A 115,343-nucleotide genomic window follows, 5' to 3' on the forward strand; every position below is an offset into this window, starting at 1 on the left:
GTTCCCGAGCGGCCAAAGGGAGCAGACTGTAAATCTGCCGTCATCGACTTCGAAGGTTCGAATCCTTCCCCCACCACCATCACTTCATAAAGCACCAACAGCAAATCAATCTCTAATGCCCCATATTCTGCCCATGCGGGAAGGATGAGAAGCTTCGACTAAGGTTCGATTCGAGCGTAGCGAGAAAGCGTTGCCACAGGCAACGACCCGAAGGGCGAAGCGCGTAGCGCTGAGTAATCCTTCCCCCACCACCATCACTTCATAAAGCAACACACTCAATTCCTCAGCAATGCCTTTTATTTGCCTGATGCGCTGCGCTTATCAGGCCTACGAACTCGTCACGTGCCCGCAATTTGTCTGCTGCGCTGCGCTTATCAGGCCTACTAACTCGACATGTGCCCGTAATTTGTCTGCTGCGCTGCGCTTATCAGGCCTACGAACTCGACACGTGCCCGCAATTTGTCTGCTGCGCTGCGCTTATCAGGCCTACTAACTCGACATGTGCCCGTAATTTGTCTGCTGCGCTGCGCTTATCAGGCCTACGAACTCGATACGTGCCCGCTATTCGTCTGATGCGCTGCACTTATCAGGCCTACAGCGCTCGCTGATACCTTCGTAGGCCGGATAAGGCGCTTGCGCCGCCATCCGGCAAACAGGCATAAAAAAACCCCGCCGAAGCAGGGTTTTGTCATTCTCAAATATACGATTAGTGACGCGCGCGAACAATCTGGTATTTGCGTGTCAGATATTCGACCGGGACGCTCCAGATGTGTACCAGACGAGAGAATGGGAACAACAGGAATAGCGTCATACCCAGCACCAGGTGCATACGGAAAATGAACGCAACACCATCGAGATATTGAGACGCTCCGCCCTGGAAGGTCACCACTGTCTGCGCCCAGTTCACCAGCTTCATCATCTCGCTACCGTCCATATGCTGGGCGGAAAACGGAATGGTCAGCAGGCCCAGCGCACACTGGATCACCAGCAGTGAGAGGATCAGAATATCCGCCCCGGTGGTGGTGGCCCGCACGCGCGGGCTGAACAGACGACGTTTCAGCAGCAGTACACCACCAATCAGACACATCAGGCCACTGGCACCGCCCGCAAACATTGCCATCTTTTGTTTCACTTCAAGCGGTAGCCAGGCTTCATACATCCAGTGCGGCGTCAACATGCCAAGGAAGTGCCCAGCAAAGATACCCAGGATCCCGATGTGAAACAGGTTTGACGCCAGGTTCATCCCTTTGCGATCCAGCATCTGACTGGAAGCTGCACGCCATGTATATTGCCCATAGTCATAACGCAGCCAGCTGCCGATCAGAAAGACAGAACCCGCGATGTACGGATAGATGTCAAAGAAGAACGTATTCAGGAAGTGCATTATTGCTGTCCTCCGGTGGTGATATTCAGATACTGCGGCGCAACGGCCCCGGCAAAACGACGCTGGTGAGCGGAGATTTCCGACTCGCCACACCCCTGATCGGCGAAGAATTTCACCTGCTCTTCTTCCCAGACCGCATCCAGCGCTTGTGGAGTATCGTCACGGGCTTCATCCGCAATTTTTTCAGCCACTTTATCGCTGTCGATAACGGTATTCGCCAGTTTTAACAGCAGATCGAACAGCACCGCATAACGGCTTTCACGCTGTTGCAAACGAGCGCTGAGCAGCGCCAGAATCGGCGCAATATCCTGTAAGCCACCTAGTGCTTCGCTTTTCGGCAGTTGCGCAAGGTATTCCAGATACAGCGGCAGATGATCGGGAAGTTCGCGGCTGTCGAGCTGTAAACCGTGCTGCTCATACTGTGCCATCAGGTCAACCATAGCCTGACCGCGATCGCGGGATTCACCGTGAACATGTTCAAACAGCAGCAGCGATGTCGCGCGGCCACGGTCAAACAGTTCGCTGTAGGCAGCCTGCACATCCAGCATGTCCTGCGAGGTTAGATCGCGCAGGAAAACGCCCAGAGTCTGGGCATCCTCTTTATCCAGGTTCTCAGATGACGCGAGTGCATCGAAAAGTTCCTGCTGATGCTGCCACAAGGCAGCATCCGGGTACTCGAGCAGACGCGAAACAATGACGAGTTCAATCATTGGTGCGGCTCCGTTTTGCTGGTCACATCGACAGCGTCGATGCGGCGGCTGTTGAACAGATTGAATTTAGTATCAGAACCGTGGCAACCGTCGCCGAAGGTAAAGCCACAACCGCTTTTCTCCGGGAACGCGTCACGCGCCAGTTCACGATGGCTGCTCGGTACCACGAAACGATCTTCGTAGTTCGCGATTGCCAGGTAACGATACATTTCCTGTGCCTGTGCTTCGCTTAAGCCCACCTCTTCCAGCGCACGGGTATCAACTTTGCCGTCAACAGTTTCCGCACGTTTGTAGTGACGCATCGCCAGCATACGTTTCAGCGCCAACAGTACCGGCTGGGTGTCACCTGCAGTCAGCAGGTTCGCCAGGTACTGAACCGGAATACGCAGGCTGTCAACATCCGGCAGAATACCGTTGCTGCCCAGCTCGCCCGCATCAGCAGCGGACTGAATCGGTGACAATGGCGGCACGTACCAGACCATCGGCAGTGTGCGGTATTCCGGATGCAGCGGCAGCGCCAGCTTCCAGTCCATCGCCATTTTGTAAACCGGAGACTGCTGTGCGGCATCAATGACGCTCAGCGGAATACCATCTTTCAGCGCCTGTTCAATAACAGCCGGATCGTTCGGATCGAGGAACACGTCCAGCTGACGCTGGTACAGATCTTTCTCGTGCTCGGTGCTTGCTGCACTTTCGATCGCATCTGCGTCATACAGCAGTACGCCGAGGTAACGGATACGACCTACACAGGTTTCGGAGCAAACGGTCGGCTGACCAGCTTCGATACGCGGGTAGCAGAAAATGCACTTCTCCGATTTCCCGCTCTTCCAGTTGAAGTAGATCTTCTTGTACGGGCAGCCGGTGATACACATACGCCAGCCGCGGCACTTGTCCTGGTCGATCAGCACGATGCCATCTTCTTCACGCTTGTAGATAGCGCCGCTCGGACAGGTCGCCACACACGCCGGATTAAGGCAGTGCTCACACAGACGCGGCAGGTACATCATGAAGGTGTTTTCGAACTGACCGTACATCGCCTTCTGCATGTTTTCGAAGTTCTGATCTTTGGCGCGTTTTTCGAACTCGCCGCCCAGAATTTCTTCCCAGTTCGGACCGCTGGTGATTTTATCCATTCGCTGACCGGTGATCAGCGAGCGTGGACGAGCAATCGGCTGCGCTTTGCTGTCTGCCGGGGCGTTATGCAACGTCTGGTAGTCAAAATCAAACGGCTCGTAGTAATCATCCATGCCCGGCAGATGCGGGTTAGCAAAGATTTTACCCAACAGCAGCGCTTTGTTACCCATGCGCGGCTGCAGTTTGCCGTTGATTTTACGGATCCAACCGCCCTTCCATTTTTCCTGGTTTTCCCAGTCGTTCGGGAAGCCAACGCCAGGCTTACTTTCGACGTTGTTGAACCAGGCGTACTCCATACCTTCACGGCTGGTCCAGACGTTTTTACAGGTCACTGAACAGGTGTGGCAGCCGATGCACTTATCGAGATTCAGCACCATGCCGACTTGTGAACGAATTTTCATTTTACGCTCTCCTGTACCTGGTCATTGCCTTCGCCATCCAACCAGTTAATGTTCTTCATCTTACGTACAACTACGAACTCATCACGGTTTGAACCGACGGTGCCGTAGTAGTTAAAGCCGTAGGCCAACTGCGCATAGCCGCCGATCATATGGGTCGGTTTCGGTGTAATACGGGTCACCGAGTTGTGGATCCCACCGCGCTGCTGGGTGATTTCTGAACCCGGCAGGTTAACGATACGTTCCTGCGCGTGGTACATCATGGTCATCCCGGCCGGTACACGCTGGCTGACAACTGCACGTGCCGTCAGCGCACCGTTGCTGTTGAAGACTTCGATCCAGTCGTTATCTTCGATTCCCAGATCCTTCGCATCGACTTCGCTCATCCACACAATCGGGCCACCGCGTGACAGCGTCAGCATCAGCAAGTTGTCGCTGTAAGTGGAGTGGATACCCCATTTCTGGTGCGGCGTCAGGAAGTTGAGCGCTTTTTCCGGGTTACCATTAGATTTCTCGCCGATCACCGCTTTCACCGAACGTGTGTCGATTGGCGGACGGTAAACCAGCAGGCTTTCACCAAAGTCACGCATCCACTGATGATCCTGATACAACTGCTGGCGACCAGACAGCGTACGCCATGGGATCAGCTCGTGAACGTTGGTATAGCCGGCGTTATAAGACACGTGTTCATCTTCCAGTCCTGACCAGGTCGGGCTGGAGATAATTTTGCGCGGCTGCGCCTGAATATCGCGGAAGCGAATTTTTTCGTCTTCTTTATTCAGCGCCAGATGCGTATGGTCACGACCGGTAAATTCACTCAGCGCAGCCCAGGCTTTAACGGCTACCTGACCGTTAGTTTCCGGCGCCAGCGTCAGGATCATCTCGGCTGCATCAATTGCGGTATTAAGCCAAGGCTGGCCTTTTGCCGGACCTTCAGCCTTGGTGTAATTGAGCTTACGCAGCAGATCCATTTCGCTCTGGGTATTCCAGGCAATCCCTTTACCGCCGTTACCGATTTTTTCCATCAGCGGGCCGATGGAGGTGAAACGCTCGTAGGTTGCCGGATAATCACGCTCAACGGTCATGATGTGCGGTGCGGTAACACCAGGAATCAGGTCACATTCACCTTTTTTCCAGTCCTTCACGTCCAGCGGTTGTGCCAGTTCTGCGGCAGAGTCGTGCTGAATAGGCAGCGTAACGACGTCAGTTTCTTTACCGAGATGGCCCACGCAAACTTCAGAGAATTTCTTGGCGATGGCTTTGTAGATTTCCCAGTCGCTCTTCGATTCCCAGGCCGGGTCAACTGCCGCAGACAGAGGATGAATAAACGGATGCATGTCCGAGGTATTCATATCGTCTTTTTCATACCAGGTTGCGGTCGGCAACACGATGTCGGAATACAGACAGGTGCTCGACAGACGGAAGTCCAGCGTGACAACCAGATCCAGTTTGCCGTCCAGGCCGTTATCCTGCCATTCCACTTCTTCAGGCTTCACGCCGCTCTGCTGGCCGAGATCTTTGCCCTGAATACCATGTTCAGTACCCAGCAGATACTTGAGCATGTACTCGTGGCCTTTACCGGAAGAACCGAGCAGGTTAGAACGCCAGATAAACAGGTTGCGCGGATGGTTTTTACCGTTTTCCGGCTGCTCTGCCGCAAAGCGAATAGAACCTTCTTTCAGGGATTTAACGGTGTAATCCACCGGCGTCATACCTGCTTTCTGCGCTTCTTCGGCGATACGCAGTGGGTTAGTCCCTAACTGCGGCGCAGATGGCAACCAGCCCATACGTTCAGCGCGAACGTTAAAATCAATCAAATGACCGCTGTAGCGGGATTTGTCTGCCATCGGGGAAAGCAGTTCCTGCGCAGTAACCGTCTCATAGCGCCATTGGCTGGAGTGGTTATAGAAGTAGGAAGTGCTGTTCATATGACGAGGCGGACGCTGCCAGTCAAGAGCAAACGCCAGCGGCTGCCAGCCGGTTTGCGGACGCAGTTTTTCCTGGCCGACGTAGTGGGCCCAACCGCCGCCGCTCTGACCGATACAACCGCAGAACACCAGCATATTGATCAGGCCACGATAGTTCATATCGAGGTGGTACCAGTGGTTCAGGCCCGCACCGACGATGATCATCGAACGACCGTGTGTTTTATCGGCGTTATCCGCAAATTCACGGGCAATGCGCACGATCTGAGAACGTGATACGCCAGTGATTTTTTCTGCCCATGCCGGCGTGTACGCTTTCACGTCATCGTAGCTGGTCGCGCAGTTTTCGTCGTTCAGACCACGTTCCAGGCCATAGTTAGCCATGGTCAGGTCGTAAACGGTGGTCACCAGCGCGGTAGAGCCATCGGCCAACTGCAGGCGTTTAACCGGCAGTTTGTGCAGCAGAATATTTTCCAGCTCTACTTTACTGAAGTGCTCGGTACCTTCGCCGCCAAAGTACGGGAAGCCCACTTCAGCGATATCGTCCTGGCTACCCAGCAGGCTGAGTTGCAGTTCGGTTTCATCACCGGACGTACCGTCGCGTTGCTCAAGGTTCCATTTGCCCTTTTCGCCCCAACGGAAACCAATTGAACCGTTTGGCGCAACCATTTCGCCGTTGCTGTTGATAGCGACGGTTTTCCATTCTGGGTTATTTTCCTGGCCCAGAGAGTCGACCAGATCCGCCGCACGCAGCATACGACCAGCAGCATAGTAACCGTCACGCTCTTCGAGCATCACCAGCATTGGCATGTCAGTATAACGACGAACGTAGTCGGTGAAGTACTGGCTCGGGTTATCGAGGTGGAACTCGCGCAGCATGACATGGCCCATCGCCATTGCCATCGCCGCATCGGTTCCCTGCTTCGGTGCCAGCCACAGGTCGCAAAGTTTGGCGATTTCTGCGTAGTCCGGAGTAATCGCTACCGTTTTGGTGCCTTTATAGCGAACTTCAGTAAAGAAGTGCGCATCCGGAGTACGGGTCTGCGGTACGTTAGAGCCCCATGCAAGAATGTAGCTGGAGTTATACCAGTCGGCAGATTCCGGTACGTCGGTTTGCTCGCCCCAGGTTTGCGGGGAAGCCGGCGGTAGGTCACAGTACCAGTCGTAGAAGCTCAGGCAGGTACCGCCAATCAGCGACATATAGCGTGCACCGGAAGCATAAGAAACCATCGACATCGCCGGGATCGGAGAGAAGCCTGCAACGCGGTCAGGGCCATAGGTTTTGATGGTGTAAACGTTAGATGCAGCAATCAGTTCATTCACTTCCTGCCAGGAAGAACGAACAAACCCACCACGACCACGCGCTTGTTTGAAGCTTTTTGCTTTGTCGGCGTCTTCGATGATGGATGCCCATGCGTCTACCGGATCGCTGTGCAGTCTTTTTGCTTCACGCCACATCTTCATCAGACGTTTGCGCATCAGCGGGTATTTCAGACGGTTAGCGCTGTAGAGATACCAGGAATAGCTTGCACCACGTGGGCAGCCGCGAGGCTCGTGGTTAGGCATATCTGGACGCGTGCGTGGGTAGTCAGTTTGCTGGGTCTCCCAGGTCACCAGACCATTTTTCACATAGATTTTCCAGCTGCATGAGCCCGTGCAGTTTACCCCGTGGGTTGAACGCACGATTTTGTCATGCTGCCAACGCTGGCGGTATCCGTCCTCCCAGTCCCTGTTGGTATTGAGAAGCTGGCCATGCCCATCGGCAAAGGTTTCGCCCTTCTGCTTGAAGTAGCGAAACCGGTCCAGGAATTTACTCATCGGTTTTCTCCTGTAGGAGCCTGACGGCTCTCTGATAAATCGACATTGCTTGATTGAGAGCGAAGGTAACGCTCTGAAAGGGCGTGAGAATTGATAACGATCAAGGCATGCAGGGATGAAAAATGAAGGTTGGTTTTTACATACCCCCAAAGTGGGATATTGTTTTTTAACGTAATATTCTGAATTTAAAGGATTTTAAATAATTCACTTATCATACAAATGTTAAATTCTTTATAAGTGGGTATTAAGGGGTATCCCCCCTGCCAGGCATATTACCGGCACCGTTTTCGCAGACTTTCGTCATGAGCTCACATATAAGTATGTTGTAACTAATTTAGAGCAAAAAAAAGCGCGGTCTAACACCGCGCAATGGATAATCAACTGCTACTACTTTTTTACTTTTTAGAATGACGTCCGTATACCGCCCAGGTGATGACCACACAAGCGACATAGAAGATCAGAAAGACTTTCATCGCATCGACCGGCGAACCAGTTAACGCCAGAGACGTACCAAATGCTTTCGGGATAAAGAAGCCGCCAATCGCACCAATGGCTGAGATAAAGCCCAACGCTGCCGCGGTGTCGGTTGCTGCTTCGCGCATTGCTTTCTCTTCTGAACCACCTTCAGCTTTCACTCTGTCCATCGTCAGCTTGCGGAAGATAACGGAGATCATCTGGAAGGTTGAACCACTCCCCAGACCAGCCGTCAGGAACAATGCCAGGAACACCGCGAAGAAGGCGATAAAGTTGCCGCCAACGCCGTTTGATGGCAGCGTCAGGAACAGTAAGGCACTGAAAATAGCCATCAGCACAAAGTTCACCAGCGTTACACGGGTTCCGCCCAGACGGTCAGAGATTGCGCCGCCCGCTGAACGAGCCAGCGCGCCAATCAACGGTCCAAAGAAGGCGTAATGCAGGATCTGTACCTCAGGAAACTGCGTTTTTGACAACATGGCAAAACCGGCAGAGAAACCGATGAATGAACCGAAGGTTGCCAGATACAGCAGGCTCATAATCCACAGATGCCCACGTTTCAGCACCGGCAATTGCTCTTTCAGCGACGCTTTTGAGGTTGCCAGTTCATTCATACCAAACCATGCAGCCAGCGTTAACACCGCAAGGAACGGTACCCAAATCCATGCGGCGTTTGCCAGATACAGCTGCGTACCATCCGGTTGTTCAACCCCGTGGCTACCAAATGCGGCAAAGATTGACAGTGAAACCACCAGCGGCGCAACCAACTGCATCACGCTGACGCCCATGTTGCCCAGGCCACCGTTCAGACCCAGCGCACCACCCTGTTTCTGTTTTGGAAAGAAGAAACTGATGTTTGCCATGCTGGACGCAAAGTTCGCACCGGCGAAACCGCACAACAGAGAGATAATAATAAAGGTACTAAACGGCGTGGAGGTATCCTGCACCGCAAAACCTAACCATACACAAGGAATGATCAGGATACCGGTGCTAAACGCTGTCCAGCGACGTCCACCAAACAGGGGAACCATAAAGGAGTACGGAACACGCAGCAGCGCGCCGGACACCGAAGGTAATGCCGTCAGCATGAACAGCTGTTCAGTGGTGAAATCAAATCCGACTTTCGGTAAGTTCACCGCCACGGCGCTAAATAACATCCACACGCAAAACGCCAGCAGCAAGCAAGGGACTGAAATCCACAGGTTACGGCTGGCGATTCGTTGACCACGCTGCTGCCAGAAGGCGGGATCTTCCGGCCGCCATTCGGTAATTACAGCTCCAGATGCCCTTTCCGGGGCAGATGAGTGACTCATAGACACCTCTGATACTTGTTTCGATGCCTGCAACATTAGGGTTTACAGCTGGAGGTAAGTTGATATAAATCAAAGGAAAAGGTGTCATTATTCATGCCTAAAATTTATCATTACCCTAAATGAGTACATAACTTCGGTAAAAAAGATGTGGTTTTTCACGCTTCTGTCGCCCCCTACTCCCCCTCGCCCAGGATCTCTCCCTCCGCTGGCAATTAAGAGGTAGCCCGTTTGAGGTATGGGTATACTCCAGTGTATCGCCGAGAATAACGCCACTGCCTGCAGCAGAATCGTCATTCAATAAGGTTTTCTGTTCGACGAAAACCCGAAGGAACAAGTCACCATGTTTAAACGTTGTCTCTCCCCGCTTACGCTGGTCAACCAGGTGGCGCTGATTGTTTTATTGTCCACAGCCATCGGCGTGGCTGGTATGGCTGTCTCCGGCTGGCTGGTTCAGGGCGTTCAGGGTAGCGCCCATGCAATCAACAAAGCGGGATCGCTGCGCATGCAGAGTTATCGCCTGCTGGCAGCCGTACCGCTGGACGCTAGCGATCAACCGCTTCTGGATGAAATGGAGAAAACGGCGTTTAGCCCGGAGTTGACGCGTGCCGCAAAGCGAGACGGACAACAGGCGCAGTTAAAAGCACTACAGGATTACTGGCACACTGAACTGGCGCCGGGGCTTGCGCATGCGCAAACGCCTGATGCGGTAGCGCAGGATGTGACGCGCTTTGTAGGCGGTCTGGATAAGCTGGTTACCGCCTTTGACCATACCACCGAATTACGCATTGAACGCGTCGTCCTGCTGCATCGCCTGATGGCCATATTTATGGCATTGCTGCTGGTTTTCACCATTATCTGGCTGCGCGTGCGCCTGTTAGAGCCGTGGAAGCAGCTGCTGGCGATGGCGCGAGCCGTCAGCCAACGTGATTTTACCCAACGCGCGCGTATCAGCGGGCGTAATGAGATGGCCGCTCTGGGCTCGGCACTGAATAATATGTCGGAAGAACTGGCCGAAAGTTATGCCGTGCTGGAACAGCGGGTGCAGGAAAAAACAGCGGGACTGGAGCATAAAAACCAGATCCTCTCTTTTCTGTGGCAAGCCAACCGCCGCCTGCACTCTCAGGTGCCGTTGTGCGAACGCCTCTCTCCGGTACTGAACGGTCTGCAAAATTTAACCTTGCTACATGATATTGAACTCCGGGTTTACGACCTGGAAGATGAAGACAATCATCAGGAATTTACCTGTCAGTCCAATGCCAGCTGTGATGAAAAAGGTTGCCATCTGTGTCCTCGCGGAACGCTGCCCGCGATTGACGGCGGGATCACATTGAAATGGCGGCTGACCGATGCGCATACCCAATATGGTATTCTGCTCGCCACCTTGCCGAACGGACGCCATCTCAGCCACGATCAGCAGCAGCTGGTTGATACCCTGGTTGAGCAACTTACCGCAACGCTCGCGCTCGACAGACATCAGGAGCGTCAGCAGCAGTTGATCGTGATGGAAGAGCGTGCCACCATTGCACGCGAACTTCATGATTCTATTGCACAATCGCTCTCTTGTATGAAGATGCAGGTTAGCTGTTTGCAGATGCAGGGCGATGCGCTTTCAGATAACTGTCGCGAGTTGCTCAGCCAGATTCGTAACGAGCTGAATGCTTCGTGGGCACAACTGCGTGAGCTGTTAACCACCTTCCGTTTACAGCTCACAGAACCTGGATTACGGCCGGCGCTGGAAGCCAGCTGTCAGGAGTACAGCGCCCGTTTTGGATTTACGGTTAAGCTGGATTATCAGCTACCGCCACGCCTGGTCCCTTCGCATCAGGCGATTCACCTGCTACAAATTGCGCGCGAAGCCCTGAGTAATGCACTTAAACACTCTCAGGCCAATGAAGTGGTCGTGACGGTGGTGCAAAATGGCAAGCAGGTCAAACTAACAGTGCAAGATAACGGCTGCGGCGTACCGGAAAACGCCGAACGCAGTAACCACTACGGCATGATTATAATGCGCGATCGTGCGCAGAGCTTGCGCGGCGATTGCCGCGTACGCCGTCGCGAGACGGGCGGTACTGAAGTTGCTGTCACTTTTATTCCCGAAACAAACTTCACAGAAGTCCAAGGAGATACCCATGAGTAATCTGGAACCGGCAACCATCCTGTTGATCGACGATCATCCGATGCTGCGAACCGGTGTAAAACAGCTTGTCAGCATGGCGCCCGATATTACCGTTGTCGGCGAAGCCAGCAATGGTGAGCAGGGTATCGAGCTGGCTGAATCCCTTGATCCCGATCTGATCCTGCTTGATCTCAACATGCCCGGCATGAACGGCCTGGAAACTCTCGATAAGCTGCGTGAAAAGTCACTGTCGGGCCGTATCGTTGTGTTTAGCGTATCCAATCATGAAGAAGACGTAGTTACCGCACTGAAACGCGGCGCTGACGGTTATCTGCTGAAAGATATGGAGCCTGAAGATTTACTCAAAGCCTTACAGCAGTCAGCGGCCGGTGAAATGGTGCTGAGTGAGGCCTTAACGCCGGTTCTGGCCGCCAGCCTGCGTGCTAATCGTGCAACGTCGGACCGTGATGTCACCCAACTGACACCGCGTGAGCGCGACATTCTCAAGCTCATTGCCCAGGGGCTGCCGAACAAGATGATCGCCCGTCGTCTGGACATCACTGAAAGTACGGTAAAAGTCCATGTGAAGCATATGTTGAAGAAAATGAAGCTCAAATCACGCGTCGAAGCCGCGGTATGGGTACATCAGGAACGCATTTTCTGATAACGTGTTGATGCTTCATTGCTAACGAGGATCATTTTCCGAAACGGTAATAAACGGTTCGGTCAGTGATAGCGTGATCTCATTGGAAGAGACACGCTGACCCTGCTCATCTTCTACCACCACAGACAACCGCCAGCGGTTTGTCGCGCCTTCGCTGCTGTCCCACTTCGGCATAATAATCGTCCAGCCTTGCGCGCTTCGGTTATCGCTACCCGCCGTTAAACTCAACGCCTGGGTATCACCCTGCCAGGTCAAATGGCGGATCCCATGCAAACTACGCACCTGCAGCTTCAGCGCCACCGTCTCACCAGACTTGAGATCCCAGGGCGGCGTGGCCAAAAATACCGACAATGTTTTACGCTGGCGATATTCCAGCGTCGGCAGATTGTTACGCTGCGGATCGTCATAACGACTGCCGCGCAGCGATCGGCTGTTTGCCACCTCGCTGACCATCAGTTGTTTTTTTAGCGGCACGCCAAAGCGGTAATTCAGCGTTAAGCCAAGGTTATTCTGGCTGACTCCGCTTTCGCCCTGCTTATGTTGTGCCGTCACGGTAATCAATGGCACCGGCGTATAGCTCAATCCCAGATTCACCGCCACAGGATTGTGGTACCCGGTTCCGGAATGAAACAAATCCACCCGGTCGCCAAAATACTGTTCCACGCTGACGCTGGTATTGAGGTGTTGATAGAACGGCATGCGCATTTGCGCGGTCAGGTCGTAGCCGCGGGCCATCCGTTGTTCCTGGGTTGCGGAACGCTCCTGCCAGGAGGACAACGGTTGGTAATAGTTAGCGGATAAGCGCAAGTATTCGCCCCACGCCTCGGCGCCAAGGCCTCCCCGGGGCAGATTTTCATCCAACAGGTTGTCATAAAAGGTGTTGTAACCCAGAAACCAGCCGTCGCGTACCCAGCGCTGCCCAATCCCCGCATTGCTGACTAAACCTTCGTCCTGTTGCGTCAGCCCCAACTGGCTCCAGGTTAAATATCGTTGATTGTCCTGCCATGGGATAAACCAACTTCCCCGACTTCCGGTAAAGCTGCCTTCGTTATCCACCTGCAATCCAACGCTGGCGTTTCCCCAGGGAGAGAGCCAGGATTCCAGTTGCTGATTAACCTGTTCGCTGACCGTGTCACGCACCTGACCAAACGCGAACTGCTTCGCCTGTTCACCCGTATCAAGCCCGTTATCGGTCATGCTGGCTTCACCAAACGCTTTGACCATTTCAGCAAAGTGCTTTTCGCCTGCCCGCGACTCCGGCGCCATACCGAGATCGGGTAAGCCATCACTATTGTTATCGAAAGGGTTTTCAGCCTGGGGAATAAAAGATGTCCGTGCGTTGGCAATACCGCCTGCCAATGGCAAGAGTGAGAATACAGCGAGAGAAAAATAAATATTACGGCTCAAATCGTCAGTTGTTTCTTACATCAATTAATTAGACACACTTAACCTAAACCATAACGTCTTCGGCTGTTAATTGCAGCCTTTATCCCCGTTTTCGGGATTTTCTGACATGGATAATTAGAGGTACCCACTCCTGCAACCATGCTTTCTTTCCCACATCAGGAACAGGGAGTAACATACACGCCAGGAATTATCCCTTCCATCTGACAACAGGAGTAATAATGCAAAAGATAGTGATCGTCGCGAACGGTGCAGCCTATGGAAGCGAATCGTTATTTAACAGCCTGCGTCTGGCCATCGCCCTGCGCGAACAGGAAGCGGATCTGGACCTGCGTCTGTTTTTAATGTCGGACGCGGTAACCGCGGGATTACGAGGTCAGAAACCTGCAGAAGGATACAATATTCAGCAAATGCTGGAGATCCTGACGGCGCAAAATGTGCCGGTCAAACTGTGTAAAACCTGCACCGATGGCCGCGGGATCACGACGCTGCCGTTAATTGACGGAGTAGCCGTCGGCACGCTGGTAGAACTGGCTCAATGGACGCTGGCTGCAGATAAAGTATTAACCTTCTGATACACCGCTTCAGGCAAGCTCACTGAAAGTGTCGATAATTTCCGAATTTAATCGTAGATGGGCGCGGTTTCGTTGAACGTTAGCACGCCCTTTCAACCCTTTTGAGGTATTTTGTCACTTTTGTTTAATCGTTATGCCATTTTTTGATCAAAATCAGCATCCTGTTGCTCCCCCTTTGGTGTTATGCAGTGAGTGAAATGTGAACAACATCACGCAGCACTTTCGACAGAAAGTACGTTGTTTTCAAGAACGGGGTGAAAAATGGCATTAGTGAAGGCGAGTTTAAAGTTATTTGGTGGCGATACGGTAGTCGTGCGCTGTTCTGAGCGCTGCCACATCCACCTGATGAGCGAGAAAAATCACGTCAAAGACACGCAGTCCGACATCTTAAGCGTGCAGGATCGTGATAACGCATGGTTAACCGTACCGTATACCGGCGTCTGGAATGTGCTGATCGACAGCCATAGCCAGTCGCTCGAGCATTCGATAAGTTTTATTGCAGCCTAAGCGTTAAACGCCCGATAAGCACCTGGCTTATCGGGCATACAACATCGGGCGATATTAGGCAAATCCTGGACGCATAACACCTTCCGGCAGGTTCTCTCCCAACAATCGTTTGACTGTGATCACCAGATCGTTAAGACAATCATCCTGCATCCCCAACTTGACCAGCTCCTGTTCCAGTGAGAACAGATACTGGGCGTTGGTGCCTAAAGGTCCGCTCGCCGCGGCGATAAGCGGCGCAATAACCTGCGCGCGCGTGTCTGACTCAAACAGCGGATGACGCGGATCCATAATAAAGACCAGTGCGTTCACCGTCCTGCCGTCATCAAGCGCCAACTGACACCAGGTCGGCAGATAACAGCCGGTGATCATTTCTCGCTTCCACAGCAGTGAAAGCTCTTGTTCCAGGGACGCGTCCGGCAAACGGTAGGCCACACCGGTGGTGCGTCCGCCCTCTTTCAGGGCCAGCATACGTCCTGGCTGACACGCCGTTCCTCGCCCCGCCGTCAGGCGCAGGCAAAAGGCACGGTGCCAGCCGACTAACGTCCCGGTACAGGACTCTTCAAATTCTAAGGCCGGGTTCCACATCAACGATCCATAACCGAAGATCCACACCGGTCCATCATCTGGTCGGCATGCAAGCGTGGCGGCCAGTGAGGCTGCCCGTTGTTCCGCTGACCAGAGTAGTGATTCTTCAATAGCACCAAATGCCGTCTTACAGTCGGCATTCAATAAAAAATCACGCGTTAACACCTTACACCTCCGCCACTGCTGCTTCCCTGCGACAACTTTTTTGACGCCTTCCGGGCTTTTTTACTGCTCATTTTGAAACCAATAGCTGGACAATAGGCAATTCACCGCTCGCTTGCAAGGGAACAAAGTGTCAACGGCACTTTATATCCTCTCGGGGTGATACGTCCTGCACTATCATTTGTATCAGTACGCTCATCAATTTTTGTGGATGCTAAAATCTAATGTGCTGTTATTTAAATATTCTCTAAACAAGATATGCAATTTCATTCGCTCGGATGCAAAAAATGGTCCATGCCGTAAAATTACGTAAAATCAGATCGGAAATACCGAAAGTTCTGTTATTTTTTACATTCTTTAATACTTTTATAATTATAAATACCTGCAGAGATGGAGAATTAGTTCAATGACACACGTACATGAGGCGGTAAAAACCCGCCACAAGGAGACCTCTCTCGTCTTCCCGATTTTAGCACTGGTAGTACTGTTCTTATGGGGGAGCAGTCAGTCACTACCAGTGGTCATCGGCATTAATGCGCTGGCCCTTATTGGTATATTAAGCAGTGCATTCAGTGTTGTCCGTCATGCGGACGTATTAGCACATCGACTTGGTGAACCCTACGGGTCGCTGATCCTCAGCCTGTCCGTTGTTATTCTTGAAGTCAGCTTAATCTCCGCATTAATGGCGACCGGCGATGCAGCGCCTACGCTCATGCGCGATACGCTATATTCAATCATTATGATCGTAACCGGCGGCCTGGTCGGTTTTTCATTACTGTTAGGTGGCCGTAAATTTGCCACTCAGTATATGAATCTGTTTGGTATTAAGCAGTATTTAATCGCCCTGTTTCCGCTGGCCATTATTGTACTGGTGTTCCCGATGGCTTTACCGGGTGCAAATTTCACTACCGCGCAGGCGCTATTAGTGGCATTAATTTCTGCGGCAATGTACGGTGTATTTTTGCTGATCCAAACTAAAACGCACCAGAGTCTGTTCATTTACGAGCATGAAGACGAGGGTGACGACGACGACCCGCATCACGGTAAACCGTCAGCACATAGCAATTTGTGGCACGCTGCCTGGCTTATCATTCATCTGATCGCCGTTATTGCCGTGACCAAGATGAACGCCAGCCCGCTGGAGACATTGCTGACTGAACTGAATGCCCCAGTGGCATTTACCGGTTTCCTGGTCGCATTGCTGATCCTCTCTCCTGAAGGCCTCGGCGCGCTGAAAGCGGTTCTGAGTAATCAGGTACAGCGGGCGATGAATTTATTCTTCGGTTCGGTGTTAGCCACCATTTCACTGACCGTTCCGGTAGTGACTCTGATCGCATGGGCAACCGGGAATGATTTGGTCTTTGCGCTGGGCGCGCCAGAGATGATTGTAATGGTTTCATCACTGGTACTGTGCCACATCTCTTTCTCCACCGGACGCACCAACGTGCTTAACGGTGCGGCGCATCTGGCGCTGTTTATCGCCTATCTGATGACGATATTTGCCTGATTAGTCTTTCTGATAGAACCCACGGCCCTTCTCAGGGCCGTTTTCTTTTACCGCTCACAGCTCCGGATAAACCTGTTGACCATCGACAAACGTTAATAACGACTCCGTTTGGTGCAATTTGTCTGCCGGAATAGCCATAATATCCTGATTAAGCACCGCAAAATCGGCGAGCTTACCTGCCTGCAAACTTCCCCTCTGCTGTTCTGCAAAAGCTATCCAGGCGGCATTGAGGGTATACATTTTTAATGCATCTTCTCGGCTTAACTGGCGCGTATCATGACGTACCGAACCGTCGAGCGTTTTACCTGTTACATGATATTCAATGGCATGCCATACTCCTGCAACGCCAATCCGCGTCGCATCCGTACCACCTACTACGATAACCTCCTGCTCTAACGCGGGTTGATATGAGGCACCGCCTGATTAAGTTCCCATTTTCCCCATCATATTTATCTACCTTATCATGTGATGATCATCTGGAAAGCTGATGCCGCACCGCTACGCTGGCGATTCGCGCGCTGGCTAGCAGACGTTCGAACGAATGCCCGCAACGCGCTTTTCCCGACAGGCCAAGCATTGTGGTACTGACGTAATCAGTCAGGCTGTCAGCCTCTTTAGGATGCCGCTGTGCGATAAAGTCGTGAATTTTTTGTTCGGCAGCCGAGTAGAAATTCTGCGCGACCTTCCGCGCCTGCGGATCGTTACTGTGCGTGCCCTCCAGGACCAAACATCCCGGCGCATGCGGATCTGCGGCATAACGTCGCGCCGCCTCCTCAAGCAGATCGGTAAGACATGCAGAAACGGGTTTGTCGGGGCGAAGAATGTCATCAAAAGGGATCGCCTCGGTTTGTACGTAGCGGTCAAGAACTCGTTTATAAAGACCGATTTTGTTCCCAAAAGCCGCATAGAAACTGGGGGGCTTGATCGACAACGCCGCGGTGACATCCGCCACGCTAACCGCGTCATAGCCATGTGCGTGAAACAAGGGTTGTACTTTGGCAACGGCCATTTCTGGATCAAAATTACGTGGGCGTCCAGGTGCACGAGTGCATTTTGTAGTGCTCATTACAAATCCATTGACAGAAAACTGTGCACCCATTATATATCGATCACTACATAATTGTTCAAGGAGCACCTCATGTCTTCTTTTAACGGCAAGTCAGTTCTGGTTCTTGGCGGCAGTCGTGGGATTGGCGCGGCTATCGTGCGCCGTTTTGCCGCGGATGGCGCATCGGTTATCTTTACCTATTCAGGCTCCCCTGACGCTGCCAAAGCGCTTGCTGATGAGACGGGTACCCAGACAGCGCAAACCGATAGCGCCGACCGTAACGCCGTCATCAACCGGGTACGCGAAAGCGGCCCGCTGGACGTGCTGGTAGTTAATGCAGGCATTATTCTGTTTGGTGATGCGCTGGAGCAGGATCCGGATGACGTGGAGCGCCTGTTCCGGATTAACATTCACTCCCCATACTATGCGGCCGTGGAAGCGGCACGACAGATGCCTGACGGCGGACGCATTATCATTATTGGTTCTGTGAATGGCGACCGTATGCCTCTTGCTGGCCTGGCCTCTTATGCGGTGAGCAAATCAGCGCTGCAAGGGCTGGCCCGGGGGCTGGCACGTGATTTTGGACCACGGGGCATTACGGTAAACGTGGTTCAACCGGGTCCTATTGATACCGATGCCAACCCGGAAGATGGCCCACTGAAAGAGGTGATGCACAGTTTTATGGCGCTAAAACGACATGGCCGTCCAGAGGAAGTTGCGGGAATGGTTGCCTGGCTTGCAGGCCCTGAGGCTGGGTTTGTGACGGGGGCAATGCATACAATTGACGGTGCATTTGGCGCCTGACGGCCACCCTTAACACTTTTCTCAAACAGCAGTCCGAAGAGATATCTCTCCGGACTGCAATACTTTCTTAGTTCTCGGTATCCAGCTCGTCGAAGCTTTTAACCAGGTCATCAATCGCTTTAATCTGAGTCAGGAACTGTTCCAGTTTCGCCAGCGGCAGCGCGGATGGACCATCGCATTTCGCATTGGCTGGATCCGGATGCGCTTCAATAAACAGACCGGCCAGACCTACCGCCATACCTGCGCGCGCCAGTTCGGTAACCTGCGCACGACGACCGCCGCTTGCTGCGCCAAACGGGTCACGGCATTGCAGCGCATGGGTAACGTCAAAAATCACCGGCGAGTTGCCAGAAACTTTCTTCATCACGCTGAAGCCCAGCATATCCACAACCAGGTTGTCATAACCAAAGTTCGCGCCACGGTCGCACAGAATTACTTTGTCGTTGCCGCCTTCATGGAATTTGTCCACGATATTGCCCATCTGGCCCGGGCTTACGAACTGCGGTTTTTTCACGTTGATAACGGCACCGGTTTTCGCCATCGCTTCCACCAGATCGGTCTGACGAGCGAGGAAGGCCGGCAGTTGAATCACATCCACCACGTCAGCAACAGGCTGAGCCTGGCTGGCTTCGTGAACATCGGTGATCACTTTTACGCCAAAAGTCTGCTTCAGTTCCTGGAAGATTTTCATCCCTTCTTCAAGGCCCGGTCCACGGTAAGAGTGGATGGAAGAACGGTTGGCTTTATCAAAGGAGGCTTTGAACACGTAAGGGATACCCAGCTTTTGAGTAACGGTTACGTAGTGCTCACAAATGCGCATCGCCAGATCGCGGGATTCCAGCACGTTCATTCCGCCAAACAGCACGAACGGCAGGTCATTTGCCACGTTGATGTCGCCAATGCTAACCACTTTTTGTTTCATAGGATCGCCTTAAACGGTAGGTAAAGTGTCATTAATCAATGCAATACAATTTGCTTGTGCGAAATAGTATTAATCTGCGCACGAATCATTTCGCTGATCGGGTCTTCCGGACACTGTTCAACGAAATAACTTAAATCGGTCAGCGCAACATGTTCACACTCCAGTTGCGCGTAAATTAATCCACGATCGCGTATTTCATACGGATCTTCAGGATTAAACTGTAATAATGCTTCGCTGGCACGCAGCGCCAGCTCCATTTGCCGCTCTTCCATCAGCGATGATTTCAGCGTGTCGAGCAGTTTACGAATTACTTCTGCATTATCCGCCTCATCCAGGTCTTCGTTAAACAGCTCCGCGACCGGGCTGATATTCCCCTTCAGCCACACTTCCAGCGTGTGCTCATTTAACGTTTCGCCATTGAACGGATTGATTAGCCACATTTCGCCATCGAGCGATTCAATACGCAGGATGAGTTGTGTCGGGAAAATCACCGGCACCAGCGGCAGCTCCAGTCGGTTGGCAATCCACAATAAGATCGCGCCCAGGGATACGGCGCTGCCCTGACGATTTTTCAGTACCTGATCAAGCCATAGTGCATCAGAAAGACGATAGACGCCGTGGGTATCCGTAAACCCCCATTCGCCGTAAAAAAGTGCCAGCAGTTTTTCCAGTTGCTCATCCTGAGACAGGAGCTGGCTAATTTCTTCTTGCGCCAGACTGACCAGACGTTCCAGTTCGTCATAGACAGTTTGTGTTGGAAAATCCAGACGGATAGACTCCGACGCCAGGATCATCCCATCACACAATGGCGCTTTATTAAATTCGAAATCAGCTAACGACCTCATGCTTACCCCAGTAACGGTATTTTTGTGGTGGCGAGTTTAATGATGATGTACAGCACCACCAGCGCCAGCGGAAAAGCGATTAATCGCGCCTGCTGACTGCGCGCCCGACGATAATCGAGCGCAATAAAACCCAAAACGATGTAAATGATAACCCCAAACAGCTTTTCAGTCAGCCATGTCCCGTGCTCAGTGAATGGCAGGATGTGCGCTTTAACCATTAACGCTACGCCGCTGAGTAATAAAACGGTATCGACAACCGGCGGCACGATGCGCGTCCAGCGCGCGCAGGCAAGGCGCGAGTCGGTGTAACGCCACCAAAATCGCAGCGTCAGCAAACCAACCGAAAGCGCAATGCTGATGAGATGGACGTTGAGTAACACACCGAAGATACTCATGATGGGATGCGTCCAAGCGTAATTCGCTCGTTGCCGCCATAGTCACGACAGGTTTCAACTGCCACGTAACCCGCACGAGTAAAGGCATCACGGACGGCCTCGCCCTGCTGCCAACCATGTTCCAGCAACAGATAGCCGCCGGGCGTTAACATGCGCTGAGACTGGTCGATGATATGCACGATATCCGCCAGCCCCTGATCGCCCGCCACCAGCGCCGACAGCGGTTCAAAGCGAACGTCGCCTTGCGCCAGGTGCGGATCCTGTTCGTCGATATACGGCGGATTGCTGACAATCATGTCAAACTGCTGTCCCTGCAATGCACTGAACCAGTTACTTTGCAGCACGCAAACATTGTCGATGCCCAGTTGCTGCTTGTTGCGAATGGCCAGTGCCACGGCATCGGGCATGCGGTCTACGGCAGTCACTGCACAATCCGGACGCTCGGTTGCCAGCGCCAACGCAATGGCACCCGTGCCGGTTCCCAAATCAAGAATACGACACGCTGAGGCCGGCAGGCGAGCCAGCGCCTGCTCCACCAGACACTCGGTATCCGGACGCGGAATAAGCGTGGCTGGAGACACAAACAGCGGCAACGACCAGAACTCGCGCACACCGGTTAAGTGTGCCACCGGCTCTCCCCGCTGACGCCGCTCCAGTAGCGTATCAAGCTGTTGACGCTGCGCCTCGGTTAACTCCGTTTCGCCGAAAGCCAGAATAAAGGTGCGCCCTTTACCAGTAACGAACTCGAGTAAAATCTCGGCGTCACGGCGCGGGCTTTCGCTTGCCTGTAATTGGCTAATCGCTTCACGCAGCCAGTGCTGATAATCCATTAATCCTGCTCGGACAACGCCGCCAGTTGGTCGGCCTGGTATTCCTGGACAATCGGCTCAATCAGCATATCCAGTTTGCCTACCATCGCTTCATCCAGACGGTAGAGCGTCAGGTTAATGCGGTGATCGGTCACACGACCCTGCGGGAAGTTATAGGTACGGTTACGATCGCTGCGATCGCCACTGCCCAACAGGTTGCGACGCTCAGAGGCTTCCGCCTGTTGACGTCTTGCCACTTCGGCCGCACGAATTCGCGCTCCCAGCACCGACATCGCTTTGGCTTTGTTTTTATGCTGTGAACGTTCGTCCTGGCATTCCACTACGATACCGGTCGGTAAGTGGGTAATACGGATTGCGGAGTCGGTGGTGTTAACGTGCTGACCGCCCGCGCCTGATGAACGGAAGGTGTCAATACGCAGATCGGCCGGGTTGATGTCCGGCAGTTCGGCATCCGGCAGTTCCGGCATAACCGCGACCGTACAGGCAGAGGTATGAATACGCCCCTGCGATTCCGTCGCAGGTACGCGCTGCACGCGATGGCCGCCAGACTCAAACTTCAGTCGCCCGTAAACGCCTTCGCCGCTAATCTTGGCAATGACTTCTTTAAACCCGCCATGCTCGCCTTCGCTGGCGCTCATGATCTCAACCCGCCAGCGACGCGATTCAGCGTAACGGCTGTACATGCGGAACAGATCGCCGGCAAACAGCGCCGCTTCATCACCACCAGTTCCCGCGCGCACTTCGAGGAAGGCGTTACGTTCGTCATCGGGATCTTTAGGTAATAGCAGGACCTGCAGATGCTGTTCCAACTGCTCACATTTCTCTTTTGCTTCGCGCAGTTCATCCTGCGCCATTTCACGCATTTCAGGATCGTCGAGCATCATCTGAGCCGTCTCGATATCTTCCTGAACCTGTTGCCAGTCCGTAAAACAGCGAGATACATCGCTTAATTGCGCATATTCGCGCGACAGCGCACGAAAGCGATCCTGGTCTGCGATAGTACCCGCATCACCGAGCAGCGCCTGAACTTCTTCATGGCGTTCATGCAGGGCTTCCAGTTTGGCAACGATAGAAGGCTTCATAGGCGTAAATGCACCCTGTAAAAAATAAGATTGGTGTGCTGCTACTCCAGCCCGAGGCTGTCGCGCAGAATATTCAGGCGTTCACTATCCCCGTCACGGGCGGCCTGTTGAAGTGATTTGGTTGGTGCATGAATCAGGCGATTGGTTAGTTTCCAGGCCAGATCCTGCATAATGGCTTGCGCATCACCGCCCTGTTGAAGAGCGGCCAACGCTTTGGCGGTCAGTTCATCACGGATCTGTTCTGACTGACTGCGATACTCGCGGATAGTGTCGCTTGCGCCCTGGGCGCGTAGCCAGGCCATAAACTCGCTGGCTTCCTGCTCCACTATCGTTTCGGCTTCCACCGCCGCCGCTTTGCGCTGGGCCAGGTTATGCGAAATGATGCTTTGCAGGTCATCAACGCTGTACAGATAGGCGTTAGACAATTTACCCACTTCCGGCTCGACATCGCGCGGTACGGCGATATCCACCAGCAACATAGGCTGATTGCGGCGGTTTTTAAGCGCACGTTCCACCATTCCTTTGCCGATAATCGGCAGCGGACTGGCGGTAGAACTGATAATGATATCGGCATCCTGTAAACGCGCGTCTATATCACTCAGTGAAATCACCTCGGCGCCGACTTCATCCGCCAGCACCTGCGCACGCTCGCGAGTGCGGTTGGCGATGATCATCTTCTTCACTTTGTGCTCGCGCAGATGTCGCGCAACCAGCTCAATAGTTTCGCCCGCACCGACTAACAGCACGGTTACCGTGGAGAGCGATTCAAATATCTGCCGCGCCAGGGTACAGGCGGCAAACGCCACCGACACGGCGCTGGCGCCGATGTCAGTTTCTGTACGTACACGTTTTGCGACAGAGAATGATTTCTGGAACATGCGTTCCAGCGCACTGGCGTTCAGGTGACCTTTTTGCGAATCCGCAAACGCTTTTTTCACCTGCCCCAGAATTTGCGGTTCACCGAGCACCAGTGAATCCAGACCGCTGGCAACACGCATCAAATGACTGACCGCGTCGTTGTCCTGGTGCCAGTACAAGCTGTTGCGCAGATCTTCTTCATTGAGGTTATGGTATTCACACAGCCAGCGAACCAGCGCTTCTTGCAGGTTATCCTGCTCTTCAACGCTGAGATACAGCTCCGTGCGGTTACACGTCGACAGCACTACCCCGCCCTGCACCATCGGCTGCGCGAGCAGGCTGTCCAGCGCCTGATCGAGCGTATCCGGCGAAAACGTTACGCGTTCTCGCAGCGATACAGGTGCCGTTTTATGGTTAATACCAAGCGCTAAAAGGGTCATGTGTGCGGGAATAGTACCAGCGTTGATAAGGTTAGACTGGGTGCATCATACAGGATGCGTGCGGTCAATAAAAGAGACTGACCCCTTTTGGAGTAATAGCTTAGTGCACAAATTTAAGCGATTTAAGATAACTTGAACGTAGACGATGTCTGATGGCGGCGCTAGCATTAAGAGTTATAACTGCAACGTATCTCAAGGATTTGTCATCATTATGACCCTGCCTGATTTTCGCCTGATTCGCCTGCTGCCGCTGGCGGCCCTGGTTCTTACTGCCTGTACGCTCAACGCGCCTAAAGGTCCCGGTAAAAGCCCCGATTCTCCGCAGTGGCGCCAGCACCAACAGGAAGTTCGCGCCCTGAACCAGTATCAGACGCGTGGTGCGTTTGCCTATATTTCCGATCAACAGAAAGTGTATGCCCGCTTTTTCTGGCAGCAAACCGGTCAGGATCGCTATCGTCTCCTGCTGACCAACCCACTGGGCAGCACGGAACTGGAACTTAATGCGCAGCCTGGCAACGTCGAACTGGTCGATAACAAAGGCAAGCATTACACCGCCGACGATGCTGAAGAGATGATCGGCAAACTGACCGGCATGCCTATCCCATTAAACAGCCTGCGCCAGTGGATCCTTGGACTGCCAGGTGACGCCACCGATTATAAGCTCGACGACCAATATCGTCTGAGTGAAGTGAACTACAGCAAAGACGGTAAAAACTGGAAAGTGGTCTATAGCGCCTACGACAGCAAAACCCAGCCAGCGATGCCAGCAAACATGGAGCTGTCCGACGGCTCCCAGCGTATTAAGCTGAAAATGGATAACTGGATTGTGAAATGATGACCCATTGGCCCTCTCCGGCAAAACTGAATTTGTTTTTATACATCACCGGACAGCGTGCGGACGGTTACCACACGCTGCAGACCTTATTTCAGTTTCTTGATTATGGCGACACGATAGATATTACGCCGCGTAGCGACGGCGAAATTCACCTGTTAACCCCAGTGGAAGGCGTTGCGCATGAAGACAATCTGATCGTCCGTGCGGCACGTTTGCTGATGAAAGCGGCATCTGAAAGCAATCGCCTTCCCAAAGGGAGCGGTGCGGACATCAGTATCGACAAACGCCTGCCGATGGGCGGCGGTCTTGGCGGAGGTTCGTCTAATGCGGCAACCGTTCTGGTGGCGCTGAACCATCTCTGGCAGTGCGGACTTTCAGTTGATGAACTGGCGGCACTCGGCTTAACGCTGGGGGCGGATGTTCCCGTATTCGTGCGCGGCCATGCGGCCTTTGCCGAAGGCGTTGGCGAAATTCTGACGCCGGTCGAGCCTGAGGAAAAGTGGTATCTGGTTGCTCATCCGGGAGTCAGTATTCCGACACCGGTGATTTTTAACGATCCCGACCTCCCGCGCAACACGCCAAAAAGGTCAATAAAAACGTTACTAAAATGTGAATTCGGCAATGATTGCGAGGTTATCGCAAGAAAACGTTTTCGCGAGGTTGATGCGGCGCTTTCCTGGCTGTTAGAATACGCGCCGTCGCGCCTGACTGGTACAGGGGCTTGTGTCTTTGCTGAATTTGACACTGAGTCTCGTGCTCGCCAGGTGCTTGAGCAAGCCCCGGAATGGCTCAAAGGCTTTGTGGCGAAAGGCGTCAACCTCTCCCCATTGCACAGAGCGTTACTCTAAATCCTTCGGATTTCAGGAAGATGGCGAAATGACGAATCGCCAGGTGCATACAACTTCAGTATGTAACTGGTGTGAGGAATTGATGCCAGCGCAAATGAAACGCGAAGGACAACGAGTAAGCCGGGCAAGCTGAGTTGCGGTGACAACGTCACCCTGTTCCAGACGTTGCATCGCGCTCTTTAATACACCGCATGGAGAGGATACTGCCTGGCCCGCACAGTTTTCGGCAGATTCTTTCCACCAATGGACGCATGCCTGAGGTTCTTCTCGTGCCTGATATGAAGCTTTTTGCTGGTAACGCCACCCCGGAACTAGCACAACGTATTGCCAACCGCCTGTACACTTCACTCGGCGACGCCGCTGTAGGTCGCTTTAGCGACGGCGAAGTCAGCGTACAAATTAATGAAAATGTACGCGGTGGTGATATTTTCATCATCCAGTCCACTTGTGCCCCTACTAACGACAACCTGATGGAATTGGTCGTTATGGTTGATGCGCTGCGCCGTGCTTCCGCAGGCCGTATCACCGCCGTTATTCCTTACTTCGGCTATGCACGTCAGGATCGTCGCGTACGTTCCGCTCGTGTACCGATTACCGCTAAAGTCGTCGCTGATTTCCTGTCCAGCGTTGGCGTTGACCGCGTCCTCACCGTTGACCTGCATGCTGAACAGATCCAGGGCTTCTTTGACGTACCGGTTGATAACGTATTCGGTAGCCCGATCCTGTTAGAAGACATGCTGCAGCTGAACCTGGACAACCCGATTGTGGTTTCTCCGGATATCGGTGGCGTCGTGCGTGCCCGCGCTATCGCTAAACTGCTGAACGATACCGACATGGCTATCATCGACAAACGTCGCCCTCGTGCGAACGTTTCTCAGGTGATGCACATTATTGGTGACGTTGCAGGTCGTGACTGTGTTCTGGTTGATGACATGATCGATACCGGCGGTACGCTGTGCAAAGCAGCAGAAGCACTGAAAGAACGTGGTGCTAAACGCGTATTTGCTTACGCCACTCACCCGATCTTCTCAGGTAATGCGGCAAACAACCTGCGCAACTCAGTGATTGATGAAGTCGTTGTCTGTGACACTATTCCACTGACTGACGAAATCAAAGCGCTGCCAAACGTGCGTACATTGACCCTGTCGGGTATGCTGGCCGAAGCGATTCGTCGTATCAGCAACGAAGAATCCATCTCTGCTATGTTCGAGCATTAATCGAGCCCGGCTCAAAAACCCGCTGCGGCGGGTTTTTTTATCTGCAATACTTATTTGTATGACTTATGCCTCCTTCACCTGCCATTTAGTTGACAGATGATGCGCTCATGGATGAAACATTATTGTGAACAGATTATTTTCCTCACATGTGATGCCTTTCCGCGCCCTCATCGACGCTTGTTGGAAAGAAAAATATACTGCCTCTCGCTTTACCCGTGACCTGATCGCCGGGATAACCGTTGGGATCATCGCCATTCCGCTGGCAATGGCCCTGGCAATAGGCAGTGGCGTTGCGCCGCAGTACGGCCTGTATACCTCAGCCGTCGCTGGGATTGTTATCGCCCTTACCGGGGGATCGCGCTTTAGCGTATCTGGCCCAACTGCCGCCTTCGTGGTGATTCTGTATCCGGTTTCGCAACAGTTTGGACTGGCAGGCCTGCTGGTTGCCACGCTCATGTCCGGGATATTCCTGATCCTTTTCGGCCTCGCTCGTTTTGGCCGCCTGATCGAATATATCCCCGTGTCGGTAACGTTAGGTTTTACATCGGGTATTGGTATCACCATCGGTACCATGCAGATTAAAGATTTTCTTGGCCTGCAGATGGCCCATGTCCCGGAGCACTATCTGCAGAAGGTCGGCGCGCTATTTATGGCCTTGCCGACCATCAACGTTGGCGATGCCGCCATTGGCGTAGTGACGCTGGGGATCCTGATTTTCTGGCCGCGCCTGGGGATCCGACTGCCGGGTCACCTTCCCGCACTGCTGGCAGGCTGCGCGGTAATGGTTATCGTGAACCTGACCGGCGGCCATGTCGCCACCATTGGTTCTCAGTTCCACTACATTCTGGCTGACGGCTCACAGGGTAATGGTATCCCGCAGTTGCTGCCGCAGCTGGTCCTGCCGTGGAATATGCCGGAGTCAAACTTTACCCTGAGCTGGAGCTCGTTACAGGCGCTGTTACCGGCAGCCTTCTCGATGGCGATGCTGGGGGCAATTGAATCTCTGCTGTGCGCCGTCGTACTCGATGGAATGACCGGCACCAAACATAAAGCTAACAGCGAGTTGATTGGCCAGGGGCTGGGTAACATCGTGGCACCATTCTTTGGCGGTATCACCGCCACAGCGGCAATTGCCCGCTCTGCGGCAAACGTCCGCGCTGGGGCGACCTCGCCAATCTCTGCGGTTATCCACGCGATTCTGGTGATCCTTGCCCTGCTGGTACTTGCACCGCTGCTTTCCTGGTTACCGCTTTCCGCCATGGCCGCCCTGCTGCTGATGGTGGCATGGAACATGAGTGAAGCGCATAAAGTCGTGGATTTGCTGCGCCATGCACCGAAAGACGACATCATTGTCATGCTGATGTGTATGTCGCTGACGGTACTGTTCGACATGGTTATTGCCATCAGCGTCGGTATCGTTCTCGCCTCTCTGCTGTTTATGCGTCGTATTGCGCGCATGACTCGCCTGGCCCCGGTCAACGTAGACGTACCGGACGATGTGCTGGTGCTGCGCGTTATTGGTCCGCTGTTCTTTGCCGCGGCGGAAGGATTATTTACCGATCTCGAGTCGCGTATTGAAGGTAAACGCATCGTAGTCTTGAAGTGGGACGCGGTCCCGGTACTGGATGCCGGTGGCCTGGACGCTTTCCAGCGCTTTGTAAAACGTCTGCCGGAAGGTTGTGAATTACGCATCAGTAATCTGGAATTCCAGCCTCTACGCACCATGGCGCGCGCGGGTATTCAGCCGATCGCCGGGCGTCTGACGTTCTTCCCGAATAAAGATGCTGCGCTAGCAGATATCCGCTGACGTGTAGCCCGGCCAGACGAAACGCCGCCGGATTACAAATGACAGACAAAAAAATGGCTCCCGTACGTGGGAGCCATTTTTATAACAAGCTTATTGCTTACGCGTTCAGCAGTTGCTCAGCCGTTGCCTTCACGCTTGCCAGCAGGACTTTAACATCCTCCAGACATACCGTCGGATTGAGCAGCGTTAGCTTCAGGCAGGTGACACCATCTGCTTCGGTCACGCCGACGTTGGCGCTACCTGAAGCCAGAAGAACGTCGCCAATACGCTGGTTCAGCAGCGCGACAAATGCCACGTCGTCACTTTGCGGGCGGAAGCGGAACAGCACGCTTGCCAGCTGCGGCTCCATCACCAGTTCAAGATGCGGCTGGGTTTTGACAAACTCAGCAACATCACGCGCCAGCGTCACACCGTTATCAATGATCTCGGCATACTGCTTTTTGCCCAGCGCTTCGAGGCCCATCCACAGCTTCAGCGCATCGAAACGACGCGTGGTCTGCAGCGACTTCGATACCAGGTTTGGTACGCCAGCCTCTTCATCGAAATCAGAGTTCAGGTACGCCGCCTGGTAACGCATCAGCTCGTAGTGGCGCGCATCTTTTAACAGGAACGCACCGCAACTGATGGTCTGGAAGAACTGCTTGTGGAAATCCAGCGTCACGGAATCTGCCAGTTCAAGGCCGTTCAGGAAGTCACGGTACTTATCAGAAAGCAGTAACGCCCCGCCCCATGCCGCATCCACGTGCATCCAGATCTGATGTTCTGCAGCCAGCGCTGCAATATCCGCTAACGGATCGATTGCGCCCGCATCGGTAGTACCGGCAGTGGCGACGATTGCCATCACCTGCTCACCGTTGGCTTTCGCCTGGGCCAGCTTGTCTTTCAGGTCAGCCAGATCCATGCGTGAAAACGCATCGGTCTTCACCTGGGTGACGGAACGGTAGCCCAGCCCCATCAGCGCCATGTTCTTCTGCACGGAGAAGTGCGCGCTTTCAGAGCAGAACACTTTGATTTTACTCAGATCACCGGTCAGACCATCCTGCTGAATGGAGTGCCCCTGGCGAGCGAAGAAAGCATCACGCGCCAGCATCAGGCCCATCAGGTTACTCTGCGTACCGCCGCTGGTGAATACGCCCGCATCGCCTGTCGGGTATCCAACCTGCTCACGCAACCACTCGATCAGCTTGATCTCAATGATGGTGGCCGACGGGCTCTGGTCCCAGGAGTCCATACTCTGGTTGGTGGCGTTGATCAGCACTTCCGCCGCCTGGCTAATTACCAGGCTCGGGCAGTGCAGATGCGCCACGCACTGCGCATGGTGAACCAACAAGCTGTCTTTGAGAAAGTATTCAACCGCACGCTCAATAGCGGCCTGGTTGCCCAGGCCCTGAGACGTAAAATTCAGGTTGATACGTTCACGCAGTTGCTCAACGGTTTTACCCTGATACATCTCAGGCTGCTTCAACCATTCAACGACCGCTTGCGTACTCTGCTCGATAGCGTCCTGATAAGCTGCAATGCTTTGCGCCGAGCCGGACAGAATCGGGTTTACGTCTGACATTCGATCCAACTCCGTTTAAACCGGCTTCACGCCAGCGCCCAGCAGGGCGTTTTCGAATTTATCGAGGAAGATTTCCAGCTCAGCGTTGGTGATCAGCAGTGACGGCAGCAGGCGCAGCACGCAGCCGTTGCGGCCACCTCGCTCCAGAATCAGCCCATTTTCGAAGCATTTTTTCTGCAGCAACGCGGACAGCTCGCCATCGGCCGGGTAGCAGCCCATGTGATCCTGTGCTTCGTTCGGCTTCACGATTTCCAGGCCGATCATCAGACCCAGACCGCGCACCTGGCCAATAACCGGGTAGCGTTTCTGCAGGTCAGCCAGTTTGCCTTTCAGCCACTCGCCCTGGGCAGCAACTTTATCGGCAATCTTGTCATCTTTGAGGATCTTCAGCGTTGTCAGACCGGTCGCCATCGCCAACTGGTTGCCGCGGAAAGTACCAGTGTGGTGGCCCGGAGCCCACGCATCGAACTGCTTTTTAATGCCCAGCACCGCCAGTGGCAGACCGCCGCCAACCGCTTTGGACATCACGATGATATCTGGCTCAATACCGGCATGTTCGAAGGCGAACAGTTTACCGGTACGTGCAAAGCCCGCCTGAACTTCATCGATGATCAGCAGAATGCCATGTTCCTGCGTCACTTTACGAATGCGTTGCAGCCACTCGACCGGAGCCGGATTCACGCCACCTTCACCCTGCACCGCTTCAAGGATCACGGCAGCCGGTTTACGCACGCCGCTTTCAACGTCGTTGATCAGGTTTTCGAAGTAGTAGGTTAATGCTTTAACGCCAGCGTCGCCGCCGATACCCAGCGGGCAACGGTATTGATGCGGATACGGCATAAACTGCACTTCCGCCATCATGTTGCTGACCGCTTCTTTCGGCGACAGGTTGCCGGTCACGGACAGCGCACCGTGGGTCATCCCGTGGTAGCCACCGGAGAAACTGATGATGCTGGAACGGCCGGTGACTTTCTTCGCCAGCTTCAGCGCCGCTTCAACAGCATCAGCGCCGGACGGACCGGTGAACTGCAGGCAATATTCTTTGCCCTGACCCGGTAATAAAGAAAGTAAATATGATGAGAATTCATCTTTTAACGGCGTGGTAAGGTCAAGCGTATGTAACGGTAAGCCGCTTGTGATGACACTTTGAATGCTCTGCAGCACTTCAGGATGGTTATGACCAAGCGCCAGGGTTCCGGCACCTGCCAGGCAATCAAGATATTGATTATTTTCTACATCAGTAATCCAGACGCCCTGCGCTTTAGCGATCGCTAATGGCAGTTTACGTGGATAGCTGCGGACATTAGATTCAAACTCAGCCTGTCTTGCTAAAAAGGTATCATTGCTCTGCGGTAATGAATTAGCACTTAAAGTATCAATACGGACTTTATCCGTCATCATATCACTCCTACAACCAGGTGTAGATTAACGCCTGATTGAATAAATGGTTATAAGGATTACCTGTAAAAAAGCGCGGCTAATATATGTTGTTTTAGCTTAGGACTCAATCATTTATTTTTCGGCATTAAAAATAACAACCTTTTCCTTTAAATTCAAAGCGTAACAACTATTTACCACTACTAAATCCTAAAGAAATATATCTATTTAATTAACAATGTTGTAGCTAATTGCAACGCAGACAATCTAATAAAAACCATGGGATTTTCGTGTTTTTATTATTTTTTTACACGTTTTTACCATTAATGATGCTCGCGACATCTTGTGATGGCATGATTTTTCACTTATTTGTCGATAAATCGAATAAAAAAGTCGATCCCTAAATATAAATCACTTAGTATGGCGCGCTTATTTGCAGGCTATGTAGATAAAATTAATGCGCAGCACCCGATTACGCGTACAGGCGACACGCGTTATCGACAACAGGTATTCCCTGGGTTGTCAGCAGAAATGTTCGCGGGCGGACATTTCGTAAGGCGAACGTCGTTCCCTTATGCCGAGAATGAAAATTTTCTAGCCATACTTTTATGGCGCCCTGATATGAGATTGTTATGACTCGCATTTATCCACCATCCGTCGTTGCCAAATTTGGCGGCACCAGCGTCGCTGATTTTGATGCGATGAACCGCAGCGCCAGCATTGTCCTTGCTGATCAAGATGTCCGTTTAGTTGTTTTGTCTGCTTCTGCAGGCGTGACAAACTTACTGGTTGAGCTTTCTGAAGGTCTGGAAACACATCAACAATTAGATAAGATTGAGACTTTACGCGCCATCCAATACAACATTATTTCCCGCCTGAAGCAGCCGTCCGTTATCAGCACGGAAATCGATAATCTTCTAAACAATATACGTCGTCTTGCACAAACGGCGATGGTTTCGCCGTCTGATGCGTTAAGCGATGAATTAGTCAGCCATGGCGAGCTGATGTCCTCGCTACTGTTTACTGAAGTCTTACGTGAACGGCATGCCGAGGCCGGGTGGTTTGACGCCCGCAGCGTGATGCGTACTAACTCGAACTTCGGCTGTGCCGAACCTGAGCTTGGCACACTACACCACCAGGTGGAGACTCACCTGCGCCCTCGTCTTGAGCAAGCGATTATGGTGACTCAGGGATTTATCGGGCGTGATGCCGCAGGGCACACCACAACGCTTGGACGCGGCGGTAGTGATTACACGGCTACGCTTCTCGGTGAGGCGCTTCACGCCACACGCGTTGACATCTGGACCGACGTCGCAGGGATCTACACCACCGACCCACGCATTGCGCCGCGGGCCAAACGAATCGACCATATATCATTTTCCGAGGCCAGCGATATGGCCGCCTACGGTGCGAAGGTCCTCCACCCAGCTACACTGCTCCCGGCAATGCGTAAAAGCATTCCGGTCTTTGTTGGCTCAAGTAAGGATACTGCCGCCGGAGGTACGCTGGTGCACAACACCACCGATAATCCACCTCGCTATCGTGCGCTCGCCGTGCGTCGTAAACAGACGCTGTTGCGGTTACACAGCCTGGAGACGCAACCTTCCTGTTCTTTCCTGGCACAGTCTTTCGCCATTTTAGCTCGCCATGCGGTCGCGGTGGATTTGGTTACAACCTCAGAGAATAGTATTGCGCTTGCGCTGGACGCCACTCATGCAACCTCAGGTGAAGACCATGTGCTGACCACCGCATTGTTTACCGCCTTGTCCTCCCACTGTCGTGTGGAAGTGGAAACCGGGCTGGCGCTGGTCACTTTGGTGGGGAATCAACTCACACAGGCTGCGGGAGTTTGCAAAGACGTTTTTGCCTGGCTTGAAGAGCATACGGTACGAATGATTTGCCATGGGGCGTCAAACGACAACCTGAGTATTCTGTTGCCGGCTGACAATGCAGACAGCGCGATCAAAGCGTTACATTATCGGTTATTCGAATAACGCTTCTTTGTAGTATGCCACCAAGGGTAGAAGTCGTTTAATCCAGTACTGACGAACAAGCAGAGCCCTGGTTTTTAAACCAGGACTTTGTGTTCAAACAACTGCACTCCGAGTTGGGAGAGCTATTTAGTTATGCCGGTGATTGGTATCACCGCGACGGCAGCGTTTGTCATAGTGGCGCACCCACCAGTAACGATCGCTGATTTGTTCGTGCCCCCCCACTCTGGCACCCGCCAACCAGAGGACACCACCAACAAAAATACTGAGCACGGCACCATGTGCGAAAAACTGTGGCAGATTAAATTGCGGCAGTTGGTTTAAAATAGAGTAACCAACACCACCCACCATCACCACCAACCCTAAAGCCATGAGCACGTTACCGAGTAACGAAGCGTTTTTGCGTTTCATGTGTCACCTCCGGAACTTTGGGTTGTTACAGGGAATACCCCTAATCCTTATGTGTAAAGTATAGACAACACTGCCGTTCGCAAGTGCGGGAGCGATCACAATTACAAACACTCATGCAACAAAACTTTACAAATAAGCTACTGAACATACTCATTTTCTAATAGTCCATTTGTGCAATTATTCAGCTTTTGGCGATAAGCACGCAGTTTTTTGTCAACAGCAGCGTCAGACAGTAAACTACACGTCGTTTATCGAAACACTCAGGACAAAACACGTGGCGATTAAATTGATTGTCGGCCTGGCAAACCCCGGCGCAGAGTATGCGGCAACGCGACACAATGCAGGCGCATGGTATGTCGATCTGCTGGCAGAAAGATTACGCGCTCCCCTGCGCGATGAGCCGAAATTCTTCGGCTACACCTCCAGAGTTACGCTTGAAGGTGAAGACGTCCGTCTGCTGGTGCCAACCACATTTATGAATCTGAGCGGCAAGGCTGTCGGTGCGATGGCCAGTTTTTATCGTATTAACCCCGATGAAATTTTGGTCGCACACGATGAGTTAGACCTGCCCCCTGGCGTGGCCAAATTTAAGCTTGGCGGCGGTCATGGCGGACATAATGGCCTGAAAGACATCATTAGTAAGTTAGGTAATAACCCCAACTTTCATCGTTTACGCGTTGGAATTGGCCATCCGGGCGATAAAAACAAAGTTGTCGGATTTGTTTTAGGCAAACCGCCTGTTTCAGAACAGAAGTTAATTGATGAAGCAATTGACGAAGCGGTACGTTGTACCGAGATATTGTTCAAAGACGGCCTGACCAAAGCGACGAGCCGGTTACACACCTTTAAAGCGCAATAAGCAGCGATGTGCGGCATTTTTCTCGCGTGCTGTGTATAATAGGCAAAGTTATTTACATTTCTACAATCTGTTTTCCATAACAGGTTGAATATCAAAAGATTAAGGTGATTTAAACATGGGATTCAAATGCGGTATCGTCGGTTTGCCAAACGTAGGCAAATCCACCCTGTTCAACGCGCTCACAAAAGCGGGTATTGAAGCGGCAAACTTCCCGTTCTGTACTATCGAGCCGAACACCGGTGTTGTCCCGATGCCCGATCCGCGTCTGGATCAGCTGGCCGAAATCGTCAAACCGCAGCGTATCCTGCCAACAACGATGGAATTCGTCGACATCGCCGGTCTGGTAAAAGGCGCGTCCAAAGGTGAAGGTCTGGGTAACCAATTCCTGACCAACATCCGTGAAACCGAAGCTATCGGCCACGTGGTGCGTTGCTTTGAAAACGACAACATCATCCACGTTAATAACAAAGTGGATCCGGCTGACGACATTGAAGTTATCAATACCGAGCTGGCGTTGTCCGACCTCGACACCTGTGAGCGCGCTATCCATCGCGTGCAGAAAAAGGCCAAAGGCGGCGACAAAGACGCTAAAGCAGAACTGGCTGCGCTGGAAAAATGCCTGCCACAGCTGGAAAACGCTGGCATGCTGCGCGCGCTGAAAACGCTGACTGACGAAGACAAAGCGGCTATCAAATACCTGAGTTTCCTGACGCTGAAGCCAACAATGTACATCGCCAACGTCAACGAAGACGGTTTTGAAAATAACCCGTACCTCGATAAAGTGCGCGAAATCGCGGCTGCCGAAGGTTCTGTTGTGGTTGCCGTTTGCGCAGCCGTTGAAGCTGACATCGCAGAACTCGATGATGCTGACCGTGAAGAATTCATGGCTGAAATGGGTCTGGAAGAGCCGGGCCTGAACCGCGTTATCCGTGCTGGCTACGAATTGCTGAACCTGCAGACCTACTTCACCGCTGGCGTGAAAGAAGTCCGGGCATGGACCATTCCTGTCGGTGCCACGGCTCCGCAGGCAGCCGGTAAAATCCATACCGACTTCGAGAAAGGCTTTATCCGCGCACAAACCATCGCGTTTGAAGATTTCATCACCTATAAAGGTGAGCAAGGTGCGAAAGAAGCTGGGAAAATGCGTGCCGAAGGTAAGGACTATATCGTCAAAGATGGCGATATCATGAACTTCCTGTTCAACGTCTAAATAAAATGTGTTGTCTCATGAGGTTGCAACGAATCTCATGAAAATGACAAAACCTATAAAATCCACGCAATTGCGTGGATTTTTCATTTCATAATGTCTCAACTTATTGAACAGGCCCCGTCGTGAGGAAAGAATTTGTCTACGAGCGTGGGGTCAGTCCAACCAGCAGGATTGCCAGGCAAACCACTGGTTGCCTGGCAAAAAGGTCAGGAGACGATTATCAGAAGTTCCATTTCGCGCCGATCATTGCCGCACTGTCATTATAGCCTTTATCACCCAGCTGCACGCCGACATTGCCCCACAGGTTGAAACGTGGACTGACCTGCCCTTCGACACCCACTTTCACCTCACCCAGGTTTTTCGTTCCGGCCTGGCTGACGTTAACGCCGTCCATCCGGGTGCTGAAATCACGGGTATTGTGCAGCCAATTAACTTCGGCAAACGGCTGGAACTCACGCGCTTTACCGTTATCGAGCTGGCTGTGGCCTTTGATCCAGGTTTTCACACCAAGACGCGTTTGCACATTACCGTCACCGCTGCTGGTGATGCGGGTGCCGTTGCTTTCACGGTGATCGTCGGCTTTCACGCCCATCCACACGGCCTGTGCCTGCGGCTGGATATACCATTCGTTGGTCGAACCTTCACGCGTCTGGTATTCCCCCATTTTCCAGGTGTAGCCGGTTTCCACCGAGGCGTTCACCCCTTTCGATTTATAGGATTCGCCCTGCAGACCTTCACCCTTCACGCTGTTGTTAAACCAGTTGTACTGTGCCCAGGTATCGACATACAGCCCGCTGTGCGTCTCGTCGTTGGCATACCAGGTTGAGTAAACCCCGGCGGAATAGCCGTTCACAGACCCTTTCGAACCATACTGCGTACGTGACGTGTGGGTATTGCTGTGGTCGTTGCCGTAACCGGCCATCAGACCAAGATGCCAGCGGTCAAGACCACTCTGGCTCCACTGCGCCACATCACCGCCCAGTTGAACGGCGTAACGGTTGCTCTGCGTTTTGAGCTGCCCGCTGCCATCACGCCAGTTGTTGTGGCCGCCCACGTGACGCATCCACATGCTGGTGACTTTTTGCTCGCCGGTTAACGCGTCGATGAACTGTGTTTCACCCAGGCGATCGTGCAGACGGGTCACAAACAGGGTGTTAGCCGCCGCCAGGTTTGCGGTGTAGCTGCCGCCTTCCGGACGCAGATCCGGCGTTTCTTTATCACCCGGATCCGTGCCCGGGTCCGTTTTGCTGCTGTTCAGAAACCAGTTACTGCTGTTTTCACCGGTACCGCGGTTCAGGGTGTAGTCATACGCCCCGGCAACAATACGGCCTTTCTGGGTGAAATCACCGTCGGACGCCCCCTCAACGGTAATAACTTCAATACCGTTGATGGTCGCCGCCCCTTTGCCCCCGGCGTTTGTCACCGTGACATACGTGTTGCCGGAGGTATCGCCTTCCACCACCAGCTTATCGGTGACGGATTTATCGTCGCCGAGCGCGGTGTTAAGCGAAAGCAGCCCGTCGTTACCCGCATAGTTACCCTTAATCACCAGCTGGTTTCCGGCCTGCTTCCCGGAAACCCCGGTAGCCATCGTGCCGCTGTTAGTGACGTTTCCACCCACCGTAAAGGTGTGAGTGCCTGTGCTTTCAGCGGTGCCAACCTGAAGCAGACCGGCGTTGTCGATATCACCCGTCACGCCGCCGAACCCGGATAATTTCCCCTGATCTGCGATAGTGACCTGCGTGCTGCTCAGCACCACTGAAGCGCTCTCGCTGCCCAGTTGCAGTCCGCCCTGCTCAATGTGTGTGCTACCGGTCCACGCGGCATTGTCGCCCACGGTGATGGTGCCGCTGCCGAGTTTGGTGACACTGCCTGCGCCGGTAATGCTGTTGTTCAGCTCCCAGCTACTGGCGCTGTTGAGCACCAGGGAACCGGCGTTTTTCACCGCCGCATCGCCCAGATGTTCAGCCACGGACGCGGTAAGCTGCGATCCACCATCAATGTCAAAGGTTCCGGTAAACTCGCTGTTGTTACCGGCCAGCACCACATCGCTGTCGGTCAGTTCGACACTGCCGTTATCGCTGATGGCGTTGTACAGCACGCCTGCGGCATTACTTAACGCCAGCGTACCGGCCGCCACGATGTCACCAGTACCGAGGCCCAGCGTAGAGTTCAGCAACGCCGTGGCCCCTTCGGCAATCGTGGTTTTCGCGGTCATAGTGCTGTTTTCACCCGTGACAGTCAGCGTTCCTCCGTTCAGGTTGAGCGCGCCGCTACCTGTTAAGGTGCCGTTCGCCTCACCGCCATCCGCAATCGTCAGGCTGCCACCATGGATATTCAGCAAAGAATCGACAGCGGCCGTCAGTTTACCGACCGTCTGGCTGTAGCCGTTCATATCAAAACCAGTGTCAGATGCCAGACGCAGTTCGCTGGTCTGCCCCAGCACGTCGTTGTTATTCATCAGCAGGTTGCCGCTACGCACATCGGTGATGCCGGTGTAGTCGTTATCCATATTGGAAAGTGACACGGTCTGGCCTTTGGCGCTGTCGAATGCCAGGTCGCCGGTGCCAGTGACGCGGGCGCTGAGGTCAGCGGCATTACCTGTTTTATCGTTGGCATCCAGCACCAGCGCGTTACTGCCGGACGCTAGCAGTTCAACCTGCGTCAGCCCGTAGCTGATATACAACCCGTCGTCGTTTTCTCCACCGGTCAGGCGGTAGTCATAAGTGCCTTTGGCCACCACTTCATCATTCTGCTCGATGTCGGCCACCACGCCATCGCTGATGACGTTGCCGTCTTTGTCGGTTAACGTCAGGTTGCCCGCGCCACCCTGCACAGCGGAGTCAGAGGTGGCCAGTTTGATCAACTCCTGTGCGTCGTCCTGCTCAAGCAGGGAGAGCGTCGTATCCGCCTGTGGACGATCATTGCTGACGCTGCCGGTATCCACCTGAACGGTCCCGCGACCACTCAGATCCATTTTACCCGCATGGATCGTACCATCCGCTTGCGTTTTGCCCGGCGTAACACCGTCGAAACTCACCGTGCCCCCGTTAAACGCCAGCCCGCCGATATTCTGTTCGCCCTTGCCGACATGCGTGAGGCTACCTTCACCCGCGCTCAGCGTCGCTTTAGCCAGGGCCTGAGTATTTAACCCGGCCAGTTCAAGGGTGCTGTTTTGCAGCGCAAGCGTGCCCTGGAAACCGTCTGCGGCATTGTTGGCGGTAAAATCAAACGCCTTGCCGGACGCATCCACAGACACGGTCCCGGTTCCCGAGAGGTGGCTGTTGAACGCCATATCGCCGGTCGCGTTCAGTTGCAGCGTACTGTTCGTATCAATGCTGTAACCCGTATTCGCTGCATCATCTTTTGCGTCACCCAGGACGAAGTCGACGTTATTGACGGTAAACACGGAGTTGCTGGTCAGATCGATATGCTCCATGCCGGTAATGGCGTCGGCACTGTTCAGAGTGTACTGTGCGTTCTGCAACCGGAGCGTGTCTTCACCTTCTCCACCATTCAGGCTGGTGAAGAGCGAGGTTTCCGTCGCCTTGATGTCTTTCAGCAAGAAGAGATCGCTGCCGTTACCGGTGGTGATATCGGTTGCCGTACTGCCGGACTCCAGCGTGACGGTGTTATCGCCACTCAGTAAATTTACCATCCCGGTGATGCTGGCTTCCGCGGCATTGGTAAAGGCAATGCCCTTCCCTTTAACGATTTCCAGCGCTTTTTGCGAAGCATTCAGCGCGCGGATCACCCCTTTATTAAGGAAGCTTTCCAGAGAGCCGTTATCTGCATCGACCACCGCATGCGAAGTGGAAACTGACGTCAGCTCGCCCGACTGTTCAATATTTTTCGTGGTCCCGCCGACAACCAGCGCCTCTGCGCCATCGCTGTCCAGCACGTTGACGCTGGCACCTGTTTTCAGGTCTGCGGAGGAATTGGTGACGATCCCTTTACCACCCGCCTGCTGGACGTTGATGACCAGATCGCGCGAGTCGGACATATCCAGGGTCTGATCGGTTTGCGAACCGTCCATACTTTCAAACAGGATGCCGGTTCCACTACCGGTAACGTTGATGGTGCCGGAGTTGGTCTGCGCCATGGAAGCCCCGGTATGTACCCCAATGCCGTTGCCGACGGTAATGTGGGTCTCTTTGAGCTGAATACCGACAAGGTTAGCCTGGTTTTCAATGGCGTTACCGCTGCCGCCCGCGGCCATCGTGATGGTTGCGCCATCAACGACCAGCCCTTTCGCCCCGCTTGCCAACAGAATGGCGTGCGCCGTGCCGTCAGCGGTAGTTTGCCCTTCACCGGTCAGGTTAAGCGTTGCGTCGCTCTCGACCAGATACGCCGCGGTGCCATCGGTGGCAGAAACGGTCGCGCTATTGTTCACCACGGAATCTGCGCCCTGAATATTGACCGCCACGCCATTCACCTGAATATCGCCGTCGTTGTTCAGCGTACCGCCGGAAATCAGCACCCCGGTACTGTCAGGCTGATCAAAGTCAATGGTACCTTTGTGATTTAGCGTACCGCCATTGCGGGCGATATAGCCGAAAGCACCGTCAGCGGTGTTGGCCGTTTCAAGGGTGGCATAGCTGGTTAATACCGACTCACCTTTTTTGGCTTCTACGACTTCGCCGTCCAGGGCATAGTAGTTTCCGTCAACAACGCCCGCCGTTGTGCCCTTACCGGCGACTTTAACAATATCGGCATCCGCCGTGATTGTCCCCGTCGCGCCGCCTTCAATGCGAACACCAGTTGAGCCTTCGCCTATAATGCTTAACGCCAGCTTGCCGGAGTTAAAACTGCTGCCTGCGTCCGTCGTAAGGATAATGGTGGAGTTATCACCCGTTGCATTCATTTGTGACATATTGGTGTTGGAGCCATCAAACGCAGCGCCGCCATCGACACGATAAAGCGTCGAATCTGTCGTCGAAACCGTTTGATTACTCGTGGAATTATCGATAATTGACGATCCAGAACCGTAGATGTAATACCCTGTCTGGTGACTCCCGTCATTGAAAGTGACCGTTCCGTTATCCATCAGGGTGATAGTGCCTTTATCACGCGCCTGCACACCGATGGCATAATCGCCATTGAGATTGACTTCGCCTGATACTACCGCGAGGGCATCCTCACCGCTTGCCCGGATACCGTAGTTAGCGTAATGCGTACCCTCATCAATACCGGAGTTGACGTTAATGACACCAGCGTGCGTGATTTTCCCACCGGCTTCCACATCAATACCGATACTGTTTTGCCCGTTCTGATTGATAATACCTTTGTTCACGACCCGGTTTTCACTGGTACCTGATTTTACGTTGAGCCCCACGTTGGCAATCGAGGATTCGCCAGGCAGTTCGCCATTGATCTCTATCGTGCCATTTTGATTCAACGTCGCGGTATTTTTAACAACGATGGCTGTTGCGTTCGTTGTCTGAGAACCTATTACGATTTTTGAGGCCGCATCTCCGTTATACGTCGCATTGCCTGATAACAGAACACCGATGGAGTCTCCCGAAATACGAAGGTCGTTAGTCGCATCCGAACCCTCACGTTGAGCCTCCCGGCCAATGTACAACATGCCGTTATGGTTGAATGTTGATTGCTGGCCGGCCTCAACACCTGTTGTGACCGGTGTGCCAGTGGTACTCGTCTGCGCTGTTGATGCGACATTGATCGTGCCATCATTTGTCAGCACCGCAGACGAAGAGAGTAGGACACCTTTATTACTGTATTGAGAAGAGCTCGTTGCCAGGTTAATCACACCAGTGGCATTGTTATTAACAGTGGATGTGCCGTTTGCCAGGATAGCCGTGTGCTGGCCTGCTGCGACTAATGCTGCGCTCGAACCCAATTTTTCAGCCATGTCAGGGTTAGTCCCTGCATCAACAACCCCGTTGTTCTCAAATACAGAACCACTGTGAACGGCGACGACATAGGCCCCACGAAGCGTATTGTTATTCGACCCTAGTGTGCCCTCATTGATTAAGGTTGCACCATTTTCCAGGTTAACCAGCGATGCATCAGACCAAAAAAGTTGCAGATTAGCGTCTTTATCAATGTTAATAACGGCATCTTTGCCGGTTCCGTGGATGTAGGAGACGGTATCACGATTAACCGTTCCTCTAACTGCATCATCAGACGCAATCCCATCCTCATTCGCATAAATAGGGATAGACCCGGTAGTTCGCGCCAAATTCAGTTCAGCGTTGTACTCTGCACTGGTCATTGAGAGCTCACCTTTTTCAATCGCTGCGATTAACGCAGCGTTGTAAGCTTTAAACTCCTCCACATTTGTCACATTTTGTGGCCCAAGTTTGCTGGTGAACTCACCTGTAAATTCGTCAATCACTGGGTACGCAATAGCCGTGCCACCACTGTGATTGTTGTAATCATTACCTAACTGGGCTATTGTTTTAGAATGGTAATTAAGCTCTGCTTTGTCACCAGACTCACTGGAAACATTAAAAACTGATGATTTATTTATGCTACTCGTATTTGAACTTTTGAAAACAGCGCTAAATAAGTTTTCCCTATCATTAATCCAGTTGGCATCCTGACTTCCAACAGTGACATCAAGAGTGGCTCCACTATTAACGTTGTATAGATTACGATCTATATACTGGCCGTTAGCACCCACGGCATTTGAAATCGTAACATTAAAGTCGGCGAGAGAGTTAATGACCATCGCATCATTATCGTAGACCGCTATTGATGTCGTATTCCCGGTAACTGGATCTATAAAGTCAATTACTTTGCTTTGCGAGCCGATGTTAAATATGTTGTTATTCTTAACATACTCACTATTAGTACCTAGAAGACCTTTATCATAAGCCTCACCCAGAGTCATATTGGTGTAACCACTATTACCATACGAAACATTCGAAAAGCTACCTGACAATGTATTATCCCGTCCACTCACTGTTATCTCTATGGCATCTTGTGGGGTCATGGAGTCTACTACATAATCTGTTGCCTGTGATTTCGCTGGAAAAAGTGCAAGCATTAATAAAGCGACAGGTGCCATTCGAAAAACATATGCATTCTGGAATTCTGCGCTGTATTGTTCTTCCGTAATAAGCGAAGAACTGCTTGATTGTACGTTTCCACGTGCCAGTTCGGAAACAACAACGGCACACGAGCGGGCTACGCTCCAGATAACCTTAAATACTTTGTTCATCATCTCACTCACTTTTAACAGCCCATTTTCTTTCGCGATTACTTCACAGGTGAATTTGGGTCAAAATTATCAGTACCTGATTTTTAGCTCAGGCGTTTCGTGAGTGATTTTACTTGCTGCCCCTTTCCCAGGGTATATATAATGAATAATGCGTTATTTATAGATACATCATCTATAAAAATAGATCTTTAAAGATTATCGTGCTGAATTTTAAATGGTGTTACACGACATTTTATTGGTTAGCGGAAGTATACATTCTGGTGAGTACATATTATCGATATATATTTTCAGCATGTCGTTAACTAATAGCTTCATGATTAAAAAGCTCCAGGGGGGATTACCACCCTGGAAAAATTTTTTTGAGAGTAATCCTATTTATTAAACCTGTAAACAAAGAAGTGCAGGTTGGCGGTGTTTTTAAGATTATACCTCTTTGCTATAGCGAGTGTACTTCTCAAAAAGTTTTTATAACTTACGCCTGATTTTTTTGCAGCCAAGAAAATACTCTCTGAAAGTTTTAGTGATTGAATTGTTTTAACTTCACATTGGCTCATTCCTTTGAAGTCCTTGAAGAATTCAATTTTTTCAATTACATTACTCACCGATTTTAGTTTAGCTATCGTTATAAGGTGTCGCCATTTGTTTAAATCATCATACACAGATAAATCAATTTGAGATGAGATAACCTTAGAGATCCATAACCCGCGAGAGATCAAAATCGTTCGAATTTCATCCTCTTTGGAAAAGTGATATAGGGTGTCATTCAGTTCTCCAAGCGAGTTAAATGAATCGACATCAATGAAACATATTCTATTTTCACAACAAATTTGTTTCATTAAAGCGAAAATAGACTGACGAAGAAAAGTATCATGCGTGATGACCATGAATGTTTGCCTATCCATCATGAGTAAATCCTGATAATGCCCTTCATGATGTTCTCAAAATTAATTGACAGAACCTTCACGAAGAGCCTCGTTACTGGGAGGGTTTGAGACGAAAATAATAATACAACAACACCTTACCCAGGAATCTATAGAAGTAATGTCATGTCATATAGGTAGATATTCTGATAAAGCAATAGAAGAAATGGTTTTATAAAATATCTAACTGCAAAATGCGTATGCGTGATAGAGCACAATGTCAAAACGTGAAATATCAGCTAAAATAGAGAGGAACAATCATATGCAGATGAATACACATATGCTTTACCAAATTTACAACGAAGTAACATTCAGAACTGATGATGGTGTCCTTGCCAGTCTTTCATCACCCGAAAATTCGGTTGTACTTTCCATCACGGCGAATCGTATTTTTTCGTTCCTGCTTGAGCAACGAGGTAAGGTCGTTTCCCGTGAGGATCTTTTAGTTAATGTTTGGGATAAGAATGGGTTTCAGGCCTCGAATAACTCTCTGAGCCAGTACATTTCATTTATACGAAGAGGACTCCACGATCTCGGCTGTAATCAGGAAGTCATTCAGACTATACCCCGGGTGGGCTTCTTGGTTCCTGATGACTCTATATCTATCAGAGAGACTGATAACTACCGTGAAATCAATTCATTAAATGTTAAGGCATCGGTGCAAATAAAAAAAACGCAAGTATCGGCAAAAATCTGGATTTTGGTAATGACTTTGTTGCTGAGTTCACTGGTTATAGCCTTTTACCCAGTACAAAATGGTGCTTCTGATATGATTTCAGCTATAAAGACTTGGAAACTCGGTAAGATTGATCAGTGCCCTGTGTATACTTTTTATAACAACTCCCCAGAAATGATGTCCGTCAAACTCGAAAAAGCCAGATTGTTAACAAACACTTACCTTCCGTGCATTCAGGGTGCGACCTACTTCTTCCAGCCTGACGATCTATACACCTACGGTGAAAAAGGACGCGTATTTTTGTCCCGCTGCACCTGGAATAACAAAGAACAAACTAAATTTGCAGGTTGCAAGGATATCTATATCCATGAAAATTAATAAGAAAAAAACACTGATAAGCGTCTCAGCAATTGCGTTTATTTCAGCAATTGCTGTTCGCGCGACAGGAATCGCTGACTGGGCACCCAATAATGGGATAAGCATCAACTGTGTATCGACGATCTCGATGCCAGAATTACCTCATGGGGTGAAATTCAATGGCAGTGTATACGTTCAGATTTATAAAGACGGATCCGGTGAGGTTGATTTTTCTGGTGTCGTTACGGAAACAGGAGAGCATGGCGTTGGGAAAAGTAGCGTCCAGCGTACCATTGCGTTTGAATACGTGATGCTAGATTCTGGCACCGTAAGGCTTTCTGAAGCACGACTGAGAAAGAAATCAGCTGACACAATGCCTGATGATTTTTTTACTAAAGCCATCTACGATAGCTCTGAACCAGAGAAACGAATGCATGTATCAAAACTTCAAAATGCATATTTGATAGGCAACATTTTTTCACCATCACTTTTATGTGTCAGTAAATCCTAATACCTTCAACGCCGCCACGCATATGCCCCAATATAGCCTCAGCTACCTCGTTTGGACATTGCAAACGAGATAGCCCTGTCCGTACAGTACGGCACAGATCATGGGACGTCCAATGAGGTATATCAAGCATTTGACCACTTTCATGTAAACGCAATGAGTTTTCAGTTAGATACTTCTGTTGGATTGGCTTCTTAGTAGCCTATGAAGGGAATAGTTTGTAGGGTCTGAATTTATTTGAGAACGGGAACATGACACTCAGCTATGCCATGCTAAATAAGTACGCCAGTAAGTACGCGGGAGAGAAAACAGTAAGATTATATGCAAATAAGAAACTGTAACCTATTGATTTAAATGGCCGATAATAGGAGTCGAACCTACGACCTTCGCATTACGAAAGCGAGCCAACTCCATAATGAGTACATATTGACGCTGACCCCTCCGTGAAGCATACCGCCCTACATTTTCTCCAGAATTAAACACGCTTCACGATTAAGCGTAATAAACTCCTGCCAGCTATATTGCTGTTGGTAGTTAAGCTGATACTGCTTTTCTACCTGGCAAATAAGCGGACGTGTTTCATAAATCGCGCACAGCTTTGTCTCCATCTGATAGTGACGACAAATGCCGTCACCGCGATCAAGAAATTGCGTTTCACTGGCGCGATCGACGTGGCGACAACAAGCGCCACACTGGTTACAGGGAAACGCAGGCGTGAGCGTCATAGCTTACTTAACCAGCTACGTACAGAGCGAGTCTTCCCTGCTTCAAACGGTAGCGCAATATTACGGCGCTCAACCTCTGCTCGCAGCAACAAACCACGCTCAATTTCACTGTTCACCGCATTAAGATGCAGCGAGAAACGCGATAACGCTGACGAATCAATAGCAAACTCTAACGCCGAAAGCTCCAGTAGATAACGATCGAGTTCAGCATTCACCTGCTGATAATACTCTAGTGCTTTCTGATACTTATCTTTAAACGTATCCAGAAACGCCCAGACCTTTTTCATCAATGCGCTGTGTTCCAGGAAGTAGTTCATTACCAGCGTCAGAATACCTGTCGCCAGCGCACCACAGAAAGCGGCCAGTTCCGGACCAAAAGGAAAGACGAGCATCTTGGCTAAAGCTTCGTTAACCACCACACCAGCAGCCACGGCCACACCCGCAGCCACCAGCTTGCTTACCGCTTTAGCGAGCTGCCCCGGCGCTAACCCTTCAGGGTTAAAGACCATAACTTTAAAGGCCTGTACCAAATTGTTCCACATCTCACGAATCAGGCGCACCATCATCTTCTTAGTTGTAAAGAAGATATTGAAGAGCGTCGTCGTAATGCTGGAGAGCACGCCACCGATGGCACCGTCTTTAAAGGACGTCAGGAAAGTGCTGAATTTACCCTGCACTCGCTGCCAGACTGCGCGTAATGCCTCCGCCGCATCTTGCAGGAAGTCTCCGGCATCGAATGAATGACGATGCTTCTCAAACATCACGGGAATACGCGCGCGGAACTCAAACCAGGTCTCTGCCAGAATCAGTCCCAACATCTGCCGCGTTCCCATGCGAAACGCATTGTTCATTGTGGCGGTGGCGACATTCTTCGCAAACTTACTGCTGGTATAATATTCCTGATTGATCGTACTGTTGTATTTTGCCCGCGCCTTTTTGTCGGCCTCTTTCATCCGTTCAAAATCGGCGGCGGCTTTATTTTCCAGCTTATTCAGCTGTTTTTGCTCTTGCTCGGAAAGCATTGGCTGGCTGCGTAAACGGGCAATTTCCTGCGTGGTCACAGCATGCTGTTCTTGTAGCGTTTGCACGAAGGCATCCATCGTTTTCGCCTTCTTCGCCTTATTCAGCGACTCATTCGTGAAGGTCAGATTTGATGAATCATTAGCCAGATCGGCACCATCGCATTCGGCAAGGATACGCCCAGGATCGTTGTGAATTTCATGGGCGGCAATAATATGGTCGAGGTTCTTTTTATCATTAGCCGCAAATTTCTCACCGGTGTAGGTATCGGTCAACGTACCGGCCTCGTGCGCCTTTTTTCCCGCCCGGTTGGTGGCAATGTAGTTTTCGTGGCTATGGTAATGATGAGAATCATACCCTTCACGTTGCTCGTACCGTTGACGCTCGGCATCGGTGGCATACACTCCCTCGCGAGCGTTATGAATAGTATTCACATCGCCGCCGTGTTTATCCTCCAGCAAGAGAAAATCCAACCCAAAAGAGGTGGTCAGACTCTTAACCACCGTCTGATGTAACTCTTCACCCCAGTCAAACCTGGCTGTGTTCATTGTGCTCGCCCATAGCAATGCCGGGCAGATTCGCCCGGCGCGTCGATTAAATACGAGAAGAAAATGCGTCAAACTCAGAAGCAGAAACCGCCAGTTTTTCGTCCAGAATCTCTTTGTTCAGCAGGTTCATACCGTTGCTGTCGGTCTGCAGTTGGATCACGCCATCTTCGATAACGGCTTCACCGTTTTCCTGCGTCACCGGCTTGAACAGCGGCGTGGTGATCACGTCGGTCATGATGGCGGCTAATTCATAACCATGGTCGATAATCGCCATGATCTCTTCCGACTCACTAATCTCGGTGGTTATATTCTTCTCATGACGTTCAACAATGATGGCATGCATCGCTTTCAGCGGTTCAAAGTAGTGTTGAACAAAGACGCTATGCATACGGGTTATTGATTCATAAATGCTATTTACATACTGCTGCACCTTCGTCAGCTGCGCTTCAGCCGCATTCATTTTTTCCACCGCAGCTGTCACTTCACGGGAGCTTTGATAAGCATTGTTAAGCGCCTTTTCGGCATGGCTATCGTAAGCCCAGCCTGCGATAGCAATCAACGGAGCCACTACCGCGCCGCCAAGTACCATCGCACCGCCCGCCATTCCCCAGCCGCCTGCGGCCAGAGAACCGCCGCCGATAGCCGCCATTGTGGCGTTATACGCCGCCGCACCAGACAGGGCGGCAATCGGCGTACCGGTAGACGCTGCGGCAAACGCCATCACGCCGCTGTACACGGCAAAACCAGCGGCAGCACCGGACACCCCGGCACCGACGACCGTCGTCAGGTATTCCGTGGCGGAAATCGCCAGACTCTGAATTTTATTGATGTTGTGCTGCGGTACCTTCAGACGAAGATCTTTATGTCCATCCTTAGCCATACGCGCCAACAGATCGTCGGCAATCGTTTTAAATTCATTGAAATCTTTACCGATCTTCAGTTCTTTTTCACCCAGCTCGGCCAGTTTTTTCGACGTTGTTTCATTCGCCAGATCAAAGCTCTCTTTATGCTTATCAAAGCGACGCTGCGCGCGATCTAAAACATCGTCGGCTTCAGATTTTTTCTGGTAGCCATCATAAGCTTTTTTGCCACCAAACGCCGTTGCCGCTGCCGCGACGCCCAGAATAATGAAAGGTAATGCCATAAATAAAAATCTCCTGTGCAATAAGTCGTAGTTACCCGCTACACATCACATTCCAGAACAGGAACAGAGTCGCGATCGCCAGTGATGTAGTTATGCAGTATGTTGATGACCGTTTTTTTCAACCATTCAGGTTCCAGAATTTCTATATTCGGTAACCAGAATAGAATTAGTGGAATAATTTGATTCTGATGTGCTGCCTTGCAAAGCAAAGTCACGCCATCATTCTCTTCACGCACTAATTCTTGCTGAGGCAGTAAATCTCGTCTTGCGAAGTAGCCTGCAATGCTGTGTTTAATACGCACCCGCACCTCAAACGTCTCTTCACTTACCCAAGGATCGCGATGCTCATCAATTAATGACAGTGTGGGTGTATCGACCGTAAAATGCTCTTTCCGGATATCCAACCACCGAATTTTACTTAACGAAAAAGACTTTAGCTTTCCGTCCTCGGTCGCCTGCAGATACCAAATATTTTTCTGGTTAACTAATTTATAAGGGTGAACGGTGCGCGTTTTGTCTTTATATAAAATATGACAGACACTGTTTTTCTGAATCGCTTTTTCTAATAAGTTAAAATACTTTCGCAAATCATTTCTGACTGAATGTTCAGGGCGACCAAACTGAACTCTAACATGCTGTTCTACCGCTCGTTTTTCTAAGCTAAGCCAAAAATCCTCATCTCTATCAGGAAAAACCGCGTCGGCGTCCAGCAGCTTTGCCAGTGGGTCATGAAGGGCATAGGCGCTATTATTCTGCGCGCGAATCGGTATCAATCGATACTCTCCTCCACCACACCCCTCAATAAAGGAGGAAAGCATATTAAGATCACGATAGACCGTTCGTTCAGTGATATTAAATTTCTTCATCAACTGATAGCGATTCACTACGCCACAAGTTTGCAGCTCTATTAGGATATCGACTAAACGTTCTGCTGAGCAACTCCTTGCTGAATCAGCCATAAGCACCTACTCTTCTGTTTTCCTGACATGAATTATATATAAAATGCTGACATATCCTGTCAGTGTATCGGCACGCTGATCATTTTTTTTAGAGAAATCGACAATTTATTTGACCATTAGTCGCATTGGACAATTTTTAGGGACAAAAAGCTCTCCTCATCAGGAGTAAATGCCAGAGACATGGCGGCCAAAAGAGCGCCTGCATACATCCTCATCAAACGGGCTAACGGCTATCTCTTCCACTAAGCCAAATTCAACGTTGAGTTTGCAAAGGTGGATTGTCAGGAGAGTTTCTTAATGATGGCCAGTATCGTGGTATGAACGCCAGTATTTGGTTTCTTCACGCTGAGTAAAAAAACATCATCTGCAGAAGGATGTGGATGCGCTGGCAGCTGTTAGTGCTGCTGACTGAGTCGTTGAAACACGAGCTAATTCGTTGTACAACCGGGCTTACCCATTGATTTCATAGTGACAAGGGGCTAATTTGTATCTCATTAAACATGATTATGACCCTCATTAAAGCCAGACTATGAACATCAGCGAAAAAACATATCATCAATTGAAGGCCAAAATCATCGCCAATGAGTTGGTGGGGGCTATCTCAGAAAATGAGCTATGTCAGGAACTTAATGTCAGCCGTACGCCGCTGCGCGAAGCTTTGTTTCGCCTGATGACTGAAGGCTGGATTGAGCCTTCCAAAAATAAAACGAAAACCATTAAACCCATTACGCTCAGTGAAATACGTGATATTTTCCAGATCAGAAAAGATATTGAAATAATGGTATTGAATTTGTCATGGGAGAACCAGGACCCGCAACGGTACCAGACGATTAAAGATAAAATTGAAGTCGGCTTTCATGATTCGAATGTGTCTTTATTACTCGAAGCTGATAACGAGCTACATGAACAAATGCTATCCGATTGCCACAACGCTATTGTGACTAAAACGCTGACCTTCATGTATGACCGGTTACGCATGCTGCGTTCAGACAAAATGAAAAATGATTCAATCATTGATTCATCCAAAGAACATTTGAAAATTTGCGCCGGTATTATTGCCCGCGATATAGAACAAACCCGTGAAGCCATTGCCCATCACGTCAACAACTCCTACAACCGCCTGTTCTCCAGCTTTAAATAGACTATGCATATAACATGGCCGGTATTTCTACCGGTCATGTGGGAAGTTAAAAATTAGTAGAGATGTCGGTACAACGCTTTAATCTCTTCAATACAGGTATCTCGAGGGTTTCCACCGGTACAGACGTCCGCCATTGCCGCGGCTGCCAGAGCATCGATATCTTCATATTTCATGCCGATATCGCGCAGTCGGGCGGGAATATTTACGTCGCGGTTAAGTTGCACCACTGCTTCTACAGCCGCCTGACGCGCCTCTTCAATCGGCATCACCATGGCCTGAGTATTGCCCAAAGCCTGTGCAATTTGGCGATATTTGTCTCCTGTAAACTCGGCGTTGTATGCCATGATATGCGGCAATAGCACTGCATTGGCGACGCCGTGTGGCGTACCATAGAATGCACCCAGAGGATGGGCCATCCCATGCACCAGGCCCAATCCGACATTAGAAAAGCCCATCCCGGCAATATACTGCCCCACCGCCATGCCTTCAGCGTCCTGGGCGATTCCCTGTATCGAACCGCGTAGCGAACGCCCTATCATCTCAATCGCCTTTAAATGAAGCGTATCGGTTAGTTCCCATGCCCCTTTCGTAATATATCCTTCGATTGCATGAGTCAGTGCGTCAACACCGGTTGCCGCTTTTAAACTGGGCGGCATGCTGGCCATCATGTCAGCATCAATAATGGCAACGATCGGAATAGCATGAGGATCATAGCAAACGAACTTACGTCGGTTCTCTACATCGGTAATCACATAGTTAATAGTCACCTCAGCTGCCGTACCCGCGGTCGTTGGAATGGCAATCATCGGTACAGCGGCATTTTTAGTGTCAGCCCCACCTTCGAGGCTGCGGACATCGGCAAACTCAGGGTTGTTAATGATTATCCCTACCGCTTTGCACGTATCCTGCGGTGAACCGCCACCAATAGCGACCAGGTAATCCGCGCCCGCCTGACGAAATGCCTCAACACCTTGCTGCACGACGTCAATCGTCGGGTTAGGTATGACCTTATCAAAAATTTGGTAAGGCAACCCTGCGCTATCAAGAATATCAAGTACCTTGGTCGCTACATTAAACTGGATAAGATCGTGGTCAGTAACTACCAGCGCTTTTTTAAAACCTCGCTTTTTAACTTCATCAACGATAGCGTTAATTGAACCCACGCCAAAATATGAGGTTTCATTTAATATCATTCTATAAGACATATTCTATACCTTATAACAGAGAGGTATAACAGCAATACAGCATTGCCGTAGCATAATGTATGCTGTTATTGATTTTTGATTATTTGATACTGAACATTATGTCAATCTGTTGCGATTCCTGACGAGTTAGTTCCCCCGCAAAGCTTCTTGATTTCTCCCCAGAATACTGAAACTTATGAGCCACCGCGGTTTTAATTGTAGTAACAAAATCATTACCAATATTATAAATAGCAGAAAGTCGGCTTATCTCACGCTGTATGCCAGTAAGCTGGGTAAGATCATTTTCATCCCAGGCTTTAATTGCCTGCACAAAAAGTTCGGGACAAATATTATTTAATCCTGAAATAACTCCCGCGCCCCCCGCCAGAAGATTTGGGATAAGATATTCATCATAACCGGACAGAACAACAAAATCGTCTCTAACGGACGCGACTGACTGAATAATTGCGCGAGTATGAGAGAGACAATCAACAGTATCTTTAACACCCACAAAATTGGGAAATTCTGCCGCTAATTGCGCTACCAGTACCGCGTCCAGATCGCATCCAGTTCGGGCAGGAAAGTTGTATGCGAACCATTTTCCATTCAGGCGCTGCCCCAGATCGCGGTAGTATGCCAATAGTTGGGCCGGCGTTTGTTGAAAATAGTAGTGAGGTAGAATCATCACTGCTTGATACCCGCAATGCCAGGCCTCTTCTGCCAGACGTATCATATCCGCCATACAGGTAGCTGAGATATTTGCCACCAGCGGCAGCGATGACATTTTCCGTGCCTCACGGATAAGCATCAGTCGTTCATCCAGCGTTAATGCGGTGAACTCCCCAATACTTCCCATTAGCAATACGACATGAGTCCCAGCCTCTTCCAAACGTCGCAAATGCTGCTGCAGTGCCGATAAATCAATATTTCCTTGTTGATCAAAAGGCGTAATTGATGGGCACCATGCACCGTGAAATTGAGCATGATTTTCAGACATAATATATTCCTGAGAAAATAAAAATTGTTTTATTCAATGACATGGTAAACAACAGTATCAGCCTGTATTTTCTGCCAGTCCCACTGAATACCCAAACCAGGTTCTTCTGGTGGGAAAGCATATCCCTCGCGAATATTCACCTTATTCAGAGTAACACTATCGAGCTGTGGAATATATTCCAACCAACGGCTATTAGTAATGGCGCAACATAATGATATATGCAATTCCATCAAGAAATGCGGACAGACAATTTTATTAAAGCATTCCGCCATATGTGCAACTTTAAGCCATGGTGTAATACCACCAATACGAGCCACATCAACCTGAATAATATCTGCGGCATTATTCTGTAAATACTCTTTGAAGTGCTGGATAGAATAAATGGACTCACCCACCGCGACAGGAATGGTGGTTGACTCACACAATTTTTGATGAGAATCAACATCATGTGCCAGAAACGGCTCTTCAATCCATGAAAGTTTAATATGCTCCAACAACGCTGCTCGCTGTTTGGCTTCCGAGAATTTAAACGCCTGGTTGCAATCAGTCATGATCACGTACTCATCACCCACCGCTTCACGTACAGCAGTCAAACGCTCGATATCACGCACCGGACTTTCAGAACCAATTTTGATTTTAGAACCGCAGAATCCCTGCGCCTTAACAGCCAGCGCATCATCAACTAATTCCTGAGTGCTTAAATGCAGCCAGCCCCCTTCGGTGGTGTATAACTTCATGCGCGACTTCGCACCACCTGCGACTTTATACAGCGGCAAATTCATGCGCTTACACTTCAAATCCCATAATGCGGTATCAATGGCTGCCAATGCCAGAGACGTAATGGCGCCAACCGAGGTCGCATGAGTTGAGAACAGCAATGATTCCCAGATGCCCTCAATCATCGTCGCATCCTGACCAATCAATTTCGGTAACAGGTGATCTCGTAACAGCGCAACCACAGATGAGCCGCCGGTGCCAATTGTGTAGGTATAGCCCTCACCAATTTCTCCACTCGATGTTGTTAAACGAATAATCGGCGTCTCTTGTGAGACAAAAGACTGAATCGCATCGACACGTTTTACTTTAGGTTTCAAATCAACCATAAAGATTTCGGCTTTAACTATTTTCATTACATCCTCAATATCTGTTAATTTTTTCGCAAAGTTACAAATGATGCTTACTGAATACCAATGCTGGCCAGTTCATCCCACAATTCCTGCGGAATATCCCAGTTAGCCCAGGCAAAATTAGTCAACGCTTGTTCTACGGATTGAACGCCGCAGGTTACGGTGACCACATTTTGGTTTCTTAATGGGAATTGCAGCGCCGCAGCACCAATCGGCACGGCATGTTTTGCACATAGCGCTTCTATCGCATTTACTTTTTCAATAACCTGCGCTGGCGCGGAACCGTATTCATACAACGCCTTCGATTTATCTTTCGCGACTAAAACTCCGGTAGCGAAAGGTGCAGCAACAGCCACCGAAACATTGTTGCTTTCACATTTGGCAAAGAACGCCTGGCGGTCTGTTTCCAGCAGGTTGTAGCGGTTGGCGAGCATTAAGATATCCGGGGCAGCGTTATCCATCACCTCCATCAGGATTGCCTCTTCATTCGCGCCTGCGCCCCAGGCTTTGATATCACCATTGCGCTTTAGCTCTTCTAAAGCCTTCTGCCCTGACTCGCAGAAGGTTTTAAAATGTTGGCGTTCCAGTTCCGTATTGCCGTAGGTATAAGTGCCGAGATCGTGTACATAGAGAATGTCGATATAACGGGTTCCCAGCCGCTGGATAGAGTTTTCGTATGAGCGCATGATGCCCTCATAGGAGTAATCAGCCTGTCGGTTAAAAGGGTTCTCATCATAAAAAAATTCCCCTGCTTCAAGGCCTGGCTCTTGTTTCCGGGATTGCAGCAGGCGACCAACCTTGGTGGACAAAACATATTCGCTACGCTCCAGTCCACGTAATCCCAGACCTAAACGCAGTTCAGAAAGTCCGCTGCCATAATGTGGTGCAGTATCAAAGTAGCGCCAGCCAACCTGAATTGCCTTATCAACAATGTCCATGGCTTCGTTATTGCTCAGCGTTCTGAATAAATTAGCCAGGCTGGCTGCGCCGAAGGTTAAAGAAGGTACACTAAGCTCTACACTTTTAATTGTATTCTGAGTAATCATAATATTCCCCTGATGTTTATCAGTATTCCTAGTCAACTTTGTTAGCAGTTAATGAGGCCGCAGTCGTTGATTTATTATTAATATTGAAAATCAACTTCAGCACATAAATAATAACCCCGGTCACTACAATAGAAAAAAGACACAAGAGTGCAGGATTCATTCCTTTTAACAGTTCGAACATTTTGTAGAAGATATAAGATATAGCATGTGAGCCACCATCAATTGATGAGGCCATCATCTCTTTTGGCACATTCAGTTGCGCCTTTTCGGCCAAAGCCTGCGACACAACCGCGAGATCCGAACCAAACCACAGGATCCCACACACGATGACAATGCCATTAATTAATCCACGAAACATGTTTCCGTTGCATGCAACCGTGCCAAAGACAACAAATATCGGCAGATAAGGAATATCAGCGAATGGCATCATGGTATTAAAAGGCAAAATAGTACTAATTAGGATCATGAGTGGCACCATCAAAATACCTACAGACAATACCGCAGGATTTTTAAAAGCAATTTCACCACTGATACCAAAATAAAGTGACTTTGTTGGAAAACGTTTCTTTACCCATTCAGAAGCAATTTCAGTAATCGGTACCAGACCACTGACCAACACTCCCGCCATCGTCGGTAATAACACCATGACCGCAGCAAAATTCATCCCACTCTTAATAATATCGCTGAACGGTAGCGCGCCAAGCATACCGATGATCACCCCCAGAATGGCCCCCATCGCTAACGGACTACCAAAAAACCCTAGTTTGGCTTCAATTTTGCTGAGATTAAGGTCAATTTTGTTAATCAACGGAATGCGATCAATTACACGGTCCATTAAAAATGCCAGCGGGGCCCATGCGACGATCTCCGCCTGAGTAATGGTCACGTTTGGCGTGTCACAGAATTTCTGCACATGTGGGGCAATGTAATCGGCGATTTTTAGCGTAATAATAAATGTGATCCAACTTGCAAAAATTCCCATCCAAAATGAACCCGTCACCTGTTCAACGATGATTCCGGCAAATACAAAGTGCCAGTAATTCCAAAAATCAACGTTAAGGGTTTTGGTGGTATTGGTTGAAATCATCAACAAATTAGTGGCAAAACATAACGCATAAACAATCGGTAGAGAAAGCGCAGCCAGACTGAAGGCGCTAATTAACGGCCAGCCCAGATCCAATACTTCATAATGAAGATTGAGGTTTTTTACCATCGCTTCTGTCGAGCTGCTGAGTGATGTCACCATAAAACCGATCAGCAACGAAAGACCGAGAAAACCAATACCTACCGTCATTGCATTTTTCGCCGCATCGGCAAGTTTCGCGCCAAATAGCACGGCAAATAAAAACATAATCATTGGAATGACCACTGCCGGGCCAAATCCGAGGATATATTGAACGACTTCCATAAGTGCCCCCCTGTTACTTTAATGAGTAAACCTTCTCTGCCACGCGATAAAAAAAGTTATCGCTGGAAAGAGCCTGGTGAGATTGCAGGTAGTTCTGGTAAAGCCCTAAAGTGTCGGCATACGGTAATGCCAGTAGAGAAACAGGCCAGTCGGATCCATACATCACTCGCTCATCACCAAATGCGGCAAAAACCGAGCTAAAATAAGGTTCAAGCTCCTGGCTCGCCTGCCCAGGTCCCGTCCAGCGGGCATAATCTGCTTCCGTGACCAGGCCTGATAGTTTGCAAAAAACATTGCTGTAAGCCTCACCAATCAACATTAACTGTTCACGCCAGCGGGTAATTTCTCCGTCGCGAACTGCGGGTTTTGCCGCATGTTCGATAACAAAGGTCACTTCCGGACAAGCAGAGATAAGCTGGCTTGCCGCCTCCAGCTGTTGGTGCGTAACCAGCAGTTCATACACCAGCCCCTGCTCTCCAACGCAACGTACCCCCTGGATAAATTGCGGGGTCACTAAATGGCTCTCAGGCAAGCCCTGAGACATATAGCGGATCCCTTTCAGATAGCGGGATTTTCTCTGCAGTCTCTGCAAATCCTCTGCGATCCCAGCCCCGCGGTTTATATCCACCCATCCCACAACACCTTTTACTTCATCGTGATGCTCAGCTATTTCCAGCAGCCATTCGGTCTCCTCAATTGAAGGGATGGCTTGTACTAAAATGGCGCCTTCGATGTGGTTTTCAGCCAATACGGCCTGCAAATCGTCAATAAGAAAATCACGGCGAATTGCCGCCAGATCGTCTGTGATCCAGGCAAAATGTTCTCCCTGGCAATGCCAAACATGGTTATGGGTATCAATCACTTTCATACTCACTCTCCTGTATTTTAATTGTATACAATGAGAATACAATAAAAGTCTATGGTTAAAAGGCAACCACGGAATGCACTATCTGAGTACGGGATCACAATTTTCACGGTTTATCTGTAGGCTAAAAAAGGGACGTAAAAGCCTATAACCGCCGTAGAATCCGATGTCACTGAGCTGAACTATTGCATGTGGTTAATGTGGTGGACGCTTGTGCGTCCCGCTGAAGTTACAGAAGCAGAATGAGCAGAGAAGAGCGATAGATGGGTAAGTACGAACTAAAATCTAAACGTTTTGTAAGTTACGATGTATTGATACGTTAACATTAATAAATAACGGTTATTTTATTGAAACCCTAAATTACGACGAGAGTTTAATACACGCCCCAACTTTGAGCCTTGCGCGCTAAACCGTGACTTAGCAGTACCCCCACGTTTCAGTTTTGTAACATCCACCAGCAAATTAGCGATACCCCCCACATAATTCACACATCCCTCCGGTTGATGAAACGAAGCAGTTAGGTTAATCATATTGAGGCGCGCGGAAGCCAGGGGCTGTCTACCCGCACGGTATCCCGGTGATCGAGCCCCTGGATTAGATGCAGCGCGCTAAGACGACCGATTTCATAGTGCGGCAGCTGTACCGTTGATAGCGGCGGCAAAAAAAGCTCGCCGGTGCCCACCATATTGTCATAGCCCAGCACAGCGACGTCCTGCGGAATGCGCAGCCCTCGCCCCAGCAAGACCTGGTAAATAACAAAAGCCACGCGGTCGTTACCGCACACCACCGCATCGAACATCGGGCGCGCGCCGCTCAGGTAATGCCCGGCAATCTCCGCCGCATCAATATGGTGGCGCTCGCCCGGCGGAAGATAGTGGTGGAACATTGCATCAGGGTCGACACCCGCTTCACGACAAGCCCTTTCCATTCCCGCCCGACGGCGATCGGTCGCCACAATTCCTTTCGGCAGGTGGATGCACAGCAGTCGGCGATAGCCTGCGGCCAGCAGCGCTTTCACGCCAAGATATTGCCCTTGTTCATCATCGGGAATATAGGTGGGAAAAGGGCCGCTTGTGCTTTCACAGTTCGCCAGCACGCAGCGATACTTATGCAGCTTTTCCGGTACCGGTACCTGGCGCAGTCCCATCGCGGTGTAGATAATACCGTCCGGGCGATGCGCCAACAGCAGATCAACCATTTTCTCTGGCTTGTCATTGCTGAACATATTCACCACAAAGCTATTCCAACCGTGCGCCCGCGCGGTCTCTTCGATAGAGAGCGTTATCTCGACGGAAAATGGCGTAGTCATGGTGTCAAGCGCCAGCACCCCAATCGTGTTAGCCGTGGTTTTTGCACCACGAATTTTTTTAGCGGAGAGATCGGAGACATACCCCAGCGCATCTACCGCTTCCATCACCTTTTTATAGGTTTCAGGCCGTAGTCGTTCGGGCTCGTTAATCGCCCGCGATACGGTCATTAACGAGACGTTAGCCCGCTGCGCCACATCCTTTAAAGATGCCATACCCTCTCCTTCGCCGATGTTCACTTTGCCGGGGTCTGAAAATGCGATCTCGATAACGCCCGCAAAATGTTAACGTTAACTTTTGTGATTAACATCGATATTACCATCAAATCTGCGAGAAAACCGAGAATGTTAACGTTATCTTTTGATCAATTCACTTACAGGGACAAGCAAATGACGTCACTACTTTCCAAAGCCAACGAAGCCTTAAGCCAGCAGAAAGACCTTGTAAACCCGCGCTGGTATCCACGCTATCACCTGGCGCCACCAGCGGGTTGGATGAACGATCCCAACGGCCTGTCCTGGTTCGATGGTTACTACCATGCGTTCTATCAGCACTATCCGTGGCAGCCGGTCTGGGGACCAATGCACTGGGGCCATGCGCGCAGCCGCGATATGGTGAACTGGGAGCACTTACCCATCGCACTGGCACCAGAAGGGCCGGAAGATAAAGACGGCTGTTTTTCCGGTTCAGCGGTGGTTGAAGGTAATAAGCTGGCCCTGATCTACACCGGACACAAGTTTGACGGCGAGGCGAAAGAGGAAAACCTGTATCAGGTACAGTGCCTGGCCACCAGCACCGACGGGATTCACTTTGAACGCCAGGGCATGATTCTGGATACCCCGCGAGGCGTACACCATTTTCGCGATCCGAAAGTCTGGCAAGAGGGAGACAACTGGTACATGGTGGTGGGCGCCCGGGTCGATGACGTGGGCGAAGTGCAGCTCTATCGCTCGCAAGATCTACAGCACTGGCAGTTTGCCAGCACGCTCGGCAGGGCCGATGACGGCATGGGCTACATGTGGGAGTGCCCAGACCTCTTCCCACTCAACGATAAGCTCGTCTTCATGTTCTCGCCGCAGGGCATCGCCGCAGACGGATACGATTGCCGTAACCTGTTCCAGAGCGGCTATATGGTCGGCGAATGGCAGGATAATCTCCATTTTCACGTCACCCACGCCTTCCAGGAGATGGATCACGGGCATGATTTTTACGCCCCCCAGTCATTTACCACCCCGGATGGGCGCCGCATCGTGATTGGCTGGCTGTCGATGTGGGAATCGCCAATGCCAGAACAAGCCGACGGCTGGGCGGGCATGCTTACCCTCCCCCGCGAGGTGACGCTCGATACCGATCAGCGGCTGCGCATGAACCCGGTCAAAGAGCTGGAATTATTACGCGGTGAGCTTCATGTCTGGCCGGTCAGCGAACTGCACAATCGCATCCTGATGGTAGAGGAGCAGGCGCACGCTATTGAAGTCGAACTGAGCATCGATATCGCCCGCAGCAGTGCTGAAGAATATGGTATCGCGCTGGGTGGCGGACTACGGGTCTACGTCGATGCTCAGGCACAGCGTCTGGTGCTGGATCGTCGCTACCCGCAGCATAGTCTCTCTGGTTATCGCAGCGTGCCGCTGCCAGTTGGTGACCGGCTGGATCTGCGCTTATTTATCGACAGCTCCTCGGTAGAGGTATTTGTCAATCACGGTGCATATACCCTTAGCAGTCGTATTTATCCTGAACCTGACGATCGCCAACTGACCTTATTCAGCCAGAACGGACACGCCATTTTTAATCAAGGGCATGCCTGGCCGCTCAGCGCCAAATAAACACCCGTCTTACTGCTTTGGGGAAAAATAATGACTATCTGGACGCTCGGAGACGCTGTGGTGGATTTATTGCCGCGCGACAATATGCAGTTTGAAGCCTGCGCGGGAGGCGCTCCCTTCAATGTGGCAATCGGCGTGGCTCGCCTTGGCCGCGCCAGCGGTTTTATTGGCCGTGTGGGCAATGACACTTTTGGTCGCTTTCTGCATCAGACGCTGGAAACAGCGCAGGTGGATACAGGAAGTCTGGAGTTTGATGCACATCAGCACACCAGTACCGTACTGGTTTCACTGGCTCCCAACGGCGAGCGGCAGTTTGAGTTTTTGGTCAATCCGTCTGCCGATCAATTTCTCAGCCCGGCGAGCCTGCCCGACTTTGGCGCCGATATTCTGCACTTCTGCTCGCTGGCGCTGGTTGCCCCTGACTGCCGCGCCACCCTCGCCCAGGCTATGGCCGCATTGCGACAGACCGGCGGTACTCTGAGCTTTGACATCAATCTGCGTCCGCAGATGTGGAGCAACGAGATGCAGATGTTTGACCTTGTCAACGAGTTTGCCCGGCAGAGCGACATTCTGAAGATGTCGGAAGAAGAGCTGCTGTGGCTAACGCAGACCAACTGTCTCAGTAGCGCCTGCGAACGTCTGGTTGATTTTCCTGCACGCCTGAAAATCGTCACCCGCGGTGCCGACGGCGCTATCGCTTTCTGGCAAAACACCAGGCTAACTTTAAGCGGCTATAACGTCGAAAGTATCGATACCACTGGCGCCGGTGATGCCTTTATGGCCGGGTTGCTGGCGGCACTCGCCGAGGAAGGCTGGCCCAAATCGACGTCAACGCTACTTCCACTTATCGAGCAGGCCAGCGCTTGTGGTGCTCTGGCGACCACCCGGCGTGGCGCGCTAAGCGCGTTTCCCGACAACCAACACCTGAGCAGCTTTATTCAGTCACAACCGTCGCTACGGAGGACGATTACCCCGTAATAAAGCGCACTCGTTACGTCGTATCAGAAAGACCTTACAATGACCTGATCTGGATTGGAAAAATCATGAAGATAAATATGCCGTTCAGTAATGACAAATATCGGTACTCGTCCGGGTATCTGCTTTTTTTCTTTGCCGCCTGGTCGTTGTGGTGGTCTTTTTATGCGATATGGCTAAAAAATAAACTTGGCCTGTCCGGAACGGAGCTGGGAATGCTGTATGCCGTAAACCAGTTCTTTAGCATGCTGTTTATGCTGGTCTACGGTTTTCTGCAGGATAAGCTCGGCACCCGTAAACACCTTATCTGGCTGATGGGGATAGTCATCACGCTCAGCGGCCCGTTCCTGATTTATGTTTACGAACCGCTGCTGACCTCCAACTTCAAACTTGGTATGGCGCTGGGAGCCATTTTCTTTGGCCTTGGCTACCTCGCGGGTTGTGGTCTGGTAGAAAGCTTCGTCGAAAAAGTGAGCCGCAAATTCAACTTTGAATTCGGCACCGCCCGCTTGTGGGGATCGCTTGGCTACGCCGCAGGGACATTTGTTGGCGGTATCTTCTTCAGCATCAACCCACACATTAACTTCTGGTGCGTATCGGTAATGGGGGTGTTATTCCTGTTGATTAACGTGTTGTTCAAAACCAACTCACCCGCCCCATCTTCTGTAAAAACGCGTTCTCCTGAACCTGACGCGCTGACCCGAAATGATTTTCTCACTATCTTTAAAGATACGCAGTTCTGGTTTTTCGTTATCTTTGTCGTCGGCACCTGGTCGTTCTATAGCATCTACGATCAGCAGATGTTCCCGGTGTTTTACGCCAGCTTATTTGACGATCCCGAACTGGCACCACGCGTATACGGCTACCTCAACTCGGTACAGGTCTTTATGGAAGCCGTCGGTATGGCGCTGGTTCCATTCCTGATTAACCGCATCGGGCCTAAATCCGCATTGCTGCTGGGTGGCACAATCATGACCTGTCGAATCCTGGGTTCAGCACTGTTCACCGATATCTATATTATCTCCTTGATTAAAATGCTTCATGCGCTGGAAGTCCCACTGTTTGTTATTTCAGTGTTTAAATTCAGCGTAGCAAATTTTGATAAACGCCTGTCATCAACGATATATCTTATTGGCTTCAATATCGCCAGTTCCATTGGCATTATCGTGCTGTCACTGCCTGTCGGTAAGTTGTTTGATAAAGTGGGCTATCAGGAAATCTTCCTGATTATGGCCAGCATTGTGGTAATAACGCTAATATTTGGCTACTTCTCGTTGAGCAAAAAACATCATCAGCAGAAGATGGGAAATGAACTGGTGACAGAGTAGCGAAGTTTAAAATATATCGGACAGGGCCATTGGCCCTGTCGTATCCCCCAAAAGTAAGTACGAACTGTCGATTTATTCAGGCATGTTCCAGCCAGTTGCGGAATATTTTCGCTCGCAGTATTCCCTGAAAATCAATCAGCCCAGAACAACCAAGCTTCTTGATCAGATTCTGCCTGGCCTGGTAAATCGTTTTCAAATGTAGATTTAACAAGGCGGATATCTCAAAAATAGTTCGACCTTCTCCTAACTGCGTTAGAATATATTTATCTCGCGCAGTCAGCGAAATATTTAGTTCTGACTGATTGTCGTGTATACCGCCAGAACGAGTAATATCAATAATAAATTGTTTGAATGTGGCAACGCTAACATCTATTGGCAGTCTGTAAAGTGATAAATCATTGAGATATCTGTACAGATGACCATCAATCAGCAGTACCAGACGATGCGTTTTCAGATCGTAATTTTGCCTTTTTACCGCCTCAAAGTGATTGGCGGTGAAAAAAACCAGATGCGTCTTATCATCTTCGAAAACAATATCTGCAAGAATATTCTTTAGCCCTTGCCTGATAAAAATATCATCAATCCATAACTCTGCGTTTCCAGTGTGTTCCTGAACGATGTTCATCATTATGGCCTCAATGAAAAATCACAATTGTTCTAGAGAGGGTGCTATGTATAGTCTTAATCAAAAAAATGCTCAGCATGAGTGCTTTCAGCATATAACAAAGGTACTGTACATATTATATTAACATGAAGACTTTTTAGACGTCGTCAGCTGTGTAGCGCAGCACTATTTCCAGGGTTTTTCTGATAACATCTGCCTGGACAACGTCAACTGTTGATTCCAGAGAACTAATCAGGCTTAAAATGATGTTTTTATTATTAACATTATCACCTGCCAGAATTACATTTGTTACCGCCTGTCCCAATACCACAGACTCATCTGCTAATAGCTCACCTGCATTATGGAAGTAACTTGATAAAGCTTTATCCGTCATTACACTGTGGACATTAATTTCATGAAGCATGGTAACCTCGCTTGTATAGTCTGGAAGATTATCTTTAATGTAATTTAGGGTTTTTGCTGGCACTGAAAGCACTCTCATCTCTGGTTTTATCCGGTTTTCTACTTATCTTCCCCGGATTAATGTTTGTAAAATCATTGATAACGCTGTCAATTAATTGCTTGCGTGTGCCATCTATTTCACTGGCCTGCATAAGTCGCAATTGCTTAATCACTGCGGCTAACGAAACGTCTGTATGCATTCGCAAAATTTCTAGCACAGCCAAACCTGTAATTTCATGTTTCAGGCGTTCACTATCAGTTTTCTTCATAACTCCTTCACTACTTACCCCTATAAGTAAGGGGTTTATTTTATTCAAAAAGCAGACCAATTAACGCATTGTAATGTTTCTGTTCTTTCTCCCCGGATGCTTTTTCAAGACGACACAGAAGCTTGGTGCAAAGTGATTTGCGGTTCAGATTTCGTCCATCCTTGAGTATCTCAGTGACGATTTCTCCCAATGTTTCCTGTTGAGTTGGCAGATGCGCCTTCGCAAAGTAACGAGAAATCGCGCTTGCAGTATCAGTGCGAACGGTATGCTGCTGCATGTCATGCTCCTGTAACAAAATGCTGGTGAATATTAAGTTTTATAACAGTAGCAAAGTTGTACCAAAAATGTGTACAACGCGAACCATCATTTTTTATCAAAAAGTGCTAAATCAATATAATCAGTAACTTATATCAATATCAAACTACATAAAATCAAATTCAGTTGTACAATCCACTTCGTTTAACGAATGAATTCGATCTTTTTAAGGGCCTTTGTTTGTAAAAATAAAGTTAGAATAATGTATTAAAATCAGGACATAAGATGGTTTGTTTGATACTGTCCATATCTCTTCCCTTCCCTTGATCCCGGACTGTCCATGCTCACGACCATTATTTACCGTAGCCATCTACGTGATGACGCCCCCCTCAGAGCGCTTGAGGATATGGTGACAGCCGCAAATCTAAAAAACCGGCGATCCGATGTTACGGGAATTTTACTCTTTAATGGCCACCACTTTTTCCAACTGCTTGAAGGACCTGAGGAGCAGGTAAAAGAGATTTATCGTTGTATATGTAACGACCCACGGCACCACAATATCGTTGAGCTGATGTGTGATTACGCGCCTGCGAGAAGATTCGGAAAGGTGGGAATGGAGTTATTTGATTTACAAAAACATGAACGCAATGACGTCCTGCAAGCGGTACTTAACAAGGGAACATCAAAATTTCAGCTCACCTATGATGACCGGGCATTACAGTTTTTCCGCACATTTGTCCTTGCGACGGAAAAATCGAGTTATTTTGAAATACCTGCGCCTGATTACTGGAGTTTTATTGCCGACAACTCTTGTACTCTCCTGGATGAAAGCACACTCCAGTCCAATATCGATTTCAGCTTTGCTTTTCAACCCATTATCGATCCTATGTCGCAGCGCGTCATTGCTCTGGAAGCACTTATTCGTGGTAGAGACGGTGAAACGCCCGCAACTTATTTTGGCAACTTAACTCCTGAAGAACTGTATACCGCGGATCTGCAGAGCAAAAAGACTGCTTTTGCAATGGCAAGCGCGCTGGGACTTAACGACAAAATGCTGTCAGTCAATCTGCTCCCTATGACCCTGGTAAACAAACCCGATGCAGTCAGCTTTCTGATAAACGAAATCGCGGCGCACGGACTGGTGCCTGAACAAATCATTGTAGAGTTTACCGAAAGCGAAGTTATATCGCGCTTTGATACGTTCGCGCAGGCCGTAAAGTCACTCAAGGCTGCGGGGATCTGTGTGGCGATAGATCATTTTGGGGCAGGTTTTGCCGGGCTTCAGCTTCTGTCTCGTTTTCAACCCGACCGAATTAAGATAAGCCGCGAGCTGATCACGGATGTGCATAAAAGTGGACCAAGACAGGCCATCATTCAGGCAATTATCAAATGTTGCACTTCACTGGAAATCATGATTTCCGCAGTCGGCGTTGAAAAACCTGAAGAGTGGATGTGGCTTGAGTCCGCAGGTATTGAAATCTTCCAGGGTAACCTTTTTGCACAAGCCTGCCTGAATGGTATTCCGTCTGTTGCATGGCCAGAGAAAAATGATTTCTCAGCGTCAAAATAACTAACGCATTGTTATAAATAAACAATCACCACAACCGCCCTCATGCTGAACATAAAAATTCAGCATTTACTCCCTGCGTAATAGTAAAGTAAATCTTAATTTTGCTAGAATCCTCTGTATGTTTTGTACAATTTGATGCATGTTGTACAAAGTAACAGGAACCGCATATCGGTGACGGAGAATCAGGAGTGTCCGGGGGAACTATGGCTTATTACAGCATTGGGGATGTCGCAGAACGTTGCGGGATAAATCCTGTCACCCTTCGGGCATGGCAACGACGTTACGGTTTACTCAAACCTCAACGCAGTGAAGGTGGCCACCGACTCTTTGATGAAGAAGATATTCAGCGTATTGAAGAAATAAAACGTTGGATTAGCAATGGCATACCTGTTGGGAAAGTTAAGGCATTGCTGGAAACCAGTACCCGTCAAGCTGACGACGACTGGAATCAATTACAAGAAGAGATGATGAGCATTCTTCGCATGGCGCATCCGCCGAAGCTGCGAGCCAAAATTACCGCACTCGGTCGCGTTCACCCCGTAGATGCGCTGATCGATCACGTTTATCTTCCCGTACGTCAACGGCTGATACTTGACCATAATACATCCCGCATAATGAACAGCATGCTTGATGGCGCATTGATTGAATATGTTGCCACACTGCTGTCTGAAACGCGGCGCAAGTCAGGAAAGGATGCCCTCCTGATGGCCTGGGATGTTGAAGACAGAACCCGTCTGTGGCTCGAAGCCTGGCGCTTATCGCAATCTGGTTGGCATATTGCCGTTCTGGCTGAACCCATTGAATCGCCAAGACCTGAACTTTTCCCTGGGCAAACCCTTTTTGTCTGGACCGGTATTACGCCAACCCGCAGACAAAATGAACTGCTCCAACACTGGAATGAACAAGGTTATAAGGTCATTTTCCACAGCCCGTAACCTACACGTAATACGTGTAAGATAAATCATACAACTCTCATTTTTTGGCTGGTTATTTTGAGTACCCCCCAAGGAATATGTTGCCCTCTATCCTCCTGACTTAACCCCGGCCATAGCATAAAAATAAAACAATATACTAACCCATTGGTATTATTTTTTTGCAGACGACATCACCTTTTTCCTAAGTAAAATTCATTAGATCAACTGGCGTACGTCTAATACTTATTCTAGGGTTAAATTATGTCTTCTTATGCCACATTATTGTTTTTCTAAAGTAATAAATGTGGTTATTTGAAAAAGGTAAAGGATATGGCTCTAGTCTTAGACAAACGCTTAATTCTTTGTTGCTGCGCCTTTTCCATTATTTCTGTGGCAAATGCAGCAACCGTTAACGGAACATTTCAGGTGCTGATGACGATTCAAAAGGCCTGTACCGTAACTGCCGGTTCGGCTTCAAATATTACGCTTGGGCCCGTCAATACTACGGCAACTAACACGAGTGGAAACAACACGATTTCTGTCAACTGTTCAAAGACGACGCCCTATTTTATTGGCCTCGCGCCTTCAACGGCTAACGGCGGTAATGCCCTCGGCGCCGGGGCGATGTCCTCAGTGGCTAATTCGGCGACGAATACCGACAAAGTGCCCTATCAACTCAATCAAACATCAGCAACAGGCCCGGTTTGGGGGAATACTGCCACCACTACCGAACCAGGAAACGGCGTTGCGGCAACCGGAACTGGGCTGGCGCAGACTTTTACCGTTTATGCCACCGCACCGAACGCCAACTTCACGCCTGACAACTATGCCGACACGGTAACGGTTAACGTTAACTACTAATTTCAGGAAGCCATATGAGAGTAAAACTGCCTGTAAAGCAGTGTGCCTGCGCATGCCTGCTAGGGATGGTTGCGAGCATCAATCTTGCCACCGCCAGCGGACTGCAAATAGCCCCGGTCACGTTAACGTTGCAAGCGACGCAAAATGCCGATGGTATCTGGCTGAGTAACGCGGGTGACAATGTGCTCAATGCCCAGGTTCGGGTTTTTCGCTGGAGTCAAAGCGCTTATGACGACAAACTTTCTCCCTCTCAAGGGCTGGTGATTAGCCCGCCGATGTTAGCATTAGCCCCTGGAGAACGTCAGTTGATTCGTGTTATTCGCACAAACCCTCCCTCGGCACATGCCGAAGACGCTTATCGTTTGTCGATAGATGAGTTACCGCCTGCAAAAGTAGAAAAAAACAAGCTTCAGTTTGTGCTGCATTATTCTGTTCCCGTTTTCATTCAACCAACATCAGCGGCACAAACGCAGGCAAAACTGCAATGGAAATTACAGCAGCTGGATGGCAAAAAATTTATTGAAGTCAGTAATCAGGGAAATGGGCATGCACAGTTATCTGCTGCAACATTTATAAGCCCTGACGGTACTAAAAAAGTCATTACACCCGGACTATTAGGCTACGTTTTACCCGGATCAACAATGCGCTGGATAGTTTCCCCGTCAGCCAGGAATAATCATTACGGCGGGAAAGTTGAAGTCACAATCAATGGCCAAAAAACAGTACAAGATCTGTAACAGATCCTGGCTTCTGGTGAAATATTGCTTTCTCAATGGAGTATTAATATCGGGAATGGTTTGCGCACAAACGCTGAATAATAACCAGAACGAAAATGTTGTTATTAATAGCACCTCGCAGATTACGGGAGTCGATTTGTATCTCGACGTCACCTTAAATGGGAATCCCGTTGGGCTGGTTCATTTTGGCTACGATAATGGAAAGCTTTATGCAGGAGCAGATACTCTGCGTAAAATGGGCTTTCGCTTTGCTCCAGACGCCACTAACGCCGTCTGCCTGAACGATATCCCCCAGCTAACCATTGACTACAACGTTCAGTTGCAAACGCTCTCGCTTACTGCGCCGCTCAGTTCACTCGATCTTGCGACCACGCAGCTTAACTCGCCCACCGAAACCGCGCCAACGGCAACAACATCACGCGGGGCGCTGCTCAATTATGATATCTATACGCAACAGGGGGATGAAAGCGCAATCAATACCTTCAGCGAAATTCGCGCCTTCAATGCGACCGGCGTGCTCAGCACCACTCAGTTGACGCAGTACTCTACCGAGGAATATGCCGATAACAGCGTTGAGCGCCTCGACACCAGCTGGCGTACGTCATTTCCTGATTCGATGTTGGCGTTAACCGTTGGCGATACCCTGACAAGTTCACTCATCTGGTCCCGACCGACGCGAATCGGCGGCATTCAGATAGGCACCGATTTTGGGTTACAGCCCTATATGCCAACCACCCCGCTTCCAGCATATCTGGGATCCGCGACGTTACCGTCAAACGTTGAGCTGTACGTCGACGGCGTCAGGTACTACAACGGAGAAGTCCCCGCAGGTAGCTTTCAGATCAACACAATGCCTAACATCAGCGGCGCGGGAACGGGTCAGGTGATGATGACAGATGCGTTGGGCAGAACGAGCGTACAAAATTTCTCGTTCTACAATGATCAGCAACTCCTGCGGGAAGGATTAACCGCCTGGTCGGCAGAATTAGGCACGGTACGCGAAAATTATGGTTACTCCTCTTTTGATTATGCCAGCGCACCAGTATTGAGCGCTACGTGGCGTCGCGGGTTTAGCAATACGTTCACCGCCGGGACTCACGCGGAAACCAGCGATGGACTGATTAACGCGGGCTTCAGTAACGACTGGATCCCAGGAACCCGCAGCGGCACGTTTTCGACCTCACTTGCCGCAAGTACCGACTCAGGAAAGAACGGGTTTTTGTACAGTTTTGGTTACCGTTGGTCCGGCGAACGGTTTAATTTCAGTACCAGTACCACGGCAACTTCCGGCGATTATCGCGATGTCGCCACCCATTACGGTGAGCCGCCCCCCACGCTTAACAGCAACACTGTCATTGGCTATTCGCTGGAAGCAGCTGGAAATGTCAGCCTGAGCTATTTGCAGTTTCGTTATCCACACGAAAATGCGGTGCGCTACGCCAATGCCAGCTGGTTTAAATCTCTCACCGACAACATCTCACTCAATGCCGGATTCAACCAGAACATTGACGACAACCGCGATCGTAGCCTCTATCTGATGGTAACCATCACGACCGACAACAATCTGAGCGCCAGCAGCACCCTACAACGTACCAACGACGAAACCGGTTACCAGCTCAACGCCAGCCTGACGCCCCCTGCCGACGGCGGCTGGGGCTGGAATCTGGCTGCCAGTCAGCAGGCTTCCCGGCAAAGTGGCCAGGGAGAAGTGGGATATCTGGGACGTTATGGTAAAGCGTACGCGGGATTCAGCCGTTTACCGGATAACCATTACGGTTATGCAGGCGCAACCGGATCGCTGGTGACTATGGGAGGCGGCCTGTTTGCAGCAAGAGAAATCAATAATGGTTTTGCCGTCGTCTCAACTGACGGCGTGCCTGATGTTCCGGTCAAATTGCAAAATAACCTGATTGGCCGCAGCGATGACCAGGGACTACTGCTGGTCACACCGCTTAACAGTTATCAAAAAAACCTGATCAGTATTGACCCGATGGATCTCCCTGCCAATATGCGGATCGCACGCGTTGAGACGAATGCCACGCCAGCCGATCGTTCCGGTACTTTGGTTAGCTTTGGCATCACCCCCGTCCACGCTGCGCAGATTATCCTCGTCGACAATCAGGGTAAGCCAATTCCTGAAGGCAGCATGGCTTACGCCATCAACGGAAAAGGACAATCGTCTGTCGTTGGCTTTGATGGAATGACATGGTTCGACACCCTGGAGCAGCACAACACGCTGCGCGTTGATACGGACACCGGTAGTTGTCGCGTGCAATTTGACTATCCCGCGTCAGCAAAGGGGATTGTGCAAATAGGTCCACTGGTTTGTCGCCCACACTAACAGGAGTGCGCTCATGAGGTTAAGACATCTGCTACTCATCGCTGCCGTACTTTTTTGTCCGGCAATTAGCCATGCGGTAACCTGTTCGGTGAGCAATGTGCAAGCCATAAATTTAGGTTCGGTCAATCCACTGTCTGCGACAGGCGCAACGTCATCAATGACGTTCAGTTACACTTGCGCCAAAGAGCTTGGTGACGTGCTGGCAGGGATCAATCTCTGTTTTAATATTGGCGCCTCGGCCGTCAGTGGCCAGGTGACACCGCGAAATATGTCGTTAAGCGGAAACCCCGCCAGAACGCTGGCATACCAGCTTTACCAGGATCCCGGACACAGCAAAATTTGGGGGAGCCAATACCAGGCCGGAACCACTTTTCCGATGGTACAGCTTAACCTGCTGAATCTGACGCCAGTGACGGGTTCACTCACGGTATCGGCGCAGATCGTCACGCCACAAACGGCAGCCGTCCCCGGAAATTATCAGGATAGTTATACGACGGCAACAGCCCTTGTCACCCTTAATCCTGGATTGCTTTTCCCGCCGACCACCTGTGGTGATACCGTTGCCGCCAGGTTTCCTTTCACCGTCACAGCTGCTGTCAGCAAACAGTGTAATATCACCTCCGCGACTAACATCAGCTTTGCCCCCACCAGCGGAACGGGTCGTAATCTCACGGCGTCAAACACCGTTGGCGTAGCATGCTCTAATAACACCCCTTACACCATCGGACTTCAACCCTCCAACGGCAATACGGCAGGCAGCGGCGTGATGGCAGGCACGGGGTCAAATACGGATAAAGTCCCCTACCAGCTTAGTTCGACGCCAGGTCCTTCCGGTACGATCTGGGGCAATACTGCGCTTAATACCGTTGCAGGCAACGGCACGGGGACAACGACTACCTACCCGGTTTACGCCACCGTTCCCAGCGCGAACTACACGCCAGACAACTATGCCGATACTGTCACCATCGCCGTGACCTACTGACGCCCAGCTTAACAGCAATAAAGCAAACACATTTTATTATCATATTATTTACTTTTAGAGGTGCGTCATAAATCTGACAAATTGCGATTTTTACAAGTTATGCATATTAAACTACATAAACCGCAAAACAACCGCGATGACAGCCAAAATAAAGAATAACTATTCACTACCAAGCCAAAGCCCACACTACTCATACCGATAATCCGTGTTAGCCAGGCAGGCTGTTCTATGAAAAAAATGTTAAATTTAGGTTTATATGGTGAGATTCACTGTATACCACGGCCAAATTAAGAACATATTACTTTTATAACTAAGGTTTATCATGGATAAGTTATCTTACGCTTCAGATAGCAGCACATCTGCCTGGAATACCTACCTGCAACAAATCGAGCGTGTGGCCCCTTACCTGGGCGAACTTTCCCATTGGGTGGACACCCTGCGCCACCCAAAACGCGCGCTGATTGTCGATATCCCGGTGCAGATGGATGACGGCACTATCCGTCATTTTGAAGGGTATCGCGTGCAACATAACCTCTCCCGCGGTCCGGGCAAAGGCGGTGTGCGTTATCATCCTGATGTTGATCTTAATGAAGTGATGGCCCTGTCTGCATGGATGACCATCAAATGCGCAGCGTTGAACCTGCCGTACGGCGGAGCCAAAGGCGGTGTGCGCGTCGATCCGTTCTCACTTTCTGAAGGTGAACTGGAGCGTTTAACCCGCCGTTATACCAGCGAAATCGGCATTATCATTGGGCCGCAGAAAGACATTCCTGCGCCGGATGTAGGTACGAACGGAAAAGTCATGGCCTGGATGATGGATACCTACTCCATGAACCACGGCACCACCGTGACCAGTGTGGTCACCGGTAAACCTATTCACCTCGGCGGCTCGTTAGGCCGTGATAAAGCCACCGGTCGCGGCGTTTTTGTCAGTGGTCTGGAAGTCGCGCGTCGTGCGAACATTGAAGTTGAAGGCGCTCGCGTGGCGGTACAAGGTTTCGGTAACGTCGGCAGCGAAGCCGCCCGCCTGTTCGCCGCAGCGGGTGCGCGTGTCGTCGCTATTCAGGATCACACCGCAACGCTGTTTAACTCCACGGGTATCGACATGACCGCGCTATCTGCCTGGCAGTTGGAGCACAAACAGATTGCCGGTTTCCCAGGCGCTGAAACCATCGCCAGCGAAGCCTTCTGGAGCGTGGAGATGGATATCCTGATCCCTGCCGCGCTGGAAGGGCAGATTACCCGTCAGCGTGCAGAAATACTGACCTGCAAACTGGTACTTGAGGGCGCTAACGGCCCGACTTACCCGGATGCCGATGATATGCTGGCAAGCCGCGGTATCATCGTGGTACCTGACGTCGTATGTAACGCAGGCGGCGTAACCGTCAGCTACTTCGAATGGGTCCAGGACATGGCAAGCTTCTTCTGGAGTGAAGAAGAGATCAACAATCGCATGGACAAAATCATGACTGATGCGATGGTGCACGTATGGGAAAAAGCAGCTGAGAAATCCTGCTCCCTGCGTACCGCAGCCTACATTGTTGCCTGCGAACGTATTCTGCTGGCACGTAAAGATCGCGGAATTTATCCGGGCTAATACGACGGCAGATATGCCAACGTTTTTGACCGACGATAAACGCCAGTCGTGAGTTACGCCAATAATGCTGCATTATTTGTGGCATTATTGGCGTGTAGTAGCCTGATTCATCTGCCCCGCTTTCTGCGTTTTACTTACCCAATATCTGCGCATTTTGTTAGCCAATAAACATTAAATTCCATCGCTGCAACCATAATTTGCGTTAAGAACCCATAGCAACGCATTATTGGTTGCAATGTCTACTACCAATATTACGCCCCCCATATATATTGACGAACCGATTAAAAATCCCGAATAATTGTCGAATTATGGCATTCTGGCTGCAGGGAAAGTTGCCTGACACAGTGCGATTAGATCGGGCCGGGAAAACTCAGCGAATAACCACGTGAGAATATAATGGTCGATCATTCATCTGCTTCTGAGCACAACGATTTTACTCGTTGCCTGTCTCTTTTCGACAGCGCGTTTCCACAAATTTTATCCCTGCTGGGTATGCCAGCCCCCACGCAACTTTCGCCTGATACGTTTTATTATTCACTTGATAAAGCCCGAGAGAGATTGGGCAACTGGAGCAGTGTAGCGGCCCGGTTTAACTATAATGAGCAGGAAATGGCGAGCTTTCTTGCGGCATTACGCACCTTGAACAAATGGCTCGGCAGAAATACAGATGGCCAGCCTGCCGACAGAAATCTGACCATTGCCGCGTTGCGTTTTTTGTGGCAGCTCGAATATTTGCGAGAAAAACAGCCTCAATTAACTTATTCAACGACGCTGCATAACGAAGGCGAAGAAAAGCAGTTACGTAGTTTGCAGCAGGTACGAGCATTAGAGCTGACCATTCGTAGTTTAATTAATGAAGCGTACAATAACCAACAAGCCCTACTTGAGCACCTAAACAAACTATTTGGTCAGGAACGTGTAAAAAAATGGCTCAACGTTGCCGATCGTGATGACGTATTGAGCGGTACCCTTTTCAGTGAACTCGCCTCACTATTTATTGATAAAGACGAATATCCCATCCACTACTCTCCACTTTATCAATATACCCCTTTGCTCAGCTTTGTTAACGATAAACGTAGAACACTGAATACCTTTCTTGACGATATTCGCGTAATTCGCAACCGTCTGGCGCATCATAAGCGGGTAACCTCCGTCCAAACAACATTGATGAATTACTATTACCAAGAAATTACTGAGCCGGTACAGGAGGCCTTCGACGAAGGCCGGGTAAAAGTTAACCCTGATCGCTTTTTTGATGACAGCAATGCTGAGGTTGCTCACTATTTCGAACAGACAGCCCAAAAAATTGAAGATCTCGGCGGTGACGTTCAGGAAATAAAGGATGATCTGGTGGCTCAGGCTCAGGATATTGGAAAAATCAAAATTGATACGCGCATCATTCGCAATCGAGTAGCCTGGGTGCTGGGCGGTATCGTCGTCATTATTGTTGGCTCAGTACTGACTTTCGGAACCTCAACCAAGACGCTGGTGAATACGGAGTCCATCCGTAGCGATCTCGGGGAAGTGGGTAAAACGGTTGCTGGGGCGAAAAAAGAAACCAGTAACGATCCGCGTAAAGAACTGGCGAATATCGGCATTGCCTGGGATGAAAAAAATCTTCGCGCCGCTATCGACCGCGGTGATACCCAGGTTGTCAATCTGTTTCTTGCCGGAGGCATGCGCTGGAAACTGTATTATGCCGAAGCCGCATTACAGGAAGATCGCCAGGAAACGTTGAATGCCCTATTACAATCAGCGTCGTTGATGGATGAAAAAAACGGCTGCCTCAGAATGGCCGGTAAATTACGTCAGCAAGCGGACCACAATGGCACGCTGACCCCCATACAGATTCGTTATTTAAAAACATTCTGTTCTTCTGCCAAGGATGTTCAGGGTATTAAAGCGGAACTGGACAGAGCGCTTAATTTTGAGAAAGCCCAGAAGAAAGCTTACGATGAAGAAATGGCCAAAAATGAACCTGCAGGTCGCTGTGAGCGCCGTCTGATGGCCGATAATGCGCGTGAGTTACTGGCTGACGCGGCGCAATTTTCACTGCAAAGACCGACCACTTATTCACTCCATGATGTGTTATTGAAAGAACTGAATACGCGTCTGATGTTCGGCACACTCAACGAGGCAGAGTTAAAAAGCCTGGTTAAGAACTACTGCGTAAAACAAGAAAACCATGAGCCCAATATTGCGATTGGCGATAACTGGAGTCGCTCACAACGGGTCATTTATAACGTAGTCAAATAATGAGCGATCCAACAACACATTCATCGAAAGAGAATTATATGTTCGCATTCAATAATGCATGGCCGCTGTTTACTTTCGAGTTCAATCCGTCGCAGCGTGATGCACCGGCAGGCAGCCTACTGATCGGATTGGGCGACGGCAATGATACGGAAAGCCAAAAGGGTGTCGCGCTCAATAACAAAGGATACCGTGCAGGTCACTACAATTCGGTGAGTGAACTGGTGGCAAATGCCGACGATCGTCAATGGTCTATATGGCGCAGTAAACTCTCAAGTGTCCAGGGAATACAACGAATCGTTATCGAAGATTTCTCTCTGGATACCTGTTTTACGCTGTTGCTGTTTTTGAACCATCTCGATGCCGCTGGTTCGCTGTCGCTATCAACACATCCGTGGCTGGAATACGTCACCGCATGGGAAAGCGGTATTTATCTGGACGGTGATGATACAACTCGTTCTGCCGCTTGCTTGTTATCCGCACTCGCGCATAGCAGCCTGTGCGAGCAATCCATGGATGATACTGCCGTTGTTCGCCACAACATGCTGGCCTGCCTTCGCCTGTTGAGCGATATGATGATAGCCAACCCAGACCCCACCGCAGGCATTATGCCCATGCACACGCAATGTTATGCAAGTGCGGTCGCAAGTCTGGCGTATGAGCAACAGATTTACCAACACGTTATCAAGCGTTCGGTTACCTGCCAACTCCTGCTGGATCTCGGCACAGGCCGGCGGCAAACGGTGGTTGATGCACTGTTTATTACCGAAACGCTCCCCTCTGGTATGTTGAAAATTCTCGCGCGCTGCGATAAAGAACGCAGTTGGACGCACAATGGATTTGGGTTGCTGGCCATTTATCGACCACGAGAAGTGGGTACGGGAAATGATATCGTTATTTCGCTCAACCCGATTCAGGGGACACGCCTTGATGCCCTGTGGTCCGCTCTGGAACAACGTGAAGATGTGGCCTGGCAAGGACTACGCCCGCACGATACTCCGCGTTTTCTCGAAAGCTATCGCCTGGCCGGAAGCGATAAATTGATCCCAGGCGCACCGAACCAACCCTGGTACGACGATCAAGGCAGAATGACGCTAATTGCGGCACCGAAGCAGCTTGCTCCCGGAGAGCCCGGCTCGAAACTGACCTGGCAAAAAGACGTTTTGCCCGCAATCTGGGAAAATTATTTTACCCGTTATCTTGATAACGCCATTGTGCCAATAGCTTTACCCGAACTTGATTGCCGCACAAAAGGTAAATGCATTCGTGTCTATCAGCATCGCATCCCGGAGGGTGGTGATATTACGATCGTCCCGCTGATGCGAATGATCGATACCCCCACCTTTCATGCCTGGCTGGCAGCACAGAGCGATAGCACGCGCGTCGTTAGGAGTCCTGCGGATCTCCCCCCCACCAGCGAGTACCACTGCCAATGGTACAGCAATATTCTGGTTGTCGCTCACCGTCATGGCGTCACAATCTTCTGTCGCGAAGAAGAGGATAAACATCTGGCGATACTGATTAAAGCGGCCATTTCTGTAGCGGATGTAAGCCATGAGTATGAAAATTTTCTGGCGAACTCTGCCCAACAGATTGAACAGTGGCTCAAGGATCTGCTCGAGTCGCAGCAAAAACACAACCGAAAGGGAAAAATTCGTCGTCTATCTGACTGGTCCGAAATGATGCTGGAAACCAAAGCCCAGGCGCTAAAAGCCATGAATAAAGGTGCTTTAGTCGGCAACGATGCCCTACATAACCAGCTGAGTGAAGATCTCTCTCGGCAGTGGGGATTGTCTGAGCAACGTCAGGAGCTCATGACGCAGATAGAGCAATTGGATCAGCTCATGCGCCAGGCTATTAGTCAGCGTCAGGAAAAACGCCAACGTATTTACGGCGCACTGTTTTCTGCTTTAGCACTCGGCGCGGCGGCTAACCATATTTGGGAACCGATTAAAGAGATAAAAACAACAAACCTTTATGAATGGCAACTCATGCTATTCAAAGAGCAGCCAGCCCCGGCAATGGACAAGTTACAGACGATTGCTGCAGATGCCGCGCGATATGAAGTCTATACCCTGGCTATTCTGCTAATTTTTGGTTTTATTGGTTTTATCTTGTTCTGGTTTTTCGATTTTAATGGCAAAGAAGAGTAAGGAATAACGTTTTACTCATGATGCCGTCAGCATAAACTTTGCCGCATCTCTCACTTCCGCTGTTTTATGCACCACCACGTTTCAATATGGAACATTAAAAGATGCTAATGTTCCGTATTGAAACACCAATCACATCAATTTTCTTTTGACTACCCGTGTGCAAAATTACCTTATCGGCAGCGAGCGGTCGCCGTGACGTTGAACCAACCGATACCCTACATCAGATGCCTGCCCGAATTTGGCAGCCATCCAGGACTGTCTGCGGAGCATAAATAATGAAAAAATTGATCAACCGTGTTGAAGACGTACTGAATGAACAACTCGCCGGACTGGCGAAAGCGTATCCTTCCCTGGCACTGCATCAGGATCCTGTATATGTCACCCGCGCAGATGCGCCGGTGATGGGCAAAGTGGCTCTGCTTTCCGGTGGCGGCAGCGGACACGAACCTATGCACTGCGGCTACATTGGTCAGGGCATGCTCTCTGGCGCCTGTCCAGGTGAGATTTTTACCTCACCCACGCCGGATAAAATGTTCGAATGCGCCATGCAAATTGACGGTGGCGAAGGCGTGCTGCTGATAATCAAAAATTACACCGGCGACATTCTTAATTTCGAAACCGCCACCGAGCTGCTGCATGAAAGCGGTGTCAAAGTCACCACCATGGTGGTGGATGACGACGTGGCGGTGAAAGACAGTTTGTATACCGCCGGTCGACGTGGTGTGGCGAATACCGTATTGATCGAAAAACTGGTCGGCGCGGCCGCCGAACGCGGTGATTCGCTGGAAGCCTGTGCGGCGTTGGGCCGTAAGCTGAATAACCAGGGCCACTCCATTGGCATAGCCATTGGCGCCTGTACCGTTCCAGCCGCTGGACAACCGTCGTTCACGCTGCAGGATAACGAAATGGAGTTTGGCGTAGGTATCCACGGGGAACCCGGCATTGACCGTCGCCCCTTCACCTCTCTCGATCAGACCGTTGATGAAATGTTCGATACCCTGCTGGAAAACGGTAACTACAGCCGTACACTCCGCCACTGGGACAACGTCCAGGGCGCGTGGCAGGAAGGTAAAGAAAGCAAGCGTGCGTTACAAAGTGGCGATCGCGTTATTGCGCTGGTCAATAATCTCGGCGCGACGCCGTTGTCTGAACTCTTCGGCGTGTATAACCGCCTGGAAAGCCGTTGTCAGGATGCAGGCATCGTCATTGAGCGCAACCTGATCGGTTCTTACTGTACCTCTCTGGATATGACCGGTTTCTCGATCACCCTGTTACAGGTAGATGACGAAACGCTGAGATTATGGGATGCACCGGTTCACACCCCTGCCCTCAACTGGGGTAAATAAGGAGATTCATGATGTCCCTCAACAGAACGCAAATTGTTAACTGGCTCTATCGTTGCGGCGAGATCTTCACCACAGAAAGTGATTTTCTCACCGGACTTGACCGAGAGATCGGCGATGCCGACCACGGTCTGAACATGCATCGTGGTTTCAGCAAAGTCGTTGAAAAGCTGCCGTCCATCGCAGACAAAGACATCGGCTTTATTTTGAAAAACACCGGTATGGTGCTGCTCTCAAGCGTCGGCGGGGCCAGTGGACCGCTGTTTGGCACCTTTTTTATTCGCGCCGCTCAGGTGACTCAGGCTCATCAAAGCCTGACGCTTGAAGAGCTGTATCAAATGATGCGTGATGGCGCAGAAGGTGTGATTAGCCGCGGTAAGGCTGAACCTGGCGACAAAACCATGTGCGACGTCTGGCTGCCAGTAGTCGAGTCCTTACGCCAGTCCTGCGAGCAGAAACTGAGTGTACAAGCAGCGCTGGAAGCGGCAAGCCAGCAAGCGGAAGCCGCAGCACAAAGCACCATCACCATGCAGGCTCGCAAAGGCCGTGCCAGCTATCTTGGTGAGCGCAGTATTGGGCATCAGGATCCCGGCGCAACGTCGGTCATGTTTATGATGCAAATGCTAGCTCAGGCGTCCAGAGAGTAAGGATAAAGCGATGGTAAACCTGGTTATTGTTTCTCACAGCGCCCAACTGGGCGAAGGCGTCGGTGCGCTGGCCCGGCAGATGTTAATGGGCGGTGATTGCAAAATCGCCATTGCCGCAGGCATTGATGATCCTGAGAATCCGATTGGCACCGATCCGATCAAGGTGATGGAAGCCATCGAGTCCGTGGCCGATACGGACCACGTGCTGGTGATGATGGATATCGGTAGTGCATTACTGAGTGCGGAAACCGCGCTGGAACTGCTCGACCCTGGCATTGCCGCCAAAGTGCGTTTGTGCGCAGCACCACTGGTTGAAGGCACACTGGCCGCGACGGTTAGCGCCGCCGCGGGTGCTGATATCGATCGGGTCATCCGTGATGCCATGAACGCCCTCGACGCCAAATGTGAGCAACTGGGTTTACCTTCGCCATCCGCAGCGAAACCCGCATCTGCTGCACTGTCTCCCGATGCAGATGCCCGTTCTGTTGCCATTGTGGTGAAAAACCCTAACGGCATCCACGTTCGCCCGGCTTCGCGGCTGGTTTCCGCGTTGTCTGGTTTTAACGCCGACATGTGGCTGGAGAAAAACGGCAAGTGTGTGGTTCCTGATAGCCTGAATCAGATAGCTCTGCTGCAGGTACGCTGTAATGACACGCTGCGCCTGATTGCCAAAGGCGAACAGGCAGAGGATGCGCTGGCCGCATTTAAACAGCTGGCAGCGGAGAATTTTGGTGAATCGCTCGAGTCCGCTAATGCTGATAACAAGGCAACTCAGGCTCCCTCAAAAGTCACGGGGACGGCATTCTGTCACACGCCGTTCTCGCCCGAGGTAAACCCGCAGCCAGCCGCATCACTCCAGGCTGAGCAACAGCGATTACAGACCGCCATCCAAAGTACGCTAAACGATCTGAGCGAACTCACTGCACTTGCTGAAGAACGATATTCCGCAGATATCGCCGCCATCTTCTCCGGTCACCATACGCTGTTGGACGATCCTGAACTGTTTGAAATGGCCTGCGATGTAATGCGCGAAAAGCAGTGCAGCGCCGCCTGGGCCTGGCATCAGGTGCTGAGCGATCTCAGCCAGCAGTATTTACAGCTCGATGATCCTTATCTGCAGGCGCGATACATTGATATTGAAGATTTGCTGTCCCGTTCACTGCAGCATTTGACGGGAGAGAGCGCACAAATTCCCGCGTTCTTGCGCCCCACTATCCTGGTCGCTGATGTCATTTATCCGTCTACGGTACTGCAACTCGATCCGAAGACCATCAAAGGTATCTGCCTGCGGGACGGCAGCGAAGCCTCGCATCCGGCGATTATCGCTCGTGAAATGGGTCTGTGCTGGATGTGTCAGCAAGGCGCGGCTCTCGATAGCATCAAGATGGGCGATACTCTGACCATTGACTGTGTCACACAGCGGATAACCCGCGCAAACTGATTCCGAAGCACATCCTTTCCAACAAAGGGTGTGCTTCTTCTCTATTCACGCCGGGAAATGTCTGTTTATTCGCAAAATGGGGAGCCGATCACGCGCAACGGTCATTCCTGAACTAAGGTTTTCTCATGGTAAATGCCGCTACTTCGGCACGCCGCTAAGGAGATTAACCGATGATAACGCCAGCAACTCGCCATCCTGGCCTGCTCTCTGTTGCAATAAAACTGACGCTCGCAAGCACCTTTTTTGCCCTTTCCTCTTTTACCGTCAACGCCGAGGACGCACCAGCCGCTACGCCTGCGCCGCCTGATATTCTGCTTGGCCCCCTGTTTAACGATGTACAAACAGCCAAACTGTTTCCTGACCAGAAAACCTTTGCGGACGCGGTGCCAAACAGCGATCCATTAATGATCCTTGCCGATTACCGGATGCAGAAAAACCAGTCCGGATTCGACTTACGCCATTTTGTGCAAGTGAATTTCACCTTGCCGAAAGACGGCGAGAAATACGTGCCCCCGGCCGGGCAATCATTACGCGAACATATCGATGGCCTGTGGCCGGTACTCACCCGTTCGACAACCGACGCTGAAAAATGGGATTCGCTGCTGCCGCTCCCGGAACCGTATGTGGTACCTGGCGGGCGTTTTCGCGAAATATATTATTGGGACAGCTATTTCACCATGCTGGGGCTTGCCGAGAGCAATCACTGGGATAAGGTCTCGGACATGGTGGCAAACTTCGCTTACGAGATTGATTCCTGGGGACACATTCCTAACGGCAACCGCACCTACTACCTGAGTCGTTCGCAACCGCCGTTCTTTGCCTTTATGGTTGAACTACTGGCGCAGCACGACGGGAATGACGCGCTGAAAAAATACCTCCCACAGATGCTCAAAGAGTACAGCTACTGGATGGAAGGCGTCGAAACACTCCAGCCCGGTCAGCAAAATAAGCGCGTAGTTAAACTGGATGACGGCACCATTTTGAACCGCTACTGGGATGAGCGCGATTCGCCTCGGCCAGAGTCGTGGGTAGAGGATATCGCCACCGCTAAAAGCAACCCGAACCGCCCGGCCACAGAAATCTACCGCGACCTGCGTTCAGCTGCCGCGTCCGGCTGGGATTTTAGTTCCCGCTGGATGGACAATCCTAATCAGCTGGGCACTCTGCGCACCACCAGCATCGTTCCGGTCGATCTCAATGCGCTGATGTACAAAATGGAAAAAATGATCTCCCTCGCCAGCAAGGCTGCTGGTGATGATGCCAAAGCGGCGCAGTACGATGGCTTCGCTAATGCCCGACAAAAAGGGATCGAGAAGTACCTGTGGAACGACAAAGAAGGCTGGTATGCCGACTACGATCTGAAAAGCCACAAAGTACGCAACCAGCTCACGGCTGCCGCCCTGTTCCCGCTATATGTCAATGCAGCGGCAAAAGATCGCGCCAGTAAAGTCGCCACGGCCACCCAGGCACATCTGCTGCAACCGGGCGGCCTTGCTACCACGTCGGTGAAAAGCGGCCAGCAGTGGGATGCCCCCAATGGCTGGGCCCCGCTCCAGTGGGTAGCAGCATCCGGGTTACAGAATTACGGTCAGGATACTGTCGCCATGGACGTGACCTGGCGATTCCTCACCAATGTTCAACACACCTACGATCGCGAGAAAAAGCTGGTTGAGAAGTATGACGTGAGCACCACTGGAACCGGCGGTGGCGGCGGTGAGTATCCGTTGCAGGATGGTTTCGGCTGGACCAACGGCGTAACGCTGAAAATGCTCGACCTGATTTGCGCCAAAGAAAAGCCCTGTGACAACGTACCCGCGTCGCGACCTACCCCGGCAAGTACTGCGCCAGTCGAGTCTAAAAAACAGACTCAACCGACGCCATAACATCATAGCCTGAGCCGTTTTACTTCCTGAATCCGCGCTTCGTCGCGGATTTTTCTTTCTTATATTTCCCCCTTCCAGCTGTCTCTATGGCCTCTAGCCCTTATGGGGTATCCGGGGTTTTCATCCGTGAGAAATTGATTCTGAACATGTTTTTATTCGCTGTATATGTAAATATATAGCGATTTTGTAACCTTCAGGATAACAATAATGCCACTGACAAGACGGATGTTTGCCCAACTCGTGGCATCTGCACTGCTGCTACGTCATCTTCCCGCGTTTGCTCAAACCTCGCTGACTGTGGCCATTGGAGACTCTCCGAAGCCAGAAACGACCCAACGCGTGGTCAGCGCGGGCGCGCCTGCTGACATGCTGCTGCTGGCCGTCGCACCGGAAAAACTGGTGGGGCTTTCCTCCTTTGATTTCTCTCGCCAGACCGCCATCCCGTTTAACGATAACATTCGGACTTTGCCGAAACTCGGCAGGCTGGCGGGGCGCGCCAGCACGCTCTCGCTTGAAGCACTCCTGGCGCTTAAACCTGACCTGGTTATTGACTGCGGTAATGCCGATGAAACCTGGCTTTCTCAGGCCAGACAAGTGAGCGCACAAACACAGATTCCCTGGCTGCTGATTAACGGCGAATTGCGTCATACCCCAGAACAGCTGCGCGCAGTCGGTGAAGTATTGGGCGTCGTCTCGCGAACCGCAATGCAGGCCGCGCTGGCCCGTCGATTTATCGATGATGCAATAGCTTTCTCGCATTCACCCGCGGCGAATCTGCGTTTTTATGCCGCGCGCGGTGCCAGAGGACTGGAGACTGGTTTACAAGGTTCTCTGCATACCGAAGCAGCAGAACTACTGGGGTTGCACAATGTGGCGCACATCCCCGGACGACAGGGGCTCACACAGGTCTCAATGGAAAATCTGCTCAGCTGGCAGCCGGATATTATCCTGGTGCAGGATGCAGTGACAGCGCAGTTCCTACGAGAAGATCCGGTCTGGCAAGGGGTCAAAGCGGTTGCTGACCGGCGCATTCTGTTTCTCAGCGGTCTGCCGTTTGGCTGGCTGGATGCACCTCCTGGCATCAACCGTTTACTGGGGTTACGCCGCCTGCACGCCTGGCTTGATCCACAGGTTGAAGCGAGCTTTAAAACCGATATGCAGCACTACAGTGAATTGTTCTGGCACACCACACTAAGCGACGCACAGTATCAAAGGTTGGTGGCAGTCTGATGAAAACATCAACCCTCGGTTTTCTGATGATTGCGGCGGTGGTACTTTGCGCGAGCGTCGCCGCGGTATCAGGCGCGTATCGCCTGGATGCACAGCAGGTTCTGAATCTCGTGGCCGGCGCAGATGGCGTTCCAATGCAGGACAGAATCGTCTTCTGGCAAATCCGCCTGCCACGCATACTGGCTGCATTGCTGCTCGGCGCGGCGCTGGCGGGCGCAGGAACCACCTATCAGGGCATGTTCCGCAACCCGCTGGTCTCGCCGGATATTCTCGGCGTGGCGGCGGGTGCGGGTTTAGGTGCCTGTTTAGCAATCCTGTTAGGTTTACCGATCCTGTTCATTCAGCTGTATGCGTTCATGGGCGGTTTATTCGTGGTCGCCGGTGTCTGGTTGATTACCCGGCGAGTCAAGCGTCACGACCCGGTGTTAACGCTGGTGCTGGTCGGGATTGCGCTGGGCACGGTATGCGGCGCGGGAATTTCACTCATCAAAACGCTGGCCGACCCGTATACCCAACTCCCGTCTATCACCTTCTGGCTGCTTGGCGGTTTATCGACGATCACGCTGCACGATCTGTGGTTCTCGGCACCGCTGATCTTCGCAGGACTGATCCCGCTATTGCTGCTGCGCTGGCGCATGAACCTGCTCACCCTGTCGGATGATGAAGCACGATCGCTTGGGATCAATGTCTCGCGATTACGACTGGGACTGATCGTCTGCGCAACGTTAATCACCGCCTGTACCGTTGCTATCGCGGGCATTATCGGCTGGATTGGGCTGGTTGTACCGCACATCGGCAGACTCCTCAGTGGCAATAACCACCAGCAGTTGCTGCCCGTTTCTATGGGGATCGGCGCCATTTTGCTGCTGCTCACCGATACTCTTGCCCGCACGCTGAGCAGCACAGAAATCCCGCTGGGGATCCTGACGGCATTTATTGGCGCACCGTTCTTTTTGCTGCTTTTGCTACGGGGAAATCGCCCATGACGCTTCTGACCCTCCGCCATGCGTCGTTGGGATACCACAGTCACCAGCCCGTGTTACGCGATGTCTCATTTCAGGTTTCGCCCGGCTCCGTCTGTTGTCTGATTGGGGCCAACGGCAGTGGAAAAACCACCCTGATGCGCACCATTCTCGGCGTTCTTTCGCCGCTTCACGGTGACATTCTGCTTGATGGCGTCGCCATAAATCATCTCAGCGATCGGCAACGCGCCGCCGCTATTGCCTGGGTTCCTCAGGCACATGACGGCGCGTTTGCCTTCACTGCGCTGGACATGGTGATGATGGGGCTGGCCCCGCAACTGGCGGCATTTGCGGTTCCCGGCGCGAAAGAGCGTGAAAATGCGCACCAGCAGATGACGATGCTGGGAATCTCTCACCTGGCGCCCCGACGCTGGAACACGCTGAGCGGCGGAGAGCGGCAACTGGTGTTAATTGCCCGCGCGCTGGCGCAGCGTCCGCGTCTTTTGTTGCTGGATGAACCCGCTTCCAGCCTGGATTTTGGGCATCAAATCCGTCTGCTCGACACGCTAGTGACGCTGAAAAACTCGGGTATGGCCCTGCTGATGTCGACCCATCATCCATTGCACGCCCGGGCAATCGCCGACAGCGTGGTACGCGTTGAACCGAACGGTGCAGTGTCGCAGGGGCTTCCTGAACAGCAGCTCGCCACCGATCGTCTGGCGGAACTGTATCGCGTTACACCGTCACAAATCGCTCGCCATCTCTTTGGCTCACATAACTAAGGAATAATAATGCTCATTGACGACATTGATTTTGCCGATCTTTACCGTAAACAGTTACAACTGGCGAACAGAACCGAGAAAAAGCCGGAGCACTGGGATAAACGTGCGGAAAAAATGGCGGAAAATTGCGCCTCATTAACCGACAGCTATCTGCTGCAACTGCTGGGGAAAATCGACCTGAAAGGGGCGGAGTCGCTGTTTGACATGGGTTGCGGTCCCGGTACCGTCTCGCTGGCGCTGGCTAAAAAGATGCCAATAATTTACGGCGTAGATTACAGCCAGGGCATGCTTAGCGTAGCTGCCCGCCGCGCTGCGCAAATGAACGCCCGTCACGTGCAGTGGGTGCAGCGGGCCTGGGAGGAACACTGGGATGATTTACCCCAGTGCGATATCGCCGTCGCTTCGCGCTCTACGCTGGTTGCCGATATGCGCCAGGCGATGACCAAACTGAATAATCAGGCCCGACTGCGGGTTTACACCACTCATCTCGTCAGTTCATCTTTCGTTTCCCCCACCATTCAGCGTGCACTGGGCCGCGAAGTGATTGAGCTTCCCAACTATATCTATGCGCTTAATGTCCTGTATCAGATGGGGATCCACGCGCATGTTGATTTTATCCGCGGACCCAACTGCCAGCAGGACAACAGCACCTGGACGCGTTTTCTGGAAAACGTGCGCTGGAGTATGGGTGAACTGAGCGCCGACGAGGTCGAACGTCTGGAAACCTGGTATCAACAGCAGGATCCACGCACGATTGCCCCCGCCAGCCGTGACTGGGCGCTTATCTGGTGGGACAGCGTGCCGCGGGAGGCGCTGCGATGATCTACTTTTCGCAGGCGCAAACCGACGCGCTGCTGCTGGAAGATATTCAGGGCGGCGACCTGACTACCCGCGCGTTGGGTATTGGCGCACAGCCGGGCGTTATGGAATTTTACCATCGCCAGGGCGGATGCGTTAGTGGCACCGCCGTTGCCAGACAAATGCTCACCTCATTAGGGCTGACCGTCAGCGACATGGTGGCCGATGGTGAACAGGTAAGTGCAGGACAGCGATTGATTTGCGCACATGGGAATGCGGCGGCGCTGCACCAGGGCTGGAAAGCGGTACAAAATGTCCTGGAGTGGAGCTGCGGGGTTTCAGGCTATCTTGAGAGCATGTTGAGCCAACTGCGCCAACGCTATCCTGATGGGCAGATTGCCTGCACCCGCAAAGCCATTCCCGGCACGCGTTTGTTGGCGACTCAGGCCATACTCGCCGCGGGTGGTATTATCCATCGCGGAGGATGCGCCGAAACGGTACTGCTGTTTGCTAATCACCGCCATTTTCTTACCAACCCAAACGACTGGACAGGCGCGATTGCGCGCTTACGCAGCCATGCGCCAGAAAAAAAGATTGTGGTTGAAGCAGATACGCCAGAAGAGGCATTAGCCGCGCTACGCGCCGCGCCAGATGTCCTGCAACTCGACAAATTTACCCCTGAGCAAGCAACAGAAATTGTCCGCCAGGCCCCTTCTCTGGCCCCCCATTGCACGCTGGCGCTGACTGGCGGCATTACCCTCGCCTCGCTGGCGAGTTATCTCGACTGTGGCATCAGACTTTTCATCACTTCCGCACCTTACTACGCTCCACCCGCGGATATCAAAGTTAGCCTGAGCCCGGACACACGTGGCATATAACATTAATAAATGGACTAAAAATAATGAATTTCAACAAAAGTTGTCTTTACACAGCCCTGTCGTTTGCTTTCGCGCACAGTGCTTTTGCTGGGCAGGAAAGCGAAACCATGACCGTCTGGTCAAGTCCGGCCTCCGCCGCAACCACTACGGTTCTCGGCCAGGAAACGATGCAGCAACTGGATAAGCAAAACGTGGCGCAGGCACTGAGCGTTGTTCCCGGCGTCGTGCTGCAAAAGTCAGGCAACCGCAATGAACAGCAGGTGAAAGTCCGCGGTTTTGACAGCCGTCAGGTTCCCGTCTATTTTGACGGCGTGCCGGTATACATCCCCTATGATGGCAACCTCGATTTAGGCCGTTTTCTGACCTCAGATATCGCTTCGGTTGAAGTCTCCAAAGGCTACTCGTCGCTGTTACAAGGGCCGAACCAGATGGGCGGTGCCATCAATATCACCACCCAAAAGCCCACCAAACCGATTGAAGGCAGCATTGGCTATCGCCAGGGCTGGAGTCGTAGCAAAGACAATGCCCACGATATGCACGCTTCATTTGGCGCCAGCAACGATCTCGGCTACATCCAGCTCAGCGGCAGTCAGTTGAAGCAGGATTTCCTTGGCTTACCGCACGGTGTGGACAACCCTATTGCGGGCAGCAACGGCAAGATGATTAACTCCTCCGCCGATGACAAACGCGGCATCGTGAAGCTGGGCTTTACCCCACGTGGTAATGACGAATATGTGCTGACCTATATTAATCAGGACGGTGAAAAAGATAACCCGCCGTACGCTGGAACCAGCAGTCAGAAATCACGCTACTGGCAATGGCCACAGTACGATAAAGAGAGCTATTACTATCAGGGCACCACCCATCTGGGCGATCGTTTCACCCTGAAAAGCCGTCTGTATCGCGATACCTTTGAAAATACGCTGATGATGTACAACTCGCTTGCCGATCTGAAAAACAAAAAAGGCAGCTACAGTCATTATTCAGACTATAGCGATGGGGCTGGTCTGCAGCTCGCTGCGGATATGCGTGAAAACGACCAGCTCTCTTTCGCGGTGAACTGGAAGGATGATGTTCACCGCGAGAAAGGCGCACCGAATGCGGCTTACGATCGCTACGAAGACCGCACCTGGTCCGTTGCCAGCGAATACCAGTGGGCAGCAGCGGATAACGTCGATGTCGTGGCGGGAATAAGCTATGACTGGCGCGACAGTCTGGAAGGCATGAAGCACGAAAAAAATGGTAGCGTCACCCACTATGATGACAACAATCAGTCGGCCTTCAACTGGCAGATGATGACCAAATATCACTTTGAAAATTCAGACACATTAGCGCTGTCCTACTCTGACAGAACACGTTTCCCAACACTGAAAGAGCGCTACACCACCTCGAAACCGGCCTATAACCAGGTGGCGCTGGTCAATCCGCAGCTTAAACCGGAACGCGCCCGCAGCGTGGATCTGACCTGGAATGGTTCACTTGGTAAAGACTGGGGATTCGAAGCCAGCGTCTATTACAACCGCATCAGCGATGCCATTCTTTCACACAATATTGATGCCGATACCATCCAGAATCAGAACAGCGGCCGGGTGGATTACACCGGTCTGGATGCAGGCGTTAAAGGTAAAGTCTTTGATATGCTGGATGTTGGGCTGAGCTATGGCCTGATTCATGCGGACGTCAAACGCAGCGACATCGGCAAAATAACCGATTTGCCAACACAAACCCTCACCGCCTGGATGACGCTGAAACCGTGGGATCCGCTGAGCATTACGCTGTCTGAAGAGGCCCGCTCATCGAGCTATAGCAATAGCGACGGCTCGCAGAAAGCCGCAGGTTTCGCCATTACCCATTTACGCGCCGACTACGCCATCGGTCACGGGCTTAGCGTCAACGCTTCGGTCAATAACCTGTTCGATACACAATACGTGTACAGCGAAGGATTTATCGAAGAAGGCCGTAATTACTGGGCGGGAATTGAGTATCAATTCTGACTTAGCGACATAGAGAAACGGCCCCCACAGGGGCCGTTCGATTAATCTCGTCGTACAAGCCGGAAGACACCCAGCACAACAATCGCGCCGACCACGGCCACCAGGAAGCTGTGGAGATTAAATCCGCTGACATCGCCGCCAATACCAAACATCGTTGCCAACCATCCACCGACCACAGCACCGACAATACCGAGAATACAGGTCAGGATAAACCCACCGCCATCACGCCCCGGCATAATCAGTTTGGCGATAACCCCCGCAATCAGACCAAAAATAATCCAGGCAATAATTCCCATTTTCAGGCCCTCTTTCCAGTGAACGCACGCGCAAGACTTTCCTGCGCCAGCACTTAAAGTATAGGCAAGCCATCGCGACATGCTTTTATCACTCAGACTTAATTCATTGGGTTTGGTAAAAAATTTCATCCATTTGTATTAAGTTCCGTCGATTAATGCCGATAACCCAACGACAAACCAGGCATCCAGGAGTCATTAGGTGTGAGTAACTACAATGAGCAGTTCCTGAAGCAAAATCCGTTAGCGGTGTTAGGTGTACTTCGGGACTTAAAGTCGCAGCAGGTTCCACTGCGTATCTCCTGGTCAGGCGGCCAGTTCATCAGCAAAATTCTGACCGTCAGTCCCGATGAACTGATCATGGATTTTGGCAGCCAGGAATATGAAAACCAGGCCGTACAGCGGGCCAGCCAGATCTCAATTATCGCCGAAACGCAGGGAGCCAAAGTAGAATTCACCCTGCCACAGCTGAAAAAAGGCGAGTATCAGCAACTGCCGGCCTTTATTTCATCCTTGCCGCCTTCTCTGTGGTTTGTGCAGCGTCGGGAATATTTCCGCATCGGCGCTCCGCTGCATCCTCCCTATCGCTGCACGGCAAAAATGCCGGACAACAGCATTCTGCATTTTCGCTTATTCGATCTGTCTCTCGGCGGCATGGGCGGGCTGTTAGAAGTGGCAAAACCAGAGGGGTTGGCAGAAGGTATGCGCTTCTCGCAGGTTGAACTAAATATGGAGCAATGGGGGGTGTATCACGTTGACGCCCAACTTATTTCCATTAGCGAACGCAAGGTTATCGATGGGAAAAACGAAACCATTACCACTCCCCGCCTGAGCTTTCGTTTTCTCAACGTCGGCCCGGCGGTGGAGCGGAACTTACAGCGGATTATTTTTTCCCTTGAACGTGAGGCCCGGGAAAAGTCGAACAAGGTGCGCGATTAGCATCACCTGAATTACATCACATCCAGCGCTTGTTGAAGCTTCCAGATATAGCGCGGGGCCTGCGGCGCCGGATGATTGTCCGCAACATGTTCAATAAATTCATCCGGGCTGAGGTCGTTGATTTTATTGATCGCTTTTTTCCTGTCGGATGAGAACGTGCGTAACAGTGCGCCCGCACCGTTGGCGTACGATACTACCAGCGCGTACTGCATCACCTGCGGATCTTCAATCCCGGCCAGCGGCCCAGTTTCGAGAATACTCAGGTATGCGGCCCCCATTGAGATATTGCGCTCAGGGTTTTTCAACTCGCTGGTCGACGGCTCTCCGCTCCAGCCCATGCGGCGATAAACATCGCGTCCTGAAGTTGAGGCTTTCAACTGCATCAGACCAATCGCATTGGACTTACTGACCGCATTCGGATTTCCGCCTGATTCAATGGCGATAATAGCGGTAATCAATTGTGGACTGACACCCCAGGCCGCACCGGCTTTTTCACTGATCGGCATCCATTGCATTGCGCGTTTAACCGGAACTTCAGCATTCCACGGCGGGTTTTTGTAATCCTGTTTTGAACTACAGCCCGCAAGTAATACAACCAAAAAAGCAAACCATCTCAATTTCACGTCATCTATCCTTATAGCCGGAACCTGTCGCTGAGGTGACAACGACATACCTACGCGGCATGATATACATTTGGTTTTAGTTGTAGCAAGGAAATGCCATGTCCCGGTTTCACTTAATTGCCCCATCGGGCTACTGTATCAATCAGCAGGCTGCCTTACGTGGGCTTGCGCGTCTTATTGAGGCCGGTCATCAGGTCGACAATTCAGTGGTCATTGCACGCCGCTGCCAGCGTTTTGCGGGGACAGAGGCAGAAAGGCTTGCTGATGTGAACTCGCTCGTTAATCTGAAAACCCCCGATACCATTGTGATGGCGGTACGCGGCGGCTATGGCGCGAGCCGTTTACTGGAAGAAATTGACTGGCAGGGGCTGGCAGCCCGCCAGCAACAAGATCCGCTACTGCTGTGCGGACACAGCGATTTTACGGCGATCCAGTGTGGTCTGCTGGCACAGGGGAAGGTGATTAGCTTCAGCGGCCCGATGCTGGCGGCGAACTTCGGCGCCGAAGAAATGAACGCATTCACCGAGCACCATTTCTGGCAGGCTTTGCGTAATGCCCAATTTACCCTCGAATGGCAGGGTGACGGTCCGCAGTGCGCAACTGAAGGTACACTGTGGGGCGGAAATCTGGCGATGATCATTTCGCTGATGGGTACACCGTGGATGCCGGCCATCAAAAACGGCATTTTGGTGCTGGAAGACATTAACGAGCATCCATTCCGTGTCGAGCGCATGCTGCTGCAGCTGTACCACGCCGGAATATTGGCCCAGCAAAACTCCATTATTCTCGGCAGTTTTAGCGGTAGCGCACCCAATGATTACGATGCCGGTTACAATCTTGATTCAGTTTGTGATTTTCTGCGCACCAGATTGTCAGTACCGTTGATCTGCGGCCTCGATTTTGGCCATGAACAACGCACTGTCACCCTGCCTTTGGGGGCCAATGCGGTGCTGAAAAATGATAAAAACGGCACTCAGCTCACCTTAAGTGGGCATCCGGTACTAAAATCGTAAAAAAAGCGGCTAATGGGGCTAAGCAAAACGCTGTTTCTGTCGTTATTATGGTAGGGTTTATTAATACGAAACAGCGTAATTCAGGAGTAACCGAACGTTGGATGCCGCAGCAATTATTAGCCTTTTTATTTTGGGTTCCGTTCTCGTCACCTGCAGTATCTTACTCAGTTCATTCTCATCACGTCTTGGTATCCCTATCCTGGTGATATTTCTCGCTATCGGTATGTTAGCGGGCGTAGATGGTATAGGCGGCATACCTTTCGATAACTATCCATTCGCCTACATGGTGAGTAACCTGGCACTGGCAGTTATCCTGCTCGACGGCGGGATGCGCACCCAGGCCAGCTCTTTTCGCGTTGCGTTAGGCCCGGCGCTATCGTTGGCGACGGTCGGTGTGCTGATTACTTCCGGACTCACTGGCATGATGGCCGCGTGGCTGTTTCATCTGGATCTTATCGAAGGACTCCTGATTGGCGCGATTGTTGGTTCAACCGACGCCGCGGCGGTCTTTTCCCTGCTTGGCGGTAAGGGGCTTAACGAACGCGTTGGCTCTACGCTGGAAATTGAATCCGGCAGTAATGACCCGATGGCCGTATTTTTGACCATCACGCTCATCGCCATGATCCAAAACCACGAAACCGGTTTAAGCTGGATGTTCGCGGTGCACATTATCCAGCAGTTTGGCTTAGGCATCGTTATCGGTCTGGGCGGTGGATATATGCTCCAGCAGATGATTAACCGCATTTCTCTGCCTGCCGGACTGTATCCGCTATTGGCGTTAAGCGGTGGGATCCTGATTTTTGCCCTGACCACTGCGCTGGAAGGCAGCGGTATTCTGGCAGTTTATCTGTGTGGTTTCTTGCTGGGTAATCGCCCTATTCGCAACCGGTTTGGCATTCTGCAAAACTTCGACGGTCTGGCCTGGCTGGCGCAAATCGCCATGTTCCTGGTGCTCGGACTGCTGGTTACGCCGTCCGACCTGCTGCCTATCGTGGTTCCTGCGCTGATTTTGTCTGCGTGGATGATTTTCATTGCCCGCCCACTTTCGGTTTTCGCCGGACTGCTGCCGTTTCGCGGCTTCAATCTGCGCGAGCGCATTTTCATCAGTTGGGTGGGGCTGCGCGGTGCGGTACCCATCATCCTCGCCGTCTTCCCAATGATGGCGGGTCTGGAGAACGCACGCCTGTTCTTTAACGTCGCGTTCTTCGTGGTACTGATCTCGTTGCTGTTTCAGGGAACCTCTCTTTCTTGGGCCGCTAAAAAAGCCAAAGTGGTGGTCCCTCCTGTTGGCTGGCCCGTGTCGCGCATTGGCCTGGATATTCATCCGGATAACCCGTGGGAGCAGTTTGTTTATCAGCTCAGCGCCGATAAGTGGTGCGTAGGAGCCGCATTGCGCGACCTGCATATGCCGGAAGAAACGCGAATAGCCGCCCTGTTTCGTGACAACGTGCTGTTTCACCCCTCCGGCAGCACACGTCTGCGTGAAGGCGACGTATTGTGTGTTATTGGCCGCGAGCGCGATCTCCCGGCTCTTGGCAAGCTGTTCAGCCAGTCGCCACCTGTGTCGTTAGACCAGCGCTTCTTCGGTGATTTTATTCTTGAAGCCAGCGCAAAATATGCCGATGTGGCGCTGATTTATGGCCTGGAAGATGGCACCGAGTATCGTGATAAGCAGCAAACGCTGGGTGAAATTGTCCAGCATCTGCTTGGTGCCGCGCCGGTCGTCGGTGACCAGGTGGAATTCGCTGGCATGATCTGGACCGTAGCCGAGAAGGAAGATAATGCGGTGCTGAAGGTCGGTGTTCGCGTTGCTGAAGATGAGGATGAGTAAAGCGGATGTTTTGCCGGGTGGCGGCTGCGCCTTACCCGGCCTACAAAATGCACTGACTCTGGAGGCCTGATAAACGCAGCAGCATCAGGCAATGCTATATAAAGTTACACCGTCACAACTGGCACGCGCAGCGCCAGAGAACACATTAACTCGTAGCCTACCGTACCTGCGGCGGTGGCCACATCGTCAATTTTAATCTCTTTCCCCCACAGCTCTACCGGCGTCCCGATCCCTGCCTGCGGGCATGGTGTCAGATCTACCGCCAACATATCCATTGAGACTGTCCCCACCGTCCCGGTACGTACACCGTCCACCAGCACCGGAGTACCACTTGGCGCATGGCGTGGATAACCGTCTGCATAGCCGGTCGCTACAATGCCAATGCGCTGCTCGCCGCTGGCAGTGTAGCGTCCACCGTAGCCCACCCGATCGCCAGCTTTCAGCGTCTGTATGCCGATGATCTCACTGCTCAGCGTCATCACTGGCTTCAGGCCGGTGTTAGCGATGTCCCGCCATTGTCCTGAAGGCGACGCACCATACAAAATAATGCCCGGACGAACCCAGTCATAATGCGCTTCAGGGTGCCACAGCGTGGCTGCCGAATTCGACAGCGATCGTCTGCACTCCAGCCCTTCAGTTGCCTGCGCAATACGTGTCATAGCCTCCTGGATACCTTCCGGGCGCTCTGCATCGGCAAAATGCGACATCAGCGTCATTTCACCGACGTTGGGCATCGTCCGCAGCTGTTGCCAGACCGTGGGAACTCTTTCCGGTAAAAAACCAAGGCGGTTCATACCACTGTTCACCTTCAGGTAAACATCGAGCGGCGCCTTCAGGCGCGCATTCTGCAATGCTTTTAGCTGCCAGTTACTGTGTACACAGGTGGTGAGTCGATAATTGTCATATACCGTCAGGTCTTCGGCGTGGAAAAAACCCTCCAGCATGAGTATCGGGCCTTTCCATCCGCGCTCGCGTAGGGTTATCGCCTCTTCAAGATTGAGCATGGCAAAACCATCGGTTGTGCCCAGCGCATTCCAGACGCGTTCAATACCGTGTCCATACGCATTGGCTTTCACCACCGACCAGACGCGGGCGTCCGGTGCGGCCTGGCGGGTAATGGTCAGATTTTGTTTCAACGCCTGCAGGTCAATGCTGGCCAGTATCGGGCGGGTCATCTCACGTCCTTATCAGTTATGTGCGCCATGTAAATGCCGTGGACGAGATGGGGTAAACCCCGGACTGTAACGCGCCACGCTCAGATCGTCATAAGGTATGGCTGGCGTGCGGCCAGAAAGGATATCGCTCAGTAGCTGACCGGAGCCGCAGGCCATGGTCCAACCCAGCGTGCCGTGGCCGGTATTGAGCAGCAGATTCTTAAAGCGGGTGCGCCCCACCACCGGCGTTCCGTCCGGCGTCATCGGACGCAGTCCGGTCCAGAAGGTTGCCTGCTCCACATGACCGCCGCGCGGGAAGAGATCGCGTACGACCATTTCCAGCGTTTCACGACGAGGTTGTAGCAATTCTGTATTAAAGCCGACAATCTCCGCCATGCCGCCAACGCGAATACGATTGTCAAAGCGGGTAATAGCGATTTTATAGGTTTCATCAAGGATAGTAGAAACCGGCGCACCGTCGTCTTGCGCCACCGGAATAGTCAACGAATAGCCTTTGAGCGGATAGACCGGGATATCAACGATCCCTTTCAGCATTGCCGTGGAGTACGAACCAAACGCCATCACATAGGCATCGGCTTTAACTATCTCTTCGCCGCACTGGACGCCATAAATCTGCTCACCATCGCTCAGCAGCTTATCGACCGGGGTGTTAAAGCGAAACTTAACGCCCGCCTGCTCCGCCATCTGAGCCAGACGCTGGGTAAACAGCTGGCAGTCGCCGGTTTCATCATTCGGTAAGCGCAGACCACCGGTCAGTTTATGGGCCACTTCTGCCAGTGCGGGTTCGACTTCCGCCAGACGGTTTGCTTCCAGCAGTTGATATGGCACGCCAGCGTCTTCGAGAACGGCGATGTCGCGGGTGGCGTTCTCATACTGTTGGGCAGTACGGAAAAGTTGCAGGGTTCCGCCCTGGCGCCCTTCGTACTCGATACCGGTAGAAGCGCGCAGCGCTTTCAGGCAATCACGGCTGTATTCCGCCAGTCGCACCATGCGTCCTTTATTTTCCATATAGTGGCTGGTGTCGCAGTTGCGCAGCATCTGCCACATCCATTTCAACTGGAACTGGGTTCCGTCAAGACGGACGGCCAGCGGAGCGTGGCGCTGAAACATCCACTTAATTGCTTTTAGCGGTACGCCTGGTGCCGCCCATGGTGCTGCATAACCTGGAGAGATTTGCCCCGCGTTCGCCGCACTGGTTTCCAGTGCCGGACCGGGCTCACGATCAATGACGGTGACATCGTGTCCAGCCTGACTTAAGTACCAGGCGCTGGTCACGCCAACGACACCACTTCCCAGTATGACAACTCGCATAGCCACTCCGTTAACAGTAAAAGAACAATCATCTAATTACATCTTGATAACTCAGTTGAAAATATTATTCAACATATGGCTTTTTTATGGTGACTTACCTCACATATAGCGGTGATGGCTGGGGACTCTCCGCTTTGGCATCTCCTGCTGTGCGTTATTTTTATCCAGCATAAAATTTTGCGGCCATGCCATTTTTCGACGCCTCGCTAACGTGAAATCGCAAAGAAAAAATTTCTGCCGCAGCACGTTTTTTAACACCATGATCTATGCTTGACATGAGGTACTCCAGACAGAGAGTGCCGCCAACAATGAGGGTGCGCGAATGGCTACGATTGATTCCATGAACAAGGACAGCACACGGTTAAGCGATGGACCCGACTGGACGTTTGATCTGCTGGATGTCTATCTGGCAGAGATAGACCGCGTGGCGAAACTCTACAGACTGGATACCTACCCGCACCAAATCGAGGTGATCACCTCCGAACAGATGATGGACGCTTATTCCAGCGTCGGGATGCCGATCAACTATCCTCACTGGTCGTTTGGTAAAAAGTTTATTGAAACCGAGCGCTTGTATAAGCATGGTCAGCAGGGGCTGGCCTATGAGATCGTTATCAACTCCAATCCGTGCATCGCGTATCTGATGGAGGAGAACACCATCACCATGCAGGCGCTGGTGATGGCGCATGCCTGCTACGGACACAACTCCTTTTTCAAAAACAACTACCTGTTCCGAAGCTGGACGGATGCCAGTTCCATCGTCGATTACCTGATCTTCGCGCGAAACTATATTACCCAGTGTGAAGAGCGTTACGGCGTGGATGAAGTCGAAAAGCTGCTCGACTCCTGCCATGCGCTGATGAACTACGGCGTTGACCGTTACAAACGCCCGCAAAAAATCTCCCTACAGGAAGAGAAAGCCCGTCAGAAAAGCCGTGAAGAGTATCTGCAAAGCCAGGTGAATATGTTGTGGCGCACGCTGCCGAAGAAAGAGGAAGAGAAAACCGTGGCGGAAGCCCGGCGTTATCCCTCTGAGCCACAGGAGAACCTGCTGTACTTCATGGAGAAGAACGCCCCGCTGCTGGAGTCCTGGCAACGCGAAGTGTTGCGCATTGTACGCAAGGTCAGCCAGTATTTTTATCCGCAGAAACAGACGCAGGTGATGAACGAGGGCTGGGCCACTTTCTGGCATTACACCATCCTGAACCACCTTTATGATGAAGGTAAAGTCACCGAACGGTTTATGCTGGAGTTTCTGCATAGCCATACCAATGTGGTATTTCAGCCGCCCTACAACAGCCCGTGGTATAGCGGGATAAACCCTTATGCCCTGGGGTTTGCCATGTTCCAGGATATCAAACGTATTTGTCAGTCGCCGACCGAGGAGGACAAATACTGGTTCCCGGACATAGCGGGTTCCGACTGGCTGGAAACCTTGCATTTCGCGATGCGCGATTTCAAAGATGAGAGCTTTATCAGCCAGTTCCTGTCACCGAAGGTGATGCGTGATTTCCGTCTGTTCACCGTGCTGGATGACGATCGTCACAACTATCTGGAGATTTCTGCGATTCATAACGAGGAAGGATATCGTGAGATCCGCAACAGGTTGTCGTCGCAATACAACCTCAGCAACCTGGAGCCGAATATTCAAATCTGGAATGTCGACCTGCGTGGCGATCGTTCGCTCACCTTACGCTATATTCCGCATAACCGTGCACCGCTGGATAAAGGACGCAAAGAAGTGCTCAAGCACGTACACCGGCTTTGGGGTTTTGACGTGATGCTGGAGCAACAGAATGAAGATGGCAGCGTGGAGCTGTTGGAGCGTTGCCCGCCAAGGATGAACGGTCTGTAAATCTTATTCCCGGAGGCGGTGTAAACACCATATCCGGCCTACGAAGTGCACGTATTGTAGGCCGGATAAGCCGCTTTGGCGTCGCCATCCGGCTTTGAGCAATTAACGGCCCTGAATCGCCAAATCGCCCGGCAGGCTCTTTTGCATGCGATGCCAAATTTCGCCACTGTCGTGACCATAGCGACGCACCGTTTCATACACCTGCTCATGAGCGCCCTGCTCGCAGAGTTCTGACAGTTTACGGTAGAAGCTCAGCGCCAGCGCGCGCGCTTCCGGATTGGCAAAATAATGACGACCAATGCGGGTATATAATCCTTTCATACCGTTGAGGATCAAACCGTAAATCGGATTGCCGGAGGCAAATGCCAGGCCGCGGAAAATGTTATAGTCCAGATCGGCAAATGCGTCAGCGTGGTCGGCCACCTGATTTGCCGTCGCCAGAACCTCCTGTGCTTTATCAGGATGCTGGCGAAACGCAGTGCGAACAAAGATCGTCGAAATATTGGTACGCACGGACAGCAGATTATCAATCAACTGCGGGACACTCTCGTGATCGAGACGCGCCAGCGTTTCAAGAATATTCAGCCCGGAGGTTTCCCAGAAGTTATTCACCTTCGTCGGTTTGCCGTGTTGAATGGTCAACCAGCCATCTCGCGCCAACCGCTGCAATACTTCGCGTAGCGTGGTACGTGTCACCCCAATAAGTTCGGAGAGTTCACGTTCAGCGGGCAAAATAGTGCCAGGTGGGAAGCGGTTATTCCAGATACTTTCAATGATGTACTCTTCCGCGAACCCAGCCGGGCTTTGCGCCTTAATGACCATAGTAAAAATTCCATTACACAGCAAAACATAGTTACACACATCATACCAGATGGGTATCTTAGCTGATAGCTGACGCAATGAAGAAAAAGTGGATCAAGGCTTCATTTTCCAAATAACGCTACAGTACAGCCAACCTTGCCAGTCTCGTGAATAGCTTGCCTGTACTCCCTCCTCCCGCTAAGCTTTGCGGTCAAACATAAAAACATGATTTCATTTTTAAAGGTAGGGAAATCACCATGGAGCTATCATGGGGCCGCGCGATGTGGCGCAATTTTTTAGGTCAATCACCAGACTGGTACAAACTTGCACTGCTTGTCTTCTTAGTCGTTAACCCGATTATTTTTTTCATCAACCCTTTTATCGCCGGCTGGTTGCTGGTGGCCGAGTTCATTTTCACGCTGGCGATGGCGTTAAAATGCTACCCACTGCTGCCAGGCGGGCTGTTGGCTATCGAAGCTGTCATTATTGGTATGACCAGCGCCACGCATGTGCGTGAAGAGGTTGCCGCAAACCTTGAGGTGTTATTGCTGCTGATGTTTATGGTGGCAGGCATCTACTTTATGAAGCAGTTATTACTGTTTATTTTCACGCGTCTGCTGCTCACTATTCGCTCCAAGACGCTGCTGTCACTGTCTTTTTGTGTTGCAGCCGCTTTCCTCTCTGCGTTCCTCGATGCGTTGACCGTCGTTGCCGTGGTAATCAGCGTTGCGGTCGGGTTTTATGGTATCTACCATCGCGTTGCTTCTTCTCGCGCGGAAGACAACAACATGCTTGATGACAGCCATATCGATCAGCACAATAAAGTCGTACTTGAGCAGTTCCGCGGTTTTCTGCGTAGCCTGATGATGCACGCGGGTGTCGGTACGGCGTTAGGCGGCGTGATGACCATGGTGGGCGAGCCACAAAACCTGATTATTGCCAAAGCGGCTGGCTGGCATTTTGGCGACTTCTTCCTGCGCATGTCGCCAGTTACCGTCCCGGTACTGATTTGCGGCCTGTTAACCTGTGTACTGGTCGAGAAATTGCGCTGGTTTGGCTATGGCGAAACGCTGCCGGAGACCGTCCGTGATGTCCTGCAACAGTTTGACGATCAGAGCCGCCAACAACGTACCCGCCAGGACAAAATCAAACTGATTGTCCAGGCGATTATTGGCGTCTGGCTGGTCGTTGCTTTGGCCCTGCATCTGGCAGAAGTCGGATTGATCGGTTTGTCGGTCATCATTCTGGCAACCTCGTTGACCGGCGTCACCGACGAACATGCGATAGGTAAAGCCTTTACCGAGTCGCTGCCGTTCACCGCGCTGCTGACCGTGTTCTTCTCTATTGTCGCGGTGATTATCGATCAACAACTCTTTTCACCGATTATTCAGTTTGTGTTGCAGTCGTCTGAACATGCACAACTGACGCTGTTTTATCTCTTCAACGGCCTGCTGTCTTCGATCTCTGATAACGTTTTTGTTGGTACGATTTATATCAATGAAGCCAAAGCCGCGATGGAACATGGGACCATCAGCCTTAACCAATTTGAGCTGTTGGCGGTGGCGATCAATACCGGGACCAACCTGCCTTCGGTGGCCACGCCAAACGGCCAGGCTGCATTCCTGTTCCTGCTGACCTCTGCACTGGCGCCGTTGATTCGCCTCTCTTATGGTCGCATGGTGTGGATGGCCCTGCCTTATACTCTCGTCCTGACGCTCGTCGGCCTGCTTTGCGTCGAGTTCACACTAGTTCCGGTGACCGAGTGGATGACCCAAACGGGCTGGTTAGCTACACTTTCATAACAATTAACCGGGCAAATCACTGCCCGGTTTGACTTTTTGCATGATAAATATCCGATTACGCAAATTTTCAATTCCCGCTAGTGGCGCATAAAGTGAATTGGTTTAAACTGCGGTCTCTACGCATGTTGCAGGGAAATGATTATGTTGCGATTTTTAAACCAGTGCTCCCGAGGTCGTGGAGCATGGTTATTGTTGGCGTTAACCGCCTTTGCGCTGGAGCTCGTCGCGCTGTGGTTCCAGCACGTCATGCTGCTAAAACCTTGCGTGTTGTGTATTTACGAACGTAGCGCATTATTTGGCGTGATGGGTGCAGGGCTGGTGGGTGCTATCGCACCAAAAACACCGCTGCGCTATGTAGCGATGATAATCTGGATTTACAGTGCCTGGCGCGGACTTCAGTTAGCGTATGAGCACACCATGATTCAGCTGCACCCATCCCCGTTTATGACCTGTGATTTTGCCGCACGCTTCCCAAGCTGGCTGCCGCTGGACAAATGGCTGCCGCAGGTGTTTTTAGCGTCCGGTGACTGTGCTGAGCGCCAGTGGTCTTTTTTAACCCTGGAAATGCCGCAGTGGCTGTTGGGGATCTTCGCCGCCTACCTGGTGGTCGCCGTGCTGGTTGTGATAGCACAGCCGTTCAAACCGAAAAAACGTGACCTCTTCGGTCGCTAACAGAGACGCTCCTTCGGGAGCGTTTTTTTTGCCTTAAATTCATTGCCTGCTGGCATCTATAAGATTTATATTAAATACATCTTATGGATGCCACACCAAGGAGATGTCTTATGTCCCATTTACGCATCCCGGCAAACTGGAAAGTTAAACGCTCTACTCCCTTCTTCACGAAAGACAACGTCCCGGCAGCACTTCTTTCTCACCATAACACTGCAGCAGGCGTTTTTGGCCAGCTTTGTGTGATGGAAGGTACGGTAACGTATTACGGCTTTGCCAATGAAGACGCAAAAGAGCCTGAAGTAAAAGTGGTGATTAATGCCGGTCAGTTTGCGACCAGTCCGCCGCAGTACTGGCATCGCGTTGAATTAAGCGACGACGCCCAATTCAACATCAATTTCTGGGTTGAAGATGACAACCATGGCGATGAGATGTATCAGGCGAAAAAGTCTTAAGCCTTAACGCCTGCTAATCGATGGGCGGCTTAGTCCGCCCATGAAGGTTTGTTCAAAATATGATCCTGCCAGTCACGCACTTCCGATTCTTTCACTGCAATATGACGTACTGAAATACGTTCACCGTGCATCGCCGCTTTTGATCCCGTCAGCAGTGGATGCCACTCCGGCAGCCCTTTACCTTCCGCTAGCAGACGATACGCACAGGTCATCGGCAGCCATTCAAAGGTGGGCAGATTATCGCGCGTCAGTTTGATACAGTCAGGCTCGTACTCGAATCGGCGTTCGTAATTACGGCACTGACAGGTTTTGATATTGAGCTGCTTACACGCGACGTTAGTAAAATAGATTTCGTCGGTGTCTTCATCCATCAGCTTATGCAGGCAGCATTGACCACACCCGTCACATAATGACTCCCACTCGGCATCGGTCATTTCATCCAGGGTTTTACTTTGCCAGAAAGGTATGTCGCTCATCAGGGTATCCGCTATTGCAATAAAGCTGCACCTTATAACCAGTCTGGCACGCTGATGCAAGTTTTGCCGCCCGAAAAGGCGGCAAGAAGAGATTACAGCACGCGTGTCGTCAGCGTTTGACCATGAAAACTGATAGCCAGCTCATCACCGCTGTTTAACGGCCCAACTCCTGCTGGCGTCCCCGTCAACACAACATCGCCCGCTTTGAGGGTAAAGAAACGACTCATGTAGGCAATCAAAGGAACGATGTGATGGATCATATCCGCCGTGGTGCCGTGCTGGCGCTGCTCACCGTTAACCGTTAACCCGAGCATCGTATCCTGAGGATCACCATTAAATTCCGCCACCGGAATAAACCCTGACAGCGGGCAAGAGTTATCAAAGCCCTTCGCTTTTTCCCACGGTTGCCCCGCCTTCTTCATTTTGCCCTGAATATCACGCAGGGTCAGATCCAACGCGACGCCATAGCCCGCAATGGCTTTGCGCACATGTTCTTCCGTCGCCTGACGTAGGGTCGCGCCAATCAAAACAGCCAGCTCAACTTCATGGTGAACCGAACCCATATCAGATGGGATCACCAGCGGCTGGCGTAAATCGCACAGCGCGGTTTCCGGTTTAATAAACAGCACCGGTTCTTCCGGAGGCGTTCCACCCATCTCTTTAATATGGTTGGCATAGTTACTCCCTACGCAAACCACCTTACTCACCGGATAATCCAGCAGAGCACCATGCCAGTTATGATGTTGATACATTACTTTCCCCTAACGTAGTTATCAATTTCAGGTACTGCATCGATGGGGCGTGCTGCTGCCGGATGCAGTTTAACGTTTATCGTCTGGTGTATTTTGTTTCGTCGCGGCCAGATGCTGTTTAAGTAAATCTTCTGGCGGCGGTGGTATTTGTAAATAATAGCCCTGCTCGGTGAGTGCCTGTTTTACTTTTTCCAGATCGGCATTAACCAGCTTTTTACGGCCATCAAGCGGCAACATCATTGCCAGCGTCGGCTGACCAAATCCTTTCATCAGTTCTTCTGGAACTCGCGAGAAATCGTCTTTTTTTTCGACATATAAATAGGTCTGGTCACGTTTACTGCTTCGGTAGATCACACAAAACATATCTTTTACTCTGAATTCACGGAATGGTGGCTTGCCTCAATATAATACTGACTATAACATGCCTTATAGTCTTCGGAATATCACCCCGCGCTGGGGATGATAAATAGCAAATTGAGTAAGGCCAGGATGTCAAACACGCCAATCGAGCTTAAAGGCAGTAGCTTCACCTTATCAGTGGTTCATTTACATGAAGCAGAACCCGAGGTTATTCGTCAGGCGTTGGAAGACAAAATCGCGCAGGCACCTGCTTTTTTAAAACATGCTCCCGTAGTGGTTAACGTGAGTGGTCTTGAAAGCCCGGTAAACTGGTCAGCGCTGCAGAAGGTTGTCGCGTCTACCGGATTGCGCATTATCGGCGTTAGCGGATGCAAAGATGCCAGACTCAAGGCAGAAATCGACGAAATGGGTCTTCCTTTACTGACTGAAGGTAAAGAAAAAGCTATTCGTCCTGCGCCCGTTGAGGCCCCGGCTCCCGTCGCTCCGCCACAAAACGTTACTCCCATCACAAAAACACGATTAATAAATGTGCCGGTTCGTTCCGGTCAGCGCATTTATGCACCACAATGTGATCTGATTGTTACAAGCCACGTCAGTGCAGGCGCAGAGCTTATCGCTGATGGCAATATTCATGTTTATGGAATGATGAGAGGCCGTGCGTTGGCAGGCGCAAGCGGTGACCGGGAAGCGCAAATTTTTTGTACCCATCTGACGGCAGAACTGGTGTCTATCGCAGGTGTTTATTGGCTGAGTGATAAAATCCCAGCAGAATTTTATGGCAAAGCGGCACGTCTGCAATTAGCAGAGAACGCTTTGACAGTTCAACCGTTGAATTGATCCCTTTTTAACAAGGAATTTCTATGGCACGCATTATTGTTGTTACTTCGGGTAAAGGGGGCGTTGGCAAAACCACCTCCAGCGCGGCCATCGCTACAGGTTTGGCCCAGAAGGGAAAGAAAACTGTCGTTATTGATTTTGATATCGGCCTGCGTAATCTTGATCTGATTATGGGTTGTGAACGCCGCGTCGTTTACGACTTCGTCAACGTTATTCAGGGCGATGCGTCGTTAAATCAGGCGCTAATCAAAGATAAGCGTACCGAAAATCTCTTTATTCTTCCGGCCTCACAAACTCGCGATAAAGACGCGCTGACGCGTGAAGGCGTCGCGAAAGTTCTGGACGATCTGAAAACGATGGAATTCGACTTCATCGTCTGCGACTCTCCGGCGGGTATTGAAACCGGTGCGCTGATGGCCCTGTATTTTGCCGATGAAGCGATTATTACCACCAACCCGGAAGTCTCCTCTGTACGTGACTCTGACCGTATACTGGGTATTCTGGCGTCGAAATCTCGTCGCGCGGAAAACGGTGAAGATCCAATTAAAGAGCATTTGTTGCTGACGCGCTACAACCCTGGCCGCGTTAATAAAGGTGACATGCTGAGCATGGAAGACGTACTGGAAATTCTGCGAATCAAGCTGGTTGGCGTGATTCCTGAAGATCAGTCAGTCCTGCGCGCGTCTAACCAGGGTGAGCCGGTTATTCTCGACATCAATGCTGATGCCGGTAAAGCCTATGCTGATACCGTAGACCGTCTGTTGGGAGAAGAACGTCCTTTCCGCTTCATTGAAGAAGAGAAGAAAGGTTTCCTCAAACGCCTGTTCGGAGGATAAGTTATGGCATTACTGGATTTTTTTCTCTCGCGGAAAAAGAGCACAGCGAACATCGCTAAAGAGCGACTGCAGATTATTGTTGCGGAACGTCGTCGTAGTGACGCCGAGCCACATTATTTACCGCAGCTGCGCAAGGATATTCTCGACGTTATCTGCAAGTATGTACAAATTGATCCCGAAATGGTCACAGTACAACTTGAACAAAAAGACGGCGATATTTCGATCCTCGAACTTAACGTGACATTACCTGAAGCGGAAGAGTCTAAATAAGCTCTTTTGTCGCTAAATCATGGTTACGAAAAAGGCAGATTATTCTGCCTTTTTTATTTTCTGTCTCTGACTAACCTATCGAGCATTTATTCCAAAGTAAACTTTGGGTAGTTTTCGGCAAAATAGCGGCGTAAATACTCAACCGTAATACGGATTTTTGCCGACGTCGCCAGCCGGGAGACATAAACCGCCCATATATTGGCGGGTTGATAATACTCAGGCAATATATGCACCAGATGTCCGCTGGCAATGTTGTCGCAAACGTCCCACCACGAACGCAAAGCAATTCCCTGCCCATCCAGACACCATTGATGTACCACTTCGCCATGGTTAGACGACAGCGGCCCCGTAACCTTTATTGAGTGTGCGCCCTCTTTATTACGCATTTGCCAGATACCAAACGGATGGTCACGTTCTTTAATAACCAGGCAGGGGAAAGTAGAAAGATCGTTCAGTTGTTTCGGCACTCCATGCCGCGCCACAAATTCCGGCGAGGCGCACAGAATACGATAGTTAGTCGCCAGCTTGCGGGCAATCAGGTTCGGCGCGATATCATCCCCGATACGAATATCGAGATCGACGCCCTCATTGACCATATCGACCAGACGGTCTTCAACATCGAACCTCAGTTCTAACTGCGGGTACTCTTTTGCCAGCGCAGACAGCGCCGGAGCGACCACCCGGCGGCCAAAACCAAAGCTACTGATAATTCGTAGCATCCCCTGCGGGATCTGCCTGGCATCGGACAGCTCGTCCATCATCTGATCGACATCCTGCAGGATCCGCTGTGCCCATTCGTAGATCCGCTCCCCCTCTTCCGTGATGGTTACGCGCCGCGTTGTTCGGTGCAACAGCACCACGTTCAGCGTTTGCTCCAACAGGGCAACGCGCTTACTGATAAAAGCCGGAGATACGCCCAGCTCTTCGGCAACGGCGGCAAATCCCGCACGACGTGCAACCAGCATAAAGACGCGTAAATCATTTAGCAGCGGCAGATTATTCATGATCTGTGTTTTATGTTTCACCAGTTAGGGGGATTAACTATTAATCAGTCAATTATAGGATACGGGGAAAGTCAATTTTGATGGCGTACAAGTGAGAGCTGCTATGAAGAAAACCTGTCGTATTGCCGCTATCCCCGGAGATGGCATTGGTAAAGAAGTCCTGCCTGAAGGCATTCAGGTGTTGCAGGCAGCCGCCGAGCGTTGGGGGTTGTCACTCAGCTTTGAGCAAATGGAATGGGCCAGCTGCGAGTACTACGCCCATCACGGGAAGATGATGCCGGATGACTGGCACGAGCAGTTACAATCCTTCGATGCTATCTATTTTGGTGCCGTTGGCTGGCCGGAAACCGTACCGGACCACATCTCATTATGGGGCTCGCTGCTTAAGTTTCGCCGCGAATTCGACCAGTATGTCAACCTGCGCCCGGTACGCCTGTTTCCGGGCGTACCTTGCCCACTGGCAGGTAAGCAGCCTGGCGACATCGATTTCTACGTGGTGCGCGAGAACACCGAGGGAGAATACTCTTCACTCGGCGGACGCGTAAGCGAAGGTACAGAACACGAAGTGGTTATCCAGGAGTCGGTCTTCACCCGTCGCGGTGTCGATCGTATATTGCGTTACGCTTTCGAGCTGGCACAAAATCGCCCGCGCAAAACCCTGACCTCGGCGACCAAATCCAACGGCCTGGCCATCAGCATGCCGTACTGGGACGAGCGCGTGGAAGCAATGGCGGCTCACTATCCCGAGATCCGTTGGGATAAACAGCATATTGATATACTCTGCGCCCGCTTTGTGATGCAGCCGGAGCGTTTTGACGTGGTGGTTGCCTCCAACCTGTTTGGCGACATCCTCTCCGATCTCGGTCCAGCCTGTACCGGAACGATCGGCATTGCGCCTTCAGCCAACTTAAACCCGGAACGTACCTTCCCGTCTCTGTTCGAGCCAGTACACGGTTCGGCCCCCGATATCTACGGCAAGAACATCGCCAACCCTATAGCGACTATCTGGGCTGGCGCCATGATGCTCGACTTCCTTGGCAACGGTGATGCTAACTATAAAGCCGCCCACGACGGTATTCTGGCGGCAATTGAGCAGGTTATTGCCAGCGGCCCGAAAACACCGGATATGAAAGGCAATGCCACCACCCAACAGGTTGGCGAGGCCATCTCTCGGGCATTGCGTTAGAGGTCAAACCACGGAATATGAGCCGCGTCACTGACGCGGCTTTTTTATGCTTTTTATGGCGCCAATAACCTGCGCCAATTCACCTTTTATTATTTCCGTTCCGTGTTTTATTGCTTCACGCATCGGGCAATTGTTTAATTCATGTAAAGAACAAATAATAAAATTGTTAAACACAAAATCACTGATTCCCTACAGCATGATAACAACGACAGGCTAATGCCATACGCGGGCAACTGTGCCCAGGAGATCCCATGTTGAGCAACGTTAAGAAAAAAGACATGCCGCTGATAGCCATCAGTCTGGTGGCTATTCTTTTCATCGCCGCCACACTTAGTCTCTTCCCTCAGCAGTCTGCACAAGTCGCAAATACCCTTTTTAACGGCGTTACCCGGATGCTGGGTTCCGCCGTGCAGATCCTCGTTCTGATGGCGATGGGTCTGGTCGTCTGGCTGGCCACCAGCAAATACGGCAACATTCGTCTGGGAGAAGGAAAAGCGGAATACAGCACGCTGTCCTGGCTGTTTATGTTTATTTGTGCCGGACTAGGTTCCTCCACGCTCTACTGGGGCGTTGCTGAGTGGGCCTATTATTACCAGACCCCGGGTCTGAATATCGCTCCGCACTCGCAAAAAGCGCTGGAATACAGCTTACCCTACTCTTTTTTCCATTGGGGAATCAGCGCCTGGGCGACCTATACGCTGGCTTCATTAACCATGGCCTACCACTTTCATGTGCGGAAAAACAAAGGGCTGAGCCTGTCCGGAATAATCGCCGCTATCACCGGCGTGCATCCGCAGGGCGTCTGGGGCCGGCTGGTTGATTTGATGTTCCTGATCGCCACAGTTGGCGCGTTAACCATCTCTCTGGTTGTCACCGCCGCCACCTTTACCCGTGGTTTATCTGCTCTCACAGGTTTACCGGATAATTTCACCGTACAGGCGTTTGTTATCCTGTTCTCTGGCGGCATTTTCTGTCTGAGCTCCTGGATTGGCATCAACAACGGCTTGCAACGTCTGAGCAAAATGGTCGGCTGGGGGGCGTTTTTACTGCCGCTGCTGGTGCTGATTGTCGGCCCGACCGAGTTCATCACCAACAACATCATTAACGCCATCGGTCTGACGACACAAAACTTTTTGCAGATGAGTCTGTTCACCGACCCGCTCGGCAACGGTGAGTTCACCCGCAACTGGACGGTGTTCTATTGGCTGTGGTGGATCTCCTACACCCCTGGCGTGGCAATGTTTGTCACTCGCGTATCCCGTGGTCGCAAAATCAAAGAGGTTATCTGGGCGTTAATCCTGGGTAGTACCGTTGGCTGCTGGTTCTTCTTTGGCGTGATGGAAAGCTACTCCATTCACCAATTTGTGAACGGTGTGATCGACGTACCGCAGGTTATGGCCACGTTAGGCGGCGAAACAGCCGTACAGCAAGTGTTGATGTCGTTGCCTGCCGGGAAACTGTTCCTGGTGGCGTATCTGGCGATCATGATTATTTTTCTCGCCTCGCATATGGATGCCGTCGCCTACACCATGGCGGCCACCAGCACGCGTAACCTGCAGGAAGGGGAAGATCCGCAGCGTAGCTTACGTCTGTTCTGGTGCGTGGTCATCACCCTGATCCCATTATCAATTTTGTTCACCGGCGCGTCCCTGGAAACCATGAAGACCACGGTGGTTCTGACCGCACTTCCCTTCCTCGCCATTCTGTTGGTGAAGGTTGGCGGTTTTCTTCGCTGGGTACGGCAGGACTATGCCCACGTTCCTGCACATCAAATTGAAGGTCATCTCCCCGAAACGCCAGTGGACGTCCCCGTCGCACCATCGGCCGGGACATTACTCAAAGGCGACAATTAAGCGCCAGTAAAAAATCCTCTTACTCACAAATTAAAGGTATTCCAATGAGCAATCTGAGCCCTGAGTTTATTCTGCCGCAAAATTTCTGTGCCAACCCGCAGGACGCCTGGACTATTCCTGCCCGGTTCTATACCGACCATCAGGCCTTCGAGCACGAGCAGGAGAAAGTGTTCGCTAAGAGCTGGATTTGTGTAGCCCACAGTAGCGAACTGGCGAAACCCAATGATTATGTAACCCGGGAAGTGATTGGCGAGAACATCGTGCTGGTACGTGGTCGCGATAACGTGTTGCGCGCGTTCTACAACGTTTGCCCGCATCGTGGTCATCAACTGTTGAGCGGCGAAGGGAAAGCGAAAAATGTGATTACCTGCCCTTACCACGCCTGGGCATTCAAGCTTGACGGTAACCTGGCGCATGCACGTAACTGCGAAAACGTTGCCAACTTCGACAGTGAGAAAGCACATCTCACCCCGGTACGGCTGGAAGAATATGCCGGATTCGTGTTTATCAACATGGATCCGAACGCGGGCAGCGTAGAAGAACAACTCCCAGGTCTTGCAGACAAAGTTATCGAAGCCTGCCCTGATGTGCATGACCTGAAGCTGGCGGCGCGCTTTACGACCCGAACTCCAGCCAACTGGAAGAATATTGTCGATAACTATCTGGAGTGCTACCACTGCGGCCCGGCTCACCCTGGTTTTTCCGACTCGGTTCAGGTTGATCGTTACTGGCATACTATGCACGGCAACTGGACGCTACAATACGGTTTCGCCAAACCGTCAGAGCAGTCATTTAAGTTCGAAGAAGGTGTTGATGCCGCCTTCCACGGTTTCTGGCTGTGGCCGTGCACCATGCTCAACGTTACGCCAATCAAAGGCATGATGACCGTTATCTACGAATTTCCAGTGGATGCAGAAACTACGCTGCAAAACTATGACATCTACTTCACCAACGAAGAGCTGACCGAAGAGCAGAAACAACTGATCGAATGGTATCGCAACGTCTTCCGCCCTGAAGATTTACGTCTGGTTGAAAGCGTCCAAAAAGGGTTGAAATCGCGCGGGTATCGCGGTCAGGGCCGCATTATGGCCGACACCAGCGGCAGCGGTATCTCCGAACATGGCATTGCCCATTTCCATAATCTGGTCGCGCAGGTGTTTCAGGAATAACCAGAGGCTGTAACGACAGGTTCCGGCGCATCGTTAAGCCGCGCCGGACAGATTTTTTAGGGAGTGCCGCAATGTCTGATTATCAAATGCAAGAAGTCCGGGTCAGCCGGATTGAGACGATTACCGCGCAGGTAAAACGCTTTACTTTAACGGCGACATCAGGCGAGCCGTTGCCCGCGTTTCAGGGTGGCAGCCATATTATCGTGCAGATGCGCGATGGCGAGAATCTGTACAGCAATGCTTACTCGCTGATGAGTTCCCCCTTTGATACGAGCGCCTGGCAAATCGCCGTACGACTGGAGGAAGCATCCAAAGGCGGCTCACGATATCTGCATCAAAACGTGAAACCCGGCGACACGCTCACGATCTCCACACCAAACAATCTGTTCGCCCTCGCCCCTCAGGCACAACAACATCTGTTGATTGCCGGAGGTATCGGCATCACACCGTTTTTATCGCATATCCCGGAACTGGAACACTCTAAGGCGCAATGGCAACTGCATTATTGCTCTCCCAGTCAGGACAACTGCGCGTTTTATGACGAACTTCTGCAACACCCCAGCGTCGATCGTATTCATCTGCATCTGTCAAGCGCAGGGACACGCCTTGATTTATCTCGCCTGCTGGCCGATATCGAACCCGGCACACATATTTACACCTGCGGGCCAGCAGTGCTCAACGATGCCGTCAGAGAAGTGGCTTCCCTCCATAGACTGGACAGCAATACGCTACATTTCGAACAATTTGCACTGGAAGATAAAAGCGGTGATGCCTTTACCCTGGTTCTGGCGCGTTCCGGACGCGAGTTTGTGGTCCCGGAAGAGATGACCATTTTGCAGGTTATCGAAAATAACAAAGCCGCGCGCGTTGAGTGCCTGTGCCGGGAAGGTGTTTGCGGCACCTGTGAAACGACGATTCTTGAAGGGGAAGCGGATCACCGCGATCAGTATTTCAGCGACGACGAAAAAGCCAGCCAGCAAAGCATGCTTATTTGCTGCTCACGCGCCAAAGGTAAGCGCCTGGTGCTTGATTTGTAGCGTTGCGCAGGCCGGGTTAGCAATGGCGCAACCCGGCGAGCCTGGTGACTTACTGCGGATATTCCTGCAGCAGCGCGTTGAGACGATCGGACATCAGTTCGCCACGCCAACCGGAAACCAACTCCGGCAGGGTCTGCTGCGGCTTTAATTTCCAGTGCCAGTTGAGTAGCTGGTTGATTTGACGGCGTGAAGCCAGCAGTTCGACGCTAAGATTATGCTCAGTACTCACCTCGGCAACCAGCGCCTTAATGGCTTTAAACGCTTTGCGGTATCCAGGCATATCCATCAAATTCAGCAGCGGCTGTGGCAGTGATTCTTCCGGTAAAGCCTGCGCTTTTTCTACCAGAGAAATCAGCGTTTTGCCGTGGAAGCGAATTTCACTACCGGAAAGGCCGAGGCTGTCCAGTTCACCCAGACTCCCTGGCATATAACGAGCGACCGACCACAGGTGTTCTTCACGCACTACAAAGTTCACTGCCAGATCGCGCTCACGTGCTTTACGCAGTCGCCAGTCGGCAAGCAGTTGCAAGCAGGCCAACTGACGGGTACGCAGCTGCCAGGCGTTAGTGATATCGCGCCATGCGTCTTCAGGCGCCAGAACTTCCTGGCGACGCTGCTGCATTAAGCGACATTCGTCCAGTGCGGCTGGCAGCCAGCCGCTGGCTTCAGTTTCGACCATCAGTTTTGTGGTGATCGGTAATAGATACCAGACATCAGCCGCCGCGTACTCACACTGACGCTCGGTCAGCGGTCTGGCCAGCCAGTCGGTGCGGGATTCGCTTTTGTCCAGCGCCACCCCCGTAAACTCTTCCACCATCGCGGCAAACCCCCACGACAGCGGACGACCGCAAAAAGCAGCCAGAATTTGTGTATCAATCAACGGCTGCGGCAGTTCGCCAAAAGCGTTGAGAAACACTTCCAGATCTTCGCTACCTGCATGCAGGAATTTGGTGATGGCAGTATCACGCAGAATATCGCGCAGCGGCGACCAGTCGGTGATCCCCTGCGGATCAATCAGAGCAACGTGTTTGCCATCAAACAGCTGGATCAGCCCCAACTGCGGATAATAGGTACGCGTGCGAACAAATTCTGTATCCAGGGCTATCGCCGGAAATTCACGGACGGCTTCGCACAGCGTGGCCAACGCGTCGTCCGTGGTGATCATTTGATAATTCAAATCGTGCTCTCTTAGGTTTGCGCCAAAAAAAACGCCGGATTTCCCGGCGTTTTCTACTGGCTGACTTAACGCTCAGCCTTTATTGTCCACTTTGGCACGCGCTTCGTCACGTAATTCTCGTCGCAAAATTTTACCAACGTTAGATTTCGGCAACTCATCGCGAAACTCCACCAGCTTTGGTACTTTATAGCCCGTCAGGTGACGACGACAGAAAGTGACCAGTGCGTCATCGGTTAACGAGGCATCTTTCTTCACTACGAAAATTTTCACCGCTTCACCGCTGCTGTCGGACGGAACCCCAACCGCAGCCACTTCCTGCACGCCAGGGTGTTGCATAACCACGTCTTCAATTTCGTTCGGATAGACGTTAAAGCCGGATACCAGGATCATGTCCTTCTTACGATCGACAATACGCAGGAAGCCTTCATCATCCATCACCGCAATATCGCCGGTGTGCAGCCAGCCGTCTTTGATGATTTCGTCAGTGGCGTCCGGTCGCTGCCAGTAGCCCAGCATCACCTGTGGACCTTTCACACACAGCTCACCCGGTTCTCCCGGCGGCACTTCGTTGTCGTCGTCGTCCACCAGCTTGACCTCAGTGGAGGGAACCGGTAAACCGATACTTCCGCTGTGGTAGTCAATATCGTGAGGGTTAACACTCACCAGCGGCGCGCACTCCGTCAGGCCATAACCTTCCAGAAGATACTGCCCCGTCAGCTTCACCCAGCGCTCAGCTACCGCTTGTTGAACCGGCATTCCGCCACCTGCCGAGAGATGCAGTGACGAGAAGTCCAGTTGCTGGAACTCTTTGTTATTCAGCAGCGCGTTAAACAGCGTATTGACGCCGGTCATCGCGGTAAACGGATACTTCGCCAGCTCTTTTACCAGCCCCGGAATATCACGCGGGTTAGTAATCAGCAGGTTTTGACCGCCTAGCTCAATAAACAGCAGACAGTTCATCGTTAGCGCAAAAATGTGATACAGCGGTAACGCCGTCACCACTAATTCTTTACCCGGATGCAGCAACGGACCGTAGGTAGCATGAACCTGCTCAAGGTTAGCCAGCATGTTGCGGTGTGTAAGCATCGCGCCTTTCGCCACGCCGGTTGTCCCGCCGGTATATTGCAGAAACGCCAAATCTTCCGACACCACTTCGGGCTTCACATACTGCATACGATAGCCGTTTTGCAGCGCACTGCGAAATGAGATGGCATCCGGCAGGTGATACTTCGGCACCAGGCGCTTGATGTACTTCACGACAAAGTTAACCAGCGTTCCTTTGGCGGTAGACAGCTGATCGCCCATACGCGTCAGGATCACGTGTTGCACCGACGTTTTGTCGACCACCTTTTCCAGCGTATGAGCAAAGTTAGATACGATGACAATCGCCGACGCGCCGC

At 51.3% G+C, this 115,343-nt stretch carries 98 protein-coding genes, 1 tRNA gene, 1 other RNA gene and 1 pseudogene (1 of these 101 running past the window's edge); 53 read left to right on the top strand and 48 right to left on the bottom strand.

What is annotated here, in order from left to right:
- Nucleotides 1–123 precede the first annotated feature (123 nt).
- Nucleotides 124–254, top strand: a non-coding RNA gene (locus tag OGY13_RS15920) — RtT sRNA.
- A gap of 452 nt (nt 255–706) precedes the next feature.
- Here the strand turns inward: OGY13_RS15920 and narI are convergent.
- The 5 genes from narI to OGY13_RS15945 all read right to left on the bottom strand — a co-directional run bounded on the left by narI (nt 707) and on the right by OGY13_RS15945 (nt 9,156).
- Nucleotides 707–1,384, bottom strand: a complete 678-nt coding sequence (gene narI, locus OGY13_RS15925; RefSeq protein WP_003833386.1) for a respiratory nitrate reductase subunit gamma — start codon at nt 1,382–1,384, stop codon at nt 707–709.
- Nucleotides 1,384–2,094, bottom strand: a complete 711-nt coding sequence (gene narJ / locus OGY13_RS15930; protein ID WP_048235259.1) for a nitrate reductase molybdenum cofactor assembly chaperone — start codon at nt 2,092–2,094, stop codon at nt 1,384–1,386. The genes narI and narJ overlap by 1 nt, the downstream gene beginning before the upstream one ends.
- A complete protein-coding gene (narH, locus tag OGY13_RS15935; protein WP_003833388.1) occupies nt 2,091–3,629 on the bottom strand; it encodes a nitrate reductase subunit beta in 1,539 nt (512 codons plus the stop codon). Before narH ends, narJ begins: the two co-directional genes overlap by 4 nt.
- Nucleotides 3,626–7,369 carry a nitrate reductase subunit alpha gene (locus OGY13_RS15940; RefSeq protein ID WP_008784960.1) on the bottom strand — a complete coding sequence of 1,248 codons (3,744 nt, stop codon included), beginning with the start codon at nt 7,367–7,369 and terminating at the stop codon, nt 3,626–3,628. Before OGY13_RS15940 ends, narH begins: the two co-directional genes overlap by 4 nt.
- A gap of 395 nt (nt 7,370–7,764) precedes the next feature.
- Nucleotides 7,765–9,156: a NarK family nitrate/nitrite MFS transporter gene (locus OGY13_RS15945; RefSeq protein ID WP_003833390.1), complete on the bottom strand. Its 1,392-nt coding sequence runs from the start codon at nt 9,154–9,156 to the stop codon at nt 7,765–7,767.
- A gap of 340 nt (nt 9,157–9,496) precedes the next feature.
- On the opposite strand from OGY13_RS15945, the gene narX reads away from it, so the two are divergent.
- Nucleotides 9,497–11,293 (top strand): nitrate/nitrite two-component system sensor histidine kinase NarX, encoded by a 1,797-nt coding sequence (gene narX, locus OGY13_RS15950; protein WP_003833391.1) that lies wholly within the window; start codon nt 9,497–9,499, stop codon nt 11,291–11,293.
- Nucleotides 11,286–11,936: a two-component system response regulator NarL gene (gene narL / locus OGY13_RS15955; RefSeq protein ID WP_003833392.1), complete on the top strand. Its 651-nt coding sequence runs from the start codon at nt 11,286–11,288 to the stop codon at nt 11,934–11,936. Before narX ends, narL begins: the two co-directional genes overlap by 8 nt.
- Nucleotides 11,937–11,957: 21 nt before the next feature.
- Here the strand turns inward: narL and OGY13_RS15960 are convergent, their stop codons facing one another.
- Nucleotides 11,958–13,343, bottom strand: coding sequence for a YchO/YchP family invasin (locus OGY13_RS15960; protein WP_213752335.1), 1,386 nt, complete (start codon nt 13,341–13,343; stop codon nt 11,958–11,960).
- Between the two features lie 218 nt (nt 13,344–13,561).
- Here OGY13_RS15960 and OGY13_RS15965 point away from each other — a divergent pair, with 218 nt between their 5' ends.
- Together OGY13_RS15965 and OGY13_RS15970 are read left to right on the top strand one after the other, a co-directional pair.
- A complete protein-coding gene (locus OGY13_RS15965) occupies nt 13,562–13,915 on the top strand; it encodes a DsrE/DsrF/TusD sulfur relay family protein (protein WP_003833402.1) in 354 nt (117 codons plus the stop codon).
- 261 nt (nt 13,916–14,176) lie between these two features.
- Nucleotides 14,177–14,422 (top strand): DUF1883 domain-containing protein, encoded by a 246-nt coding sequence (locus tag OGY13_RS15970; RefSeq protein ID WP_038641131.1) that lies wholly within the window; start codon nt 14,177–14,179, stop codon nt 14,420–14,422.
- Between the two features lie 54 nt (nt 14,423–14,476).
- On the opposite strand, the gene OGY13_RS15975 is transcribed toward OGY13_RS15970, so the two are convergent.
- Nucleotides 14,477–15,172, bottom strand: coding sequence for a gamma-glutamylcyclotransferase (locus tag OGY13_RS15975; protein ID WP_016156738.1), 696 nt, complete (start codon nt 15,170–15,172; stop codon nt 14,477–14,479).
- Between the two features lie 403 nt (nt 15,173–15,575).
- Here OGY13_RS15975 and chaA point away from each other — a divergent pair, with 403 nt between their 5' ends.
- Nucleotides 15,576–16,676: a sodium-potassium/proton antiporter ChaA gene (chaA, locus tag OGY13_RS15980; protein ID WP_048216245.1), complete on the top strand. Its 1,101-nt coding sequence runs from the start codon at nt 15,576–15,578 to the stop codon at nt 16,674–16,676.
- Between the two features lie 54 nt (nt 16,677–16,730).
- Here chaA and OGY13_RS15985 read toward each other — a convergent pair whose 3' ends face one another.
- Together OGY13_RS15985 and OGY13_RS15990 are read right to left on the bottom strand one after the other, a co-directional pair.
- Complete coding sequence (locus OGY13_RS15985) at nt 16,731–17,057, bottom strand: amidohydrolase family protein (protein ID WP_347880468.1); 327 nt, start codon at nt 17,055–17,057, stop codon at nt 16,731–16,733.
- A gap of 91 nt (nt 17,058–17,148) precedes the next feature.
- Complete coding sequence (locus tag OGY13_RS15990) at nt 17,149–17,742, bottom strand: TetR/AcrR family transcriptional regulator (protein ID WP_213752336.1); 594 nt, start codon at nt 17,740–17,742, stop codon at nt 17,149–17,151.
- Between the two features lie 72 nt (nt 17,743–17,814).
- Here OGY13_RS15990 and bdcA point away from each other — a divergent pair, with 72 nt between their 5' ends.
- A complete protein-coding gene (gene bdcA, locus OGY13_RS15995) occupies nt 17,815–18,528 on the top strand; it encodes an SDR family oxidoreductase (RefSeq protein ID WP_060682114.1) in 714 nt (237 codons plus the stop codon).
- Between the two features lie 67 nt (nt 18,529–18,595).
- Here bdcA and kdsA read toward each other — a convergent pair whose 3' ends face one another.
- From kdsA to hemA, 6 genes are read right to left on the bottom strand one after another with little or no spacing between them, the layout of a single operon-like run.
- Nucleotides 18,596–19,450 (bottom strand): 3-deoxy-8-phosphooctulonate synthase, encoded by an 855-nt coding sequence (gene kdsA, locus OGY13_RS16000; RefSeq protein WP_003020772.1) that lies wholly within the window; start codon nt 19,448–19,450, stop codon nt 18,596–18,598.
- A 35-nt stretch (nt 19,451–19,485) separates the two neighbouring features.
- On the bottom strand, nt 19,486–20,295 hold the full coding sequence (gene sirB1, locus OGY13_RS16005; RefSeq protein WP_003020775.1) for an invasion regulator SirB1: 810 nt from the start codon (nt 20,293–20,295) through the stop codon (nt 19,486–19,488).
- Nucleotides 20,296–20,297: 2 nt separating this feature from the next.
- Complete coding sequence (sirB2, locus tag OGY13_RS16010; protein WP_048235254.1) at nt 20,298–20,690, bottom strand: invasion regulator SirB2; 393 nt, start codon at nt 20,688–20,690, stop codon at nt 20,298–20,300.
- Nucleotides 20,687–21,520: a peptide chain release factor N(5)-glutamine methyltransferase gene (gene prmC, locus OGY13_RS16015; RefSeq protein ID WP_103285316.1), complete on the bottom strand. Its 834-nt coding sequence runs from the start codon at nt 21,518–21,520 to the stop codon at nt 20,687–20,689. The genes sirB2 and prmC overlap by 4 nt, the downstream gene beginning before the upstream one ends.
- Complete coding sequence (prfA, locus tag OGY13_RS16020; protein ID WP_286637713.1) at nt 21,520–22,602, bottom strand: peptide chain release factor 1; 1,083 nt, start codon at nt 22,600–22,602, stop codon at nt 21,520–21,522. Before prfA ends, prmC begins: the two co-directional genes overlap by 1 nt.
- 41 nt (nt 22,603–22,643) lie before the next feature.
- Entirely contained in the window at nt 22,644–23,900 is a 1,257-nt protein-coding gene (hemA, locus tag OGY13_RS16025) for a glutamyl-tRNA reductase (RefSeq protein WP_003833420.1), read from the bottom strand.
- Between the two features lie 211 nt (nt 23,901–24,111).
- On the opposite strand from hemA, the gene lolB reads away from it, so the two are divergent.
- The 4 genes from lolB to dauA all read left to right on the top strand — a co-directional run bounded on the left by lolB (nt 24,112) and on the right by dauA (nt 28,607).
- On the top strand, nt 24,112–24,735 hold the full coding sequence (lolB, locus tag OGY13_RS16030) for a lipoprotein insertase outer membrane protein LolB (protein ID WP_003833422.1): 624 nt from the start codon (nt 24,112–24,114) through the stop codon (nt 24,733–24,735).
- Nucleotides 24,732–25,583, top strand: coding sequence for a 4-(cytidine 5'-diphospho)-2-C-methyl-D-erythritol kinase (gene ispE, locus OGY13_RS16035; RefSeq protein ID WP_103285319.1), 852 nt, complete (start codon nt 24,732–24,734; stop codon nt 25,581–25,583). Before lolB ends, ispE begins: the two co-directional genes overlap by 4 nt.
- 269 nt (nt 25,584–25,852) lie before the next feature.
- Nucleotides 25,853–26,800 carry a ribose-phosphate diphosphokinase gene (gene prs / locus OGY13_RS16040; protein ID WP_001518537.1) on the top strand — a complete coding sequence of 316 codons (948 nt, stop codon included), beginning with the start codon at nt 25,853–25,855 and terminating at the stop codon, nt 26,798–26,800.
- A gap of 124 nt (nt 26,801–26,924) precedes the next feature.
- A complete protein-coding gene (gene dauA / locus OGY13_RS16045) occupies nt 26,925–28,607 on the top strand; it encodes a C4-dicarboxylic acid transporter DauA (protein ID WP_213752337.1) in 1,683 nt (560 codons plus the stop codon).
- 97 nt (nt 28,608–28,704) lie between these two features.
- On the opposite strand, the gene OGY13_RS16050 is transcribed toward dauA, so the two are convergent.
- Nucleotides 28,705–30,168 carry a pyridoxal phosphate-dependent decarboxylase family protein gene (locus OGY13_RS16050; RefSeq protein ID WP_032943714.1) on the bottom strand — a complete coding sequence of 488 codons (1,464 nt, stop codon included), beginning with the start codon at nt 30,166–30,168 and terminating at the stop codon, nt 28,705–28,707.
- Between the two features lie 15 nt (nt 30,169–30,183).
- Complete coding sequence (locus OGY13_RS16055) at nt 30,184–31,569, bottom strand: diaminobutyrate--2-oxoglutarate transaminase (RefSeq protein ID WP_008784983.1); 1,386 nt, start codon at nt 31,567–31,569, stop codon at nt 30,184–30,186.
- Nucleotides 31,570–32,177: 608 nt separating this feature from the next.
- Between OGY13_RS16055 and lysC the strand changes: the two genes are divergently transcribed.
- Entirely contained in the window at nt 32,178–33,539 is a 1,362-nt protein-coding gene (gene lysC / locus OGY13_RS16060; protein WP_186413327.1) for a lysine-sensitive aspartokinase 3, read from the top strand.
- Nucleotides 33,540–33,665: 126 nt separating this feature from the next.
- Here the strand turns inward: lysC and ychH are convergent, their stop codons facing one another.
- Nucleotides 33,666–33,947, bottom strand: coding sequence for a stress-induced protein YchH (ychH, locus tag OGY13_RS16065; RefSeq protein ID WP_003833480.1), 282 nt, complete (start codon nt 33,945–33,947; stop codon nt 33,666–33,668).
- 274 nt (nt 33,948–34,221) lie between these two features.
- Here ychH and pth point away from each other — a divergent pair, with 274 nt between their 5' ends.
- Nucleotides 34,222–34,806 (top strand): aminoacyl-tRNA hydrolase, encoded by a 585-nt coding sequence (pth, locus tag OGY13_RS16070; RefSeq protein WP_048216236.1) that lies wholly within the window; start codon nt 34,222–34,224, stop codon nt 34,804–34,806.
- A 115-nt stretch (nt 34,807–34,921) separates the two neighbouring features.
- The gene (gene ychF, locus OGY13_RS16075) at nt 34,922–36,016 is read left to right on the top strand and encodes a redox-regulated ATPase YchF (protein ID WP_003020818.1); all 1,095 of its coding nucleotides are present in this window, start codon (nt 34,922–34,924) and stop codon (nt 36,014–36,016) included.
- Nucleotides 36,017–36,236: 220 nt separating this feature from the next.
- Here ychF and OGY13_RS16080 read toward each other — a convergent pair whose 3' ends face one another.
- Both OGY13_RS16080 and OGY13_RS16085 read right to left on the bottom strand, forming a co-directional pair.
- Nucleotides 36,237–43,202 carry an autotransporter outer membrane beta-barrel domain-containing protein gene (locus tag OGY13_RS16080; RefSeq protein WP_213752371.1) on the bottom strand — a complete coding sequence of 2,322 codons (6,966 nt, stop codon included), beginning with the start codon at nt 43,200–43,202 and terminating at the stop codon, nt 36,237–36,239.
- Nucleotides 43,203–43,573: 371 nt separating this feature from the next.
- On the bottom strand, nt 43,574–44,107 hold the full coding sequence (locus OGY13_RS16085; RefSeq protein ID WP_048216235.1) for a hypothetical protein: 534 nt from the start codon (nt 44,105–44,107) through the stop codon (nt 43,574–43,576).
- A gap of 277 nt (nt 44,108–44,384) precedes the next feature.
- On the opposite strand from OGY13_RS16085, the gene OGY13_RS16090 reads away from it, so the two are divergent.
- Together OGY13_RS16090 and OGY13_RS16095 are read left to right on the top strand one after the other, a co-directional pair.
- Entirely contained in the window at nt 44,385–45,176 is a 792-nt protein-coding gene (locus OGY13_RS16090; protein WP_250153101.1) for a winged helix-turn-helix domain-containing protein, read from the top strand.
- A gap of 127 nt (nt 45,177–45,303) precedes the next feature.
- Nucleotides 45,304–45,666: a FidL-like protein gene (locus OGY13_RS16095; RefSeq protein WP_133158642.1), complete on the top strand. Its 363-nt coding sequence runs from the start codon at nt 45,304–45,306 to the stop codon at nt 45,664–45,666.
- Here the strand turns inward: OGY13_RS16095 and OGY13_RS16100 are convergent.
- The 6 genes and pseudogenes from OGY13_RS16100 to OGY13_RS16125 form a co-directional block, all read right to left on the bottom strand.
- Nucleotides 45,665–45,865: pseudogene (locus OGY13_RS16100) on the bottom strand (tyrosine-type recombinase/integrase); the annotation flags it as partial. The gene OGY13_RS16095 and the pseudogene OGY13_RS16100 sit on opposite strands and share 2 nt — an antisense overlap.
- Nucleotides 45,866–46,018: 153 nt before the next feature.
- Nucleotides 46,019–46,121, bottom strand: a tRNA-Thr gene (locus OGY13_RS16105).
- Complete coding sequence (locus OGY13_RS16110) at nt 46,122–46,388, bottom strand: YkgJ family cysteine cluster protein (protein ID WP_048235250.1); 267 nt, start codon at nt 46,386–46,388, stop codon at nt 46,122–46,124. It lies immediately after the preceding tRNA gene.
- Nucleotides 46,385–47,956 carry a cobalamin adenosyltransferase gene (locus OGY13_RS16115; protein ID WP_213752338.1) on the bottom strand — a complete coding sequence of 524 codons (1,572 nt, stop codon included), beginning with the start codon at nt 47,954–47,956 and terminating at the stop codon, nt 46,385–46,387. The genes OGY13_RS16110 and OGY13_RS16115 overlap by 4 nt, the downstream gene beginning before the upstream one ends.
- 46 nt (nt 47,957–48,002) lie before the next feature.
- The gene (locus OGY13_RS16120; RefSeq protein ID WP_048216231.1) at nt 48,003–49,100 is read right to left on the bottom strand and encodes a hypothetical protein; all 1,098 of its coding nucleotides are present in this window, start codon (nt 49,098–49,100) and stop codon (nt 48,003–48,005) included.
- A gap of 38 nt (nt 49,101–49,138) precedes the next feature.
- Nucleotides 49,139–50,059 (bottom strand): helix-turn-helix transcriptional regulator, encoded by a 921-nt coding sequence (locus OGY13_RS16125; RefSeq protein ID WP_103285325.1) that lies wholly within the window; start codon nt 50,057–50,059, stop codon nt 49,139–49,141.
- Between the two features lie 529 nt (nt 50,060–50,588).
- Between OGY13_RS16125 and OGY13_RS16130 the strand changes: the two genes are divergently transcribed.
- A complete protein-coding gene (locus tag OGY13_RS16130) occupies nt 50,589–51,200 on the top strand; it encodes a GntR family transcriptional regulator (protein ID WP_048216229.1) in 612 nt (203 codons plus the stop codon).
- 53 nt (nt 51,201–51,253) lie between these two features.
- Here the strand turns inward: OGY13_RS16130 and fucO are convergent, their stop codons facing one another.
- From fucO to OGY13_RS16165, 7 genes are all read right to left on the bottom strand, one after another.
- On the bottom strand, nt 51,254–52,405 hold the full coding sequence (gene fucO, locus OGY13_RS16135; RefSeq protein ID WP_213752339.1) for a lactaldehyde reductase: 1,152 nt from the start codon (nt 52,403–52,405) through the stop codon (nt 51,254–51,256).
- A gap of 79 nt (nt 52,406–52,484) precedes the next feature.
- Complete coding sequence (locus tag OGY13_RS16140) at nt 52,485–53,381, bottom strand: dihydrodipicolinate synthase family protein (protein ID WP_208744227.1); 897 nt, start codon at nt 53,379–53,381, stop codon at nt 52,485–52,487.
- Nucleotides 53,382–53,410: 29 nt separating this feature from the next.
- Entirely contained in the window at nt 53,411–54,511 is a 1,101-nt protein-coding gene (locus tag OGY13_RS16145; RefSeq protein WP_286637716.1) for a mandelate racemase/muconate lactonizing enzyme family protein, read from the bottom strand.
- A gap of 47 nt (nt 54,512–54,558) precedes the next feature.
- Nucleotides 54,559–55,554: an aldo/keto reductase gene (locus OGY13_RS16150; protein ID WP_048216225.1), complete on the bottom strand. Its 996-nt coding sequence runs from the start codon at nt 55,552–55,554 to the stop codon at nt 54,559–54,561.
- A 28-nt stretch (nt 55,555–55,582) separates the two neighbouring features.
- The gene (locus tag OGY13_RS16155; protein ID WP_213752340.1) at nt 55,583–56,962 is read right to left on the bottom strand and encodes a PTS transporter subunit IIC; all 1,380 of its coding nucleotides are present in this window, start codon (nt 56,960–56,962) and stop codon (nt 55,583–55,585) included.
- 13 nt (nt 56,963–56,975) lie between these two features.
- A complete protein-coding gene (locus tag OGY13_RS16160; RefSeq protein WP_103014332.1) occupies nt 56,976–57,830 on the bottom strand; it encodes an amidohydrolase family protein in 855 nt (284 codons plus the stop codon).
- Between the two features lie 523 nt (nt 57,831–58,353).
- A complete protein-coding gene (locus OGY13_RS16165) occupies nt 58,354–59,349 on the bottom strand; it encodes a LacI family DNA-binding transcriptional regulator (protein WP_213752341.1) in 996 nt (331 codons plus the stop codon).
- A gap of 174 nt (nt 59,350–59,523) precedes the next feature.
- Between OGY13_RS16165 and OGY13_RS16170 the strand changes: the two genes are divergently transcribed.
- From OGY13_RS16170 to OGY13_RS16180, 3 genes are all read left to right on the top strand, one after another.
- Complete coding sequence (locus tag OGY13_RS16170) at nt 59,524–60,960, top strand: glycoside hydrolase family 32 protein (protein ID WP_213752342.1); 1,437 nt, start codon at nt 59,524–59,526, stop codon at nt 60,958–60,960.
- A gap of 30 nt (nt 60,961–60,990) precedes the next feature.
- Nucleotides 60,991–61,938, top strand: a complete 948-nt coding sequence (locus OGY13_RS16175) for a PfkB family carbohydrate kinase (RefSeq protein WP_213752343.1) — start codon at nt 60,991–60,993, stop codon at nt 61,936–61,938.
- A 65-nt stretch (nt 61,939–62,003) separates the two neighbouring features.
- Complete coding sequence (locus OGY13_RS16180) at nt 62,004–63,263, top strand: MFS transporter (RefSeq protein ID WP_003833490.1); 1,260 nt, start codon at nt 62,004–62,006, stop codon at nt 63,261–63,263.
- A 76-nt stretch (nt 63,264–63,339) separates the two neighbouring features.
- Here OGY13_RS16180 and OGY13_RS16185 read toward each other — a convergent pair whose 3' ends face one another.
- The 4 genes from OGY13_RS16185 to ycgZ form a co-directional block, all read right to left on the bottom strand.
- Complete coding sequence (locus OGY13_RS16185; protein WP_071446225.1) at nt 63,340–63,891, bottom strand: LuxR C-terminal-related transcriptional regulator; 552 nt, start codon at nt 63,889–63,891, stop codon at nt 63,340–63,342.
- Between the two features lie 133 nt (nt 63,892–64,024).
- Nucleotides 64,025–64,291, bottom strand: a complete 267-nt coding sequence (locus tag OGY13_RS16190) for a biofilm development regulator YmgB/AriR family protein (RefSeq protein ID WP_008784990.1) — start codon at nt 64,289–64,291, stop codon at nt 64,025–64,027.
- A 34-nt stretch (nt 64,292–64,325) separates the two neighbouring features.
- The gene (locus tag OGY13_RS16195; protein ID WP_008784991.1) at nt 64,326–64,598 is read right to left on the bottom strand and encodes a hypothetical protein; all 273 of its coding nucleotides are present in this window, start codon (nt 64,596–64,598) and stop codon (nt 64,326–64,328) included.
- Nucleotides 64,599–64,638: 40 nt separating this feature from the next.
- Nucleotides 64,639–64,875 carry a regulatory protein YcgZ gene (ycgZ, locus tag OGY13_RS16200; protein ID WP_003833500.1) on the bottom strand — a complete coding sequence of 79 codons (237 nt, stop codon included), beginning with the start codon at nt 64,873–64,875 and terminating at the stop codon, nt 64,639–64,641.
- A gap of 318 nt (nt 64,876–65,193) precedes the next feature.
- Between ycgZ and OGY13_RS16205 the strand changes: the two genes are divergently transcribed.
- The 19 genes from OGY13_RS16205 (at nt 65,194) to OGY13_RS16295 (ending at nt 90,219) form a co-directional block, all read left to right on the top strand.
- Nucleotides 65,194–66,423 (top strand): diguanylate phosphodiesterase, encoded by a 1,230-nt coding sequence (locus OGY13_RS16205; RefSeq protein WP_213752344.1) that lies wholly within the window; start codon nt 65,194–65,196, stop codon nt 66,421–66,423.
- 203 nt (nt 66,424–66,626) lie between these two features.
- A complete protein-coding gene (locus OGY13_RS16210) occupies nt 66,627–67,358 on the top strand; it encodes a MerR family transcriptional regulator (RefSeq protein ID WP_008784993.1) in 732 nt (243 codons plus the stop codon).
- A gap of 309 nt (nt 67,359–67,667) precedes the next feature.
- A complete protein-coding gene (locus OGY13_RS16215; protein ID WP_048235239.1) occupies nt 67,668–68,198 on the top strand; it encodes a Csu type fimbrial protein in 531 nt (176 codons plus the stop codon).
- 14 nt (nt 68,199–68,212) lie between these two features.
- Entirely contained in the window at nt 68,213–68,935 is a 723-nt protein-coding gene (locus OGY13_RS16220) for a fimbrial biogenesis chaperone (protein WP_071446221.1), read from the top strand.
- Between the two features lie 55 nt (nt 68,936–68,990).
- Nucleotides 68,991–71,276: a fimbria/pilus outer membrane usher protein gene (locus OGY13_RS16225; RefSeq protein WP_213752345.1), complete on the top strand. Its 2,286-nt coding sequence runs from the start codon at nt 68,991–68,993 to the stop codon at nt 71,274–71,276.
- Nucleotides 71,277–71,289: 13 nt separating this feature from the next.
- Nucleotides 71,290–72,258, top strand: a complete 969-nt coding sequence (locus OGY13_RS16230; RefSeq protein ID WP_213752346.1) for a Csu type fimbrial protein — start codon at nt 71,290–71,292, stop codon at nt 72,256–72,258.
- Between the two features lie 322 nt (nt 72,259–72,580).
- Nucleotides 72,581–73,855, top strand: a complete 1,275-nt coding sequence (locus OGY13_RS16235; protein WP_032943729.1) for a Glu/Leu/Phe/Val family dehydrogenase — start codon at nt 72,581–72,583, stop codon at nt 73,853–73,855.
- Between the two features lie 396 nt (nt 73,856–74,251).
- Nucleotides 74,252–76,111, top strand: coding sequence for an STY4199 family HEPN domain-containing protein (locus tag OGY13_RS16240; RefSeq protein WP_133158641.1), 1,860 nt, complete (start codon nt 74,252–74,254; stop codon nt 76,109–76,111).
- A gap of 38 nt (nt 76,112–76,149) precedes the next feature.
- Nucleotides 76,150–78,261, top strand: a complete 2,112-nt coding sequence (locus tag OGY13_RS16245) for a hypothetical protein (RefSeq protein WP_213752347.1) — start codon at nt 76,150–76,152, stop codon at nt 78,259–78,261.
- Nucleotides 78,262–78,536: 275 nt separating this feature from the next.
- A complete protein-coding gene (dhaK, locus tag OGY13_RS16250) occupies nt 78,537–79,607 on the top strand; it encodes a dihydroxyacetone kinase subunit DhaK (protein WP_137377342.1) in 1,071 nt (356 codons plus the stop codon).
- Between the two features lie 11 nt (nt 79,608–79,618).
- On the top strand, nt 79,619–80,251 hold the full coding sequence (gene dhaL, locus OGY13_RS16255) for a dihydroxyacetone kinase subunit DhaL (RefSeq protein ID WP_020996617.1): 633 nt from the start codon (nt 79,619–79,621) through the stop codon (nt 80,249–80,251).
- A gap of 10 nt (nt 80,252–80,261) precedes the next feature.
- Entirely contained in the window at nt 80,262–81,692 is a 1,431-nt protein-coding gene (dhaM, locus tag OGY13_RS16260) for a dihydroxyacetone kinase phosphoryl donor subunit DhaM (protein ID WP_048235235.1), read from the top strand.
- Between the two features lie 170 nt (nt 81,693–81,862).
- On the top strand, nt 81,863–83,575 hold the full coding sequence (locus OGY13_RS16265; protein WP_191215702.1) for an alpha,alpha-trehalase: 1,713 nt from the start codon (nt 81,863–81,865) through the stop codon (nt 83,573–83,575).
- A 207-nt stretch (nt 83,576–83,782) separates the two neighbouring features.
- On the top strand, nt 83,783–84,805 hold the full coding sequence (locus tag OGY13_RS16270) for an ABC transporter substrate-binding protein (RefSeq protein WP_213752348.1): 1,023 nt from the start codon (nt 83,783–83,785) through the stop codon (nt 84,803–84,805).
- A gap of 26 nt (nt 84,806–84,831) precedes the next feature.
- Complete coding sequence (locus tag OGY13_RS16275; RefSeq protein WP_374115550.1) at nt 84,832–85,791, top strand: FecCD family ABC transporter permease; 960 nt, start codon at nt 84,832–84,834, stop codon at nt 85,789–85,791.
- On the top strand, nt 85,788–86,549 hold the full coding sequence (locus OGY13_RS16280; RefSeq protein ID WP_213752350.1) for an ABC transporter ATP-binding protein: 762 nt from the start codon (nt 85,788–85,790) through the stop codon (nt 86,547–86,549). Before OGY13_RS16275 ends, OGY13_RS16280 begins: the two co-directional genes overlap by 4 nt.
- A gap of 9 nt (nt 86,550–86,558) precedes the next feature.
- On the top strand, nt 86,559–87,371 hold the full coding sequence (locus OGY13_RS16285) for a class I SAM-dependent methyltransferase (protein WP_032943738.1): 813 nt from the start codon (nt 86,559–86,561) through the stop codon (nt 87,369–87,371).
- Nucleotides 87,368–88,225 (top strand): ModD protein, encoded by an 858-nt coding sequence (gene modD, locus OGY13_RS16290; protein ID WP_213752351.1) that lies wholly within the window; start codon nt 87,368–87,370, stop codon nt 88,223–88,225. The genes OGY13_RS16285 and modD overlap by 4 nt, the downstream gene beginning before the upstream one ends.
- 23 nt (nt 88,226–88,248) lie before the next feature.
- Nucleotides 88,249–90,219, top strand: coding sequence for a TonB-dependent receptor plug domain-containing protein (locus OGY13_RS16295; protein WP_103285341.1), 1,971 nt, complete (start codon nt 88,249–88,251; stop codon nt 90,217–90,219).
- A gap of 41 nt (nt 90,220–90,260) precedes the next feature.
- On the opposite strand, the gene OGY13_RS16300 is transcribed toward OGY13_RS16295, so the two are convergent.
- Complete coding sequence (locus OGY13_RS16300; RefSeq protein ID WP_048212573.1) at nt 90,261–90,515, bottom strand: GlsB/YeaQ/YmgE family stress response membrane protein; 255 nt, start codon at nt 90,513–90,515, stop codon at nt 90,261–90,263.
- 201 nt (nt 90,516–90,716) lie between these two features.
- Between OGY13_RS16300 and ycgR the strand changes: the two genes are divergently transcribed.
- Nucleotides 90,717–91,451: a flagellar brake protein YcgR gene (gene ycgR, locus OGY13_RS16305; protein WP_048235228.1), complete on the top strand. Its 735-nt coding sequence runs from the start codon at nt 90,717–90,719 to the stop codon at nt 91,449–91,451.
- An 11-nt stretch (nt 91,452–91,462) separates the two neighbouring features.
- On the opposite strand, the gene emtA is transcribed toward ycgR, so the two are convergent.
- Nucleotides 91,463–92,074, bottom strand: coding sequence for a membrane-bound lytic murein transglycosylase EmtA (gene emtA / locus OGY13_RS16310; protein ID WP_016153365.1), 612 nt, complete (start codon nt 92,072–92,074; stop codon nt 91,463–91,465).
- 98 nt (nt 92,075–92,172) lie between these two features.
- Here emtA and ldcA point away from each other — a divergent pair, with 98 nt between their 5' ends.
- Together ldcA and OGY13_RS16320 are read left to right on the top strand one after the other, a co-directional pair.
- Nucleotides 92,173–93,087 carry a muramoyltetrapeptide carboxypeptidase gene (gene ldcA, locus OGY13_RS16315; protein ID WP_213752352.1) on the top strand — a complete coding sequence of 305 codons (915 nt, stop codon included), beginning with the start codon at nt 92,173–92,175 and terminating at the stop codon, nt 93,085–93,087.
- 97 nt (nt 93,088–93,184) lie between these two features.
- A complete protein-coding gene (locus OGY13_RS16320; protein WP_008785011.1) occupies nt 93,185–94,918 on the top strand; it encodes a potassium/proton antiporter in 1,734 nt (577 codons plus the stop codon).
- A 104-nt stretch (nt 94,919–95,022) separates the two neighbouring features.
- Here the strand turns inward: OGY13_RS16320 and dadX are convergent, their stop codons facing one another.
- Together dadX and OGY13_RS16330 are read right to left on the bottom strand one after the other, a co-directional pair.
- Entirely contained in the window at nt 95,023–96,093 is a 1,071-nt protein-coding gene (gene dadX / locus OGY13_RS16325) for a catabolic alanine racemase DadX (RefSeq protein WP_213752353.1), read from the bottom strand.
- Between the two features lie 12 nt (nt 96,094–96,105).
- Nucleotides 96,106–97,404 (bottom strand): D-amino acid dehydrogenase, encoded by a 1,299-nt coding sequence (locus OGY13_RS16330; protein WP_003833553.1) that lies wholly within the window; start codon nt 97,402–97,404, stop codon nt 96,106–96,108.
- A 322-nt stretch (nt 97,405–97,726) separates the two neighbouring features.
- Between OGY13_RS16330 and OGY13_RS16335 the strand changes: the two genes are divergently transcribed.
- Nucleotides 97,727–99,259: a SpoVR family protein gene (locus tag OGY13_RS16335; RefSeq protein WP_003833557.1), complete on the top strand. Its 1,533-nt coding sequence runs from the start codon at nt 97,727–97,729 to the stop codon at nt 99,257–99,259.
- Nucleotides 99,260–99,361: 102 nt separating this feature from the next.
- On the opposite strand, the gene fadR is transcribed toward OGY13_RS16335, so the two are convergent.
- Complete coding sequence (fadR, locus tag OGY13_RS16340) at nt 99,362–100,081, bottom strand: fatty acid metabolism transcriptional regulator FadR (protein WP_003833559.1); 720 nt, start codon at nt 100,079–100,081, stop codon at nt 99,362–99,364.
- A gap of 236 nt (nt 100,082–100,317) precedes the next feature.
- On the opposite strand from fadR, the gene nhaB reads away from it, so the two are divergent.
- From nhaB to OGY13_RS16355, 3 genes are all read left to right on the top strand, one after another.
- On the top strand, nt 100,318–101,862 hold the full coding sequence (gene nhaB, locus OGY13_RS16345) for a Na(+)/H(+) antiporter NhaB (RefSeq protein WP_008785014.1): 1,545 nt from the start codon (nt 100,318–100,320) through the stop codon (nt 101,860–101,862).
- A 141-nt stretch (nt 101,863–102,003) separates the two neighbouring features.
- On the top strand, nt 102,004–102,534 hold the full coding sequence (gene dsbB, locus OGY13_RS16350; RefSeq protein ID WP_003844060.1) for a disulfide bond formation protein DsbB: 531 nt from the start codon (nt 102,004–102,006) through the stop codon (nt 102,532–102,534).
- A 110-nt stretch (nt 102,535–102,644) separates the two neighbouring features.
- On the top strand, nt 102,645–102,986 hold the full coding sequence (locus tag OGY13_RS16355; RefSeq protein WP_003020940.1) for a TehB family protein: 342 nt from the start codon (nt 102,645–102,647) through the stop codon (nt 102,984–102,986).
- A gap of 29 nt (nt 102,987–103,015) precedes the next feature.
- Here the strand turns inward: OGY13_RS16355 and ycgN are convergent, their stop codons facing one another.
- From ycgN to OGY13_RS16370, 3 genes are all read right to left on the bottom strand, one after another.
- Nucleotides 103,016–103,462, bottom strand: coding sequence for a cysteine cluster protein YcgN (gene ycgN / locus OGY13_RS16360; protein ID WP_003020944.1), 447 nt, complete (start codon nt 103,460–103,462; stop codon nt 103,016–103,018).
- Between the two features lie 92 nt (nt 103,463–103,554).
- Nucleotides 103,555–104,214 (bottom strand): fumarylacetoacetate hydrolase family protein, encoded by a 660-nt coding sequence (locus OGY13_RS16365; protein WP_057066794.1) that lies wholly within the window; start codon nt 104,212–104,214, stop codon nt 103,555–103,557.
- A 69-nt stretch (nt 104,215–104,283) separates the two neighbouring features.
- Entirely contained in the window at nt 104,284–104,577 is a 294-nt protein-coding gene (locus OGY13_RS16370; RefSeq protein WP_003833735.1) for a YcgL domain-containing protein, read from the bottom strand.
- 126 nt (nt 104,578–104,703) lie between these two features.
- Here OGY13_RS16370 and minC point away from each other — a divergent pair, with 126 nt between their 5' ends.
- Genes minC through minE form a run of 3 tightly spaced genes read left to right on the top strand, consistent with a single transcriptional unit; the run spans nt 104,704 to nt 106,517 of the window.
- Nucleotides 104,704–105,411, top strand: coding sequence for a septum site-determining protein MinC (gene minC, locus OGY13_RS16375; protein WP_003833736.1), 708 nt, complete (start codon nt 104,704–104,706; stop codon nt 105,409–105,411).
- Between the two features lie 23 nt (nt 105,412–105,434).
- Nucleotides 105,435–106,247: a septum site-determining protein MinD gene (gene minD, locus OGY13_RS16380; RefSeq protein WP_003020956.1), complete on the top strand. Its 813-nt coding sequence runs from the start codon at nt 105,435–105,437 to the stop codon at nt 106,245–106,247.
- A gap of 3 nt (nt 106,248–106,250) precedes the next feature.
- Entirely contained in the window at nt 106,251–106,517 is a 267-nt protein-coding gene (gene minE / locus OGY13_RS16385; RefSeq protein ID WP_003833739.1) for a cell division topological specificity factor MinE, read from the top strand.
- 86 nt (nt 106,518–106,603) lie between these two features.
- Here minE and OGY13_RS16390 read toward each other — a convergent pair whose 3' ends face one another.
- A complete protein-coding gene (locus OGY13_RS16390; protein WP_020996618.1) occupies nt 106,604–107,521 on the bottom strand; it encodes a LysR family transcriptional regulator in 918 nt (305 codons plus the stop codon).
- A 103-nt stretch (nt 107,522–107,624) separates the two neighbouring features.
- Between OGY13_RS16390 and OGY13_RS16395 the strand changes: the two genes are divergently transcribed.
- The 4 genes from OGY13_RS16395 (at nt 107,625) to OGY13_RS16410 (ending at nt 112,766) form a co-directional block, all read left to right on the top strand.
- Nucleotides 107,625–108,707 carry a tartrate dehydrogenase gene (locus OGY13_RS16395; protein WP_153752850.1) on the top strand — a complete coding sequence of 361 codons (1,083 nt, stop codon included), beginning with the start codon at nt 107,625–107,627 and terminating at the stop codon, nt 108,705–108,707.
- Between the two features lie 251 nt (nt 108,708–108,958).
- Nucleotides 108,959–110,560, top strand: a complete 1,602-nt coding sequence (locus OGY13_RS16400; protein WP_103014317.1) for a BCCT family transporter — start codon at nt 108,959–108,961, stop codon at nt 110,558–110,560.
- Nucleotides 110,561–110,604: 44 nt separating this feature from the next.
- Complete coding sequence (gene yeaW / locus OGY13_RS16405; RefSeq protein WP_003833746.1) at nt 110,605–111,729, top strand: carnitine monooxygenase, oxygenase subunit YeaW; 1,125 nt, start codon at nt 110,605–110,607, stop codon at nt 111,727–111,729.
- A 71-nt stretch (nt 111,730–111,800) separates the two neighbouring features.
- Nucleotides 111,801–112,766: a PDR/VanB family oxidoreductase gene (locus OGY13_RS16410; RefSeq protein ID WP_008785020.1), complete on the top strand. Its 966-nt coding sequence runs from the start codon at nt 111,801–111,803 to the stop codon at nt 112,764–112,766.
- A 49-nt stretch (nt 112,767–112,815) separates the two neighbouring features.
- Here OGY13_RS16410 and rnd read toward each other — a convergent pair whose 3' ends face one another.
- Both rnd and fadD read right to left on the bottom strand, forming a co-directional pair.
- Nucleotides 112,816–113,931: a ribonuclease D gene (rnd, locus tag OGY13_RS16415; protein ID WP_003833751.1), complete on the bottom strand. Its 1,116-nt coding sequence runs from the start codon at nt 113,929–113,931 to the stop codon at nt 112,816–112,818.
- 84 nt (nt 113,932–114,015) lie between these two features.
- Nucleotides 114,016–115,343 carry the 3' portion of a long-chain-fatty-acid--CoA ligase FadD gene (fadD, locus tag OGY13_RS16420; protein ID WP_213752354.1) on the bottom strand. The gene runs 358 nt beyond the window's last position, so only the last 1,328 of its 1,686 coding nucleotides appear in the window; its start codon lies beyond the right edge, outside the window — the gene reads right to left on this strand; its stop codon occupies nt 114,016–114,018.

Source organism: Citrobacter sp. Cpo045 (assembly GCF_030332875.1).
Taxonomy (GTDB): Bacteria; Pseudomonadota; Gammaproteobacteria; order Enterobacterales; family Enterobacteriaceae; genus Citrobacter; species Citrobacter portucalensis.

Coding starts and splice junctions, on each gene's coding strand:
- narI (WP_003833386.1), bottom strand. CDS start 1,384: ATGCACTTCCTGAATACGTTCTTCTTTGACATCTATCCGTACATCGCG.
- narJ (WP_048235259.1), bottom strand. CDS start 2,094: ATGATTGAACTCGTCATTGTTTCGCGTCTGCTCGAGTACCCGGATGCT.
- narH (WP_003833388.1), bottom strand. CDS start 3,629: ATGAAAATTCGTTCACAAGTCGGCATGGTGCTGAATCTCGATAAGTGC.
- OGY13_RS15940 (WP_008784960.1), bottom strand. CDS start 7,369: ATGAGTAAATTCCTGGACCGGTTTCGCTACTTCAAGCAGAAGGGCGAA.
- OGY13_RS15945 (WP_003833390.1), bottom strand. CDS start 9,156: ATGAGTCACTCATCTGCCCCGGAAAGGGCATCTGGAGCTGTAATTACC.
- narX (WP_003833391.1), top strand. CDS start 9,497: ATGTTTAAACGTTGTCTCTCCCCGCTTACGCTGGTCAACCAGGTGGCG.
- narL (WP_003833392.1), top strand. CDS start 11,286: ATGAGTAATCTGGAACCGGCAACCATCCTGTTGATCGACGATCATCCG.
- OGY13_RS15965 (WP_003833402.1), top strand. CDS start 13,562: ATGCAAAAGATAGTGATCGTCGCGAACGGTGCAGCCTATGGAAGCGAA.
- OGY13_RS15970 (WP_038641131.1), top strand. CDS start 14,177: ATGGCATTAGTGAAGGCGAGTTTAAAGTTATTTGGTGGCGATACGGTA.
- chaA (WP_048216245.1), top strand. CDS start 15,576: ATGACACACGTACATGAGGCGGTAAAAACCCGCCACAAGGAGACCTCT.
- OGY13_RS15990 (WP_213752336.1), bottom strand. CDS start 17,742: ATGAGCACTACAAAATGCACTCGTGCACCTGGACGCCCACGTAATTTT.
- bdcA (WP_060682114.1), top strand. CDS start 17,815: ATGTCTTCTTTTAACGGCAAGTCAGTTCTGGTTCTTGGCGGCAGTCGT.
- kdsA (WP_003020772.1), bottom strand. CDS start 19,450: ATGAAACAAAAAGTGGTTAGCATTGGCGACATCAACGTGGCAAATGAC.
- sirB1 (WP_003020775.1), bottom strand. CDS start 20,295: ATGAGGTCGTTAGCTGATTTCGAATTTAATAAAGCGCCATTGTGTGAT.
- sirB2 (WP_048235254.1), bottom strand. CDS start 20,690: ATGAGTATCTTCGGTGTGTTACTCAACGTCCATCTCATCAGCATTGCG.
- prmC (WP_103285316.1), bottom strand. CDS start 21,520: ATGGATTATCAGCACTGGCTGCGTGAAGCGATTAGCCAATTACAGGCA.
- prfA (WP_286637713.1), bottom strand. CDS start 22,602: ATGAAGCCTTCTATCGTTGCCAAACTGGAAGCCCTGCATGAACGCCAT.
- hemA (WP_003833420.1), bottom strand. CDS start 23,900: ATGACCCTTTTAGCGCTTGGTATTAACCATAAAACGGCACCTGTATCG.
- lolB (WP_003833422.1), top strand. CDS start 24,112: ATGACCCTGCCTGATTTTCGCCTGATTCGCCTGCTGCCGCTGGCGGCC.
- ispE (WP_103285319.1), top strand. CDS start 24,732: ATGATGACCCATTGGCCCTCTCCGGCAAAACTGAATTTGTTTTTATAC.
- OGY13_RS16050 (WP_032943714.1), bottom strand. CDS start 30,168: ATGTCAGACGTAAACCCGATTCTGTCCGGCTCGGCGCAAAGCATTGCA.
- OGY13_RS16055 (WP_008784983.1), bottom strand. CDS start 31,569: ATGATGACGGATAAAGTCCGTATTGATACTTTAAGTGCTAATTCATTA.
- lysC (WP_186413327.1), top strand. CDS start 32,178: ATGACTCGCATTTATCCACCATCCGTCGTTGCCAAATTTGGCGGCACC.
- ychH (WP_003833480.1), bottom strand. CDS start 33,947: ATGAAACGCAAAAACGCTTCGTTACTCGGTAACGTGCTCATGGCTTTA.
- ychF (WP_003020818.1), top strand. CDS start 34,922: ATGGGATTCAAATGCGGTATCGTCGGTTTGCCAAACGTAGGCAAATCC.
- OGY13_RS16080 (WP_213752371.1), bottom strand. CDS start 43,202: ATGAACAAAGTATTTAAGGTTATCTGGAGCGTAGCCCGCTCGTGTGCC.
- OGY13_RS16085 (WP_048216235.1), bottom strand. CDS start 44,107: ATGATGGATAGGCAAACATTCATGGTCATCACGCATGATACTTTTCTT.
- OGY13_RS16090 (WP_250153101.1), top strand. CDS start 44,385: ATGCAGATGAATACACATATGCTTTACCAAATTTACAACGAAGTAACA.
- OGY13_RS16095 (WP_133158642.1), top strand. CDS start 45,304: ATGCCAGAATTACCTCATGGGGTGAAATTCAATGGCAGTGTATACGTT.
- OGY13_RS16110 (WP_048235250.1), bottom strand. CDS start 46,388: ATGACGCTCACGCCTGCGTTTCCCTGTAACCAGTGTGGCGCTTGTTGT.
- OGY13_RS16115 (WP_213752338.1), bottom strand. CDS start 47,956: ATGAACACAGCCAGGTTTGACTGGGGTGAAGAGTTACATCAGACGGTG.
- OGY13_RS16120 (WP_048216231.1), bottom strand. CDS start 49,100: ATGGCATTACCTTTCATTATTCTGGGCGTCGCGGCAGCGGCAACGGCG.
- OGY13_RS16125 (WP_103285325.1), bottom strand. CDS start 50,059: ATGGCTGATTCAGCAAGGAGTTGCTCAGCAGAACGTTTAGTCGATATC.
- OGY13_RS16130 (WP_048216229.1), top strand. CDS start 50,589: ATGAACATCAGCGAAAAAACATATCATCAATTGAAGGCCAAAATCATC.
- fucO (WP_213752339.1), bottom strand. CDS start 52,405: ATGTCTTATAGAATGATATTAAATGAAACCTCATATTTTGGCGTGGGT.
- OGY13_RS16140 (WP_208744227.1), bottom strand. CDS start 53,381: ATGTCTGAAAATCATGCTCAATTTCACGGTGCATGGTGCCCATCAATT.
- OGY13_RS16145 (WP_286637716.1), bottom strand. CDS start 54,511: ATGAAAATAGTTAAAGCCGAAATCTTTATGGTTGATTTGAAACCTAAA.
- OGY13_RS16150 (WP_048216225.1), bottom strand. CDS start 55,554: ATGATTACTCAGAATACAATTAAAAGTGTAGAGCTTAGTGTACCTTCT.
- OGY13_RS16155 (WP_213752340.1), bottom strand. CDS start 56,962: ATGGAAGTCGTTCAATATATCCTCGGATTTGGCCCGGCAGTGGTCATT.
- OGY13_RS16160 (WP_103014332.1), bottom strand. CDS start 57,830: ATGAAAGTGATTGATACCCATAACCATGTTTGGCATTGCCAGGGAGAA.
- OGY13_RS16165 (WP_213752341.1), bottom strand. CDS start 59,349: ATGGCATCTTTAAAGGATGTGGCGCAGCGGGCTAACGTCTCGTTAATG.
- OGY13_RS16170 (WP_213752342.1), top strand. CDS start 59,524: ATGACGTCACTACTTTCCAAAGCCAACGAAGCCTTAAGCCAGCAGAAA.
- OGY13_RS16175 (WP_213752343.1), top strand. CDS start 60,991: ATGACTATCTGGACGCTCGGAGACGCTGTGGTGGATTTATTGCCGCGC.
- OGY13_RS16180 (WP_003833490.1), top strand. CDS start 62,004: ATGAAGATAAATATGCCGTTCAGTAATGACAAATATCGGTACTCGTCC.
- OGY13_RS16185 (WP_071446225.1), bottom strand. CDS start 63,891: ATGATGAACATCGTTCAGGAACACACTGGAAACGCAGAGTTATGGATT.
- OGY13_RS16190 (WP_008784990.1), bottom strand. CDS start 64,291: ATGCTTCATGAAATTAATGTCCACAGTGTAATGACGGATAAAGCTTTA.
- OGY13_RS16195 (WP_008784991.1), bottom strand. CDS start 64,598: ATGAAGAAAACTGATAGTGAACGCCTGAAACATGAAATTACAGGTTTG.
- ycgZ (WP_003833500.1), bottom strand. CDS start 64,875: ATGCAGCAGCATACCGTTCGCACTGATACTGCAAGCGCGATTTCTCGT.
- OGY13_RS16205 (WP_213752344.1), top strand. CDS start 65,194: ATGCTCACGACCATTATTTACCGTAGCCATCTACGTGATGACGCCCCC.
- OGY13_RS16210 (WP_008784993.1), top strand. CDS start 66,627: ATGGCTTATTACAGCATTGGGGATGTCGCAGAACGTTGCGGGATAAAT.
- OGY13_RS16215 (WP_048235239.1), top strand. CDS start 67,668: ATGGCTCTAGTCTTAGACAAACGCTTAATTCTTTGTTGCTGCGCCTTT.
- OGY13_RS16220 (WP_071446221.1), top strand. CDS start 68,213: ATGAGAGTAAAACTGCCTGTAAAGCAGTGTGCCTGCGCATGCCTGCTA.
- OGY13_RS16225 (WP_213752345.1), top strand. CDS start 68,991: ATGGTTTGCGCACAAACGCTGAATAATAACCAGAACGAAAATGTTGTT.
- OGY13_RS16230 (WP_213752346.1), top strand. CDS start 71,290: ATGAGGTTAAGACATCTGCTACTCATCGCTGCCGTACTTTTTTGTCCG.
- OGY13_RS16235 (WP_032943729.1), top strand. CDS start 72,581: ATGGATAAGTTATCTTACGCTTCAGATAGCAGCACATCTGCCTGGAAT.
- OGY13_RS16240 (WP_133158641.1), top strand. CDS start 74,252: ATGGTCGATCATTCATCTGCTTCTGAGCACAACGATTTTACTCGTTGC.
- OGY13_RS16245 (WP_213752347.1), top strand. CDS start 76,150: ATGTTCGCATTCAATAATGCATGGCCGCTGTTTACTTTCGAGTTCAAT.
- dhaK (WP_137377342.1), top strand. CDS start 78,537: ATGAAAAAATTGATCAACCGTGTTGAAGACGTACTGAATGAACAACTC.
- dhaL (WP_020996617.1), top strand. CDS start 79,619: ATGTCCCTCAACAGAACGCAAATTGTTAACTGGCTCTATCGTTGCGGC.
- dhaM (WP_048235235.1), top strand. CDS start 80,262: ATGGTAAACCTGGTTATTGTTTCTCACAGCGCCCAACTGGGCGAAGGC.
- OGY13_RS16265 (WP_191215702.1), top strand. CDS start 81,863: ATGATAACGCCAGCAACTCGCCATCCTGGCCTGCTCTCTGTTGCAATA.
- OGY13_RS16270 (WP_213752348.1), top strand. CDS start 83,783: ATGCCACTGACAAGACGGATGTTTGCCCAACTCGTGGCATCTGCACTG.
- OGY13_RS16275 (WP_374115550.1), top strand. CDS start 84,832: ATGATTGCGGCGGTGGTACTTTGCGCGAGCGTCGCCGCGGTATCAGGC.
- OGY13_RS16280 (WP_213752350.1), top strand. CDS start 85,788: ATGACGCTTCTGACCCTCCGCCATGCGTCGTTGGGATACCACAGTCAC.
- OGY13_RS16285 (WP_032943738.1), top strand. CDS start 86,559: ATGCTCATTGACGACATTGATTTTGCCGATCTTTACCGTAAACAGTTA.
- modD (WP_213752351.1), top strand. CDS start 87,368: ATGATCTACTTTTCGCAGGCGCAAACCGACGCGCTGCTGCTGGAAGAT.
- OGY13_RS16295 (WP_103285341.1), top strand. CDS start 88,249: ATGAATTTCAACAAAAGTTGTCTTTACACAGCCCTGTCGTTTGCTTTC.
- OGY13_RS16300 (WP_048212573.1), bottom strand. CDS start 90,515: ATGGGAATTATTGCCTGGATTATTTTTGGTCTGATTGCGGGGGTTATC.
- ldcA (WP_213752352.1), top strand. CDS start 92,173: ATGTCCCGGTTTCACTTAATTGCCCCATCGGGCTACTGTATCAATCAG.
- dadX (WP_213752353.1), bottom strand. CDS start 96,093: ATGACCCGCCCGATACTGGCCAGCATTGACCTGCAGGCGTTGAAACAA.
- OGY13_RS16330 (WP_003833553.1), bottom strand. CDS start 97,404: ATGCGAGTTGTCATACTGGGAAGTGGTGTCGTTGGCGTGACCAGCGCC.
- OGY13_RS16335 (WP_003833557.1), top strand. CDS start 97,727: ATGGCTACGATTGATTCCATGAACAAGGACAGCACACGGTTAAGCGAT.
- fadR (WP_003833559.1), bottom strand. CDS start 100,081: ATGGTCATTAAGGCGCAAAGCCCGGCTGGGTTCGCGGAAGAGTACATC.
- nhaB (WP_008785014.1), top strand. CDS start 100,318: ATGGAGCTATCATGGGGCCGCGCGATGTGGCGCAATTTTTTAGGTCAA.
- dsbB (WP_003844060.1), top strand. CDS start 102,004: ATGTTGCGATTTTTAAACCAGTGCTCCCGAGGTCGTGGAGCATGGTTA.
- OGY13_RS16355 (WP_003020940.1), top strand. CDS start 102,645: ATGTCCCATTTACGCATCCCGGCAAACTGGAAAGTTAAACGCTCTACT.
- ycgN (WP_003020944.1), bottom strand. CDS start 103,462: ATGAGCGACATACCTTTCTGGCAAAGTAAAACCCTGGATGAAATGACC.
- OGY13_RS16365 (WP_057066794.1), bottom strand. CDS start 104,214: ATGTATCAACATCATAACTGGCATGGTGCTCTGCTGGATTATCCGGTG.
- OGY13_RS16370 (WP_003833735.1), bottom strand. CDS start 104,577: ATGTTTTGTGTGATCTACCGAAGCAGTAAACGTGACCAGACCTATTTA.
- minC (WP_003833736.1), top strand. CDS start 104,704: ATGTCAAACACGCCAATCGAGCTTAAAGGCAGTAGCTTCACCTTATCA.
- minD (WP_003020956.1), top strand. CDS start 105,435: ATGGCACGCATTATTGTTGTTACTTCGGGTAAAGGGGGCGTTGGCAAA.
- minE (WP_003833739.1), top strand. CDS start 106,251: ATGGCATTACTGGATTTTTTTCTCTCGCGGAAAAAGAGCACAGCGAAC.
- OGY13_RS16390 (WP_020996618.1), bottom strand. CDS start 107,521: ATGAATAATCTGCCGCTGCTAAATGATTTACGCGTCTTTATGCTGGTT.
- OGY13_RS16395 (WP_153752850.1), top strand. CDS start 107,625: ATGAAGAAAACCTGTCGTATTGCCGCTATCCCCGGAGATGGCATTGGT.
- OGY13_RS16400 (WP_103014317.1), top strand. CDS start 108,959: ATGTTGAGCAACGTTAAGAAAAAAGACATGCCGCTGATAGCCATCAGT.
- yeaW (WP_003833746.1), top strand. CDS start 110,605: ATGAGCAATCTGAGCCCTGAGTTTATTCTGCCGCAAAATTTCTGTGCC.
- OGY13_RS16410 (WP_008785020.1), top strand. CDS start 111,801: ATGTCTGATTATCAAATGCAAGAAGTCCGGGTCAGCCGGATTGAGACG.
- rnd (WP_003833751.1), bottom strand. CDS start 113,931: ATGATCACCACGGACGACGCGTTGGCCACGCTGTGCGAAGCCGTCCGT.